The 115343-nt window shown below is 47.8% G+C and carries 107 protein-coding genes, 4 tRNA genes and 2 pseudogenes (1 of these 113 running past the window's edge); 49 read left to right on the top strand and 64 right to left on the bottom strand.

The features are described 5' to 3' along the window. Positions 1 to 1006 precede the first annotated feature (1006 nt). Together VJ249_05980 and VJ249_05985 are read right to left on the bottom strand one after the other, a co-directional pair. Positions 1007 to 1363: a hypothetical protein gene (locus tag VJ249_05980; GenBank protein HKZ94112.1), complete on the bottom strand. Its 357-nt coding sequence runs from the start codon at positions 1361 to 1363 to the stop codon at positions 1007 to 1009. A gap of 319 nt (positions 1364 to 1682) precedes the next feature. Beyond that, positions 1683 to 3254 (bottom strand): radical SAM protein, encoded by a 1572-nt coding sequence (locus VJ249_05985; protein HKZ94113.1) that lies wholly within the window; start codon positions 3252 to 3254, stop codon positions 1683 to 1685. A gap of 360 nt (positions 3255 to 3614) precedes the next feature. On the opposite strand from VJ249_05985, the gene VJ249_05990 reads away from it, so the two are divergent. From VJ249_05990 to VJ249_06000, 3 genes are all read left to right on the top strand, one after another. Next, positions 3615 to 3776 carry a 50S ribosomal protein L40e gene (locus VJ249_05990; GenBank protein ID HKZ94114.1) on the top strand — a complete coding sequence of 54 codons (162 nt, stop codon included), beginning with the start codon at positions 3615 to 3617 and terminating at the stop codon, positions 3774 to 3776. A gap of 229 nt (positions 3777 to 4005) precedes the next feature. After that, a tRNA-Val gene (locus tag VJ249_05995) sits at positions 4006 to 4080 on the top strand. A gap of 451 nt (positions 4081 to 4531) precedes the next feature. Continuing rightward, positions 4532 to 4608, top strand: a tRNA-Phe gene (locus VJ249_06000). A gap of 109 nt (positions 4609 to 4717) precedes the next feature. Here the strand turns inward: VJ249_06000 and VJ249_06005 are convergent. From VJ249_06005 to VJ249_06020, 4 genes are all read right to left on the bottom strand, one after another. Further along, positions 4718 to 9085, bottom strand: a complete 4368-nt coding sequence (locus tag VJ249_06005; GenBank protein HKZ94115.1) for a S8 family serine peptidase — start codon at positions 9083 to 9085, stop codon at positions 4718 to 4720. A gap of 237 nt (positions 9086 to 9322) precedes the next feature. After that, positions 9323 to 11113, bottom strand: coding sequence for a CARDB domain-containing protein (locus VJ249_06010; GenBank protein HKZ94116.1), 1791 nt, complete (start codon positions 11111 to 11113; stop codon positions 9323 to 9325). Between the two features lie 145 nt (positions 11114 to 11258). Continuing rightward, on the bottom strand, positions 11259 to 12509 hold the full coding sequence (locus tag VJ249_06015; protein ID HKZ94117.1) for a DUF401 family protein: 1251 nt from the start codon (positions 12507 to 12509) through the stop codon (positions 11259 to 11261). A 90-nt stretch (positions 12510 to 12599) separates the two neighbouring features. After that, entirely contained in the window at positions 12600 to 13133 is a 534-nt protein-coding gene (locus VJ249_06020) for a GNAT family N-acetyltransferase (GenBank protein ID HKZ94118.1), read from the bottom strand. Between the two features lie 95 nt (positions 13134 to 13228). On the opposite strand from VJ249_06020, the gene VJ249_06025 reads away from it, so the two are divergent. Further along, positions 13229 to 13306 (top strand) — tRNA-Gly (locus VJ249_06025). A gap of 131 nt (positions 13307 to 13437) precedes the next feature. Here the strand turns inward: VJ249_06025 and mtnA are convergent. The 8 genes and pseudogenes from mtnA to rqcH form a co-directional block, all read right to left on the bottom strand. Then, positions 13438 to 14460: pseudogene (mtnA, locus tag VJ249_06030) on the bottom strand (S-methyl-5-thioribose-1-phosphate isomerase). Between the two features lie 121 nt (positions 14461 to 14581). Beyond that, positions 14582 to 15310, bottom strand: a complete 729-nt coding sequence (locus VJ249_06035; GenBank protein ID HKZ94119.1) for a phosphoribosyltransferase family protein — start codon at positions 15308 to 15310, stop codon at positions 14582 to 14584. Positions 15311 to 15470: 160 nt separating this feature from the next. After that, positions 15471 to 15971, bottom strand: a complete 501-nt coding sequence (locus VJ249_06040) for a dual specificity protein phosphatase family protein (protein ID HKZ94120.1) — start codon at positions 15969 to 15971, stop codon at positions 15471 to 15473. Positions 15972 to 15989: 18 nt separating this feature from the next. After that, positions 15990 to 16766: an enoyl-CoA hydratase/isomerase family protein gene (locus VJ249_06045; GenBank protein HKZ94121.1), complete on the bottom strand. Its 777-nt coding sequence runs from the start codon at positions 16764 to 16766 to the stop codon at positions 15990 to 15992. A gap of 112 nt (positions 16767 to 16878) precedes the next feature. Beyond that, positions 16879 to 17802, bottom strand: a complete 924-nt coding sequence (locus VJ249_06050) for a CBS domain-containing protein (GenBank protein ID HKZ94122.1) — start codon at positions 17800 to 17802, stop codon at positions 16879 to 16881. A gap of 11 nt (positions 17803 to 17813) precedes the next feature. Further along, positions 17814 to 18608 carry a CBS domain-containing protein gene (locus VJ249_06055; GenBank protein HKZ94123.1) on the bottom strand — a complete coding sequence of 265 codons (795 nt, stop codon included), beginning with the start codon at positions 18606 to 18608 and terminating at the stop codon, positions 17814 to 17816. Positions 18609 to 18636: 28 nt separating this feature from the next. Next, complete coding sequence (locus tag VJ249_06060) at positions 18637 to 19221, bottom strand: CBS domain-containing protein (protein ID HKZ94124.1); 585 nt, start codon at positions 19219 to 19221, stop codon at positions 18637 to 18639. 119 nt (positions 19222 to 19340) lie between these two features. After that, positions 19341 to 21413 (bottom strand): ribosome rescue protein RqcH, encoded by a 2073-nt coding sequence (gene rqcH, locus VJ249_06065; protein ID HKZ94125.1) that lies wholly within the window; start codon positions 21411 to 21413, stop codon positions 19341 to 19343. 54 nt (positions 21414 to 21467) lie between these two features. Between rqcH and VJ249_06070 the strand changes: the two genes are divergently transcribed. Beyond that, the gene (locus VJ249_06070; GenBank protein ID HKZ94126.1) at positions 21468 to 21878 is read left to right on the top strand and encodes a hypothetical protein; all 411 of its coding nucleotides are present in this window, start codon (positions 21468 to 21470) and stop codon (positions 21876 to 21878) included. A 45-nt stretch (positions 21879 to 21923) separates the two neighbouring features. After that, entirely contained in the window at positions 21924 to 22322 is a 399-nt protein-coding gene (mce, locus tag VJ249_06075) for a methylmalonyl-CoA epimerase (protein HKZ94127.1), read from the top strand. Positions 22323 to 22341: 19 nt separating this feature from the next. Here the strand turns inward: mce and VJ249_06080 are convergent, their stop codons facing one another. Beyond that, the gene (locus VJ249_06080) at positions 22342 to 23022 is read right to left on the bottom strand and encodes a hypothetical protein (GenBank protein HKZ94128.1); all 681 of its coding nucleotides are present in this window, start codon (positions 23020 to 23022) and stop codon (positions 22342 to 22344) included. Between the two features lie 100 nt (positions 23023 to 23122). Here VJ249_06080 and VJ249_06085 point away from each other — a divergent pair, with 100 nt between their 5' ends. The 5 genes from VJ249_06085 (at position 23123) to tfrB (ending at position 28889) form a co-directional block, all read left to right on the top strand. After that, entirely contained in the window at positions 23123 to 23959 is an 837-nt protein-coding gene (locus tag VJ249_06085; protein ID HKZ94129.1) for a biotin--[acetyl-CoA-carboxylase] ligase, read from the top strand. A gap of 145 nt (positions 23960 to 24104) precedes the next feature. Continuing rightward, on the top strand, positions 24105 to 24989 hold the full coding sequence (locus tag VJ249_06090; protein ID HKZ94130.1) for a fumarate hydratase: 885 nt from the start codon (positions 24105 to 24107) through the stop codon (positions 24987 to 24989). Positions 24990 to 24998: 9 nt separating this feature from the next. After that, positions 24999 to 25601, top strand: a complete 603-nt coding sequence (locus VJ249_06095) for a FumA C-terminus/TtdB family hydratase beta subunit (protein HKZ94131.1) — start codon at positions 24999 to 25001, stop codon at positions 25599 to 25601. A gap of 41 nt (positions 25602 to 25642) precedes the next feature. After that, positions 25643 to 27340, top strand: coding sequence for a fumarate reductase (CoM/CoB) subunit TfrA (gene tfrA / locus VJ249_06100; GenBank protein HKZ94132.1), 1698 nt, complete (start codon positions 25643 to 25645; stop codon positions 27338 to 27340). A gap of 1 nt (position 27341) precedes the next feature. After that, positions 27342 to 28889 carry a fumarate reductase (CoM/CoB) subunit TfrB gene (tfrB, locus tag VJ249_06105; GenBank protein ID HKZ94133.1) on the top strand — a complete coding sequence of 516 codons (1548 nt, stop codon included), beginning with the start codon at positions 27342 to 27344 and terminating at the stop codon, positions 28887 to 28889. 12 nt (positions 28890 to 28901) lie between these two features. Here the strand turns inward: tfrB and VJ249_06110 are convergent, their stop codons facing one another. Continuing rightward, on the bottom strand, positions 28902 to 30620 hold the full coding sequence (locus VJ249_06110) for a hypothetical protein (GenBank protein HKZ94134.1): 1719 nt from the start codon (positions 30618 to 30620) through the stop codon (positions 28902 to 28904). A gap of 60 nt (positions 30621 to 30680) precedes the next feature. Further along, a complete protein-coding gene (locus tag VJ249_06115; protein ID HKZ94135.1) occupies positions 30681 to 31892 on the bottom strand; it encodes a tRNA (guanine(10)-N(2))-dimethyltransferase in 1212 nt (403 codons plus the stop codon). A 75-nt stretch (positions 31893 to 31967) separates the two neighbouring features. Here VJ249_06115 and VJ249_06120 point away from each other — a divergent pair, with 75 nt between their 5' ends. Both VJ249_06120 and rnhB read left to right on the top strand, forming a co-directional pair. Continuing rightward, on the top strand, positions 31968 to 32507 hold the full coding sequence (locus tag VJ249_06120; GenBank protein ID HKZ94136.1) for an NTPase: 540 nt from the start codon (positions 31968 to 31970) through the stop codon (positions 32505 to 32507). Between the two features lie 24 nt (positions 32508 to 32531). Further along, the gene (gene rnhB, locus VJ249_06125) at positions 32532 to 33194 is read left to right on the top strand and encodes a ribonuclease HII (GenBank protein ID HKZ94137.1); all 663 of its coding nucleotides are present in this window, start codon (positions 32532 to 32534) and stop codon (positions 33192 to 33194) included. 79 nt (positions 33195 to 33273) lie between these two features. Here the strand turns inward: rnhB and VJ249_06130 are convergent, their stop codons facing one another. From VJ249_06130 to cofE, 4 genes are all read right to left on the bottom strand, one after another. Then, positions 33274 to 34215 carry a helix-turn-helix domain-containing protein gene (locus VJ249_06130; protein ID HKZ94138.1) on the bottom strand — a complete coding sequence of 314 codons (942 nt, stop codon included), beginning with the start codon at positions 34213 to 34215 and terminating at the stop codon, positions 33274 to 33276. A 120-nt stretch (positions 34216 to 34335) separates the two neighbouring features. Next, a complete protein-coding gene (locus tag VJ249_06135) occupies positions 34336 to 34986 on the bottom strand; it encodes a fibrillarin-like rRNA/tRNA 2'-O-methyltransferase (GenBank protein HKZ94139.1) in 651 nt (216 codons plus the stop codon). Positions 34987 to 35017: 31 nt separating this feature from the next. Beyond that, on the bottom strand, positions 35018 to 36259 hold the full coding sequence (locus tag VJ249_06140) for a C/D box methylation guide ribonucleoprotein complex aNOP56 subunit (GenBank protein ID HKZ94140.1): 1242 nt from the start codon (positions 36257 to 36259) through the stop codon (positions 35018 to 35020). A 131-nt stretch (positions 36260 to 36390) separates the two neighbouring features. Then, positions 36391 to 37167: a coenzyme F420-0:L-glutamate ligase gene (gene cofE, locus VJ249_06145; GenBank protein ID HKZ94141.1), complete on the bottom strand. Its 777-nt coding sequence runs from the start codon at positions 37165 to 37167 to the stop codon at positions 36391 to 36393. A gap of 911 nt (positions 37168 to 38078) precedes the next feature. Here cofE and VJ249_06150 point away from each other — a divergent pair. From VJ249_06150 to VJ249_06165, 4 genes are all read left to right on the top strand, one after another. Continuing rightward, a complete protein-coding gene (locus VJ249_06150) occupies positions 38079 to 39002 on the top strand; it encodes a dihydroorotate dehydrogenase (protein HKZ94142.1) in 924 nt (307 codons plus the stop codon). Further along, positions 38977 to 39813 (top strand): dihydroorotate dehydrogenase electron transfer subunit, encoded by an 837-nt coding sequence (locus tag VJ249_06155; protein ID HKZ94143.1) that lies wholly within the window; start codon positions 38977 to 38979, stop codon positions 39811 to 39813. Before VJ249_06150 ends, VJ249_06155 begins: the two co-directional genes overlap by 26 nt. 139 nt (positions 39814 to 39952) lie before the next feature. Beyond that, positions 39953 to 40030: transfer RNA gene (locus tag VJ249_06160), tRNA-Gly, on the top strand. 29 nt (positions 40031 to 40059) lie between these two features. Next, positions 40060 to 40764, top strand: a complete 705-nt coding sequence (locus tag VJ249_06165; GenBank protein ID HKZ94144.1) for a DNA alkylation repair protein — start codon at positions 40060 to 40062, stop codon at positions 40762 to 40764. 51 nt (positions 40765 to 40815) lie between these two features. Here the strand turns inward: VJ249_06165 and VJ249_06170 are convergent, their stop codons facing one another. Both VJ249_06170 and VJ249_06175 read right to left on the bottom strand, forming a co-directional pair. Next, a complete protein-coding gene (locus VJ249_06170) occupies positions 40816 to 42213 on the bottom strand; it encodes an aspartate ammonia-lyase (protein ID HKZ94145.1) in 1398 nt (465 codons plus the stop codon). Positions 42214 to 42265: 52 nt separating this feature from the next. Continuing rightward, on the bottom strand, positions 42266 to 43348 hold the full coding sequence (locus VJ249_06175; GenBank protein ID HKZ94146.1) for a HesA/MoeB/ThiF family protein: 1083 nt from the start codon (positions 43346 to 43348) through the stop codon (positions 42266 to 42268). Positions 43349 to 43481: 133 nt separating this feature from the next. Between VJ249_06175 and VJ249_06180 the strand changes: the two genes are divergently transcribed. Further along, positions 43482 to 44243 (top strand): hypothetical protein, encoded by a 762-nt coding sequence (locus VJ249_06180; GenBank protein HKZ94147.1) that lies wholly within the window; start codon positions 43482 to 43484, stop codon positions 44241 to 44243. A 14-nt stretch (positions 44244 to 44257) separates the two neighbouring features. Here the strand turns inward: VJ249_06180 and VJ249_06185 are convergent, their stop codons facing one another. After that, complete coding sequence (locus VJ249_06185; GenBank protein HKZ94148.1) at positions 44258 to 45448, bottom strand: MFS transporter; 1191 nt, start codon at positions 45446 to 45448, stop codon at positions 44258 to 44260. Between the two features lie 231 nt (positions 45449 to 45679). On the opposite strand from VJ249_06185, the gene VJ249_06190 reads away from it, so the two are divergent. The 3 genes from VJ249_06190 (at position 45680) to VJ249_06200 (ending at position 48006) form a co-directional block, all read left to right on the top strand. Then, positions 45680 to 46183 (top strand): hypothetical protein, encoded by a 504-nt coding sequence (locus tag VJ249_06190; GenBank protein ID HKZ94149.1) that lies wholly within the window; start codon positions 45680 to 45682, stop codon positions 46181 to 46183. Between the two features lie 84 nt (positions 46184 to 46267). After that, positions 46268 to 47266, top strand: coding sequence for a polyprenyl synthetase family protein (locus tag VJ249_06195; protein HKZ94150.1), 999 nt, complete (start codon positions 46268 to 46270; stop codon positions 47264 to 47266). 71 nt (positions 47267 to 47337) lie between these two features. Beyond that, the gene (locus tag VJ249_06200; GenBank protein HKZ94151.1) at positions 47338 to 48006 is read left to right on the top strand and encodes a hypothetical protein; all 669 of its coding nucleotides are present in this window, start codon (positions 47338 to 47340) and stop codon (positions 48004 to 48006) included. Positions 48007 to 48032: 26 nt separating this feature from the next. Here VJ249_06200 and VJ249_06205 read toward each other — a convergent pair whose 3' ends face one another. Next, on the bottom strand, positions 48033 to 48341 hold the full coding sequence (locus VJ249_06205) for a hypothetical protein (protein ID HKZ94152.1): 309 nt from the start codon (positions 48339 to 48341) through the stop codon (positions 48033 to 48035). A gap of 150 nt (positions 48342 to 48491) precedes the next feature. On the opposite strand from VJ249_06205, the gene VJ249_06210 reads away from it, so the two are divergent. The 3 genes from VJ249_06210 to VJ249_06220 are packed head-to-tail and all read left to right on the top strand — an operon-like array spanning position 48492 to position 52399. Next, entirely contained in the window at positions 48492 to 50918 is a 2427-nt protein-coding gene (locus tag VJ249_06210) for an FAD-dependent oxidoreductase (GenBank protein ID HKZ94153.1), read from the top strand. Continuing rightward, positions 50919 to 51506: a 4Fe-4S dicluster domain-containing protein gene (locus tag VJ249_06215; protein HKZ94154.1), complete on the top strand. Its 588-nt coding sequence runs from the start codon at positions 50919 to 50921 to the stop codon at positions 51504 to 51506. After that, complete coding sequence (locus VJ249_06220; GenBank protein ID HKZ94155.1) at positions 51503 to 52399, top strand: CoB--CoM heterodisulfide reductase iron-sulfur subunit B family protein; 897 nt, start codon at positions 51503 to 51505, stop codon at positions 52397 to 52399. The genes VJ249_06215 and VJ249_06220 overlap by 4 nt, the downstream gene beginning before the upstream one ends. A gap of 61 nt (positions 52400 to 52460) precedes the next feature. Here VJ249_06220 and nirK read toward each other — a convergent pair whose 3' ends face one another. The 4 genes from nirK to VJ249_06240 all read right to left on the bottom strand — a co-directional run bounded on the left by nirK (position 52461) and on the right by VJ249_06240 (position 56684). Further along, the gene (gene nirK / locus VJ249_06225; protein ID HKZ94156.1) at positions 52461 to 53906 is read right to left on the bottom strand and encodes a copper-containing nitrite reductase; all 1446 of its coding nucleotides are present in this window, start codon (positions 53904 to 53906) and stop codon (positions 52461 to 52463) included. A 13-nt stretch (positions 53907 to 53919) separates the two neighbouring features. Then, positions 53920 to 54189 carry a cupredoxin domain-containing protein gene (locus VJ249_06230; protein ID HKZ94157.1) on the bottom strand — a complete coding sequence of 90 codons (270 nt, stop codon included), beginning with the start codon at positions 54187 to 54189 and terminating at the stop codon, positions 53920 to 53922. 171 nt (positions 54190 to 54360) lie between these two features. After that, the gene (locus VJ249_06235) at positions 54361 to 56292 is read right to left on the bottom strand and encodes a 4Fe-4S binding protein (GenBank protein HKZ94158.1); all 1932 of its coding nucleotides are present in this window, start codon (positions 56290 to 56292) and stop codon (positions 54361 to 54363) included. Continuing rightward, on the bottom strand, positions 56289 to 56684 hold the full coding sequence (locus VJ249_06240) for a hypothetical protein (protein ID HKZ94159.1): 396 nt from the start codon (positions 56682 to 56684) through the stop codon (positions 56289 to 56291). The genes VJ249_06235 and VJ249_06240 overlap by 4 nt, the downstream gene beginning before the upstream one ends. Positions 56685 to 56881: 197 nt before the next feature. Between VJ249_06240 and VJ249_06245 the strand changes: the two genes are divergently transcribed. Then, positions 56882 to 58054 carry a geranylgeranyl reductase family protein gene (locus tag VJ249_06245; GenBank protein ID HKZ94160.1) on the top strand — a complete coding sequence of 391 codons (1173 nt, stop codon included), beginning with the start codon at positions 56882 to 56884 and terminating at the stop codon, positions 58052 to 58054. Between the two features lie 158 nt (positions 58055 to 58212). Here VJ249_06245 and VJ249_06250 read toward each other — a convergent pair whose 3' ends face one another. Together VJ249_06250 and VJ249_06255 are read right to left on the bottom strand one after the other, a co-directional pair. Then, entirely contained in the window at positions 58213 to 58503 is a 291-nt protein-coding gene (locus VJ249_06250) for a hypothetical protein (GenBank protein ID HKZ94161.1), read from the bottom strand. A gap of 98 nt (positions 58504 to 58601) precedes the next feature. Beyond that, positions 58602 to 58817 (bottom strand): annotated as a pseudogene (locus VJ249_06255) (proton-conducting transporter membrane subunit). On the opposite strand from VJ249_06255, the gene VJ249_06260 reads away from it, so the two are divergent. Continuing rightward, positions 58773 to 59006: a hypothetical protein gene (locus VJ249_06260; GenBank protein HKZ94162.1), complete on the top strand. Its 234-nt coding sequence runs from the start codon at positions 58773 to 58775 to the stop codon at positions 59004 to 59006. The pseudogene VJ249_06255 and the gene VJ249_06260 overlap by 45 nt on opposite strands. A 168-nt stretch (positions 59007 to 59174) precedes the next feature. On the opposite strand, the gene VJ249_06265 is transcribed toward VJ249_06260, so the two are convergent. The 3 genes from VJ249_06265 to VJ249_06275 form a co-directional block, all read right to left on the bottom strand. Further along, positions 59175 to 60026 (bottom strand): CoB--CoM heterodisulfide reductase iron-sulfur subunit B family protein, encoded by an 852-nt coding sequence (locus VJ249_06265; protein HKZ94163.1) that lies wholly within the window; start codon positions 60024 to 60026, stop codon positions 59175 to 59177. Between the two features lie 34 nt (positions 60027 to 60060). After that, entirely contained in the window at positions 60061 to 60591 is a 531-nt protein-coding gene (locus VJ249_06270; protein HKZ94164.1) for a 4Fe-4S dicluster domain-containing protein, read from the bottom strand. 138 nt (positions 60592 to 60729) lie between these two features. Beyond that, the gene (locus VJ249_06275) at positions 60730 to 60864 is read right to left on the bottom strand and encodes a V-type ATP synthase subunit F (GenBank protein ID HKZ94165.1); all 135 of its coding nucleotides are present in this window, start codon (positions 60862 to 60864) and stop codon (positions 60730 to 60732) included. Positions 60865 to 61037: 173 nt separating this feature from the next. On the opposite strand from VJ249_06275, the gene VJ249_06280 reads away from it, so the two are divergent. Next, entirely contained in the window at positions 61038 to 61913 is an 876-nt protein-coding gene (locus VJ249_06280; protein ID HKZ94166.1) for a heme o synthase, read from the top strand. A 12-nt stretch (positions 61914 to 61925) separates the two neighbouring features. Here VJ249_06280 and menA read toward each other — a convergent pair whose 3' ends face one another. The 4 genes from menA to VJ249_06300 all read right to left on the bottom strand — a co-directional run bounded on the left by menA (position 61926) and on the right by VJ249_06300 (position 66123). Continuing rightward, positions 61926 to 63458, bottom strand: coding sequence for a 1,4-dihydroxy-2-naphthoate octaprenyltransferase (gene menA / locus VJ249_06285; GenBank protein HKZ94167.1), 1533 nt, complete (start codon positions 63456 to 63458; stop codon positions 61926 to 61928). Between the two features lie 95 nt (positions 63459 to 63553). Next, entirely contained in the window at positions 63554 to 64045 is a 492-nt protein-coding gene (locus tag VJ249_06290) for a pyridoxamine 5'-phosphate oxidase family protein (GenBank protein HKZ94168.1), read from the bottom strand. A gap of 7 nt (positions 64046 to 64052) precedes the next feature. Beyond that, complete coding sequence (locus VJ249_06295) at positions 64053 to 65288, bottom strand: pyridoxamine 5'-phosphate oxidase family protein (protein HKZ94169.1); 1236 nt, start codon at positions 65286 to 65288, stop codon at positions 64053 to 64055. Positions 65289 to 65427: 139 nt separating this feature from the next. Beyond that, positions 65428 to 66123 carry a helix-turn-helix domain-containing protein gene (locus tag VJ249_06300; GenBank protein ID HKZ94170.1) on the bottom strand — a complete coding sequence of 232 codons (696 nt, stop codon included), beginning with the start codon at positions 66121 to 66123 and terminating at the stop codon, positions 65428 to 65430. A 268-nt stretch (positions 66124 to 66391) separates the two neighbouring features. Between VJ249_06300 and VJ249_06305 the strand changes: the two genes are divergently transcribed. Then, positions 66392 to 66838, top strand: coding sequence for an Lrp/AsnC family transcriptional regulator (locus VJ249_06305; protein ID HKZ94171.1), 447 nt, complete (start codon positions 66392 to 66394; stop codon positions 66836 to 66838). A gap of 33 nt (positions 66839 to 66871) precedes the next feature. Here VJ249_06305 and VJ249_06310 read toward each other — a convergent pair whose 3' ends face one another. Continuing rightward, positions 66872 to 68149: a glycosyltransferase family 4 protein gene (locus VJ249_06310; protein HKZ94172.1), complete on the bottom strand. Its 1278-nt coding sequence runs from the start codon at positions 68147 to 68149 to the stop codon at positions 66872 to 66874. 223 nt (positions 68150 to 68372) lie between these two features. Here VJ249_06310 and VJ249_06315 point away from each other — a divergent pair, with 223 nt between their 5' ends. From VJ249_06315 to VJ249_06330, 4 genes are all read left to right on the top strand, one after another. Next, positions 68373 to 69653, top strand: coding sequence for an alkaline phosphatase family protein (locus tag VJ249_06315; GenBank protein HKZ94173.1), 1281 nt, complete (start codon positions 68373 to 68375; stop codon positions 69651 to 69653). Between the two features lie 74 nt (positions 69654 to 69727). After that, positions 69728 to 70144: a CBS domain-containing protein gene (locus VJ249_06320; protein HKZ94174.1), complete on the top strand. Its 417-nt coding sequence runs from the start codon at positions 69728 to 69730 to the stop codon at positions 70142 to 70144. 53 nt (positions 70145 to 70197) lie between these two features. Further along, positions 70198 to 70773, top strand: coding sequence for a YdeI/OmpD-associated family protein (locus VJ249_06325; GenBank protein ID HKZ94175.1), 576 nt, complete (start codon positions 70198 to 70200; stop codon positions 70771 to 70773). Positions 70774 to 70902: 129 nt separating this feature from the next. Further along, the gene (locus tag VJ249_06330; protein ID HKZ94176.1) at positions 70903 to 71667 is read left to right on the top strand and encodes a nucleoside phosphorylase; all 765 of its coding nucleotides are present in this window, start codon (positions 70903 to 70905) and stop codon (positions 71665 to 71667) included. Here the strand turns inward: VJ249_06330 and VJ249_06335 are convergent. From VJ249_06335 to VJ249_06350, 4 genes are read right to left on the bottom strand one after another with little or no spacing between them, the layout of a single operon-like run. Beyond that, the gene (locus tag VJ249_06335) at positions 71652 to 72578 is read right to left on the bottom strand and encodes an ABC transporter permease (protein ID HKZ94177.1); all 927 of its coding nucleotides are present in this window, start codon (positions 72576 to 72578) and stop codon (positions 71652 to 71654) included. The two genes, VJ249_06330 and VJ249_06335, sit on opposite strands and share 16 nt — an antisense overlap. Beyond that, positions 72563 to 73678 (bottom strand): ABC transporter permease, encoded by a 1116-nt coding sequence (locus VJ249_06340; GenBank protein ID HKZ94178.1) that lies wholly within the window; start codon positions 73676 to 73678, stop codon positions 72563 to 72565. Before VJ249_06340 ends, VJ249_06335 begins: the two co-directional genes overlap by 16 nt. Then, positions 73662 to 75176, bottom strand: a complete 1515-nt coding sequence (locus VJ249_06345) for an ABC transporter ATP-binding protein (GenBank protein HKZ94179.1) — start codon at positions 75174 to 75176, stop codon at positions 73662 to 73664. Before VJ249_06345 ends, VJ249_06340 begins: the two co-directional genes overlap by 17 nt. A 38-nt stretch (positions 75177 to 75214) precedes the next feature. Beyond that, positions 75215 to 76258 (bottom strand): BMP family ABC transporter substrate-binding protein, encoded by a 1044-nt coding sequence (locus VJ249_06350; GenBank protein HKZ94180.1) that lies wholly within the window; start codon positions 76256 to 76258, stop codon positions 75215 to 75217. 514 nt (positions 76259 to 76772) lie between these two features. Between VJ249_06350 and VJ249_06355 the strand changes: the two genes are divergently transcribed. From VJ249_06355 to ftsY, 8 genes are all read left to right on the top strand, one after another. Continuing rightward, a complete protein-coding gene (locus tag VJ249_06355) occupies positions 76773 to 77231 on the top strand; it encodes a 30S ribosomal protein S19e (protein HKZ94181.1) in 459 nt (152 codons plus the stop codon). A gap of 20 nt (positions 77232 to 77251) precedes the next feature. Then, positions 77252 to 77596 carry a DNA-binding protein gene (locus VJ249_06360; GenBank protein ID HKZ94182.1) on the top strand — a complete coding sequence of 115 codons (345 nt, stop codon included), beginning with the start codon at positions 77252 to 77254 and terminating at the stop codon, positions 77594 to 77596. 7 nt (positions 77597 to 77603) lie between these two features. Beyond that, positions 77604 to 77759: a 50S ribosomal protein L39e gene (locus tag VJ249_06365; GenBank protein HKZ94183.1), complete on the top strand. Its 156-nt coding sequence runs from the start codon at positions 77604 to 77606 to the stop codon at positions 77757 to 77759. 215 nt (positions 77760 to 77974) lie between these two features. Further along, positions 77975 to 78268 (top strand): 50S ribosomal protein L31e, encoded by a 294-nt coding sequence (locus VJ249_06370; protein ID HKZ94184.1) that lies wholly within the window; start codon positions 77975 to 77977, stop codon positions 78266 to 78268. A gap of 2 nt (positions 78269 to 78270) precedes the next feature. Next, entirely contained in the window at positions 78271 to 78951 is a 681-nt protein-coding gene (locus tag VJ249_06375) for a translation initiation factor IF-6 (protein ID HKZ94185.1), read from the top strand. Further along, the gene (gene rpl18a, locus VJ249_06380) at positions 78948 to 79199 is read left to right on the top strand and encodes a 50S ribosomal protein L18Ae (GenBank protein ID HKZ94186.1); all 252 of its coding nucleotides are present in this window, start codon (positions 78948 to 78950) and stop codon (positions 79197 to 79199) included. Before VJ249_06375 ends, rpl18a begins: the two co-directional genes overlap by 4 nt. After that, positions 79189 to 79656 (top strand): prefoldin subunit alpha, encoded by a 468-nt coding sequence (pfdA, locus tag VJ249_06385; protein HKZ94187.1) that lies wholly within the window; start codon positions 79189 to 79191, stop codon positions 79654 to 79656. Before rpl18a ends, pfdA begins: the two co-directional genes overlap by 11 nt. Next, entirely contained in the window at positions 79628 to 80533 is a 906-nt protein-coding gene (gene ftsY / locus VJ249_06390; GenBank protein ID HKZ94188.1) for a signal recognition particle-docking protein FtsY, read from the top strand. Before pfdA ends, ftsY begins: the two co-directional genes overlap by 29 nt. 307 nt (positions 80534 to 80840) lie before the next feature. Here the strand turns inward: ftsY and VJ249_06395 are convergent, their stop codons facing one another. After that, a complete protein-coding gene (locus tag VJ249_06395) occupies positions 80841 to 81098 on the bottom strand; it encodes a hypothetical protein (protein ID HKZ94189.1) in 258 nt (85 codons plus the stop codon). A 164-nt stretch (positions 81099 to 81262) separates the two neighbouring features. On the opposite strand from VJ249_06395, the gene VJ249_06400 reads away from it, so the two are divergent. After that, positions 81263 to 82804, top strand: a complete 1542-nt coding sequence (locus tag VJ249_06400) for a carboxypeptidase M32 (protein HKZ94190.1) — start codon at positions 81263 to 81265, stop codon at positions 82802 to 82804. Between the two features lie 82 nt (positions 82805 to 82886). Here the strand turns inward: VJ249_06400 and VJ249_06405 are convergent, their stop codons facing one another. The 10 genes from VJ249_06405 to VJ249_06450 form a co-directional block, all read right to left on the bottom strand. Further along, a complete protein-coding gene (locus tag VJ249_06405; GenBank protein ID HKZ94191.1) occupies positions 82887 to 83990 on the bottom strand; it encodes an aminopeptidase in 1104 nt (367 codons plus the stop codon). A gap of 155 nt (positions 83991 to 84145) precedes the next feature. Beyond that, positions 84146 to 84622, bottom strand: coding sequence for a hypothetical protein (locus tag VJ249_06410; protein ID HKZ94192.1), 477 nt, complete (start codon positions 84620 to 84622; stop codon positions 84146 to 84148). 40 nt (positions 84623 to 84662) lie between these two features. Beyond that, positions 84663 to 85421, bottom strand: a complete 759-nt coding sequence (locus VJ249_06415) for a class I SAM-dependent methyltransferase (protein HKZ94193.1) — start codon at positions 85419 to 85421, stop codon at positions 84663 to 84665. A gap of 123 nt (positions 85422 to 85544) precedes the next feature. Next, positions 85545 to 86069, bottom strand: a complete 525-nt coding sequence (locus VJ249_06420) for a GNAT family N-acetyltransferase (protein HKZ94194.1) — start codon at positions 86067 to 86069, stop codon at positions 85545 to 85547. A 30-nt stretch (positions 86070 to 86099) separates the two neighbouring features. Beyond that, positions 86100 to 86570 carry a hypothetical protein gene (locus VJ249_06425; GenBank protein HKZ94195.1) on the bottom strand — a complete coding sequence of 157 codons (471 nt, stop codon included), beginning with the start codon at positions 86568 to 86570 and terminating at the stop codon, positions 86100 to 86102. Positions 86571 to 86771: 201 nt separating this feature from the next. After that, the gene (locus VJ249_06430; GenBank protein ID HKZ94196.1) at positions 86772 to 87725 is read right to left on the bottom strand and encodes a M55 family metallopeptidase; all 954 of its coding nucleotides are present in this window, start codon (positions 87723 to 87725) and stop codon (positions 86772 to 86774) included. Positions 87726 to 87795: 70 nt separating this feature from the next. Next, positions 87796 to 88215, bottom strand: coding sequence for a DMT family transporter (locus VJ249_06435; GenBank protein ID HKZ94197.1), 420 nt, complete (start codon positions 88213 to 88215; stop codon positions 87796 to 87798). A gap of 150 nt (positions 88216 to 88365) precedes the next feature. Then, positions 88366 to 89148, bottom strand: a complete 783-nt coding sequence (locus tag VJ249_06440) for a class I SAM-dependent methyltransferase (protein HKZ94198.1) — start codon at positions 89146 to 89148, stop codon at positions 88366 to 88368. A 77-nt stretch (positions 89149 to 89225) separates the two neighbouring features. Then, a complete protein-coding gene (locus VJ249_06445) occupies positions 89226 to 89765 on the bottom strand; it encodes a GNAT family protein (protein HKZ94199.1) in 540 nt (179 codons plus the stop codon). Between the two features lie 61 nt (positions 89766 to 89826). Further along, positions 89827 to 93483, bottom strand: a complete 3657-nt coding sequence (locus tag VJ249_06450) for a protein kinase (protein ID HKZ94200.1) — start codon at positions 93481 to 93483, stop codon at positions 89827 to 89829. Positions 93484 to 93695: 212 nt separating this feature from the next. Here VJ249_06450 and VJ249_06455 point away from each other — a divergent pair, with 212 nt between their 5' ends. After that, positions 93696 to 95360 carry a serine hydrolase domain-containing protein gene (locus VJ249_06455; GenBank protein HKZ94201.1) on the top strand — a complete coding sequence of 555 codons (1665 nt, stop codon included), beginning with the start codon at positions 93696 to 93698 and terminating at the stop codon, positions 95358 to 95360. Between the two features lie 5 nt (positions 95361 to 95365). Here VJ249_06455 and VJ249_06460 read toward each other — a convergent pair whose 3' ends face one another. Beyond that, complete coding sequence (locus VJ249_06460) at positions 95366 to 96289, bottom strand: ornithine carbamoyltransferase (protein HKZ94202.1); 924 nt, start codon at positions 96287 to 96289, stop codon at positions 95366 to 95368. Between the two features lie 95 nt (positions 96290 to 96384). Between VJ249_06460 and VJ249_06465 the strand changes: the two genes are divergently transcribed. Next, positions 96385 to 97200, top strand: a complete 816-nt coding sequence (locus VJ249_06465; GenBank protein HKZ94203.1) for a D-aminoacyl-tRNA deacylase — start codon at positions 96385 to 96387, stop codon at positions 97198 to 97200. Here the strand turns inward: VJ249_06465 and VJ249_06470 are convergent. The 4 genes from VJ249_06470 to VJ249_06485 form a co-directional block, all read right to left on the bottom strand. After that, positions 97175 to 97495 carry a YhbY family RNA-binding protein gene (locus VJ249_06470; GenBank protein HKZ94204.1) on the bottom strand — a complete coding sequence of 107 codons (321 nt, stop codon included), beginning with the start codon at positions 97493 to 97495 and terminating at the stop codon, positions 97175 to 97177. The two genes, VJ249_06465 and VJ249_06470, sit on opposite strands and share 26 nt — an antisense overlap. Continuing rightward, a complete protein-coding gene (locus VJ249_06475) occupies positions 97492 to 97806 on the bottom strand; it encodes a ribonuclease P (GenBank protein ID HKZ94205.1) in 315 nt (104 codons plus the stop codon). The genes VJ249_06470 and VJ249_06475 overlap by 4 nt, the downstream gene beginning before the upstream one ends. An 84-nt stretch (positions 97807 to 97890) precedes the next feature. Beyond that, a complete protein-coding gene (locus VJ249_06480) occupies positions 97891 to 98223 on the bottom strand; it encodes a hypothetical protein (GenBank protein HKZ94206.1) in 333 nt (110 codons plus the stop codon). Between the two features lie 325 nt (positions 98224 to 98548). Then, positions 98549 to 99463 carry a protease complex subunit PrcB family protein gene (locus VJ249_06485; GenBank protein ID HKZ94207.1) on the bottom strand — a complete coding sequence of 305 codons (915 nt, stop codon included), beginning with the start codon at positions 99461 to 99463 and terminating at the stop codon, positions 98549 to 98551. A gap of 157 nt (positions 99464 to 99620) precedes the next feature. Between VJ249_06485 and VJ249_06490 the strand changes: the two genes are divergently transcribed. Together VJ249_06490 and VJ249_06495 are read left to right on the top strand one after the other, a co-directional pair. Continuing rightward, positions 99621 to 101438 carry a glycoside hydrolase family 13 protein gene (locus VJ249_06490; GenBank protein ID HKZ94208.1) on the top strand — a complete coding sequence of 606 codons (1818 nt, stop codon included), beginning with the start codon at positions 99621 to 99623 and terminating at the stop codon, positions 101436 to 101438. A 43-nt stretch (positions 101439 to 101481) separates the two neighbouring features. Then, positions 101482 to 102198: a 16S rRNA methyltransferase gene (locus VJ249_06495; GenBank protein HKZ94209.1), complete on the top strand. Its 717-nt coding sequence runs from the start codon at positions 101482 to 101484 to the stop codon at positions 102196 to 102198. Between the two features lie 135 nt (positions 102199 to 102333). Here VJ249_06495 and VJ249_06500 read toward each other — a convergent pair whose 3' ends face one another. The 3 genes from VJ249_06500 to VJ249_06510 form a co-directional block, all read right to left on the bottom strand. Further along, on the bottom strand, positions 102334 to 102636 hold the full coding sequence (locus VJ249_06500; GenBank protein HKZ94210.1) for a C-GCAxxG-C-C family protein: 303 nt from the start codon (positions 102634 to 102636) through the stop codon (positions 102334 to 102336). A 1117-nt stretch (positions 102637 to 103753) separates the two neighbouring features. After that, positions 103754 to 106798, bottom strand: a complete 3045-nt coding sequence (gene ileS, locus VJ249_06505) for an isoleucine--tRNA ligase (GenBank protein ID HKZ94211.1) — start codon at positions 106796 to 106798, stop codon at positions 103754 to 103756. A 100-nt stretch (positions 106799 to 106898) separates the two neighbouring features. Further along, positions 106899 to 107246 carry a PadR family transcriptional regulator gene (locus tag VJ249_06510; GenBank protein HKZ94212.1) on the bottom strand — a complete coding sequence of 116 codons (348 nt, stop codon included), beginning with the start codon at positions 107244 to 107246 and terminating at the stop codon, positions 106899 to 106901. A gap of 306 nt (positions 107247 to 107552) precedes the next feature. Between VJ249_06510 and VJ249_06515 the strand changes: the two genes are divergently transcribed. Together VJ249_06515 and VJ249_06520 are read left to right on the top strand one after the other, a co-directional pair. Then, complete coding sequence (locus tag VJ249_06515) at positions 107553 to 108212, top strand: CdvA-like protein (GenBank protein HKZ94213.1); 660 nt, start codon at positions 107553 to 107555, stop codon at positions 108210 to 108212. 152 nt (positions 108213 to 108364) lie between these two features. Next, positions 108365 to 109432: a histone deacetylase gene (locus VJ249_06520; protein ID HKZ94214.1), complete on the top strand. Its 1068-nt coding sequence runs from the start codon at positions 108365 to 108367 to the stop codon at positions 109430 to 109432. Positions 109433 to 109445: 13 nt separating this feature from the next. On the opposite strand, the gene VJ249_06525 is transcribed toward VJ249_06520, so the two are convergent. Next, entirely contained in the window at positions 109446 to 109796 is a 351-nt protein-coding gene (locus VJ249_06525; GenBank protein HKZ94215.1) for a YbjQ family protein, read from the bottom strand. Between the two features lie 162 nt (positions 109797 to 109958). Here VJ249_06525 and VJ249_06530 point away from each other — a divergent pair, with 162 nt between their 5' ends. Together VJ249_06530 and VJ249_06535 are read left to right on the top strand one after the other, a co-directional pair. Continuing rightward, positions 109959 to 111032, top strand: coding sequence for a site-2 protease family protein (locus VJ249_06530; GenBank protein ID HKZ94216.1), 1074 nt, complete (start codon positions 109959 to 109961; stop codon positions 111030 to 111032). Between the two features lie 93 nt (positions 111033 to 111125). Next, positions 111126 to 111632 (top strand): hypothetical protein, encoded by a 507-nt coding sequence (locus tag VJ249_06535; protein ID HKZ94217.1) that lies wholly within the window; start codon positions 111126 to 111128, stop codon positions 111630 to 111632. A gap of 189 nt (positions 111633 to 111821) precedes the next feature. Here the strand turns inward: VJ249_06535 and VJ249_06540 are convergent, their stop codons facing one another. Then, positions 111822 to 115343: the 3' portion of a hypothetical protein gene (locus VJ249_06540; protein HKZ94218.1), read on the bottom strand. It continues 3426 nt past the right edge of the window; only the last 3522 of its 6948 coding nucleotides appear in the window; its start codon lies beyond the right edge, outside the window; the stop codon is at positions 111822 to 111824.

Consider the following 115343-nt stretch of genomic DNA (forward strand, 5'->3'; position numbering starts at 1 on the left):
GGTTATCCATTTGCTGTTGGAGAGCACGTATTCCCAGTGAGCGCAAAGACAGGAGAAGGACTGGGCGCTTTGAAGAACTCCATCCACAAAAGGTTGGTGGCGAAAGGATATAGAACGCCACTTAAAGTAGGCTTATAGTTCGTCCAGAGGTGTTTAAGCCAAACCGCGCGCGAGAGGGATTCGAACTTTCGCCGTGCATAGTACAACATGCTTTTACCGGTAAAGTTGGGTGGGGGTCCCACCCCCCGCACTCTTGTCAGGTAGAGTGTATTAGTGTGTGGAAAAATTTTCAAGAGGCTGAGCTGAGCTTGTTCTGTTTGTGTTTTGTGGTTTGTTTTTGTTTGTGGTTGTGTTTTGGGTTTGTTTGGCGTGGGTTTAGCGCACGTTCTATGTTGTCAAGAGTGACGCTCAATGTTGCTAAAAGTGGCGTTTACCATAAATGCTGTTGCTTTTGGGGCTGCGGGAAGAGAAATTTCAAAAGAAGAAGGTGGCTTTTCCCTTTAGCCTTCTTCTACCAGAATGTTCCGTCAAGACAAAGGGTTGCGTTTGTTCTATTTGCATTTTGACCGTGTGTCTTTGGTTTGGTTGGATGTTTCTTCAGTAGTAGATTTCTTTGTGGCATTCCTCACAGTAATATTGCCTTTTTGTGTGATAAGCTGTTTGCTTGTAGAGAGGTGCGTCGCATTTGTGGCATGCGACATATTTGAATCTGTTGTCTCTGCACTTAATTTTCCTCACAGAAACTTGCCCTATGACCCTTTTTGGTCCCATTTCTTGGGTATGGTTATGATGAATTTTGTTCTTTTGCTAAGGGTTTCTTCACCATGCGTCTGAGTCCTTGTACTGCAATCCTCAGAACAGTGAACACGTGAGACCATTTCAAGCGCCTGCTCCGCCAGATACTTGTGCTCTTGTCCGATGATTTAACGTGTATGAAAATGGAGTCTGAATATAAGTAGTCATACATATTCAGAGTCCGACTCAAACACTGCGTATCCTTCAAGTATCAATTGCACACAGATTTCTTCTCACTATCAGCCGCGACTAGAAGCTTGAATTTAGCCTCATACAGCTGGTCTAGCAACGAAAGGTGCTTCTTTATCTCCTCATACTCCTGTTTCAGGTTGATGACCAAGCACTTAAGGCTAGCGGCCCACACAACCTGCGTTCGCTCGGAACCGAGCAATTTCTCTAGATAATCATGGAAAACCTCAATTTTAACTCCATTCTCCTCGCGCTTCAGAGAAGCCTGTCTTTCCGCAAGTCCACACATCAACTCAGAGGGAGCTTCCCCAAAGATCCATGCGATTGTCGAATGCACTGACTCCCAAAATAACTCGTCAAAATCCTTCAACCTAAGCATGGCTCCTTCAGCATATGTTGTAGCTCTTTGTTTGACTTGACTCGGAAGTTGAAAAGCCTTACGCCGCGGTCGGATTCTGACGCAGAACAGTAGCGAAAAATCTTATAAAAGAATGTATCAGACAAGTGGAGTATGACTCGGAGACTGATTCAATGACAGCTTCTACGTTCGTAGATGAAATGCGGAAGCGGGTTATACAAAACTTCATGGACAAATGCCTAGCTTTTCGTAGAAACCCCCGCTTCAAATAGATGCCAACAAGATTCGAAAAATGATAATCTGACTGCGTGTTTTAGTTACAGGAAGATTCTCTTTTGCTCTACATTGCTTGGTTTATTGCGTCAAGAGTTCTTCGGGCTATTGTCTTTCTCCCTGTGTCGCCTCGGCGATATTTCAAGTTGTATAGAAGATCGCAGAGAAATTTGAAACCTAGTTTAGCCCATTTTGATGTGTATGGCGGATGGTTGAAAAAGCTGGGTCCCCAGAGTCTAATGTTGTGTTCCCAAGCTGAGGCAAAGACTTCGACTTGCGTTTCCGAAAGGTCGTTGAAGAACTTCAGCGCTGAGTCTCTGAGACTGCACGTTCCCAGAGGGACGAATATTAATGGAACGAGAAATGTGTTCAAGCCCAAGTTGTCAATGTTCTGAATGAGCTTAATCGTGTGCTGTGTATCCTCAGGGGTTTCCCCTGGTAAGCCCATCAGGATTGTGGCAAGCGCTACCCAGCCATGGTCCTCCATGAAAGAAAGCGAAGACAGAACAGTCTCGGGCCATTCATCAGGTTTGAAGGGTCTACATTTTCCAGCCATATATTTCTCAATCAGCCTGGGGCTGCCGCTTTCAATGCCTACTTCAACAGCTGCGACCTGTTTGTTCCTGAATGCCCATTTCGACTTCTCCCTTAGAGTTTCAGCTACTTGTCCAGCTAATGCCTTGTCAGCGTGAACGGTGGCTAGGTTTGCATGCGTCACTTGAATTGATTCAACTTCATTGATGTTGCTGACAGCGTTTAGGAGACCGTTGACAGCCTCTCTGTTGGGAACGAAGTTTGCCCCCTTCGCCCCATACATGAAAATATCCTCAGTCACCAGGAGAACATCGCGCACGCCACAGCTGACGTTCAACTTGACTTCATGAACGACTCTTTCTACAGGGATGACCTTCCTGCGTACCATGGTTGGTGAGCAGAAGCCGCAGCCTCTTCCGCATCCTCTTGATATTTCAACTGCGCCGTAGATGGTAGGTTTGATTATTGGGGAAATATCGTCGATGTCAACTTGCTTTCCTTCGATCACTTTGGGCAAATTTCGACCTTTGACGAGTTTCCAGAAGACTTCGGGCGCCGTTACGTCTCCTTCGCCCGTGAACACAACGTCCACTTGGAACGTGTTGTTGACTTCGGGGCGCAGAAACTGCCATGACCCAGGGCCTCCAACGATTATTTTTGCTCCGCTTTTCTGTTGAGCCCTTTTGACGTTTTTGATGAGTCGCTTGTATTCGGTTTTGTTTATGGGTTCGCCTAGGTCGAAGACTGAGGAGTATGTTAATGATACGTATGCGAAGCCAAATGGGTCTTTTGCTGAGATTCCTATGACTTTTGTATCAGGTCCCACAGTTTTTTCTAGATCATCAGGGTGCACCACAGCTATGTCTTGAGGTTTGAATCCCGACTTAACTAGGCTGGCTTCGAGTCTTCGTAGGCTGAGGGGGGCTTTTGTTACCTCTAGGCTGTTTGACGGTACGGGTTTGAAGAACGTTTTTTTCAGAAAGAATCTGGGTATGAACCATGGTTTGGAAAAGCCGGCTGCGAAGGGTATGATTAAGTTGCCTTCGTAGTCGCTCATCTCTGTAGATGGGCCTGTTAGTACTATGAGCGGTGAGGATTTCTGCATTTTGTGGTTCTCTGAAAGTGAAATCACATCATATTAGGATGGAAATACTTAAAGTTTAAGAACCAAGCTAAGTTAGCTCGGCGGAAGACCTTGTGGGAGTTTCCGCGTGCTTTTTACGCAAAACTGCAGATACCATGCTGCTTGAGGCAAGATTGCGGGGGAACGCCGAGCTGTGAGTAGACCCAGAGTAGTTGTTTACGGGTGCGTTTCTGTTGATGGCAGACTCACTATTGCTCCTGGCGTGCTTCTCATGTTTGGGGGCAAGCGATGGGAGGCGATACGTCATTTTCATTCGGCATGGAAAAGGTTATTTGCATGTGTGGCATGTGGAACCTAGCCAGCTTATGAGTTGACGACCCAATGCCGATTACTGATCCTTTTAAGAAAGCTATTGCGCAGCAGCATAGGTTGTACATGAAAATTTGTCGTGACTGTGGCGTTCGAAATGCTGGATCAGCCGTGAAATGTCGCAAGTGCCATGGTAAGAACCTGCGCTGGAAGAAACGCGAAATAGTCAAGTAACATACTTCACATTGTGCGATCTATTGCCTCTTTCGTCAGTTTCTCTGTGTGGGTGTCGTCGTCAGTCTGTTCCTAGTGACATCATCACCCAGCATGTTGAATGCGCTGGGGGAAAACAAATTTCAAAAGAAGAAGGCGCCCTTTCCCTTTAGCCTTCTTCTACCATGGCTGAGGCATGATAACCTTTATTTTGTGACTTTGGATATGGAGTGTTTGACTCTTCGTTTCAGGGCCGGTAGTCTAGTCTGGTTAGGACGTCGCCCTCACACGGCGGAGGTCGCAGGTCCGAATCCTGCCCGGCCCACTTGAAAGATTGCGCTTTGTCTTCTAGAAGTATCTTCCACAAAGGAGATAAGGAGTCATGCGATTATGATTGGATGTTAGAGAGAGGAAGGAGTAAAATCACACAAAGACCCTTTTAAAAGAAAAAGGGTTCGTTTGCCTTGTGACTGTTTCCGCAAGGCCGCGTCGAAGGCGGAGATGAACCTCCGAGCAAGAGGCCCCTCGGGCTCGTAGGGGGAGATGAGGGCGAGTGGCCCGCTCTACGGAAGATTTTACCTATTGCTGAGCCCTACATCCAGTTGACGCTCTTAAGCCTCTTACGGCAGCACTAAAGGCTGGTGTATCACCCTTTTCTCACTTATTTGCAGTTGACATAGGTAGAAAAACTTATCGACACACGTACACAAACTGCAAGTGCAATTAAGAAAACTTAAAAACAGCCATGCATTGAAGTTGATAGCACGTTGCGCTGGGCCGAGGTAGCTCAGCTTGGGAGAGCACCCGGCTGAAGACCGGGTTGTCGCCGGTTCAAATCTGGCCCTCGGCACCACTAATGAATTGTCATCAACCGACTAAATGAAGCCTAGCTTGTGCTTGTTCTTCTTTCCTGAAACCTCAACAAAAAAAAAGGGAAGATGGGATTCTGTTAGTTTTGTTGTCTAGTGGTTTGCTTCTGCGTTGTCGTAGAGGAAGCGTCCGAAGATCCATGCGTAGACTCCGCCGTCTCTGAAGAATTTCTCTACCCAGTAGTGTTTCGCCACGAAGATGTAGTTTCCTGGAACATGAGCTGTGTAGTAGATTTCCACTGTTGCGCCTGCGGGAAGCCATGGGTTCTGGTTAGCGAATTCAACAGCTGCCGGAATGATTGCAGAGACTGTTATCCTGAACGTTGTCAAGTCGTCTGGACTAATAGTGACGTAGTTGACGCCATCACCGTCGCTGACTCCTGCAACTTCCGCATCAGTGAGCCAATCAGCGTAGGACAGAACTACAGCGCCGTCGGAGTGTAGCTTGGCTTGCACCAAGGGGCGTACGTTCGACGTGGGTTCGCCGAATGCTCTGCCAATCCATAGGAAGGTAACGTAGGTTCCGTGGTTGATAGCGTAGACCGATGTCACCAAGTCTCTAGCCATAGCGGAGACCATTGGTGTGCTCATGAACAGACCTAGAAGCCCAGAGTAGCTGGTGTAGCCTTGGAGGAACGTGATGTAACCGTTGGTGCCCACATAGACGGTGGAATAGCTGCTTCCACAGAACGGGAAGCTGAACGGCACAACATATGTTGCGTATGCGTCGTCGCCTGAAACCAAAGGCATGACAATGTCTTCCCAGAAGAATTGTTCGCTTGTGACAGTGTAACTGACCAGTCGGTATTCCATGGTGGTGTGCTCGTAAGTGTACTGATATGCCGTGCTGTCTGCTGGTGAAATCGTGATGTATGTGGCGCCGTCGCCTTTGCTCACTCCGGCTCGTCCGCTTATCCAGTCAGTGTAGGACACTAGTATGTTGCCGTTATCGTAGAGTTGAACGAGCATGAGTTCATGGTCTGGCGGGACTCCGTAAGCGCGTCCGTACCAGCGTATTGTAACGTAGTTGCCATGATCTGTCACGTAGCCAGTTGTGACCAAGTCGCTTCCCATAACCGCTATGGTTCGTGTGGTCAAGAACATGTTCCAAATGCTGCTGTCAGTGTAATACGTGTAACCTTGGTTGAAGGTGATGTAGCCGTTTGAGCCAACGTATATGGTGTTGTAGTTTGTGCCATAGAATGGGAAGCTAAAGGGCAACGCGTACGTGCCATAGGTGTCGTCGCCGCTGAATATTGGTGTGCCGCCTGTTTCCCAGAAGTAAGATATGCTGCTGACGGAGTAGGTGTAGGCATCGATTATAATTGGCGTGTACGAATACGCGAACTTGAACGCAGTCAAATCCGCTGGCGATATCGTCATGTACGCTGCGCCGTCGCCCTTGCTCAATCCACCATATCCGCTTATCCAGTCGCTGTAGGACATCACTATGTCGCCGTTGTCATACAGTTGTACAAGCATCAGGTTGCGGTCTGGCGGCACTCCGAAAGCGCGTCCGTGCCATAATATCGTGACGTAGTTGCCATGGGGTATTGCGTAGGCTGATGTTACCAAGTCCATGGACATCGCTGCAATCATAGGATGCTGTAAGAACAAATTCCAAAGGTCATAGTACTGTGAGAAGCCCGCGTCGAAAGTTATGTAACCGTTTGAGCCAACGTAGATTGTGGTGTAGTCTCTGCCGTCGTAGAATGGGAAGCTGAATGGCAACGTGTAAGCCGCATATGTGTCGTCGCCTGAAAACAGTTGATTCGCCACACCTGGCATTTCAAAGTCATAGTCAAGACTCTCGACGCTGTAAACCTTTGTAGGTCTTGTAGCATCTCTAATCCTGCCCTCAATCGAGATTAGGAAGTTCTCTTGGGCTGTAACTGGCGTGATCTTGTAGCCAGCGACAAGAATCGTCCATGTTCCTGCTCTGATGTTGGCGGCGGTGTAATCTCCGAAGTAATCTGTTTCTGGAATGTTCACCGTGGCGCCGAATATGCCCATCGGGCTGTTCGGTGGATCGTAAGCAACCCACATAGTTCCAAACGGGTCGATCAGGTAGAGGTCTAGGTCAGCTGGATATTTGTCTGTGTAATCGTCGTCCCAGTCTAGAGTCACAAGCAGTTCCTTAGTGTCCGGAAGGACGTTGAAAGCTGTGCCATAGACTTGACCTTGCTTAACCGAGCCAGAGAATGAGGCTGTGTTGCCTTCGTAGGCTTTCAGACCTCCTGGCGCGCTCAAACCCAAGTCTACTCCGTCGTTTCTAAGTGTGACTTTGGAAGCCGAAGCGCTCATTGATACTTCGCTTTTCTCCACTCGAATGGTATAGCCCACTGGTTCCCAGCTGTAGTAGTCGTTTTCAACGACTACTTCCCATATGCCCGGATCCATCGGTGTCCAGTGCTGGTTCCACTTGTAAACGCCGCTGTACTGTGTTTCGCCGACAAGGTAGTAGTAGTATCCTGTCTGCCCGTAATTCAGGACAGTGCCGCCGCTTGTCCACGCCATGCCTATGTTGGCCAAGTCGCCCTTCGGGTCAAACACCCACATGTAGAGAGTGTTGCCGCCCGGGAGGGTTTCAGCAATGTTGGTTATCGAAATCCTGTACATGTCTGGGTCGGACAAGCTGAAGTAGAACCGGGAATAGTGTTCGATGCCTAATGATTGAATTGTCTGTTCGGCTACGCCGTTTGTGAAGGACAGTGCGCCGGTGACACGCAAGTCGTGGAAGTTGTTGACGTCCAGAATGTTGTTTGCTTGCCCAACGACGTTTTTCTTTAGGATTTCACCTGCTGCTTTGTAGGGGTTCCATCGTCCGCCACCTTCTTCGATTTTGTGGTAGCCTGGAATGTAGTCCGCGCCCACCACGATGGCGGCTCTAACGGTCTCTGGAGTTGGATACATGCCCTTGTACGCTTTGTAATACTGAATCAAGAGCAAGGCTTCGCCTGCAACTCTTGGTGCGGAGAAGCTGGTTCCAGCGCCCCAGTACATGCTACTTGTATCGCCAGCGCCTATTGTGAAAGCGCATGGAGCCACAACTGCAACTCCTGTTCGGTAGTCGCGGGTTGGGCCTCTGCTTGCAAAGTAGAACACCATTTCTTCATCGTCGCCCATGTGAGCGTAGAGATCTGAGTATCCGTAGCCGTAGTATGCGTCCAGGTATGTTTTCAACATGCGAGCGTAGACGTATCCTCCGACACCGACGTTTTTGTCAGCCACCGCAGACTGAGTTATCGTGAACGCGCCTGGACCTGCATTTCCAGATGATTGAACCACGGTTATTCCATAGTAGGCTAGCACGTTCACCATTAGTGACCATGGGTCTGTGCCGTCGTTTATGGCGCTCCATGGCATTGGCAATCCTAGGCTCATGCTTACAACGTCGATGTGGTAGGGCGTAGTTCTGCGCAAGTTGAGCACGTACTGCATGCCTGCCAAGATCCAAGAGATGGCGCCGCTTCCACCGAAAGTCAAAACCTTCTCTACCCACAGCCCAGCGCTTGGTGCTTCGCCGATGAAGGCAATGCCGACATATCCCGCTGGGATAGTGCCCCACGGGTATGTTCTTGGCGGTATGATTTTGCTTGGGAACCACCTTGCTACGGCTCTAGCGAGGCTGTAAGTGTCGGGCATTACTGCAATAACGGGTCTGCCTACTGCCATGCTTGAAGTCATAGTGCCGTGCGTTGCCGAGACTGAGTCCCAGTTGGGTTCTGATGGAACTGTGGAGTGACCGCCCACGATAGCGCTACTTATCATTGGATGCGCTGCTGTGGCGCCAACATCCAAGACGGCTATGTAAGTTCCTGCTCCAGTATATCCCATGGCCCACAGGTTTTCAGCTCCAACCTGATATGTGAAGTAAGTTTGTGGCGTAACGTCAGCTAAGCCGATTTCGAACAAACTAATGTCGGTCTCTTTCTCTTTCGCGGCGCTCACAATTCCCTCTTCAGGGATTGTGTAGAGTTCAGGATTCAAGCCTTCATGGAATGCCTTGTCTCCGCCGGTTGTCTCAGCACTCGCTTTCTTGTCTGCAACCTTGTTGATGATGCTCTGTATTAGGTCTGCCTTGATGTTTGAGACATCAGCCTGCGCTTTAAGGCTCACTTGCTGGTCTAACCAAATCTTTTTAACGCTACTGCTCTTGGCAACGCTTTCCACACTGGTCGACGGAACAGTGACCGCGAGCGCATTAATGGACTCCAACGAAAATCTGACAGTGCCTCCGTACGACAGAACCAATTGGCGCACAGAGTCTAAGCCTCGCGAAGCAACGACAATCGTGTCTACGGATTGGCTTTCGCTGTTGCTGATTAGCTTCATCAAGTCTCGGTCTATCTTTGAGAGGTAATTGTATTCTGTGCTAGCTGCTTCTGCTCTTGGTGCAATGAACACTGAAGGAGCCAATAGTAGTAGTGCAAACGTTAAGGATATTGCTAAGCGTTTCAATTTCTGTCTCTCCCTTTCTCTCTTTCTCCTCTTTTTAGTGGAAACTTTTTTCATTGCGCCTCCTTGGGGCGCTCAAGGGGCATGAAACATGAGACATTCGCGGTTTGGAAATTCTAGTAAGTCAGCCCCCATACTTGGTACACTCGTTTAGTTTAAAAGATTTTCCAACTTCTTTCTTGCAAGAAAACAAAAACCTTCTTCGCGATTTAGGACAATGAATCATGACGGTTTTCCGCATCAGCGACTGGCTTTTCCGTAGTTTTCGTTTGTTATGGACAAATCTGCACTATCGACAGTGCCGTTGCTATCTATGTCGCAATCTGCATTCCAGTTGGAGCTAGCATACGTCGAAGCAAATGCCCTTCCAAGCCGATATAGGTCGAAAACATCAACCCTGCCGTTACTGCTCAAGTCTCCCGGTAATGAAACAGTTATCAAACCGTTGGCGAGCAAGTTGTCCGTTGGATCTGCATCAACCGTTGGCGGAGGAATCACTGTCTCAGCGCTTAAGGCGTAGTTGCCCTTCGGAAACTCTCCTTCAATTGCGGTCCAAGTGAATGAAAGGACCTGGATACCACCAGGTGTTATTATCTGAAGGCTTGAAAGAGCATCAACGACAGTTGTATTAGCGTATACGGTTACGTTCACCATTTCCAAGCGGTTGCCTTGATTTTCAACAGTCACGTTGATAAGTGCTGAGTAGCCTTGACCCACCACCGTCTTAGTGGACGCACAATTAATGACAGCTACGTCATGTCGTGGAATGCTGCCTTCAACCTTAACAAGCCACATGTCACCGCTTCCCCCACCATAGGAGAATGTGTCGCCAGCTAATGCAAAGCCTCTATCGCTAGTCTCAATCATCGAATAGGCAAAATCGTAGCCTACACCGCCATACGTTTGACTCCAGTTCAGGTTCCCAGCAGAATTGACCGTGATCAGCCAGGAATCCCAGTAGCCAGCGCCATAAGACAGCGTTGCGCCTGCAATTGCGTAACCACCACTTGCAAGGATAATCAAGGACTCAGCAGAGTCGCCATCTAAACCTCCATAAGCCTGAGTCCAAAGCTCTCTTCCCATCGAGTCTATCCTGACCAGCCAGAAATCCGGATAGCCAAGTATTCCATTTCCCCATGATTCGGTGTAGCCAGCTAGCGCATAGTCTCCATCAGACGTTTGGACTAGTGAGTAGGCGCCCTCAGGATTCACTCCTCCATATGATTGATCTCTTTGCTTTCTTCCATCTGCTGCTGTTTTGACCCACCAGAAGTCTGGTTCAATCGCTCCAGCAGGATCGGTTTCGCCTGCAAGCGCATATCCGCCGTCGCTGGTTTGAATCACTGAGCGAGCTTCCTCCGAGCCTCTTCCTCCATACGCTTCGCTCCATTGCATGATTCCATTGACATCCGTCTTGACTAGCCAGAAGTCTCCGCCTTGACCGTACGATTCTGTGTAGCCAGCCAATGCGTAGCCGTCGTCGCTCGTTCTAATTGCAGAAAAAAGGTAGTCGTAGCCTGCTCCACCGTAAGTTTGATTCCACTGATGATTACCGTTCGAGTCGGTTTTGACCAGCCAGAAATCTGTAACTCCAGCGCCATAAGACCGTGTGACTCCAGCGAGCGCGTATCCTCCATCACTGGACAAAATCACAGAATGAGCCTCATCATAATCTGCTCCACCATAAGTTCGATTCCAAAGCGCTCGCCCGGCAGAATTGGTTTTTACCAACCAGAAGTCGCCGCCTCCGGCTCCGTGAGACTGAGTCCAGCCTGCTAGCATGAAGCCTCCATCATTTGTCTCAATTACCGAGTTTGCCACATCCCAAGCAGCGCCTCCAAAAGTTTTGTTCCACTCGGTTGGAGGAGGTAGAGTATCAGGAAAGTAATCGTCTGCAATTGAGAACGTTCCCGTTGCTGCCCTAGCTTTTCTGTTAAACATGAAATCTGAAGAACCTAGGGCTACTGCCACCAAGCCTACGATAAGCAATAAGAACATTGCCATGGAGACTGCCGGCTTTTCCCTATCCATTAGGTGCCCTCTCTCACTCTATCGTGTCTCATTGTCAACGAGAAAGTAGACTCAACACGCTAAACATAAGTCGCTATCATCATTTATGCCTTGTGAAACAATCTTCGACACGGTTCACCTTTGTTTTCTCTAGGCTCCAGTCATGTCAGGCTAGAAAGTAAACCAGCAGAGCAGCTATGAATGACACCAAAAACGAAGGAATTATGTACTTGTACACTTTACCCATCGAGCATTTGAAATAATCCACAGTGAACGCCAGACACAAATGTGAAGGCACAATCAAATAGCCCAAATACGCGCTCATGAAAAGCAAAGCAGCTGTTTTTGGCGAAAAAGCCAGCAAGCCAGCCAGAATTGAGACGCTTATGGCCACCCCGCCCGAAGGAGAGCCAGTGACGAAACCCAGAACAGCTGGAACAAGGGTCAGCAATATAATGACGTCAACACCGCCGTTAACGACAAACGCTTTAAGGATCTCAGAGATGCCCGTGGCAACAGTTACGTTTCTCAACAGGAACGCACCATAAGCCGCCAACGTGATGCCATAGATCTCCCAGCTCCTCAGGGGCTTCACCAAAACTTGTCGACTCGGCTTAGCTATCAACACTAACACTATTATGCCTACAAACGTAGCTACACAAACATCCAAGCCTATGCCGGCAAGACCCAGACCTGCAGCATCCAAGGCAACAACTGCGATTATCGTTGCCATGATCGGTGCAAACGCGATCAGGAATCGTTTGAGGTTTGAGTTCACGTTCTGCGTTTCGACGGGGTTCAACCGCGCTTCTTTTTCTGTTTTTGAAAGTTTCCAGAAGCTGATGAGATACCCTATGATGATCATGACAGCAATTACGGGAATTTGGCGCAGGATTATTAACGGTACTGCTACTCCAGTGAGCGCTGCGGTTATCACCAGAACTTGACTCAGAGGATAAACTGGGAAAATCGTGTGCCTGAACCATATGTTAACATAAGCCTTCTTTTCAGGCTTCAACCCCAGCTTCTCTGTCTGAGAGTCCACAAGAGGTGCCGACATTAAGGCGCCGCCGGCAACTGGAAGAAACCCTATGATCGCTGGAAGAATGCTAGACACGATTTTTGGGTTGTTTATTATTTTGCCCACGCTTTCACTCAAAGCATCGATGACTCTAGTATGCTTATAGAGCTGGCTCAGCATCATTATTCCAAACGTTGCGAGCACGACCGCAATTGTGAGCGGCTCAAGCGTTGTTCTGTAGATTATCGCTGGAATGGTTGCGATGTCGACTGCCAACAATGCCAAAAGCAAAGCCGTAGCGTTCAACGTAATTCCGAGATTGACTCGCTTGAATAGCATAACGCCAAGAAAGCCAAAAGACACTAGAAGCGCCACGACTGGATTGACGAGTCCCAAACTATGCGCTTTCCTGTTAAGCCATGTTTTGAAGATGCAGAATGAGACACAGTGGTTCTTAAACTTTAAATCGAGTTGCCAAATGCGGTGTCAGAGTTCACGCGTCATGCGAATCAAATCGATGTATTCGCCTTTTTTGAAGATGCCTTTTGGTATTCTGCCGTTCTCTATGAACCCCATTTTCTCGTAGAGCTTCCTCGCGATCTTGTTTGTTTCGAAGACCTCGAGAACCAGCATTTTCATGTCCATTTTCTTTGCTTGGTCAATGAGCGACCTCATCAGTTCAGCGCCGATTCCTATGCTGGGGTAACCAGCGCGTATCCCAATGCCGAGGTCTCCAACATGATTCATATTGCCCTTTCTACGCCCAACCTCAGCGTTAGCAACCATTTTGCCGTCAACCTCGGCTACAACGTCAACTAACTCGCCTTTCTCAATGCTTGCGAGTCGTCTTCCAAGCCAGTCTGCTTCCTCATCTCGAGTGACTTTGGCTTCTCTTGCTATGTTAGAGCCTTCGTCAACTAGCGAGTTAATGAATTCGATGCAGTCGTCCAGATCTTCCCACCTGATTGATCGCAAGGTAACCTTTTGTCCATCCTTAGCCGTGAATGTTCTCAAGTCCATATGGTCTTCATCCAGCCCTCTCCGTCAATGTTGCTAGAAAGATTTTTAGACACCACATATTAAACCTTACAGACGCAGATGGCGTATCCATGCGAGCGGTCGTAGTCTAGCCTGGTCTAGGACGTTGCCCTGCCACGGCAAGAACCCGGGTCCAAATCCCGGCGACCGCACCACTAATTCTCTCAGATTGCACCGGCGTCAATCAAGTCTGTAGCCCCGACGATATACCATCATGTGACGAGCCGCCTAGGAACACAGTACACTAATAACCATTCTTTCAGCAGTTATGAACCACATGTAGCTCTTACCTCATGTTTGTGTGGAATGCCTTTCGGAGTTCCTCTGGGGAGAAGACTCCCTTCTCGCAGACAACTGCGGCAACATACTTCATGGGGGTGATGTCGAAAGCTGGGTTCAAAACCATTGTTCCATGTGGTGCAAACCTTTTAGAACCTATTTTTGTCACTTCCTCTGGGTTTCTTTCCTCAATGACCACGTCTTCGGCTGCATGGTTCAAGTCGAATGTGCTTAAAGGAGCTGCAACGTAAAATGGCACTTCATGCTCGTGGGCAAGCACAGCGATCGAGAACGTGCCTATCTTGTTGATTACAGCGTCCTTCACTATGCGGTCTGCACCAACAAAAACTGAGTTTACCATTCGCTTAGACATGACGTAGCCAACCATGTTATCTGTGATCAACTTGAACGGGATGCCCAATGTCTTGAGTTCGTAGGCTGTAAGCTTCGCGCCCTGAAGTTTCGGGCGAGTCTCAGTTGCTATCACACTGATCCTCTTACCCTGTTCCCAAGCCGCCCGTATAACCCCTAATGCTGTACCATAGTCGACAGTTGCCAGAGCTCCAGCGTTGCAATGCGTCAAAATTGTGTCGGCGTCATTGATCAGTTTTGAACCGTATTCGCCCATTTTTCGATTCGCTTCAGCGTCTTCATCTGCTATTCTCTGAGCTTCATTCAAAACTAGGTTTTTCAGCGCGCTAGTGGAGGCAGATGGAGTCTGAGCGATCTTTTCTAGTATTCGCTCGACTGCCCAGAATAAGTTGACGCCTGTTGGCCTAGTCGCTTTGAGAAATTGAGCTGACTCCTGCATCTGCTCAAGCAACTCGTTCTTGTCAGATGCTTTTGAATGAACTGCCGTAAGGGCTAGACCATAGGCAGCCGCGGCTCCTATGAGAGGAGCGCCTCGAATCTTCATTTTCTTGATGGCGAGAGCAACATCTCGACAATTCCTGAGCTTTATGTAGACAAGCCTATGAGGCAGCTTCGTCTGGTCAACTGTAACAACCGTGTCATTCTTCCACTGTATTGTTCTCGTTTGCGTTAGCCTCCATACGAGTGTCTCTCAAGTCCAGTCGCGAACCCTATCAATTGTGTCAGTTTAACAGGCTAAAAAAATGCTTGGCTACAATTATCCCGTCGTCTCAAGATGACTACGGTATATTTACCCTAGTAACAACTTCAACCGCTTCCTTTGGGAGGTTGATTCGTCTCTGCCATTCCTCGCCCACAGCAACTATGGAATAAATACCGGCGATGTCAGCTTTTGCCTTCTTTGCCAGAGTGACTAGAGCGGCCTGGGTTTCACCTGTTTTTATCATGTCGTCCACAATGAGCACGCTATCACGCTTCTTGAGTGCATCCTTGGGAATGTACAGTGTCATCGTGACTCCCGAGTCTCTCAGCGCGTAGGTCTCCTCAAGAAATGCTGGAACGCCCACCTCCTTGTTCCATTTTGCTATGACAAGGTTGACGCCCAACGAGTTGGCAACCATCGTGCCCAACGGTATGCCGTCAACTGCAGCAGTTAAGACTTTGGTCACCCTTTTACCAGCAAAAACAGCCAACGCATGATGAGCCGCTTGCCTCAAAATATTATAGTCTCCGATGATATCGGTATTGTTGAAGTATCCGTCGCTGTTGAAATGAATTCTTCGGCGCAACTCAGCCTGCAAACCCACCAGTTTGGTCAGGGTTCGCCAAAGCTGATGAGCTCTTTCAGCGTTGGGCAACACATGACCCTTCGCGTACCGACTCAACACAGTAACAGGCAAACCTGTCTTCGCAGACAGTTCTCGATAAGTGTAAGGCACCCTTTTCGCTATGCGCAGAAGCTCAATAGTCATTAACCTGAACTTCAAGTCTTCAGCATGTGTACTCATGGATTCCTGCATCTCTTTTTATACAATAACACGTCAATTACAAGACGCGCAGAATCCTTTTTTGTGTTGAGAGATTTAATGCTTTCCATTGCTTCCGCAGACTCTAAAGAATGCCCATAAAGAAAACGCATATGAGAGCGATTCTCTCAGCACTGCAGGGTCAGGACTCGTTATCACCTTTCCTGCATTTGCCGATCAGGCGGGCGTATTCGAAGACAACTTCTCTCTGCGCAAAGGATTCGACTCCAATGCCGCGTTGTTCCTCAATTCGCTTTAGGGCTTCTTCAGGAGACTTGCACTGACTGACCAAATACGCAGCCAGCATCGTGCCTGTCCTTCCAATCCCAGCTCCGCAGCACACCAACACAGGCATGCGTTGGTTAATCATGGTATTAACAAAATTCACAAATTCCATTATGTCCTCAGTTTTTGGCGCCGCGAAATCCTTCACAGGAATAAAACAGTATTCAAACCCCAGTCCTGTGACTTGCTTGTCTTCGAGTGGGCGCTCTTTGTTTAAGCAGACAATGGCCTTTATCCCTGCGTCTTTGAGCCATCTGAGTTGATCTTCATTTTCAGGTCTTGCGCTGCCAGCCAACTTGCCCTTAACGACCCATGAAAAATTCCCGGGCTTGTGAGACGACGTACGCCCAAGTGACAAAGCTGGCGGCACCAGCGTTTACTTGCCCTTCCATTGAGGCTTTCTCTTTTCCATAAAGGCTTTGAGACCCTCAACCGCATCTTCCGTGCGCATTAGCAGACTGAGGTAAATGCCAGTTACTTCTTCAAGTTCCTTCTTGAAATTGGCGTCGAGCATTTGATGCAGCGACATTCGTGCAAGCCTAAGCACAACCGGGCTTTTGTCCTTCAGCTTTGCCACCAACTCTCTTGCGGCTTCTTCAAGCTTCTCCTGTGGCACTACTTTGTTGACTAAACCTATTTGTTTGGCTTCAGCCGCCGATATCACATCGCCAGTCAGAATCAGCTCAAACGCTTTCGCCGGACCAACGAGTCTGGGCAAGAGAACAACTGCAACTGGAGGAATGGCGCCAACCGTTATCTCAGGCTGTCCAAACTGCGCTTTCTCAGACGCGATTATCAGGTCGCAGCCCATAGCCAGTTCGCAGCCACCACCTAAGGCGACGCCATTAACAACAGCAACAGAGGGCTTATCTAAACCTCGCAGCGCATAGAAAACCTTGTTGAAAACCGACAGCGTTGAACTAACTTTGTCTGGAAGATGATCTCTAATGTCGACACCAGCGCTGAATGCTCTGTCACCTACTCCAGTGATTACTACAATAGACACTGACGAGTCTGTTCGTGCTTTTTCCAACGCCATAGTTAACTCGAGCAGCGTTTCCGTGTTGAGTACATTGAGCGGCGGATGGTTGATGCTGATTTTTGCCACGCCAGCTGCGCTTTCATAGAGAATATTCCTGAAACCGAGGCTCATGCAGATTTCACCATTGCGGAGGCATCCTACTTTTTTTGTGTGGTTCTATAAGGCATTTACTACCGTATGTGGGATTGAGGCAAAACCGAGACTTGACGTAGGCTCTTTGATACTAGACTATTAGCTTGAAAAAGTCCCTCTCGGTAACGATTCCAACAAGTCTTTCATCTTTCGCCACAAGAACGGAGCCAACGTTCTTCTGTTGCATGATTTCTGCCGCTTCGCCCACATCAGCATCTGGGCTTACGAAATACACGTCTTTTGTAGCAGCTTCCAAAATAGATGTCTGCAACACCTGCGCCATGGTTCCAGATCGCAAATGCTTGAAGACTTCGCCTGAACCGAAGAAGCGCAGTATCGTCCGCGCGGTTGCCATGCCAACTACCTTGCCGTTAACCACCACTGGCAAACGCCTGAAACCCTTCTCAACCATGGTTTTTTCAGCTTCAAAAATGGACATGTTCGGCGTTGCGGTCACCAGCTTCAGACTCATCACGTTGACTACTTTTACTCCGCTTAACATTCCAGCAAAGAAAGTGAGTAGGTCACGTTCAGTGAGAATTGCCTGGACGCGCTTGTCTTCGTCAACTACAGGCAGCCCGCCGATCTTGTGATTTTTCATGATCTCCAATGCTTGGCTTATGGTCGAGGTGGTGTAGACATAAACGACGTCTTGAGTCATAATGGATTTTATCGGCTCATTGATTGCTTTGAAGAAGTTGCCGTCGTGTTTGCGCTGGACGAGCTGGAACTTATTTCCTCCGCCAAGGAAATCCACAACATCAGTAGCTGTAAAAATGCCCAAAAGCCTCTTGGTGGCGGGTTCAGCTACGGGCATGCGTCGAAAGCCTTCTTTCACCATGGTTTTGATGGCATCATAAACTGGGGTTGTAGGCGCCATCGTCACAACGGGACGCTTTGCTATGTTTAGTACATCTCCCTCGCGTTTCTTGGCTGGATGAGTTTTCAAGCCTAACGGACCATAGTCACGTAAACCACGCCTGAACGTCTCTCTCCTACCTGCTTCTCCAGACATCGTTCTCACCACTAATCCTGTTTCAAAAGTGCCTTCACAACGTCTTCCCGATCAACTATTCCGACAAGCTGACCCCTGTTGTCGACTATTGGCATGCGCCCAATATCCTTCTCCAACATGAGCTTGGCAGCGTCTCCCACCGTATTGTATGGCTTGAGCGACAAGGCAGGAGTCCTCATGATTGTGATAATTGTTGAAGGATTTTTGAATCGTCCCTTCTTAGCTTCAAAGGCTGGAAAAATTGCGCCACTTTCAATAAGATTCTGTTGAGTTACGATGCCGACTGGCTTACCCCTTGCCACAACAGGGCAAGCAGCAAACGAGCGTTCCTTCATTCTGTGCCAAATGTTATCAGCTTCATCGTCAGGTGAACAGATAAAAAGTTGCTCAGTCGACATCACATCGGATAGCGGCACTTTCAACCTGGCCACCTTTTTGTCATACAAAACTCTAATGATATGCTCTAAACCCAGCACGCCACAATAAGCGTCGTCATGCTGAGACTTGACCACTGGAACATACCACTCGTCCAAACGCACCATCTCTCGCGCAGCTTGAGCCGTATCCATATCCATCGTAGCTCTAAACCGAGCTACTGACATTATACCCTTGACGCGCATCACTGACACCGACGACGATATAGTCATTACATCGTTCCGTGAGACAACGCCCAGAAGCTGTTTGTTGTCGCCCACAACAGGCAAGATTCGTAACTTGAGGTCCCTTAGAAAAGCGCGAGCCTTGGTTGCAAGTTCATCAGGGTAGATTGTAGGATGATTTCGGTTCATTACGTCTTGAACACGCAAATCATCCTACCTCTAAGCATACTCGGGGCTAGTATTCGCCTTTGAGTTCGACTTGGCATTCCTCGCATAAAAGCTGACCATCGTTGTCTTTTAGGGCATCGGACCATCTTCCACAATGGTCACAGTAGCCAGCCAACGCGCGAGGCTCAGGTGCTTCCTCTTCAGGCGCAGGCTCTTTTTGGAGCTTAGCCTGTTCCTGAATGGTTTCCAGAAGCTCAGGCGTAACTGCCAAAATGTCTTTGCTCGAGACTAAGCCAACCAAGTTACCTTTGTAAATGACCCCGAGTCTTCTGACGTTGAGTCTGCTCATTTTTCTGGCTGCTTCAGCCAGCGGTTCATCTGGGTCTATGGTCAGAAGGGGAGACGTCATCACTTTCTTGGCTTTCACTTTGCTAGCCAAGAGGTTCTTTGACATGACACGTGTAATCAAATCGCGTTCAGTTATTATGCCCACTGGCTTTCCTTTCTTGTCGGTAACGATTATGCAACCCAAGTCGTTCTTGTCCATAAGTTTGGCTGTTTCATGCACTATACCTTCTTCACCGATAGTCACCACTGGGCTTGTCATGACATCTTTGACTAGCATGCGTGGTCTCAAGCCAAGCTCTGACACCGCTGGTTTCCCTCCAATACCGTGAATGCCGCAGACGTATTAAACGTTTGTTGAAAGGGCTGTGAAAGTTTCGCAGAAGCAGTTAAAAAGATTTGAGGGAAAAGAGGATCACATTGGTCCTACTTTTTGCCCGTGAAAACTGCCCCTTTTCCAAGAGGAATAAACTGCTGAATTTCCTCGATCGGAACCTTCAATACACTTTCTCGATCCTTCTTTTCTACTCTTTCCGAAAACAAGCGACGCAGTTGCTTCGCCAATTTTGCGCTAGGTTCATTGCCTGGAACGATTTCAACATAGATACCCGTGTGTTTACGAATAGCCTCAGTTGGACCTCCAATCACCCGTAATTGCTCGCCTATTCTCTGCAGGCCTATCGCAACTCGCAAAGGAACTTTTCTAACGTAGTTCTTTGCGCCTTGGATAATGAATGCCCCTTTCTCAACATACTGCCCTGTCGGTGCTCTCTTGCTGACTTGATTAGGGTGAACCCAAAAGACATCTACGGCGCCGAGCATTTCGCGCCACGCTCTTGAATAGGATGCAGCAAGCATAGCTGCCTCTTGGATGACTTCAGCTGTCGGAGGCTTACTTTCCGTCTTGATGATCACGAAGGGAGCACCAACGATATCTGCATGAAAAACTATGTCGTGTGGCTCAAGATGCTTCTTTATTAATATCTCGTTTGTGACTGCATCTCTACCGCCAATAACGAGGAAGCCATCTGTGGAAACAAACCACCTGAACTTTTCATACCAGTCTTTTTTCACTTGTCTCACTGGAGTTTCAACGCGGGTTTCCTCTGCCTTTATGATCCACTTTTTTTCTAGCTCCTCGATTCTGCTCTGTGTTTCCTGCGTAGCCTTCTCGGAGCCTTCGAGTTTTCTTTCAGCTTTCTTCATTTTTTCATAATGCTCTGCCGCGTTTGCTTGTACCGAACGCTTCATTTGCACAGGGAAAACTGTGTTATCAATGCAGATGTTTAGAATGAGGTTCTTAGGATTGAGCGAGTCAAAGTAGACCGCCGGACTGAGACCTGACTGCTTTTCTCTTTGAAGTCTGTTGATTATCTGTTCCCAGCTTTCGCCCATCTGTTTGGCGTCGGCAATCTGCTGCTGTAGCAGTTGAAGTTCACCCAAATGAGAGTAGATGATATCGCCCGCGCGTTTGTGCTGTTCAATTGCCCTCTGCGCATCTTCAAGCGTTCTTTGCTGTTCTTGCAGCATCCTCTGCTGTCTGGCTAACTCCTTCTGATACTCCTCTCGAGCTTCTGACAATCGCACGACATGGGTTGCTTTCGAAAAGTACTCGTCCAAGGCTTGGTTAAATGAGCTACAGGGCTTATTCTTCAGTTCTTCGTATCTTTTCAATCTGATCGGAGTTGCATCAACCCAGTCGCCCTCCTCATTAATGACAATCACCGGGTTGAATTCTCCTTCTCGAAGCACGGACAAGATCGTTTGGAGCTCGTTGAAAATCGCATCGATCTGTTTTGGTGACAACTGTTCGCAGGGAATATTCTTATCTAGATTCGCTCTTAGCAACACTTCTTCGGCGTATGTCCCGCCGATGCTAAGAAATCTGGCAAGTCCTCGCACAGTTTCCAGCGCACCGTGATTCTTTAGCTCGTCTAATTGAACGCGGGTTAATGCAAGTGGATTTCTGCCGCTTGGGGGCGCTTGTTGAAACTGCTCATTTCTATGTATGTTGCGGTCTCTCATTTTCTTGTACGTCATCGCGGCGACAATAGCGCCTTGGGGGCTTGTCAGGATTATGTTTCCGTCTCCAAATAACTCGACAAAGAGCTGCATCACACCCTGCCTTGAGTGTATCTTGAAAGTGATGCTTCGTTCAAATTCGTGTTGCTCAACGCCCACGATTGTGCTACCGTTCAAATACTTTCTTAGCGTCATACAGAAAACTGGCGGTTCAAGAGGCTTCTCTTGGACATAGACTGTTTGATGAACTCTTTTGCCCGCCTCGACCAAGAGCTGCATCGCAGGCTGATTAGGCATGTGCAGTCTGAGCAAGAGCACTTTGGAGCCAGTTTGGTAGATATTTTCTATTCGACCGTATTTGACGGTTTGATTAAGCTCACGAACTATAACTGCAACGTCAAAGCTGGTCATCTCACGCTTCAAACTCGGTCGGCTTCTCCTCGAAACATTCGACATTAATGCCTTTACTATAGGCAAGCATAAGGTTTAACTCTAAATCTCAAAATAAAGGTTGACAAAAGGTGAAGCATAATGCCAGAGAAACTAGTTATGAAAGTCGATAAACCACATTTTACCGTGAAGCTTCACGACGATCTGCTTGAAGTCGACCTGAAGAACGGCGCCAAGAAAGAACTTGAAGAAGCAGTTGAGGCCAGTCCTATTCTTAGAGAAAGCCTAGGCGTCCTATTCCAAACCATTGTGCCCTTAGACATACCTTTGAAAGATATAGACACGGTGAAAATTGACAAAAAAGGTCAGCTCAAAGTGCTCATTCCACTACGAAGAGACATTACCATTCCCTTAGACCCCAACGAATCCAAGAAACTTGCCGAGAAGCTAAACCAGCTAATACCTTCAGCCAAAGAGAGAGATGCAAAACGAAGAAAAGTAATCGAAGAAGCAGAAGACAGGCCGAAACGCAAAATGGAAGAGCCTGTTTGAAGTAACCCAGCCCTAGAGTTCTCACGTTTTCCGAGGAAAAATGGTTTGATCAAAGGTTTAGACCACATCGCCATAGCCGTAAACAAAATAGAGGACGCATTGCTGGTTTTCGAACGTACATTTGGCTTGAAGCTTGAAAAGACCAAAACCGTTGACCAGCAAAAAGTGAAAATCGCAATTCTCCGTGCTGGGCAGACCAAGATCGAGCTGCTGGAGCCAACGGACCCTGAAAGCACCGTTGCCAAATTCCTAGCTTCGCGAGGCGAAGGCATCCACCACATTGCCTTGGAAGTGTCTGACATGGAAAACCATCTAAAAGCACTAAAAGACAAAGGCATAGACCTCATCGACGACAAGCCTAGGCTAGGCGCTGAAGCACGAAAAATCGCTTTCATACATCCAAAAAGCACGAAAAACGTGTTAATAGAGCTAGTTGAACACTAGCTCTAAGATACTTCTGCAGCTACGGTGCCGCAATCTCCATTACCGTCAGCGTTCTGTCCAGTATCGCTGGGGAGCCGTTTTCCCTCAGAAACTGCACTTCAACGGTATGTTGCCCAGCACTTAGATTATCAGTTAGGAATTCAATGTGTCCCGGCATGTTGAAAATTCCACTTGCAGGCGCTAGCGACGAGCACTTGACTACACTGCTGTTACTGACATTGTCTACAACTAATCTCACCCAAATCGATCCAGGTGAAGTCAGATAGACCGTGCTTGAGAATTCCGCGAATATTCTTGAATTCGCTTGAACGTTGATCGTCAGCTTCATGGATGAATCAAACGTCGACATGTTGAACCACTGCATCAACGAAAAGCCACTCACGTCAGCCTGCGTAACATTTCTGACCCGAAGAATCTGTAGAACCGCATCCGTCCCATTTACACGTGGAACGCCTTGTGAACCAGTAGGTCCCTGTGAGCCTTGCACGCCCTGCGAACCTGTGTCACCTTGCGGACCTTGCGACCCTTCAGGTCCCTGAGGACCTTGCACTCCGTGCAGTCCTTGTTCTCCAATAGGACCTTGAGGACCTGTAATGTCTACTAGTGGTGCGATTAAAGCGGCGCCTAGGATACCGCCGAGAAGCCCGATTACCAATGCTAGGACAACCAATTTCCATGTTGTATTGCTTTCTAATGCCAATTTCAAAACCCTCCTGTTTCCTGAGATGGGAAATTGATAAAAGGATTATGAACCGCAAATCCGTATGGCCAGCCGACGCCAAAGTTGGGAGTCGCAGAGTATGACAAGAACTTTCCAGAGGACAGAAAGGATGAACCCGTCAAAAGTCAAGGAACACCTGCAAACCAAGACTTTGGGTCGACGCGGTCTGTATTTCCGGCAATTGACTTCCACCAATGAAATCGCCAAAGGATTGGCTCGCAGAGGCTTGAGAGAAGGCGCCATCATTGTGGCTGAAACTCAAACAAGTGGGAAAGGTAGACTTGGACGAGAATGGACATCTCCAGAAGGCGGACTTTGGCTTTCCGTAATGCTTCGACCAAATGTGCAGTCTAGACATGCAGCTAAATTGACTTTGCTGGCTTCTGTTGCAGTGGCAAAAACAATTAGCAAACTGTATGGGCTCAGGGCTGAGGTCAAATGGCCAAACGACGTTCTACTCGACCAAAAAAAAGTGTGCGGTATACTTACAGAAGGCGAGATTCAAGGCCATAATATTGACTTTGCCGTTTTGGGGGTTGGCATCAACGCAAACATTAGTCTTAAGGCTCTTCCGGAGCATCTCAGACATTCAGCGACAACACTAAAGTATCAGCTGAAAAAGGAAATATCGCGTGAGACTTTGTTGTGCGAACTGCTCAAGGAAACCGAGTTTTATTACGACTTGTTCGGGAAAGGAGAGTTTGAAGCCATACTGAGTGATTGGCGTCGTCTCGCCAGTTTCCTAGGCTCCATTGTGGAAATCACAGGAGGCGAAGAGACGGTTCGAGGCTTGGCAACAGACATAGACGAAAACGGAGCCTTGGTGATAAGACTTGAAGATCAAACCGTGCAGAGGGTGACATCAGGAGACATGAGGATTATCCGAAAGGAACACCCAGAATTCATTGATGAGTAACTAAGCTCTCTTCCTTTCCGCCTCGCGTTTGCTTTAGGCTTGTCTTTTGCTCTTTTTCTTAGCCAAACGGGTTCCACAGCGTTTCTACGTAACACATATGAGGCGGAGCGTTCAACACGTATGCTCTTTGCGAGGGCTAAATGGGATGCAGGCAATTGAGAAGGTTGTCGAGGACGCAGCTGTCGATCTTTTGAAGTTGGCTGTTGTGCAGTTACCAGACGATGTTAAAGAGGCCTTGAAACGGGCTTACAAAGAGGAGACCAGCGAGGCTGGGAAGGTTCAATTTGAAGCCATCCTGAAGGACATTGAACTTGCCGAGAAAGAAAACACTCCGTTATGTCAAGACACAGGAATAATCATATTCTACGTCAAAGCTGGAGCCAACGCGAATGGCTTGAATAAAATTGAAGCCGCTCTTCAAAACGCGACAAGGAGAGCCACGAAGGAGATACCGCTTCGACCTAACACGGTTGACCCGTTCACGCAGAAGAACACGGGCGACAACACAGGACGTTACATACCGTACATAAACTGGCAAGTCGTCGAAGGCGACAGCATCGAAATAACAGCGTTCCCAAAGGGCGGAGGCTCCGAAAACGTGTGCGCCATAGGCATGATAACCCCAGGCGAAGGCGTCAACGGTTTAAAGAAATTCGTCATCGACTCCATCATCAAAGCAGGCGCGATGCCCTGTCCACCAACAATTGTCGGCGTGGCAGCAGGAGGCGGAGCAGACATAGCCATGAAGCTAGCCAAAGCTTCCCTACTCAGACCTCTAAACGAGCCAAATTCCAATCCTGAACTGGCTAAGCTGGAAAATGAGCTTTACGAAGCCGCCAACTCAACTGGAATCGGACCTATGGGTTTAGGCGGTAAATTCACGGTTCTAGGCGTGAAAGTGGACTATGCCCATAGACACCCCGCTTCTTATCCTGTAGCAGTCGCTTTTCAATGCTGGGCGGCTCGGAGGGCAACAGCCCGAATCAAGCTTGATGGAAAAGTTGAGTATTTGACTCACAAAGTGAGGTGAAAAGGCAAAATGACCGTTTACAAATTCAAGACTCCGATATCTGAAGAAGATGCGCGCAAATTGAAGGTAAACGATGTTCTTTACGTCACGGGCACAATTGTAACCGCTCGGGATCAAGCTCACAAAAGAGCGCTTGAGTATAACAAACAAGGAAAGAAACTGCCCGTCAATCTTGAAGGATTAGCTGTGTTTCACTGCGGACCGATAGTGAAGAAGGAAGACGACAAATGGGTTGCTGTGGCTGCTGGCCCAACTACAAGCACGCGCATGGATCAGTTTGAAGACGAGTTTATCAAAGCCTTCAAAGTGCGTGTGGTCATTGGCAAAGGGGGCATGGGCAAGCGAACCACTGATGCTATGCAAAAGTATGGTGCAGTGTATGGGGCCTTCACAGGAGGCGCTGGAGTATTGGCCGCCAAGGCAATCAAAAGCGTCAAAACCGTAGAGTGGCTCCAAGACCTTGGCATGCCTGAAGCCTTCTGGGTGTTCGACGTCGAAGACTTTGGACCCCTATCCATAGCTATTGATTCGCATGGAAACAACCTGTTCGAAGATGTCAAGAAGAAGGCTGAAGAGCAGCGTATGAAGATTTATGAAAAACTCAGCGCATAAGTCAACATTCATCATAGGGTATGATGGAGAGGAAAGGTAATATGGGCTACGAGAAAATCATCACCGATGTGCTCGTTATAGGCGCAGGTGGCGCTGGAAGCAGAGCCGCCATAGAAGCCACAAACTACAACGTGAACGTAACGTTGCTAAGTAAGGAGCTCTTAGGCAAAGCGCACACTTGCATGGCTGAAGGGGGAGTCAACGCTCCATTGGCAAACGTTGATCCAGCTGACAACTGGCAAGTTCACTTCAAAGACACCATTGAGGGCGGCGCCTACATCAACAACCAGAAACTTGTGGAAACCCTCGTAAAAGAAGTCAGTGACAGCATATACGACTTGGAAGACTTCGGAGCGGTTTTCGACCGAACACCAGACGGCAAAATAATGCAGCGACCGTTCGGCAAACAAACATACAGGCGCACGTGTTACGCTGCAGATCGCACAGGCCATGAAATGATGCAGACACTTGTGGAAGAAGTCCGCCGCAGAGGCATCGATGTGCTCGATGAAGTTTTCGTCACCAACTTTCTGACAAGCGGCGGCAAGGTCGCAGGCACGTTTGCCATTGACTGCAAAAGTGGTGGCTTCATGGTTTTCAGGACTAAGTCGATTGTTCTCGCAAGTGGCGGCGCTGGTAGGTTATACAAGATTACCACAAACGCAGCTCAGGACACTGGTGACGGGATGGCCTCAGCATACGGTATAGGCTCCAAACTTGTCGACATGGAGATGGTTCAGTTTCATCCGACGGGTATGGTGTTTCCCGAGTCACATCAAGGCGTACTTGTAACCGAGGCTGTACGCGGCGAAGGGGGATTATTATTCAACATAAACAAGGAGCGCTTCATGCAGCGCTACGAACCTAAGAAAATGGAGTTAGCTGGAAGAGATGTCGTTGCAAGGTCAATTGCCACAGAGATTCTTGAGGGAAGAGGCACGCCGCGAGGCGGCGTCTACCTAGACGTGTCTCATCTTCCAGCAAACATCATCGAGGAACGCTTGCCGTCCATGCTCCGACAATTCATGGACATAGGAGTGGATATTCGCAAAGAGCCGATGCAGGTGGCGCCCACGGCTCATCATTTCATGGGCGGCGTGCAGATCGACGAGAATGCTGCGACCAACATCCCAGGACTGTACGCTGCTGGCGAGATAACTGGCGGAGTGCACGGAGGCAACCGACTGGGCGGCAACGCCTTAGCAGACACGCAGGTGTTTGGCAAGAGAGCTGGAGAGAACGCAGCCAAATTCGCTCAGAAAAATACTCTTCCCACTGTGGACACAAAGCAAGTTAACCGTGAAGTCAAGCATGCCAACGGATTTCTGAAAAGGAAAGAAGGCTTGCGACCCGTTGCGGTCAAGAACAAGTTGACCAGCATGATGTGGGACAAAGTGGGTATCTTCCGCACAGGTAAAGAGATCCAAGAAGCAATTGCTGAGGTTGAACGGATTAAGGCGAAGGATCTGCCCCAGCTCTATGCTATGGACGGCAACACACGCTACAACCGGGAATGGATCGAAGCCATGGAAATTGAAAACCTTGTCACCGTGGCTGAAATGGTGGCTAGAGCCGCACTTATGCGGGAAGAAAGCCGCGGAGCACACTATCGCCGAGACTTTCCAAAGACGGACAACCAAAACTGGTTTGGCAGCATTATGATTCAACAGAAAAACGGTGACATGCAGTTCCAAAAGACTCCTGTGGTTGTCACGACATTGAAGCCGGAGGGACTCTAAGATGACAACAGACGTGATTCGTGCAAAGGTGTTCAGGTACAATCCTGATGTTGACAAGGAACCACGTTATGAGACCTATGAAGTTCCCTATGTAGAAGGCATGGTCGTCTTAGACGTTCTGCGCACAGTCTATGAAAAGTATGATGGTTCATTTGCTTATAGATGGGCTTGCAGAGCTGGTCAATGCGGATCGTGCGCGGTTATCATTAACGGCAAGCCTAGAGTGGCATGTCGAGCAATTGTTGAGAAAGGCCAACCGTTGACTATTGCTCCTCTTCTGCAGTTTCCAGTAATAAAAGACTTGGTTGTTGACTTGGACAGAGGGCTACGCCGACTGATGCGAATGCGCCCCTACGTGGAACGAGTAAAGCCTTCAACTCGACCCGAAATTATGAAAAAGGAAGCCGTCGAGCCAATCAAAGAAGTGCGCGAGTGCATTGAGTGCTGGGCGTGTATATCTGCCTGTCCAGCAGTTGCTGAAGCATGGAAAGACTTTGCGGGTCCTATGTACGACGCCAAACTTGCGCGGCTAGAATTCGACGAGCGCGATGTTGAAGACCGTGTGAAGATTGCTTTTCTTGAGGGCCTCTACAAGTGCACCACGTGCAGAGCCTGTGTTGAAGTTTGCCCTAAGGAAATTGACATTCCTGGCAAAGCCATTGAGAAAATGCGTGCAGTCGCCGTTAAGACTGGAATTGGACCCTTGCCTGGACACAAAGAATACACCACCAGAGCGGTAAGCACGGGCAGATCCATTGACAAGTTAGGAACGTCATTACTTGAATTGATTAGAACAGGGCTAATCTCCAAAGTTAACAACCCGAAGGACAAGGTAGGTTACTTCCCCGGCTGCTTGACTGACTACAGACTGCAGGAAGTGGGCAAAGCCATCATACAGGTTCTAACTAGGAACAGTGTTGAGGTTGTGGTTCCGTCCGAGTTCACGTGCTGTGGTTCTCCGCTTCTCCGAGCTGGCATGGTTGACGAAGCCAGAGAGAATCTAGTGCCCAAAAATGTCAGCATACTCGAGGAACTTCGTGTTAAGACCATTGTGACTGGATGCCCAGGATGCGGCATGACAATAAAGCATAATTATCCGGAGCTGATTGGGCGAAAGCTAGGATTCGAGATCATGCATGTGTCAACGTACTTAACTGAACAAGTGAAACTCAATCCAAGCGACATGGCGCCCATCAACATGAAGACCACGTTGCACAATCCTTGTCACCTCAACCGCGGCCTTCATGCACCCAATTCGCTGGAAAAAGCGTTGACAAGCATTCCGGGCGTACGGTACATTGAGATGCAGGAGTCCGACCGATGCTGTGGAGCAGGTGGCGGTGTGCGTGCTAGCGATCGACCTTTGTCAATGATGATGGCACGTAGAAAAGCCGAATTCATCATCAACTCAGGCGCTGAAGCCTGCGTCACTCAGTGTCCTTTCTGCTACATCCAAATCCAAGACGCATTGAAGCAAGTGGGATACCAACAAATCAAAGTGTACGACCTCGCAGACTTGCTAGCTTTGGCATATAACGCCAAACACTAGAATAGACTGTCTTCAGGCTCTGGGCTGCATAATCTCTGGTGGCGGCGGCGGAACAACAGGTTGTGTTCTTCCGCTTTTTCTGGTGAGAATGAAGACCAGTAGCACAAGTATGCCTATTATCGTCAGGAAAGTGAGTAGAGGGGCAAGATTAGCCAGTGTTATGCTGAGGTTGAGCAGACTACTGGCTCTGTCCCAATCGCCTTGTTCGGCGCTTGATAGTGCTTGCTGGTAGAAGTAGTCGGCAAGGAATCTGTACGGTTGAAAAATTGGGTTCACTTCGCCAAGTGCCTTTCCTGCTTCTGCAATCAACTCTTGTATTGGTGATTCGTAAAGGTCGGTGAGTGAGAACCCCCAACGCTTTAGAGTTGACGCAACAGACGCATTTGCAGCTTGGCTCAAGTAGAGAGTCATTTCGCTTATGTTCTTGACTTTGACGCCACTGAAATTTGACGGCAACTGCCCAACTAGTTCAAAAAAGCGTTGGTAATACTCGAATCCATCCTGTTTAACTACTTGGGGCAATCGGCTAACCACGTAATATGATGCCACATACAACGAGCTCACATCTGTCGAAGGTTGAGAGCTTGGAGACCATCTCTGCAAACTTATCGAGTCGAAGTTCTCGCCTCCTAGAAGTTGAATGAGGCGCGAGACACCGTTTTCCAGATTCTCTTTCTCTGTTTCAGCGCCTTCGTAGCCCAGATTCGCGACAAGGTTGACGCTTATGTATTGAGCCATGCCTTCGTGGAACCACAGGAAGTCGCTGGGCGGTATTCCTGCCGTGCCTAAGAAGCGATGAACTAGCTCGTGTGTTGCTATAGCTTCGATCGTGCCATTGACTGTGCGGATGAAAACGATGTTCAGGTTAATCTCGCCTAATCCTCCAGTGAAAACTGGAACATAGCCTCCGACAGACAATAGGCTTTCGAAATCTGGGAGGAACCATTGGACTATAATGTCCTCTAATGTGACGTTGAACAGGCGAGCAGTTTGGTTGTAAATTCGGTCATAGAGTCTGAGAATGTTGCGCGCATAGGTTTCATATCGTGACACTGTTTTGAACGTGAAGGTTTTGTTATCACCGTTCCTAAGTGTGATTTCCTGGGGTGTGGCGTTCACGCTGAATTCTATCTGAATGCGAACGACGTTCTCTTGAAGTCTAAAAAGGGCTCGGTTTTGCACAACTTTTTGAACGGGATAACTAGTGCTTGAGCCAACAACGACGGCGAGTTTTTCGTTGATCTGGAAATTGTGGTCGAAGGTCACCTCTGCATTTCCGTTACTGCTGGCCTGGAACCCGATTTGAGGCGAGTAGAACATGCCGTCAGGCTCCATCACCAACGCGCCGTTGTTAAAATCGAATTTCAAGGTCATGTTAAAGACTCCTGTCGATTGGTAACGAAACCTGAATGCTTGGTAGAAATAGAGAGCTTGCCCAATCACTTGATCGGTCTCAACCAATTCAGACTGTGTAATTTGACCGCTTGTCTCTGTGTGATTCCAGCTGGAGTATTTTGGCACGAAAACCCAAGATTCACCAGATGTGTCAGTGCTGTTGAAGTTGATTTCAACATTTGTGAAACCATCTCGGTCAACCGTGAACATAAAGTAATAGTTCGAATCGGGCGAGGCATTCTCGCTAACAAAAAGTAAGTCAGATGCGATGGGAATAATGAGGACAAGAAGTAGCGAAAACGAGAAAAACCGAGAATCAGCAATCTTGAGTTTCAAGTTTTAGGTGCCTCGTTGGAAATAGTCGTCAGCAAGCCATCTTATATTGGTTTCTTGAATCTAAGAACGAGACGCTCCCGTCAACGATGTCAGAACTTCCCTCAGGACATTTGCAGACGCATCGGTTCGAACAGCTTTGCTGTTGAAATGCGTTGGCACAGCCTGAAAGCCTCCAGCAGTCAATCCATTGATGACTTTTGATAGCGAAGGCACGGGAAGGTTGAACTTGTCGCAAAGCTTGTCAATTGCGTAGTAGGTTATCGGTGCAGAGACTTCTCGGATCATCAAGGACAGCATGTTGAGAATCTTGGGCTCGTTGCGGAGATTTCTTCCCTTGACCTCGTCTCGTGTTCTGACGCAAAACTTTTCATCCCAAAGTGAACCAAGCCACAGGGGTCCTGCTGCGCGGAGTTTTGAACCACATTCGGAGCAGACTTGTTTTAGGAGCGGGATCAAACCTTCCTGACTTTCTCTGTGGAAACAGGAAAAACAGTGCAGAATGTAGCCCATACCCTGAATGCTCTTGTCAGCTTGCTTCGCGCCATAATCAATTGTTGCATAGGCTCTGACATAATTGTAATGACTGTAACTGAGTACAGGAGTAACTCCAATATCGTGCTTAGCCGCCGTGCTCGCAAAGCAACCAAGTAAGAGCCGAACAGCCACTTCATGGCAATACTCAGTTCTCAGAGGTCTTCCACCGTACTTTCTGACGCACGCTTTCGGGTGAACCCCACATAAAGGCGCCATGTCTGTTGCTGTGAGCGCAACCAAACCGCCATTACCCAACGCTCTGACAGCCGAATCAATGTAGGGAGCAGGCGTACCAAAGGGATCAACATCCACGTAATTGAACCGTTTGCGAGGCGCAGCGTAGCGGCTCAACATGAGGTTGGCATCCTCATTGGTGATAGACACCCGGTCGGCTAGATTGTTGAGTTTCACGTTGAACTGAGCGAGTTCAGCGGCTTCAGCACTAATGTCATTGATAACCACTTTGTCAACGCCATTGACTTCTCTTGCGAGTCGAATGCCTCTGACACCGCAACCTGTCAATGGCTCGCACGCTATGATTTCGTGTTTGACTGTTTTCTGATAGGCCTGAACTGCTAGAACGGCTATGTCTCGGTTCAATTCCATGGCAGGGTTATAGAAAACAGGCGCCTTTGATGGCGCGTATTCCCAAGCCTCTTTCACAAAAGCCCCGCGTTTGGGCGCGAGGAATTCGACATTACCTTCCTTTACGTTTTCGGTTGGAAAACCGGCACTCATGGCACGTTACCTTGCTTTCTTATGGACTAGGTCTATTAAAGCAGTTGTTGAAAGAATTAGTTAGGGGAAATTGACGTGAAGCGGCTTCTCTTAGTGACTGGACGACCGGGAATCGGAAAGACAACAGTCCTGTTGAACACAGCAGCCATGCTCAAGGAAAGAGGCTGCAGCGTGGGCGGCATGATAAGCAGAGAGGTTAGGCAGAAAGGGAATCGCGTCGGTTTCGAGATAATCGACTTTGAAACTGGTTGCAGAGGTTGGCTGGCGCATGTAAATCAACCGACGGGTCCGCAGGTAGGCAAGTATAGGGTCAACTTGCGCGACCTTGACTCCATCGGGGTCAAAGCCATTCAAACTGCCTTAAGAGGATCTTCGATCGTCATCGTGGATGAAATCGGACCTATGGAGTTGTTTTCTCAAGCCTTTATACAAGTCATCAAAGATACGGTTGATAGCAGCAAACTAGTATTGGGAGTAATACACAACAGCGCACGACACCCTCTGATCGAAACAATCAAACGAAGAGATGACACCCACATCGAAACAGTCACGGTTGAAAACAGGAGCAGTCTTCACAACATTCTTATCCAAAACGCACTCCAATACTTGCAGTGAAAAAGCCAATAGGCTGCGAGATTCATGCTTACAGCAGGAGTGGACGACGCGGGACGCGGCCCAATCATTGGACCACTTCTCATCGCCGGCGTCTTACTTGATGAGAAGGACCTACACCGCTTGAAATCCCTAGGCGTCAAAGACTCCAAGCTATTATCCCCTCGAAGACGCGAGCAACTGGCGCTGGAAATCAAGAAACTAGTCATCAAATACCATGTTGAGAGGCTGTCACCTGCAGAAATCGATAAAGTGGTCGAAACAGGCAGAAAACTCCACAGACTGAATCGGTTGGAGGCACACACCATGGCTAAGGTCATCGATGCCTTAAAGCCTGAAATCGTCTACGTTGACGCTTCAGACGTGTTAGCTGACAGGTTCAAAGCACACATACTAGAGAAGTTGTCTTTTCAAGTCAAGATAGTTTCAGAGCACAAAGCAGACGCCAAATACCCAGTGGTGTCCGCGGCTTCGATAATTGCAAAGGTTGAACGCGACGAGGAAATTCAGAAACTCGCAGAGAAATTCGGAGACATGGGCTCAGGCTACGTGACAGACCCCAAAACTATTGAGTTTCTGGAAAAATGGCTTCTCAAATATGACTCGTACCCAGAGTTTGTACGAAAGTCTTGGAAGCCAGCCAAGAAACTCCAAAGCAATCTTAGATCTAAGCAGATGAAGTTGAGGTAAGACTGCTTCGTGATCTCCTAGATGCGAGACTCTCATTGGAAATGAAAGAAGAACCTTTTTTGCTTGCTGACTTGGATTTTCAAAGTCTTGAGACCAAGTCTTCAGCCAAATGCATTCGTCCAAGCTCTTGGGAATCGATAAGTGGAATGTCAGTTTCGGGCACTAGCTTTCCGTCTGTTATGAAGAGTGGTTGAGCGTCTAGAACATCGCTTACACTGAGAATCTCCTCTGCCCTATCGTTGATCGTCCTCTCTCCCCTGCGAGTGACTCCGCCGATAATCGTGACTTCATCGTTTGGTGGTTGGGCAATAAAGTCAAAGGGTGCGCGTGTAGTTGCTGCCACTTTGAAATCCCAAAGGATTAGTCGTTTCAGGACGGTTTTGAGGAATCGGTTTCTAATTATCAGCCTTTTGGCTGTAGCAAAGAAACCAGCCTCAGGCGGCACTGGCTTAAAGATGTCGATGGGCTTCACCACGGGTATGCCAAGTAACCATTCCAGATTGTATGCGGCTGAAACAGAGGCTTTAACCATATCACGCTCATAACCGTACAACGTTCGCCTTGAGATCCGCAACTGTTCGGCGAGTTTGCCCACAGAAAGCCCAAGCTTCGTTCTTCGTTTCCTGATTGTTTCGCCATCCACTCTAACGTAATAGCCACCTGGCCCGGCTTCAACGAGTGGCATCATGCTACGCGTGACAACATCCTCCAAGGTCTTCAACGTCAAGGCGTAGATGTCATATCTAGTATAGACTGTGTCGTCTTCAAGCAATCGCTCTCGAGCCGCGTCGCCCACAAACAACGGTGTCGCTGAAAAAAGCGAAGATATCGCTTGCAGCTGCAGCGCGTCCTTCAACGAGATCTTACTCAGGTCGGTGGGCACTTTGACAAAGGCGAGGTTTTCGTCTTTCCTTGCAACCATGCAGAAGCAGCTCGGTCTGGAATCGCATCTTTTGGAGATCTTGAAGCCAGCGCTTGTCAACACCTGTTCTGTGGCGTTCAACATCTCCGCTCGGTTCATCGACTCTCCTCTCGACCACCAGACCATAATCCGGGGGGTCATATAAACGTTCAGCGAAACCCTTAAATTGACAATTTGACCAGCAAACGGCATCAATTTTGAAAAAAATAAAACGACATCTCAGCGCATTCTCTGAGCTACTATCATCGCGTGAGCCTTATCAAATGGCTCCAAATGGACAATTTGCGCAATTCTGAAACGGCGGGATCTCAAAGTGTTGATCTCTTGCTCATAGACTTCAGACGGCTCCTTTGTAACATCTATGCTTTGAGCCTTTATCGCCAGCATTATCCAGCCTTCGGGTTTCAGAAATTTATCCGCATTGTCTGCCAATATTCTGGCTTGCTCAGGTTGAGCGACGTCGCAGTAGATGTCTTCAACCTTCTCGACTAGCATGGCGTATTGTTCAGGTAATCGAGCATCAGCCAAGATCGGGGACATGTTCATGCGATAGGCGCAGACATTTTCAACAAGATCTCTGATGCTACGGGCAGCGAATTCCACGCAGTAGACATGACCTTTCTCGCCTACAATATCAGAAACATGGCTCGCGGTTGTTCCCGAAGCAGCGCCTAGGTACAAGACCTTATGGCCCATTTGGATTGGCAGTGTTTCCAAACCGTTCATGATAGCTGCGGCACATTTGCTCCGATATTGATCCCAGACTCTGTATTCGACATTTCTATGTTTGACCAAGCGCTCGCCATAGACGGCGCGTCCAAGCGCGAGATTCTGCGTGGCTAGCCTTCTGGACCTGTCTTCAAAGGTCATCCAATAAATGCGGCTGAAACATGGGTGCGGCTCAACGTCTACGACCACGCTTCATTCTCCTATATTGCTGCTCCCTGAACTGTTTCATCTTTGGGGGCGACTGTTGAGGCTTCTCTGGCGGCGGTTCTCCATATTTTTCCTGAATTTCCTTGATTCTCCTATCCAAGCCCGCCTTCAAGCCGTCTCCAAGGTATTTGTCGCTGTAGGCGTCTGTGCGAGCTGCTATGGCAAGCTTGCCCGCAATGGCTCTTGCTATCTTGCCTCTTTGCCAACGCTTTGCCTCATGAATCAATGTGTGTTGAAACAGTATTCCGTGCTTGGGTGGACGCGTGCCAGTTTTCAGGGAACGAAACAGAGCTTTCTCGGCGCCTAGAACCTGAATTGTGCTGGCAGGCATCTTTGCAAGGTTTCCAAGTCCACTTGTGAGAGCTATCAACCTTGCACCCAACAATGACCCCACTAAGGCTTTAACGTTCGGCGCCACCTCTTCCATCAAAGAGTCCATATAGCTTTCAAATGATTGCCTAACGTCATAAAGCTGCAACGTGTCTCGGCTCAGAGCCTGAATCTGAGTTAAATCTGAGTCTTCCAGTCCACCCCCCATGGATCTGGCGGCTACCTCAGCAATCTGGTCGGCTCTAGTTCGGGGCAAGCCTTCCTTTTCCAAGTGATCAGCGGTGAAGTTTTCTCTTCGCCCCAAGTTAACGATTAGACGCGCGTATGTTTCATGTTTTTCAACTATGCGGTCCAATTCAGGAAAGTGCAGACCATACCATTCTCTTATTCGCCCCATGAAAACATTGACCGCTTTGTCAAGATCATCTATCGCTTGAATTGCTTGCACAACCAGCATGTCACGTTTTTCAGCGGCTTTCCTAACCTTAAGCTTGGTCATCTCCATCGAGACACGATGCATCCAATCGCGTAGCTGATCAGATTCTTTGATAAAACCTGTTTGAACCGCAAACTGCTCGAGATTTGCGCGAAGTGTTTCGCCTGCCTGAGATGGTTGGGCAACCTCAACAGCGATCTTCAACCGTTCGTGAGCGTTGCGGGCTGTTTCAGCATTCTCGAATACAAAAAAGGTGTAACCTTTCGATCGGAGTTGTTCAATCAAGGTTGCTTGCTCGTCAACGATCCTACCTGTCGCTATTTTGAGCAGCGTTTCAGCGACTCTTTGGGGTTCTTTGGGAAACAAGACATAATCAATCAACATGTTGTTCTCGTCAAAGCCCAAGGCACCCATGACCGATTCAACGATTGTAATTTTCATGCTGACTCCTCGTATCTGCTAACCTTATTCAACCAAACAAAATAAATCTATTCTAAACCAGTTTCTCGCGCGGAAGACGTCAGGCCCCCTTGCACACAGAAAGATTGGCGTTAGCATGTATCAATAAAATCTTACGGAAGAGTTCCCTTGAACAGGTCCTCTTGCTCGGAAATGAACAACTCGCCAGCTGACACTTCTTCATTAAACTTGATATTGCCTAAGCCCTTGATCACAACCACTGGAGTGGCTTCTCCGCCCTGGCCCATAAGAAGCTCAGCCGCAGAAGCAATCTCATCTGCGATGGCTGAGAGTTTCACCTTCAGGACGTAGCCAAATAGATCCTTTTGCCCACGGTAGTCTCGAAACGGGCTGATGCCTGCTAAGCCTATGGCGAATTCAACTTGCCCACGTCTAAATGGTCTGCTGTAAGTGTCACATATTACTACTGCCACTTTTTTTCCAGTCAGTTTCTTGATCTGAGAGTGGATTTGCCTAGCTGATTCGTCGGGGTTGAGGGGTAGAAGAGTGTATCCGTCTGCTCCTTCAACATTCGATTTGTCGACGCCAGCGTTGATGCAGACGAAGCCTAGTCTGTTTTCCACGATGAGAATTTCTGAAGTTGCCTTAACTACGCGTTTAGCCTCTCTTAGGACAAGTTCAACTAATCTGGGGTCGCGTCTTGTGATCTTCGCTAGTTCATTGGCTCTCTTGGAAGGTTTGATGGCGCTCAGCTTGATTGTTCTGCCCTCTGCTTTGGATACGATTTTGTGAGCCACCACGACGACGTCGCCTTCGTCAAACGTTACATGCTCGTTTCTAGCGGTTGCAAGTATGAGCTCCGTTACGTTGTCGCCTGCTTTGACCATTGGAAAACCTTCAAGTCCAACAATGCTAACGGTCTTCGCCAAGGTGTTGTCCTCCTAGCCTGCACATCAAGCATCGTAACTGGCATTCCATCGTTATTAATTATGACGCCTCCACATCATCATTAAGACTAGTTGACTGTGGCATTGAGAGCAACGTTTGGAAAAGTGGTTTGGTTGCGCTAATAACGATGATAATAAGGCTTTACTGGTTAGTTGTTATGTCTGGGAGAGAAAAAATAGAGAAAATTCTTGGAAAGGCAAAGGAACGGGAGAAGGATTCGGTCCTTAATGAAAAGATCCCAAGTCTCTCCACACGATTCCCCCTTGTTTGAGCATAGGTCTGGCTCTACTTGACAACCAGCCTAAACCCCTCTTCTTCTCTCCATTTGTTCAGACTTCATGACACTATGGCGCAATTGGTCATCAACAAGCATACAGCACCCTTCCAACTCAGCGAAGAAACAGTAGTCAAGAACACGCGGAGCAGACTACCACTTCGAAGCAATCCAGCCAGCCAACAAACAACGGTATTATTACTGTTTCCAAGCGAAAGTTAATAACATCTGAAACAGAAACCCGCCACAAACAGTCTACGCTTCCGTATTCAACTACAACTGTCCAAGTAGAAGAAGGTATAAGGGGCTTAGCGCCTTCTTCTTTTGAAATTTGTTTTCCCGCAGAGCACTCATCATTCGCAAACGTCACGCCAACCAACATGAAAGCGCACCACAAACTATGTTGAAACGCACCACAAAACACGAGTGAACAGCGCCAGAAACAACATACAGAAACCAAAACAGAACCCAAACGGCAAACAGAAAAGCAGAACTTTCACCCCAAAAAAAATTCCCAGACTCATACTAACCCTCCACCCATCTGAGCCAACAGCCTAACTTAAATAACCAAAATATCAACCACAATAAGGCAACAATCAAGGAGCCAAAACACAAAACATGCCAAACCAATTGGCTATTGAAATCGCGGGTCTCAGGCTATCAAACCCCACAATGTTGGCAGCGGGCATACTTGGACTCTCAGCAGCAACGCTTAAAGAGGCAGTCGAACAAGGCGCAGGCGCAGTTGTCACCAAATCAGTGGGTTTAGAGCCACGCTCCGGGTACACCAACCCAACTGTCGTTCAAATCGATAATTGCGGCTTGCTCAACGCCATGGGTCTACCGAACCCGGGCGCCAAATCCTTTGCTCATGAAGTTAAAGAACTCAAGAAAAGCGGATTCAGTGCACCACTAATAACCAGTGTGTTCGGATTCACAGCAGAGGAATTCGCTGAGGCTGCCAATATTCTGGCGAAGGCTGGTGCTGATGCTGTTGAATTGAACGTGTCCTGTCCCCATGTAAGGAAGACCGGCTCAGAGATTGGACAGAGTGCAAATCTAGTTTCGCAGGTTGTGAAACAAGTCAAGAATGCCATTTCAGATCCGGTCATCGTTAAGCTGACTCCGAATGTAAGGGACATCGCTGAAATAGCTGTGGCAGCAGCCAAAGCTGGAGCTGACGCAGTTGCAGCTATAAACACTGTGCGTGCCATGGCGATAGATGTTGAAACAGCTCGCCCAATACTTGCCAACAAGATAGGCGGATTGTCTGGGCGGGCAGTGAAGCCGATTGCAGTGCGATGTGTTTATGAAATCTATGAAGCAGTCAATGTGCCCATCATTGGCTGTGGCGGCGTAGCCTCTTGGCAAGACGCTGTCGAATTCATGTTGGCAGGAGCTTCAGCCGTTCAAGTAGGCACTGCGATAGCGTCTGAGGGATTAGGCGTTTTCAAATCTGTATGTAAGGGCATCGATGCCTACCTGCACGACAATGGTTTAAAGAGCGTGAGGGAAATTGTCGGACTATCACACCGCCGTTAACAGGATGCGTACTGTCAAGATAACGAGCATCACCGTTGAGACGCCCACAGTCAAATCCTTCACGTTCAATGATGACCTGTGCTCTAGGGCTGAACCTGGCCAGTTTGTCATGGTCTGGATACCGGGCGTAGACGAAGTTCCCATGAGTCTATCATCGTTGAATCCAAGGAGAATCCAAGCCTCCATAACCGCTGAAAGAGTTGGGGAAGCAACAGATGCGTTGCACAACATGAAGACAGGGGACGCAATTGGAGTGCGTGGGCCTCTTGGAAACGGCTACACTATAACAAATGTCAAAAAAGCCTTAATCGTGGGCGGCGGCACAGGACTCGCGTCGCTAGCGCCCTTGACAGAGGAATTTGTCAAACAGAAAACCAAAATCACGCTGTTGATGGGAGCCAATATGAAAAGTAACTTGCTGTTTCATGTGCGCATGAGCAAAGTAATCTCAAGGATCAAAGGCCAACTGGTAGTTACAACTGAAGATGGCAGTTTCGGGCAAAAAGGCTTGGCGACCACGCCTGCAAGGGAGATGTTCGCACAAGGTGAAAAATTCAACATGGCGTATGCCTGCGGACCAGAGAAAATGCTACAGATAATGTTCGGCTTGGCTGAAGAGTTCCATGTGCCCTTCGAAGCCAGTTTGGAGCGTTTCATGCGCTGCGCCATAGGCATATGCGGAACATGTGTGATTGGGAAATACCGTGTTTGTCGAGATGGACCGGTTTTTTCTGGTCAGCAACTGCGTGGAGTCAAGGAGGAATTTGGACATTGGCGCAGAGGTTTTGATGGCAGAAAAACCGCGATCTGATTGTCCATAACTTATCGCTACTGAAGCGAAAAACTGCGTGAAAGAAGAAGGCGAATGACCCTTAAGGCCTTCTTCTTTCGGGCTTTCGAGATTTTAGTTTTAAATTCTAGGCTTCACATTATACATTGCTTCAAAAAGGGCGACCGTAGTCTAGCCTGGTTTAGGACGTCGGCCTTCCAAGCCGTTGACCCGGGTCCGAATCCCGGCGGTCGCACCACACATTCAACCGTGCTAGAGTGGATAGAAATGGAGTACCTCGAAATTCTTGAGAAGCTGAAATCCATGGCGGATCTGAGAGCAGTGGAAGGCATGGCAAGATTCGGAATCAACCCGAAGAACACGTATGGCGTGTCAATCCCAAACCTGAGAAAGATAGCCAAACAAGCAGGCACAGATCATGCTTTGGCGCAGCAACTGTGGAATTCCGGGGTTCACGAGGCTCGTATATTGGCGTGCATGATTGACGCACCCGAATTGATAACAGAAAAACAGATTGAGAAATGGGTCGGCGAGTTCGACTCTTGGGACATCTGCGACCAATGTTGCAGCAACCTTTTCGACAAAACCAGATTCGCGTATGAGAAAGCGGTTGAATGGAGCCAACGAAAACGAGAATTTGTCATGAGAGCAGGATTCGTCATGATGGCAGTGTTGGCAGTGCACGACAAGAGCACGGCTGATGGAAAATTCCTGAAGTTCCTGCCAATCATAAAACGAGAATCAACGGATAACAGAAACTTTGTCAAGAAAGCCGTCAACTGGTCCCTGCGCCAGATTGGAAAACGCAACATCAACTTAAACAGGGCGGCAATTGAAACCGCAAAAGAAATCCAGAGACTCGATAACAAAGCAGCCAAATGGATTGCAGCGGACGCGCTTCGAGAACTAGCCAGCAAAGCTGTTCAAGAAAAAATCCGCAGGTTCGAAAACTTGGGAACTCGAAAGGCTTAAGCTAGGCTGCACGGCTTCCAAGATGATAGCGATACAACGCAGCTTGGACTTTCATCTTCTGCCACGCTTTTCACCCAAGAGAAACTTCGGTCTAAATATCTGCTCAGCTTGTTTGGGTTTAAGCACGCCTCTTTCTGTGGCAATTTCCTTCACCGAGGCTCTTTCGTCCAAGGATTGCTTGGCGATTTTCGCGGCTTCCAAGTATCCGATATAAGGGGAAAGATAAACTGCCAGGGAAGGGTTCTTGTCAACATAGTCTTTGCACTTTTTCCTGTCAACTGTTATTGCTTCGACGCATCTACGCGTGAACACTGGAAGATAATTGGTCAAGATTTGAATAGACTGTAGAACGTTGTACATCATCACAGGAGTCATAACGTTCAAATCCAGTTGCCCAGCCTGAACCGCCAAGGACACAGCTAGGTCGTTTCCCACAACTTGGAACCCGATCATGTCTAGACATTCAGCCATCACCGGATTAACTTTCCCGGGCATTATTGATGATCCAGGTTGCACAGGCGGCAACTCAATCTCAGCCAACCCTGTGGTCGGACCGGAAGAAAGAAGCCTCAGATCGTTGGCGATTCGAATTAATTCGAGAGCTAATTCTTTAAGTCCGCTTGAGACAGCGGCGATAGCATTGCGGCTTTGAAGAGCCTCAAAAGAGTTCTTCGCTTGTTTCAGCTGGAGCCCAGTCATTCTGCTGAGTTCGGCGATGGCGATTCTCCTATATCGAGGATGAGCATTGACTCCCGTGCCCACCGCCGTGCCTCCAAGCGCCAACTCCTCTAATCTTCTGCTTCTCTCGGCAATCTGTACTCTGGCGTTACGTATTGCCTCTGCATATGCAGTGAATTCCTGTCCAAGCGTTACTGGCAAAGCGTCCTGAAGATGCGTTCGCCCGGATTTTATAACATCAGCGTTTTTTTTCCCCAATTTTTCAAAGGCGTCTGCAAGCCTTTCCAACTCTTCCATTAGAGGTTGCAGTGAAATAAGCGTGGCTAAGTGAAGTGCGGTGGGAAAAGTGTCGTTTGATGATTGCGCCATATTCACATGGTCGTTTGGACTTATGCTCTTGTAGTCGCCTTTCTCTCTGCCCAGAATCTCAAGCGCACGATTCGCCAACACTTCATTAACGTTCATGTTGAACGAAGTGCCTGCCCCAGCTTGAAAAACATCAACTACAAACTGATCTAGGAAAGCGCCTCTCAAAACTTCGTCGCACGCCTTAACTATGGCATCGCCTATTTTCTCGTCTAGCCAGCTGATTTGCATGTTAGCTATGGCTGCGGCTTTTTTGACCATGATGTAGGAGTAAATAAACACTTTGGGCACTTTGATGCCGCTCACAGGAAAGTTCTCAACAGCTCGTTGAGTCTGAATACCATAGTAGGCTTTTTCTGGTACGTTCTTGGTGCCCAGAGAATCAACTTCTACCCGCGTTTTCACTGAAACAACTCCTGGAAAACTTTGACAGCCAATATGCCTTATAAGCCGATCTCTAATCTGGCGTCTTCAAACCCAAGGTCATGTAAACAGCTTTGCGTACGGTAAGCGCTGATTTTTCATCTTTGACGTTCTTAATCAACATTCGTCCGCCGTTGAATAAGCTAACTTCAATGCCGCGTTCGTACCTAAATACTATTACCAGAGAAGACTTGAGCAGGATCTTGAACTGGCTCTTCAATTTTAGGTAGATTTGATTAAGGCTCAGCTTGATGGGCTGTTGGGGATTTACGTTGAAGGTGTTGCTTCCACAGAGCACCGCCAGCTGTTCTGCTTCTTTCGCAACTGCAGGTGCCGTCTTGGCACCACACACGGGGCAGTCTGGTCGCTTGAAAATTTCAATTGTGGTGAAGTACATGTCTCTGAAGTCGCACACCATAAGCTTCCCCTTCAGTGAGCCGCCCATGTCGGCGAGCAGTTTAACAGCTTCCATGGCTTGTAGCGAGCCGATGATGCCTGTGGTGGCGCCAAGCACTCCTCTTGTGTCGCATGTTGGCAACTGGCGGTCATCCAAACCGGGCAAGAAGCACTCTAAACAAGGGGTTTCAGGTGAGTGTAAAACGGATAGGTTGCCTTCAACGCCAATTGCGGCGCCAAAAACATAAGGAATCCGATTTCTTACACAGGCTCGATTCAACAGGTAGCGGGTTCGCATGTTGTCTAAACCGTCGACCACGCAGTTCACGTCACAAACAATATCGTCTATGTTGCTTTCATTCACGTTCTCTGGCACAGGTTCAATCGTTACATCAGGGTTCATGTGCTGAATTCTTTCTGCTGCCGCCTCGACCTTCGGATACCGCAAATTGTCCAAGCTGTACAAAATTTGCCTATGCAGATTTTTCAGTTCAACCGTGTCTTGGTCTATCAGGCGCAGGTGACCGACGCCTGCCAAGGCTAGATAAAGCGCCGACGCCGTGCCTAATCCGCCTAAGCCCACGACTGCCACCCTTGATCGCCTAAGCTTTTCCTGTCCCTGCCTTCCCAACTCAGCCAAGACAACTTGTCGGCTGTAGAACTCTTCAGGTTTGAACGCGGCTTTCCGACTCAACTGCTTCACCTTCCGTAACGTAATCATATTACCGTATCTTTGAATATTTATCTAGCTCGCAACTCAACATCTTCATTGAATGATAATATGCATTCGGAATCTGGATTATACTTTATCAATGCTTTTGTATAAGCTGCGAGCAAACTCCAAACGATTGCAAATGAAGACTCCGTATCTAGTGAGCATACTTCTAGCCGCAGCGCTAGCGATTATTTACCTTTTCCAAGACCAGTACGCTGACCAGATGTATTTGTTTTCAAACGCCTTCCCCCCTGTAATAGCTGCCGTAACGGTTGTCTCATCTATCTATGGGCTCATGAAATATTGGGGAAAGCTTGAAGACAAATTCTCCAAGATCTGGCTTGGCTTCACGCTAGGAATGATTTTCTGGTTTCTTGGGGAATTATTCTGGGCGATTTACACTCTCTTGTTGAATGTGGAAATACCGTTTCCATCAATTGCAGACGTGGCATGGTTGATCGGGTACGCACCCATGATGATCGCCTTTCACTGGTATGTAAGAACCTTTCAGTTCACAATTTCAAAGAAAGTGTATAGGGCAGGCGCCATAACAATCGGGCTGGTAAGCTTTGGACTCTTTGCGTATTTTCTAACTCCCGTTCTTGCAGAGATGGCTGGAAAGGAGGTTGTAGCCGTTGGCATTGACATCGCATATCCAGCTTTGGACCTTGCCCTGTTTGGCTATGCCCTTCTAGCTCTTCTCATTTTCACAGGAGGAAAGATTGCTGTGGCTTGGGCGTTGATCAGTATTGCAACTTTCATGGATGTCGTAGGAGACATGCTTTTTTCGCTCACTACTCTTCAAGGCACGTACTATAATGGACATCCGTTGGAACTGCTGTTTCATTTCAGTTACATCTTGTACGCATTGGCTTTCTACGCCCACAGAAAAGAATTCTAGATCGATATTTTCCATCACTTGGTTTTGAGAGTCAAAGCAGCGGCAGCCGCCACTAATGGAAACAAAGAGATTCCAAGAAAGATCGATGGAAGATGCTGAGTTGTCTGTATCAAGTATCCTGCGTATGGCGCAGAAAAAGCGATGCCAATGTTCTGGCAAAGAGTCACTATACTGAAAGCTGTCCCAGCCAAGTTAGGCGGCGAATTTTGAGGTGGGATCGTCATCACCACAGGCGGAACCGACGCAGCAGCTATGCCCAGCAGAATGACGGACACAACTAGCATGAGACCGGAAGAGAAGGATGTTACAATCAGTGCAAGAGCCATCGCAATTGATCCTACAACGAGGAATGGTTTTCGTCGCTCGGTCTTGTCAGAGGCCCAGCCAAAAAGGGGCACGAAAACAACAGCTGCATACATAAGAACACTTGCGAAAATGCTTGCTTCAATGGGCTGTAGTCCTTTGAAAGTCTCGAACAAGACTTTTGCCCACGACAAATACGCTATCGCCGCAGCATTGAAAAACATCCAGACAAGGCTTGCCTTCCAAATCTCTGAGTTCCTAACAGCCTTCTTGACCTCTGTTAAACCAATAGGAGTGCGCTCGCCCTTCATTGGACCCTCTCTGACTACCGCTACAAAAACAACTGCGACCAAAACGGCTAACACTGAGCCCACATAGAACGGATACCGCCAATCGTTGAAATTCTGCGCTAGAACCGTAGCCGTCGGAAAAGCAAGTATCGTGGCAACAGGCATATTCGTGCCGTACAAACCCATGGCTTTGCCCAACTCCTTGTGACCGAACCACTGTGGAATGATAGTAGGCACGCCAACGACGATGAAAGCCCCTCCGACACCCAATATGAACCTACCCAGCAACGTTAGAGCAAAGCTTTGAGCCAGTGCAGTCACTAGGCTGCCAGAGGCGACTAATAGTAGCGAGACAAATCCAAGCCAACGAAATCCATACTTATTCACGACTAGCCCAGTAGGCAGAGCCAGAATAATTCCAGGAATCACCGTTAAAGACATCAGCAAGCCGACCCGCACCTCGTCAACAGTGAACTCATCAGCTACTCTCGTTAGTAGCGGGGGCATCAACTGAAAAACAAAGGCAAAAGCCAAGAAAGTCAAGAAGGAAGCAAACAAAACAGCCCAGCGGCGATTAGACGACCGCAACTCCTGCAATTTCTTTCTCTCCAAGATCTCAAACACACCATCACCACTGCATCATATTTGATTTGCCCCCTCGCCAAACTCTGAACAAGAACCACACTATTCACCTGTTATTATCCCCTTTGCCGACATCTTTCCGAAAGTAATTTATCAGTTATAGGCAAATATCAGACTGTTTCCAGAAGACTTAAATAAGTAATATCCGTTTAGAGGAACCGTTAAAGAAGATAAATATGATATGGATGGTGAAAAAAGAAAATGTCTACACCTGAAACCTGGGCAAAGAGATTTGGAGCAATGGCTATCATCAACCTCTTGTTGACCATAGGGTGGGCGCTTCTCCCCCTCTTATACGACCCCAACATTTCACGCTACATCGCAGGCGGCTCAGCAGGCACATGGGGCTATCTCGGCTTCCTCGCCATGATCATTGGAGGTTTCACAGGATTCGCGGCATTGGCTTCACTCTACTACATAATTCCCAAAGCGACGGGCGGCAACGTCAATAACATCCTCGCATGGCTAAACCTGGTGTTGGGAGAAGTAGGGATCATAGGGCTTTCAACGCTTCTCGGTGTTGCTGGATATATTGGAGGACAACTCATACGCGCAGGACGCGCTGCTGAAGTACACGCCGCTATAGTGTGGTTTACAGTTGAGCCATTCCCTGGACCAGTCGCCATATTCTTAGGTTTGGCTGGACTCGGAGCTTTCCTTGGAATTGTCAACCTGCTCCTAGCCTTTAGAAGCAAGAAGGTCTAAACACAGATCTCTAGGGCGAACCTTCTAACATCACATTTTTTAACTTAAACATCTATTATCGGTTAAACTTCAGCGGCGTCACAGATGAAACAGGAATATACACTTGGAAACAATGCTGAGAAGTCTCTCAAGTTATACATCTCAGGAACTAAAAGTCAAATTGACACGGAACTGGCAAAGTTGGCTTCCGGACTCACACAGCTTAGTCTTCATCCACATGTCGATTATGCGCTTTTGTCAAACGGGAAGCGACTTCGACCCTTACTTGTCATATTGTCAGCTGAAAGTGTGGGCGGAAAACGAAATAACGTCATGCATCTAGCATCGGCCTTTGAGCTGATGCACACAGCCACATTAGTCCACGATGACATCATAGATGGAGATGAGTCTCGCCGAGGGATCCCAGCTGTTCACAAGAGATGGTCAGTTAATGAAGCCATCTTGGCTGGAGACGCGTTGATCGCACTCGCTGTAAGACTAGCAGCTGAATACGGCGAAACAATACTGAAGACTGTGGCACAAAGCGCGCTTGAACTCTGCGACGGCGAACACAGGGACATAACCTCGTCTCTAAAAGCAGCCACTAGACAGCAATATTACAAGAGAATCAAGGAAAAGTCAGCCTCTCTCTTCAGATCATCTACCTACTGCGGAGCACTGGCTGGAGGAGGCAACCCGACGGAGACAAAGGAATTATCAGCGTTTGGCGAAAACTTCGGAATAGCCTATCAACTGAAAGACGACTTGCTGGACTGGACTCGGAACGGCAACTTGTTTTTGAACGACTTGAGAAATGGAAGGACAAGCCTTCCGATAATTCACTACTACGTGACATGCAGTTCAAGCCAGAAAAAACACCTTGAGAACATGCTTGACCCTCTCATAGAGAAAAAGGAATCAACAGAAAAAGACGAAGCCGAAGAACTCAGACAAGTTCTCAAACAGGCAGGTTCCTTCAACTACTGCGAAAAGCAAATAGACGAATACTTGAGACAAGCAGTCGACAGCATCTCCGATCTCAGAAACACAGAGTACAAGCTCTATCTCAATGAAATGGCAGAAACCCTCAAAGCCATGACGTGAAGACCTTCAGACATCTAAGGGTTGGGTTTTTCAAAAGACTTAACGCGCAACTGGAATCTATTGTGGGAACCATGTCCAAGCCGATCAATGTTGCAGAATCTCACACTGGGAAGGTCGTCTGCCTCTTATCAGGTGGAATCGATTCGCCTGTTGCAGTTTGGCTTATGGCACAGAAGAACTTGGCGCCGATTTGCGTTTATTTCGACAACTCTCCGTTTGCTGATGAAACAACGCAACAGAGAGCAGTTGAAGCAGCCAAAAGAGTCAGAAGACACATCGCTCATTCAATTAAGATGTACACTGTTCCCCATGGGGCCGACCTAGCGGACATTTTGAGAAAGTGTCCGCGCAACTTGACCTGTGTACTCTGTAGAAGGATGATGTACCGAGTCGCCGAGAAAATCGCCTTGAAGGAACGAGCCGAAGCCATAGTTACGGGCGAAATAATTGGAGAACACGCCAGTCAGACTCTTCGTAACTTGCACGTCGAAACAGAAGCTTTATCATGTGTGACGGTTCTGCGACCGCTAGCTGGCATGAACAAAACCGAGGTCGAAAACCTAGCTAGAAAAATAGGAACTTTCGACGCTTCAACTAAACCTGCATCATGTTGCACTGGCCCACCGCCCCAACCACGAACCCGCGCTCGACTTGAAGAGGTTCTCAAAGCAGAGGGAAAGCTCGACATCAACAGCATGATTGAACGCGACTTGAAAGGCGCATTTGTTTCTTTCATCTAGAAGCTGCCACGTGTGATATGGCACAACTACTTCACTGTCTGTTTGAGTGTTGCGCTCAGTACTTCGTTGGCAACTTTCGTGGCTTCGGCTTCGTTGGAGACTCTTTTGATCAACATTCTGCCGTCTCGGCTTAGTGTGATTTCAGCCTTTCCACTTTTCATTATTATCATATGCGGCGTGTCCAAAACAATCTCATACTGTTTCGACCGCTCAAGTGTTCGCTTCACTTCGTTCATGTTTAGATTCAGCTTTTTCGAGGTTCGAGCTTCGAACGCAGCTTTGTCCGAGCAGAGCTTAACCATCAGTTGTAGAGACGAAGCGCTTGTATTGATCATACCTTGGCACACTTGCTTTTTGGTATTCAATATTGCCCGCGATACTTATGGATTCGCACAGGTTCTCATCATTAAATCTCATAATATTGATAGAAATGAAACATTTATTAGCCCGACTGACGATAGTCAAGAATTCAGGTGGCTTCCTAATTGCCTCACAAGAAAAGCGCAAATGCGGAAAATGCGGGAAAAAAGAAGCCGGAAACAGGCGTCTACATATGTCATTGTGGCGGAAACATAAGCGACAACGTAGACGTGGTTAGAGTTAAGGAAGCCCTGACAAAGTGTAAGGGCGTCAAAGTCTGCGAAACCTACGAGTACATGTGTAGCAAACCAGGTCAGGACATGATTGAAAGAGACATTAAAGAGCACAAGCTTAACCGAGTTGTTGTCGCATCCTGTTCCCCCCGCATGCATCTAGACACTTTTAGAGGCGCGGCAAAACGAGGCGGGCTAAATCCGTATCTCCTCGACATGGCTAACATACGTGAGCAATGCAGTTGGGTTCACGACAACAAGGAGCTAGCCACTCAAAAAGCCACAGCAATCGTGCACGGAGTAACTGAACGTGCACAGCATCTGGAACCCTTAGAAGCAAAAAACATGCCAGTAAATCGAGACGTAGCCGTGATCGGAGGCGGGATAGCCGGCATTCTGGGCGCGATTGAACTTGCAGACAAGGGTTACAAGGTTTATTTGGTCGAGCGCAATCCGAGCATAGGCGGACACATGGCTCAGCTAAGCAAGACTTTTCCCACGCTCGACTGTTCAGCCTGCATTCTGACACCCAAAATGGTCTACGTATCGCAACACCCAAACATAGAAATAATCACGCTGGCCGAACCGATCGCTGTGAACGGTTCACCGGGCAACTACGAAGTTACGGTTCGAATTCGACCACGTTATGTTGACGTTGACAAGTGCATCTCATGCGGCGAATGTTCAAGAGTTTGCCCTGTCAAGAAACCCAGCACGCATGAAGAAGGGCTGAAACTGGAAAAATGCATCGACCTATCTTTCAAGCAAGCTGTGCCAAACGCTTATGCTATCGACAAGTCTCTTTGCCTCTGGTTCAATAAAGGGGTCTGCCGCGTCTGCGAGAAATTCTGCAAAGGCAAAGCTATTGTTTTTGACCAAAAGGAAGAAACAAGAACTCTGAACGTGGGCGCCATAATCTCGTGTACAGGCTATCAGCAACTTACTCCAGAATCATCAAAAGAGGTCTTTAATGGTGTGAACCTGTTTGGCCAATATGCATGGGGACTTCACCCAGACGTCGTCACTAACCTTCAGTTTGAGAGACTGATGCTGCAGGGTCTTCATAGACCTTCGAACGGCAAGCCTCCCAAGAAAGTGGCATTTGTGCTCTGCGTCGGGAGCCGAATGGACACGGGCATCACCTATTGCTGCAAAATAGGCTGCATGAACGCAATCAAGCATACTTTATTGCTTCTCAAAGCCTTTCCAGAAGCCGAGCCATGGGTATTCTACACTGACATCCGAGCGCATGGGAAAGGCTACGAGGAATTCTACTCCAACGCTCGCGACCACGGCGTCAAATTCATACGAGGCAGAGTAGCAGAAGTTGTACCTAACGGCGACAGCCTGATCGTCAGGGCAGAAGACACGATACTAAGCAGGCGAATCGAAGAGACATTCGACATGGTTGTCCTCAGCCCAGCATTGCTTCCAAATGCTGGCACAGGCGAACTGTCCAAAATGATGGGCATTGATCTTGGACCAGACAGCTTCCTACTCGAACGACACCACAAACTGAGACCCGTCGACACCAAGATGGAAGGCATGTACATAGCCGGTTGCGCACTCGGACCAAAAGACATCAGAGAAACCACACTTGAGACCATGGCGACAGCCTCAAAAGTTGCAACTTTTCTCGGAAAAGGCGAAATTGCTGTCTCACCGGAAATCGCGTTCATCATCCCTGAAAAATGTAACTCATGCGGTGAGTGCATCAAACACTGTCCAACTAAAGCTATAGAGCCAACGCCAAAAGGCGTATTCATAAACTCAATCTCATGCACAGGATGCGGCATATGCGTGCCCAAATGCCCCACAGAAGCCATCGAACTCAAACATTCAACTGATTCGCAACTCACTGCGCAGATTCAAGCCACAAGCATTGAGGACGGCGACCGCCCGCGGATAATCGCCTTCTTGGAGAAGACCACAGCATATGGGTCAGCAGATCTCGCGGGACAAACCAGAGTATCATATACGCCTAACGTGAAAATCATCCCGGTGCCCAGCACAGGCAGAGTAAGCTTGAAGCACGTGTTACACGCATTCGCAAGCGGAGCCGACGGCATCATATTCATCGAAGGAGACGACAGCCCCTTCAGAGAAGACAACGTCAGAGACCACGTGAACAGCATAAAAAAAGAACTGGGCAAGTACGGCGTCGAATCACTAAGAGTCATTTCCACGACAACAACACTACCACAATACGACAAAGTAGTAAACTTGTTCCAAACCTTCGACGAAAGAATTTCGAAGATGGGACGGATATCGCCAGAGAAGCGTCAGAAGATCGCTCAAACGCTGGCAGGAGGCAAATAAATGAGTCACCGTTTTCCGCACACAATAACTGCCAAAGACGTCGACCCCACCTTCATCAAAGAGATCAAGGATTTGCCCGGCGGAAAGAATATTCTCGACTGCATTCAATGCGGCGTCTGCTCAGGCTCATGCCCCGCTCGATTCGCCATGGACTACAGTCCAATGCAAATCCTAAAAATGGCACATCTCGGACTTAAGCAAGAGGTTCTATCAAGCCACACAATCTGGATATGCGCCTCATGCTACACCTGCGCTTCACGGTGTCCCCGCGGCTTAAACATTCCAGCCATAATGTCAGGCTTCAAGAACATGGCTCTGAAAAGCAACATACAATCTCCCGTACCTGTCAAGCCCAAATTCCACAAAGCGTTTGCAGAAATCGTGGGCAAATATGGAAGAATGCACGAAGCAGAACTAAAAGTTAAACTTGCCAACAAGACCAGTTTTAACGAGTTACTCGGCAACGCCTCTCTAGGCTTCCGTATGCTTAGAAAAGGCAAACTGAAACTGCGTCCATCAAAGCTGGATTCTTCAACCCGTTTCGCCGAGATTTTCAAGAAAGCTCAAGGCAAGGAGACTCAGAAATGAAATACGCGTACTTTCCAGGCTGCTCCATCCACGGCTCATCCAAAGAATACGAGATGTCGGCGAACGCCATAAACAAACGCCTAGGCATTGAACTGGTTGAGATTCCTGACTGGAACTGCTGCGGCGCCATCGACGCTGTATACGCTTACAATCCTACTTTAGCGATTTCTTTGGCAACTCGAAATCTAGCCCTGGCCGAAAACATGAAAACAGATGTCGTAACGCTTTGCAGTGCCTGTTTTTTCACTCTCTCTCGAGCAAACATGATGCTCCGCCAATACACAGACATGAAGGACAGAGTTGACAAAGTCATCAATGATGCTGGACTCAAATACGCGGGAGATGTCAAAGTGAGGCATTACATGGACATACTGGCTAATGATGTGGGCTTTGACAGAATCCGCCAGAACGTCACTGTTCCATTGAAAGGCTTGAAGATTGCACCATACTACGGATGCCTCATCGTGAGACCAACAGGCATACACGCGTTCGACGATCCTGAGCATCCTGTTTCAATGGACAAGGTGGTTGAAGCCTTGGGGGCCGAGGTTGTTGATTACCCAGATAAGACTCGATGCTGCGGTGCATCATTAGCCATAACCGACGAGAAAGTTATGATGGAGATGACAAAAGCGCCGCTGCTCACGGCAAAAAACGCACAAGCCGACTGCATAGTCACCCCGTGTCCAATGTGCCACTTCAACCTTGACGCCAAGCAGAGAGACGTTGAAAAGCACTTCGATGTTGAAATAGAGCTTCCTGTGCTTTACATTACGCAACTGGTAGGCTTAGCATTCGGTTTGCCTCCCAAGGAACTCGGACTGAACCGGAATATTGTGTCGACAAACCGGGTTATCGAAAAAGTTCAAGCACTCAGTCATGCCACACATTAGACTCTTGTCCTCGAGACGAGCGTCTGATCGGAACGGAAAAGAAAAGAAAGCAGATTCGCTTCTAATGACCGCTTCCACTGCTAGATGATTCAGCGTTGTAGACGTCTGGATTCGGCTGCCCAGATACTGTGAGTATTGCCAGAGCGCCTTTGTCAATGGCTCTCGTCAACGAATGGTCCACTAGGATGTAGTCCGCTGGCACCTGTAGTTTAAATTCGACTACTGTCGCGCCTCCAGCTGGCACAAGGGTTGTTTGAACGCTCTGCAATGGCGCTGAAACTAAGTCTCCTTCAGGATATACTCGGTCAAAGATTCCGCCTATCACGTGGAATGATGAAATCATATTTGGTCCGCCAACGCCGAAGAAGATTCGTACGGAATCGCCTACGTTAGCTTTCAAAGTGTGGTTGCCCGTTAAGCCTCTCCAGCGTCCATTGAACACTACGTATGTGGGCTCTTCGTCGTTTAGTTTCTGCGAGTCGAATTCCTGATGCCCCTGAGTTCCAACGGGCCAAAGAGTGTAGAAGTCGCCTTGCATCACATAGAACTCCTTGTCCACAGGAGTCAGTCCGCTTTCAGGTTCCACTAGTATCAAACCGTACAAGCCGAAGGCTAGATGCGTTGGAATGTGAGGCGAAGCGCAGTGATACACGTACACGCCCGGGTTCAACGCTTTGAACGTAAACATCGTTTCTTGTCCCGGCGGCGTCTGAGTTGCTTTGGCTCCTCCTCCTGGGCCTGTTACTGCGTGAAAGTCTACTGAATGACTCATTGTGCTGTTCGCTGCGTTCCTAAAGTGCACAACCACTGTGTCATTTGCGCGGACTCTGATGAATGGGCCTGGCACTGTGCCGTTGAAAGTCCAGAAGTTGTACGTTGTTCCCGGCTCAATCTCTGCTATTACTTCGATGGCTTCAAGCGTTATGTGCAGCGTTGTCGAATAGTCTCGGCTCAATGGTGAAGGTAAGTCGCTTGCATTCCTTGAAATGTACGACACGCCGACAGGCTTTGCTGGTTCTGGTTGTCTGCCGCTTCCTCTGCCGACGACTAATTGTCCCTGCATTCCAGATGCTCGGTGTCCAGGCACTGTACAGTAGTAAGCGTAAGTCCCGTCAATAGTTGCTCTGAAGGTCACCGATGCAGTTTCATCTCTCCTCATTACATGGGAAGTCTTAACGTCAAGCTCTTCGACTGCAAAGTCGTGCATCAGATTCTCGCCATTAACTATGTTGACCTTGACTGTGTCTCCAACGTTGGCTTTCAAAGTTGGATTCGCTACTCCGTCGATGCCGCCGCCGACTCCCACGTAGCCGTTAAGATAAGTTCTCAGAGTGAATTCCTGTTGTCCTCCTCCAGATTGCGCAAACAGAAACGGGTTAGTGCTGAAATAGTCGTAGGCGTTGACAACTAAGAATGATAGTAGTATCGCCAATGTGAAAAGCACTGGTGGAAACTTCAACGCTTTCAATCTGCTTCTTCTTTCTTTTTTGTTTGTTTGGTTTGTCATGAGGTCATACCTCTTACTCTTGAGTTACTTCCAGCACTCCGTTCATGAACGGATGCATGGAACTGCAAATCGTGTTGCAGTAAAACACGAACTCGCCCGCCTCGTTGGGTGTGAACTCGAAGGCCTTTCTGTACCCCGCGTGCACTGGTCCGCTGTCAAAATCGAAATCAGGAATGACCAAGCTGTGGGTAACGTCCATGCTCATTAGCGCAAGTTTGACTGTGACGCCCTGTCTCAAGGTTATGGTGCGCGGTGTGAAGCCGCCAGCTTCTTCTGTATACATCCGTATTAACACTTCGTCGGGTTTTGTGCCCACAAAGAAGGAGTCCAAAAGTGGTGCCGAAGCCGCGGCTACAATTGATCCCTAGAGGATGACTAATGCTAAAGCTTCCCAGAGAACCCAGCGTTTTCTTCGTCCGTCAGTACCGTTTTTGGACATGCCTGGCACCTTATCTCACCCCATCAGTATCGAGATAAATATTGCAGCCATCAACGTGTGAAGCGCGCCCATCACCACGGTTCCTCTGAAGGCTTTCTTCTGATCTTTGAACAGATTCAAGCCAATGTGATGAGTAGAGATTATTGCGAGGGTAAGCCCCACAAACACGATTGGCGCTTGAATGAGCGGGATGTAGTTGGGAATGAATGGTTTCCATGCCACGCTGCCTGTTCCTAACAAGTTCCATCCCCAACCGAATGGATCAGAGAACGCACGCATCGGGTAGGCCCAGTTTACTGCAACAAGTGTGACGGCAAATGCCATCCAAAGCAGATGCCCATAAGACGAAAGCGAATAGCTGTAAGCCAAAAACACCTGCTTGCTAGACGTTTCTCCGTCTTTCACCACTTTCTTCGCCAGCCATGAAAAGGCAAAGAAAGCTGCCGGGAAAATGATGAGCGCAACGCTGCTCACGATGGCTGCCCATCCTAGCCAGTTTCTGAACCCACCAAGAGTCGGCATTAGCAGATGTATGGTCAATAGGTTGGCGCCCATGTTGACTCCCATGTTGCCCCAGTCCTTGATCCAGAAGTATGGACCGAAGAAGACCAGTTGATAGAAAACGACTAGGCTGAACCGGATGAACCCCATCCAAGCTTCGTCTGTTTTCGCATGTAATCGCGCATCAATATCCTTGTCAATTGGTCTGTACTTCAGAGTCATGTTGTCAAGAGGACAAGACTTGAGGCATTCAAAACACTGTCCGCAGTAGTTGTTCCAATCTAGGCCTCCCGGATAGCGTTTCCATGGACACCCGTAGCCTTTAGGGCCTCCTCTTATACACTCTTTCGCTACATGTTTGTCGCATATTGCCTTGTCTTTTGACCTGACAGCTAGTAGAGAACTCGATGCGTGGTAGCCGATGTATGCACTAGCAGGGCATACGTGCAAGCAGAAATGTCGCTCGGTGTAGACTAAATGCAAAGACAAGGCTGCCAGAATCAAAATGAGGAACAGAATGCCTGAGACAACGGGTCGCGTAACCAACCAAGGAATAATCAAGGAAATGCTCAAGAAAGCCAAGGAGGCAATCATAATGCTGTCTAGGCTTTTAGGCCACGCTTTTCTCAAAGAAAACCATTTCTTTGTCTGGTGAACGCTGTAGAGCCTGCGTCTAGCAAGCCATTCGCCGAAAGCTGGCAAAGGACAAACAGTACACCAGATTCTAGAGGCAAAGAGTATCATGAATTCAATTGCGGCGAACCAGAGTATCCAAACAACTGCTATGGAAAAATTCAGAGCGCCCATGGGGTTGCCGATGAACCCACTTGCCAAGACGATGATGAATATGAGAAGGTTGGGTAATATGAGCGCAAGATGTATGCCTCTCCACTGTAGCACGCGCTTCAACACTGGGCCAATCTTCTTGATTTTCAGCAGGTCGATCTCAAAGTCGAAAAGACGCTTCAATGGCGCGGGGCTTTGCCTAGGCTTGTTGAGATATACGATTGAGCCTACGCCGACAACTATGGTTGCGGCAAAGAACAGGTAATACGGCGTGTTTGGCTCCACAACTATGTCTGCAACCATGAATGGATGAAGCGGACCGCAAAGCGTGGCACAGCGAATCTTGATTTTTCCCGGCTCGTTAAACTTGACTGGACCAACTTCGATTGTTTCTCCCGGTGGCACATCCGCGAAGATGTTGAATCCGTCTATGTAGAACCCATGGGTGACATCGGCGGACGTGACTCTAAAGATTACTTCTTCACCGACCCTGATGTGAATTGTCTCAGGGGTGAAGGCGAACTGTTTTGCCTCCACGTCTATAATGCGGGGTTCGGCTTGCGCTGAAGTCGGAACGAACAAGTGAGTTGAAAAGTAGATTCCTACGAGGCTGACCGCGATAATCGTTACTACGAGGATGTGCCACTTCAGATTTCTCAATTTCCTTTCCCCGCGGCGGATTCTTCTTGAAGAGCTGTGATAATCTCGTTCACTTTGATTTGGTAGGAACTCTGGTTGCCTTTGTTGCTATCCAGCTCATCCCACAGAAAACCAGCTGCATCCATACCAGCTAAATAGAGGTCGTTCGCCTCTTCAACGTTGGATGCAAATCTTCTCCCAGTATTCTCTAGGACAGAATCCAAGAGTTTGGAGCCTGCCAAGGCGCATTCTGTTTTTCTGTCGAGCTTTGCGTTCCAAGCCCTGAGAATGTAGTCGGACACGTCTTGGATTGGTCTAGTCTTCCTAATTGACGAAGGATTTTCCTGATTCGGGAATCTGTCCCAATAATACTTGCGCAACGCTGCTTGGAGTTTTGGGATGAAGGGTTCCATGCCGTCTTTCCAGCGGAATTAATATCATTTTTCTAACAATTATAAAAACATTGTGCAAACTTTCCCAAGACAAGACACAAAAATCATTGTTTCGGAAATTTCTCCAAAAAAGAGCATCACGATGAGGACGATTTCAACTGAAAAACCTTAAAGCATTCAAGGGCTTCATGTAAGGGAAGTTTGAAAAGGAATGGCGATTGAACGAGGATTTTGACGTTGTTGTTGTGGGTGGAGGTCCGGCTGGTCTAAGCTCAGCTAGATCTGCTGCTCTCGGAGGCGTCTCAGTCCTACTGGTTGAAAGAAAGAAGGAGATTGGAGCACAGATTCGATGCGGTGAATTCATCCCTTCCGCTGAGCAGATGAAGCCGCTTATGCCTGAGGCGAAGTCAATCTGGGACTTCTACGAGAGTAGGTTCCTGAAAGATGCTGTGAGCAATATGATCAAGAGGATACGGTTGCGCTCGCCAAAAAACAGGCCTTACGAGTTCTCTTTTGACGGTCTGGTGCTTCATCGAGACGTATTCGAAAGGAATATTGCAGTTGAGGCTGAAGAGAGAGGCACAGTCATCCGAACAGCAACAACGGTTGAAGGCATCAAGAAAGATGTCCAAGCAGTCAAGATTGCGTTACGAGGCAGAGATTCCTCAGACTTCGTGAAAGCTAGACTTGTTGTCTGCGCTGACGGTTTCCCGTCTAAGACAGCTGAGCAGGCAGGCCTTTCAGTTAAGCCTGAGGCAGAAGACGTAGCCTTGTGTGTTGAACACCGAGTCTCAAACGCCGAGGTTGAAGAGGACCTTGTAGAGCTGTTTTTCGGTAGGAAAGTGGCGCCAGGCGGCTATGCATGGATTATACCGAAAGGTGATGGAGCTGCAAATGTGGGCCTAGGCGTGAGAACGCCATTCGTGGAACAGGGTCGTACTGCCGTGGACTACTTGGACGATTTTCTGCATACGCATCCTGTCTCATCGCCTCATTTTGTCAACGCACTGCTTGGGCCTTTGATTGGCAAGATTCTTTGTGTGAGCGGGTTAGCATCGACAGTTGTAGGTGATAGAGTTTTGTTGGCGGGTGATGCTGCTGGAACATTGATTCCTGTCAATGGCAGTGGCATTCCCACCGCGCTGGTTTCGGGACATCTAGCTGGCGAAGTAGCGTCCAAGTTCTTGAAGGGAGATTGCGAACTTGCGGTTTACGCTGCGGCTCTGAAAAGAGAAGTTGGCAGAATCGTTGGTCGAGGTCGAACCTATTTGACTGTGGGTGATTTTTTTGCGCGTTGGGATGGCTTGTTCGAGAGGCTGTTGTGGATTATTGGGTCAAAGAATGTTGGCGTCGTCGTTAAATGTGAACCGATGCTGCCCTTGTTCAGATAGGGTGTTGGTTTGAGGCAGCGTCGGCGGGCTTGTGTGTTCAGATGTTATTAACTTCTGCTTAGAAACAGTAATAATACCGAGCTGGTTTCTGTTCAGAAGTGGCAGTCAACTGGTGGTGCTTTGCGCCAGACTTCCTCTTTGTAGGGCATCAGTGCTTGTTAGAGTTGTAAGAGTGATGCCATGATTGGAGCGATGCCTAGTCCAAGGACTATTGTTAAGACCGTGGCTTTGAGTACAGCGATCATGCTTGGGTTGCTGAGTTTTTCAGCTGTTGTTTCAGTTGTTTGATCGGGGGTCTTGGTTGAGAGGATGTACCGTATTACTTGTCCATAGTAGCCGATTGACAGGCCTGTGTTGGCGATGGCGATGAGTGTAAGCCATGGTGCGATTTCGATGGTTGAGATGAAAAGGTAAAGGAACTTGCTCCAGAAGCCCAGCAGCGGGGGCAATGAACATGCCGGTGGTGGCAAGAACGTATGTTGCCAAGTGCAGAGCGATGCCTGGAATTCGGTAGAGTGCGCCTGTTCCGGAGGGGTGTGGCAGCCGCGAAGCCGACAAGAATGTAGCCTACATGGGCGATGCTGCTGTAACCCATCATACGTTGGACGTTTTTCTGAATTAATGCGGCTACGTTTCCAAACGTCATGGTAACAATTGAAAGGGCGACGAAGAGCACTAGCCACTGAGCTTGCTCCTCTAACCCAGCGTAAGCGACGTCGTGGACGACTATGATGTTGCTGGGTATGTGCAGAACAAGTTTCATGTGACAGTCGAGCCAGAAAGCATGCACTCTATCTTGGATGTTTTGGAGAAAAATGAACTAATAGAGAGTGAGGAAATCCACAAGAAAAAGGTCTATGCGCTAACTGAAAAGAGTAAAGAAACTGTCAAAACCGTTCCAAACTCGAGAGACAAGATCTTGGGTTTAGTGTTAAACATTTTAGCAGGATGAGTTCTTCAAATCCCTTCCTTAGCCTTCCACTGTCCTCAGCAACAAGGTTGAACCAAAATTATCCACTTCCAACACGAGCTTTGTCCGCTAGAGTTTAATGATTGTTATAATAAGCACAGTAGAGGGCAAAGACGCTTCTGATCATGGAAGTCTTGAACGAGGAAGGGTTTACTGAGCTGCTTGCAGAATTTTGGATGGGTCGACTCTGAGTTCTTTTATGGCTAGTTCGTCTGGGCTCATGCCCATAGCCAAGCCTAGCAACTGCGTGTAGTGCAGCACTGGAAGGTTGTAGGTTTCATTAAAGGCTCGCTCAATCCGCGACTGATTGACATCGAACATAAGGTGGCATGATGGGCAAACTGTTATCAAAGCCTCTGCGCCTACTGCCTTCACGTGGCTTAGCTTTTCTCGTGTGAGTTGAAGGGAAACTTTGTCGTCTACGGCTATAACGGTGTAGCCGCAGCACTCGGCTTCGTCCATGTAGTCTAAGCATTTGGCACCGGTTAATTTTATCAAATCCTTCAATGTCTGCGGGTCTTCTGGGTTGTCCCAGCCCATATATTTGACTGGTCGGAGAAGGTGGCATCCCGCGTGTTCGGCAACCTTCATCCAGGTGAGCGGTTTTTGAACCGTGTTTTTTATTCTTTCGTATCCGATGTCTTCTTTTAAGGCTTGAACCATGTGTTTTACTTCAATGGTGCCCTTGAACTCCATGCCAATCTGCTTCAGGATTCCGTTGATTTCGTCCCTCATTTTCTTGTCTGTTTTCAACAGTTTGTTTGTTTTTCGCAGGGTTGTGGCGCATCCAGTGCACAGCGTGATTACGTTTAGGTTTTGTTGTTCGGCTAGGCACAGGTTTCGTGCTGACAGCGCAAGCGTCATTTCGTGGTTTGCTGGGTCAACTGGGAGACCGCAGCAGTTTGCGTCAGGCATTTCGACCAGTTCTACCTCTAGTTTGTCAAAGACCTTACGGGCAGAAATCTCGTAGCTTGCTTCTCGGTAGGGGATGGTGCAGCCCAAGAAGAAAGCATATTTTAACTGTGCCAGCTGAGCCCTACCTCTTTAAGAGTTTTGAACCGTGCGTGAGTTCAATCAGTTTGGCAACATCAGCCTTTTTTGGTTTGGGCAAGGGCGGCAAACCCGTCTCTTCGCGTTTCTTGTGTTTGATTTCAGGAATCTTGTAGGCGTAGCCTGTCTCATTGATGTTGTTGGCGAGTTCTCTGTAAATCACTGGAACCTCTCCGCTCTTAACCGCCAGATTTCTGAGAACACGCAAAACGTTTGCAACTTCGACGCCTTGAGGGCATCGGTCGGTGCACGCGAAGCAGGCGGTGCAGAGCCACAGCGTGGGACTTGACAAAACTCTCTGCCTCAGACCCAACTGTGTCATGCGCAGCACTGTTCTTGGTCGATATGTGCTACTGAAGCGTGCGGTTGGGCAGCTTGATGTGCAGGTTCCGCACTGAAAACATGTCTTTAATGTTTCGGCGTCGTGTTCCCTCAAGACTTCATTCTTGAATGATGGGTCCAGCCTTGATGGTTGAGCATTCTTCCTCGTTTCCGTTGTTGCTGTTGTTTGTGCCATGGTTGCTCGCCTTGATAGAGGATATGAATGAGGTGAAGTGAATAATAAATCTTATTTTTCTAATAATTTTCAAGCCGTGGTGCACTGCGATTCTTTTGTGTCCTTCTGTTGTCAAGAATTCAAGCGGTTTTTGTCGCTTCAGTCGTTTGTTCCTTCGTAAACTAATTCTTCCACTTTCTTTGCTGCTGCCTCGTCGTCTGCCTCAATAGTTTCGACTCCGATAAGACGAAAGCCACTCAGAAGGTACTTGTCCCCAACCATTACCATGTCCAAGGTAGCTGCCCTCTTTGAAATCATGGAGCTGTAATTTGGCGTGAAGTAATATAAAAACGAGGGATATTTAAAGATGATAGGATTCAAAAAAATTGGAAATATTGCATGATTTTCAGTCAACCGCTCATTTTTTATGTTGCCCAGAGGTTGTCTTCTTTTGAGCCGGTTCCAAGTTGCTTAGCTCACTGCGAAGCTACGTTGAAGTGGCAAAACCTAGAATTGTCCTCCTGCTCGTGTTCACCTCTGCAGTTGCGATGGCTGTGGCTGCGGCTTCAAGTTCTACTGCATTGCCGTACGAAGCGTGGGCTCTTGCGCTAATCGGTATAGCCGCAGGGTGCGCCGGCTGCAACGCTGTCACCTCTTACATCGACAGAGACATAGACTCAATCATGGTCAGAACAAAAAAGAGACCTTTGCCTTCTCGAAAGATCGATCCGCCTAAGAAAGCCCTCTATCTTGGCATATTTCTCATTATGGTGTCTCTTCTTGTGGCTGGTCTACGGAACTATCTGTCTTTCATCGCCGTTGCGTTAGGGGTTCTTGACAATGTTGTGGTCTACAGCCTTCTGCTCAAGAGGAGAGACCCGTTGAACATAATTCTGGGCGGAATTAGCGGAGGCTTGCCCGTCATATACGGCTGGGCCTACACAACCAATAGCATCAACCTTATGGCAGTTTTGATGGCTGCTATCGTGATTGTTTGGACGCCAAATCACATTTGGAGCCTAGCCTTAAGGTTCAAAGAAGACTACCAAAAAGTCAACGTGCCAATGCTGCCCGCGATTGTTGAGGAAAAAGTGGCTATCAGATTTATTGTGGCAACATCTATGCTCTTGGTGATTCTTTCGCTGGCACTTTTCTTTATGGGGGTTTTCCAATCGTTCTACTTGCTGGTCGCACTTTCTCTGGGAACGGTAACAACTGCAATCAACCTTTGGCTATTCTTCAAACCTACACGAAGAGCGGCATGGTTTGTATTCAAATTCTCCAGTCCATACTTAGCCGTTATTTTTCTCGCAATGATGATAGACGTTGTCTTGCGGTACTGAGCGAACCGCGCTTTAGGTTTGCATTGTCTTTTTTAGTCCTAGGAAAATGTTCTTTTGTCGTTCCATGCCCTTGTACGCGTTTACTGTAAAGAGCGCATAAACAGCGCCTATAAGAATAGCATATGCAAGGTTCTCGGTTCCAAACCCTTCAACCAAGTACCCTAGAGACAGAAGCAAACCTGTAGAAAGATGACAGATTATGGTTGAAACATTAGCAGGAATCAATTCAAAGGAACTTGAATGATGTTTGAGCGCATATCTAATTGCCTTCAACGCCAGAGGTAGTGTGGCAAGCCCAAGCAAGGTGTAAACTGGCAGTATTCTGATAAGAACCCCTATGGCTACGACCACATAAGTTCCTAGCATTATAGCCGCGTATCCGTAAGCCGCTTTGCCTCTACCTAGCCGAACCACCAGTGTGTTCTTGCCAACAGCTTTGTCAGCTGCGTAGTCGGGAAACTCGTTAATGTACACAACGGCAGCGATGAGCAGCGAGACAGGAATTGAAGCAATCAAAGGTTCAGTTGCCAATATTCGAGTCTGGACATAAAAAGACCCCGCAGTCAGCAACATTCCAAAGTTCAGTCCGATCAGGAGCTCTCCAACTCCTCTGCCAGCCCAGTTGACATGAGGAGCCACGTAGAAAAACCCTGAAATCAAACCTATCAGTCCTAAGAGCAACACGACAGGTCCAACTGTCCACGTCAAGTAGAGACCGATTGAAATGCCAAGAGCATACAAAAGCAAAGCTTCAGACAACACTTCAAGCGGCGTCATGAGTCCCAACTGAATCATCCTGCTGCCTCCGCTGAACGGTCTCACAAACTCTCGGTTTACTTCGTCGTTGCCGCTCGTGTAGTCAAAATAATCGTTTATGACATTGGTGCCGGCGTGAAGACAAAGTCCTCCCAAAAGTGTCAACAGGAAAAAGGTAAAGTCAAACGCGCCGTTCCTTACCCATGCAATTGATGTCCCTAAGAGAATCGAAACAATTGTTGCAGTGAAAAAAGCCCCTCTGAGCTCAAGTCCCCAAAGCTTTAGCTTATGTCCAAGCTTGGGAAACTCGCTTTCCGCAACTCTATTTTGCGCAAACTCTAACACCGTAGGGGGAAGCCCCTGCACAATCTCATTGAAAACACGATACTTCACAACGGTGGGAACAACTTTTACACAGTCCAGCACACCCAAATTCCCGGTGTCGTTTAAGTACTTGACAACTGGCGATTTTTCAGCCAAAGACTTGAAAGCCCGATTCTTCTCATCACCCTCCTTGACAAGGAATGCGCGTCCTGTGACTTCAACTTCGCTCGAGTCGTTAACGCCGCCGGTACGCTTCGAGATCAATAAGGAAATCGAGGGATTATGAGTTATCTGCAGAGTCTTTGGGTCACCCTTCATTGTGGCTAAATAGACGTTCAAGTTTTCATCGCTCCAGTAATGCATCATCCTAGAGCGTATATCAACGCCAGAAGCTGTGGCTACAACGGCGCAGTCAATGTTGTTCAATACAGATAGGATTTCTTCTTTGGTGTGAGATTGCTGCAACTCGGAGGTCACCTACGAGGCATTCTCATACTTGAAAATATAGTATAGGCTAAATAGGTTTTCGATTAACCACGAAACAACAAGACCAGCCACATTCAGTGGTTAACGTTGACAGTGATGAAGTGTGGCCCTTTCCAATAAACCATCTTGCGCGCTTTCACCTTGATCAAAACCTCGGTTGATTCCTTCTGTGCATATTGAGCTGAAAACTGCATCTCGCGAATTACAGGATACTTTTGGTAAAAACTTCTGAAGATCCTAGCCAATCTTTCATCTTGGCTGATCCCAAAGGGGTGAAACGCCGCCTCAACTACAGCTTCGCCTTGCACCATGACGCCGCGATTTTCAAACGGGTTGTCAGGGTCTCTTACATCAACTGTCAGACACACCTTTGGATTAAACTTGATGTTCTCTATCTTCTTGGATCCTGAATGGGTGAAGACAAAGGCTTCCCTGCTTTCTTCATCAAATACGAAAAACATTGGCGTTATATGCGGTTGATTGTTCCTGTCCGTAGTGCAGAAATAGGCGAAATGTGTATCCCTCAAGATCTGAGTTATTTCCACGGGCAACTCTTGAGTTGTCAATTGCTTTTCACCTCAACGGCAACCCGATGGGCTGGGCTTCTCTCCAGTACAACATTCTTTCGACTTGGATTTCAACCAACATTCGGCTGACGAAAACTGTGGTTCTCCAAGCCAGAGGCAGATGCTCCTGCTCCGCCTCGTATTTTCCCACGTACTCAGGGTACTTCAGACGAAACAGCCTTCTAATTCTAAGGAGACTTGAAAACCGTAGAATCGCGTCTGAGACTTTGTAGACTTTAGCTCTGCCCATCAGTAAAACGGCGCGATTATTGTACAAGTTGTTTGGGTCACGCATGTCTACAAGGAAAGCAATCTTCGCGTTCTCTTTCATGTTACGAAGCTTCTTAGAGATTTTTGAAACTACGAAAAAGGCCCTACGACCATCAAAAACAAAAATGACAGGAGTCAAGTGCGGAGTCATCTGTTGGTCAGATGTGCCCACGTAACCGAATTTGCCTTCGTTTAGAAGCCAGATTATTTCTTGAGGATACCCTGGGATGCGGTCGATAGTGAAGTATGATATGGCTGAGAAGAAGGAAATGCTTGCAGAATACATCAGCAAAGCAACGAAAAACACAGGGTTGGTGCTTGTAAGAGGATAGAACAGCAGGGTAACCGCGCCAAAAGACAGATTGATAAGGTCGAGTCGTTTCAGAGTTTTCAGTTCCTTATAGGCAGTGTACCGCATTTTGGTTCTCATGCGCGAAACCTGCGTGAGGCTGACTGAACGTCTGAAAGCGAGAACGGCAGACCACAAGCCTAAGCCGAGGCGGTAAGATATGTCCCAGAGCAAGATGGCTGTCAGGGCAACTAGGATTGGGGAGAGGTTGCCGTCAAACCAGTAGACCATCAGTCTGCGTTCCAGAAAGAGGTACAGAGCGAGACTTAGCAGGATGACAAGGCCTAAGCTAAGTTCTCGGCGTGAGTCGAACAACGATCGTCTGTAGTTGTCGATTACGTCTCTTTCCAACTGTGCCGAAGGCGCTTCCAATTTTCTAACGGTTGGACCCATGCGGATGGCTAATAGGCTCCAGATCCATACTGCCAGTATTGCCGAAGTGCCGAAAACCATTGACCTTAAAGGAAGGGCGAAGAATGTGGCTACTGATATGCCAATTATTTCCATAAGCAGCAGTTGTATAGCGACGTTGTATCCTCGTGGAAACCATTTGAATGGAGGCAGTCTCTCCAAGATTATTTCGAAAACCCATTTTTTTGGCTGCGTTGTACTGATGAGCTGCATTGATTTTATTCTATATTTAGGACATCAAATATACTTTATCTTCGTGCATGGAACTCAGGGTTTAGAAATTAATCTAACTATCGAAATAGATGGGATGCAGAGTCCCAGTCTAGCTGGACAACGGTCTGCGCATTTTTTCCTACTTTTGCCATTCAACCAAGAGTTCGCAGTAGGGCTTGCCTCTTGCCATGCATGTCTGATGAGTTATCTTGAGGTCTTTGCTCAAGGTTTTGGTTAATCCTTCATGGAAACTTTCGTGAAGAACGTCGCACATGATCTCGGGCGTTTTAACAGCCATTTCAAAGAATAGACAATTGTGCATCCGGTAGATGATTTTTTTGTCAGTTACTTCGACGATTTCTGGTTCTGCGCCCATTTTTTCAAGATAATCTTTGACGAAGAAATTTTCGAATATTTTAGGCGTCCAGTCTTTTACTTCGTATTCCATTTCCAATCGTTTTGCCGTGTTTTCTCCCATGTCAAGGCCGGCTTTTCTAAGGATTTTCTTGACCTGGTTTTCTCCAAGCGTGGATCGTAAAGTGCTTACCAGAAAGCTGTTAAGCATCATATAGCCTCGTCTTGGATAACTGACAAGCGGTGGTTCCTTTACTAGCTTGTAGTAGATTTTGGGTCTGCCAACGGTTCCCGCTCTTTCCTCAATGGCTTCTACGAAGTCTGATTCCACTAGAGACTGTAGGTGATGTCTTACGGTGATTGGTTGGAGGCCGAGTTTTTCTGCTATCTGATCCACGCTCAACGAGTCTCTATAGAGCAGTCGGAGTATGTCTAGGCGTGACCTGCTCGATAAGGCGCGGTAGGCTTCGGCTTCAATCAATTCCTGTTCGTTCCTCTTATTTTTCACGCAGTCAATATTTATTATTTTTATAGCGTTTCTAATAATATTTTGGTAATTATAGTATATACTTCAGCTTTTTTGCCGTGTGCCAGCTGGCGGATTCAGCTAGGAAAATCGATGAGCAGATTTGTTTGAATTATGGTTAAATGGGAAATTGGTTTCCCGAAAAAGGAAAAATTTATAAGATAATTTTAAGAAGTTTCACCTTAAATGATGAACTGGAAGAGTCGGGAGGTGTCTGATTCAAATGCTGAAAATCGACGAAATAGATCAGCGAATTCTCAAGATACTTGAGGAAGACAGCAGAATTTCGTATAGGCAACTTGGGCAGAAACTGGGCATCGAAGAGTCAACCGCTCGCAAACGTGTGGTTAGGCTCAAGGAAAAAGAGGTCATTGAGCGCTTCACAATAGACGTCAACGAATCAACCTTGGGACGAACAATCACGGCTTTCATAACTGTTTACCCGAGTCTCAAACATGCCGATGAAATAATCACCAAGGTAGTTGATTTCGACGAAGTCATCGAATCCTACAATTTGAGTGGAAGATGCGGCGTGTTCTTGAAAGCCACTTTTGGAGATATGAAAGGACTCAACGCTTTCATTGCAAAAATCCGGGGAATACCGGGAATTGTCGGCATACACACTTGCATTTCACTCGAGACGATAAAAAGACCGAGAGTAATTCCCTAGCAGAGTTCAGTGGTTCTTCGTTACGAAATTCCTTCAGCTCACTGTATTCTTGATTCTCTGGATATCATGCTTTGGTTGAAGCGACTCGTAAATACGCAGTGTCTGTTCAGCCGCTTTTCTCCACGTGAAATACTGCAGCACTCTTTTGCGGCCGTTTTCGCCCCACTGCTTGGCGCGGGCGGGATCCTTCAACACTTCCTTGAGCCCCCATGCAATGTCTGCGGGGTCATTTCCGTTTACATGCAAGCCATTTTGGTCAGGTCCGCCTGACACAACTTGCTCTTTGAAGCCTACGACACCGTTGGCGCCGACTACGACTGGTTTAGCTAGGGACATGGCTTCAAGGCTGACTATGCCGAAGGGTTCGTATGTTGAAGGAAAAATGCATGCGTCAGCAGCTGCGTAACACGTTATTCTTTCTGGTTCAGGGACGAACTCAAAGCGGCAGACTACGTTTTTTTCCACGCCGAGTCGCTGCGAAAGCTCAATAACGTCTTTCTGCTCTTCACCCTTGCCTAGAATAACCAACTTCGTTTTTGGGTTATCCTTCACGACTGAGGGCAGGGCCTGCACCAAGTTTCTGACGCCTTTAACCCATGTTAACCTGCCTATGAAGAGTATCATGTTGTCATCTTTAGCCACGCCGAGGCGCTGTCTCACTTTCTCGATCTCTTCAGGCTCCACGGTGGACGGGTCGTATTTGTCTGGGTCAACGCCGTTCCAGACGGCGCTGATTTTTGATGCTTGCCAGCCGTGGCGCACGAGGTCTTCTCGCATGACTTCGCTTACGGTGATGATGTGGTCGGCTCTTTCAGCCATCTGGTTTTCTAGGTGTGTGACTACTTCTGATCCTACGTCGCCGCTTCTTCCCCGTTCAGTGCTGTGAACGTGAAAGACCACTGGAAGCTTGGTTTCGTTTTTGATGATGTTGCCTGCAATGCTGCTCAACCAGTCGTGCACGCAGACCACATCGAATTTGTACTCTTCTTTTCCAATAAGCCCGTTGATGAATTTGGTTGAGCTGAGAATGTTGTACAGGAAAATATCGTTGAAGAACTTGATGTTTGTGCCCCATCTGCGCAGGTCTTCGGTGACAAAAACTGGAAACACGTTGCTAGCATCAGCGGTTAATGGGCGATGCACTTCGACACCTTTGTATACTTCTCGCGTGGTGAGGTTGCCCGGATTAAGTGTGAAAACCGTGACGTCGTGTCCAAGCTCAATGTATTCTCTCGTGATATATTCGGCGTACGTGCCCAACCCGCCTACTATGATAGGCGGAAACTCCCATACGAAGAATCCGATGCGCAAGCAGACACCAATTTGTCATTGAACTCCAATGCAATTTAACTATTGTGAATCTTGACTCTTGGGGGATGGACGACGTATGGAAGTATTTGCCTTGCGAGAGTAGATAATGAAGTCTAGATGCGCAGGGTATCCATTCGACAACATCATGCCCAGCGGTTGCTCTTTTTGTTCAGCAATTCTTATTTCAATTCGGCTTTGATATAATCGTCGGAGCGCCAGCAGCTTGAAGTTGATCTACGTGGTTATTGACGGTTTAGGTGACTTGCCAATTCCCGAATTGAGAAACGAAACACCCCTTGGTGTTGCTGACACGCCGAATTTGGACCGCCTTGCTTGGAATGGAAAAACAGGGTTGATGTATACGGTTGGCAGGGGCGTAGCTCCCGAGAGTGACGTCGGCGTGATCTCAATTTTGGGCTACGACCCGTTCAAGTTTTCAACTGGCAGAGGCGTTCTGGAGGCGATAGGCGCAGGTTTATCCATGAAGGATGGCGACTTGGCTTTGCGCTGCAACTTCGCCACGCTTGGACGCAATAAGAGGATAGTTGACCGTCGGGCTGGCAGAAACTTGACGTCGAAAGAGGCGCTTGCGCTAAGCGAAGCAGTCAACAGCAAGGTGAAATTGAAGTCTTACCCAGCCGCTTTTGAGTTCAAGAGCACAGTTGGGCATCGAGCGGTGTTGGTGATGAAACGAAGGGGAAGACCGCTTTCGAGCAAGATTGCGAACACCGACCCTGCTTACGTTCGAGTTGAAGGACTGGGTGTCGCTGCACCAGACGCTGAGATGATTCTGAAGAAATGTAAACCCACAGATAAAGACGAGGAAGCCAATGCCGCGGCAACGTTAATCAACGAATTCACGGAAAAATCTCATAGAGTCTTGGAAAGTCATCGAATCAATAAAAGGCGTGCTGCAGAAGGCAAATTGAAGGCGAATCTGATATTGACCCGTGACGCAGGACACATCTTGCCAAATTTTTTCAACATTAACCAGCGCTTCCGGGTGCGCTTCGCCTGTTTGGCAGATATGCCAGTGGAAAGAGGCATCGCTGAGCTCGCGGGCATGCGTATGGTTGATTTGCCACCGCCCTCGAAAGACCTTAAGGAGGACAGCCTCATCCGAGTCAAAACGCTGCTTGAGATTCTACCTCGATACGACTGTTTCTACATTCACATCAAGGGACCGGACGAGCCGGGGCACGATGGCAACTTCAAACTTAAGATTCGACTCATAGAAACGATTGACAAGTATTTCTTTGGGAGACTTCTGCCTAGAATTGACTTGGGAAAACATGTCGTGTGCGTAACATCTGACCATGCTACACCCTGCAGGTTGAAGAATCACAGTGATGATCCGGTTCCAGTGTTGATTGCAGGAGACAGAGTCAAAGGTGACGAAGCAACAAAGTTCTCAGAAAAAGAGTGCAAGAAGGGAAGTCTAGGGTTGATTAAACATGGAACCCAACTTATGCCAATGCTAATGCATTTGCTGAAATCACGTTAATCGTTTTCTGAAAAGACTTAAAGCTGTGCTGATCTTTTATGTGTTCAGTTTGTTTGAAGGAGACTTGATTTGTTTTGGCTGGATTGATTATGGTTCGAGATGTAATGACTAAAGAGCCGCGGGTCGTCAGACGAGACACAAGCGTTCAAGAAGTAGTCGCAACGATGAACAAGTTTGACATCAGCAGCATCATTGTGGTCGAAGAAAAACGTCCGATCGGCATTGTCACACATAAAGACATAATCTCGAAGCTGGTTCAAGCTCGAATTCCACCTGACGCTGTCACCGCTAGAGAGGTGATGACAACACCTGTTGTGGCGATTAATGAGGACATCAGCATAGATGAAGCCGCCCGTTTAATGGCTAAGAAGCGCATTAAGAAGCTAATTGTGACCCGAAACAACGAACTCGTAGGCATCATAACCAGTAGCGATCTGATGCGTGAAGCGCCGAAACTCACTAAGCTATTGGACGAACTGCTGAAAAAATGAGTCTAGCGTGACCGAGTGCAAGCACGATGGCATACGCCTGAGTTGCGTAATCTGTGAAAAAGACCCAAGAATTGCAGATAACTAATAGAAACGATTGGCGCAGAGGGCTTAAGACCAATCACCGCATCTATAAAGAGGTTTGGCTAGTTTTCTACAAGAGACACACTGGCAAGCCCAGCATGTCTTATGATGATGCGGTTGAAGAAGCCTTATGTTTCGGCTGGATTGACAGCATCGTCAAAAAGATAAACGACGAGAAATTTGCTCGAAAATTCACGCCTCGTAAGCCTAGCAGCAAATGGTCAGAGCTGAACAAGAGAAGAGCTGAGAAAATGATAGCTGAAGGAAGGATGGCAGAGGCTGGGCTAGCGCTGGTCAATCAAGCAAAGGATAGTGGGGAATGGCTCAAAAAGCAGCAAATCGAGAACAATCTTGTGCTTCCCGAATACATTAAGAATGCATTGAAATCAAATGGGAAAGCGCGGAGCAACTTCAATACGCTGGCACCGTCGTACAAGAAACAGTATGTTAGATGGGTTGACAGCGCTAAGAAGGAGGAGACACGCAAGCGACGCCTTGCAGAGCTTGTCGAAGTTCTTGAGAAAAATGAGAAGCTCGGGTTGAAGTAGAAGCTGCGGTTCACGCAGGTTCATGAGCCGAGGCAAAAAGAGGAAACAGAAGCCTACAGCTGTTGAAGAAATAAGTATATAGCAAGTGCCCTCAATTTATGACCCAAGGCACAGAAGCCCAGAGGAATCATGATGAAGAAGAGGATACAGCCTCACATAATGTGCGGAGTTGGAGACGTTGAGAAGTATGTTTTGCTTCCGGGAGATCCTAAGAGAGTGGAGAAAATCGCCACGTTTTTCGATGAGGCACACAAAGTTGCAGATTACCGAGGTTTTGTGACGTACTCAGGGAAAGTGGATGGAATAGGAATCTCGGCTTGTTCAACTGGAATCGGATGTCCGTCTGCAGCCATCGTGGTTGAGGAACTAACCAAAATAGGCGCCGAGACTTTGATTAGAGTTGGCACCACAGGCTCTCTTCAGCAAAACATAAACATGGGAGACATTGTCATCGCAACCGCGGCTGTACGCGCTGATGGTGCCAGCAAAGCGTTTATGCCGGTTGAGTACCCGGCGGTGGCGAGTTTTGATGTAACTTCAGCTTTGATTCAGGCAGCTGGGAAATTCAGGAGAAAGGTTCATGCGGGCATTGTCTTGAGTTCAGATGCTTTCTACTGTGACGACTCGGAAGCTACAAAGCAGTTTGTTGTTGGAAACGTGTTGTCGGTTGAGATGGAGTCCTCAGTTATTTTCACACTGACAGGGATGAAGCGACTGAAGTCTGGGTCCATTCTGGCAGTGGACTGCAACATCTCAAAAGGGATTAAGAAAGGCGAGTTTGAGCCCGGGCAAAAGTGCGGAGAACATGATGATCGGGTTCAGAAAGCCATTGAAGACGAAATCAAAATCACCATTGAAGCTGTAAAACTGCTTGACCGTCATCCTTTAACGTAAGGTTTGTAGTTGCTCGGTGGAACTGCTTTCCCAACTATGCCAGCTAGGACAGCTACGGTAAGTATGTATGGTATGGTCAGGATGATTTGTGGTGGAAGCAAGCCCAGAGCCTGAAGCCTCATCTGTAACGCGTCTGCAAAACCGAACATGACACTGGCTCCAAAAGCGCCGAAAGGCATCCACTTTCCGAAGATCATGGCTGCCAACGCTATGAAGCCTCGTCCGCCAGTCATTCCCCACGCAAAAAGACTCAGGTGACCTAATGACAGAAATGCTCCGCCTAGTCCAGCCAACATTCCGCTTATTATGAGGCAAAGGTATTTTGTTTTGTAGACGTTTATTCCAGCTGTGTCTGCGGCGTCAGGGCGCTCTCCAACCGCTCTTATCCTCAACCCTAATGGAGTTTTGAACAAGACAATGTAGGAGACAACGGTTATGATGAGCAATAAGTAGACTAGGGGCGTGTGGACTCCGAGTATGGCTCCGATGACAGGCACGTCTTTCAAAAGCGGAATAGATATCACTGGTAGCCCTTGCACGCTATCTGATGCGCCTCTTGAGCCCCATATGATCTGACTCATGTAAGCGGTGAATCCCAACGCAAAGATGTTTATTCCCGTGCCACTCACGATCTGGTCGCCTGCGAATTTCACGGTTATAACTCCATGAAGAAGCCCTAGTAGGCCGCCGGCTAGTATGGCTGCGAGGACTCCGAGCCAAGGGCTACCTAAGAAGTGGCTTACGGCGACGCCTGTGAAGGCTCCTGTTAGCATCATGCCTTCTAATCCTATGTTGACGACGCCTGCTCTTTCGGAGAATATGCCGCCGAGTGCTCCGTAGGCTATGGGAGTTGCCATTCTGAGTGTTGCGGCAAACAATCCCACGTTGATTAGGTCTATGAGCTCAACCATTTTACTCCGCCTCTTTTCAGAAGGTATTTTATCAGCATTGGCGCGGCTACGAATAGGATGACTAACGCTTGAAGAATGGATACAATGTCAAGAGGAACATGCATTGTTCGGGTCATTGTCATGCCGCCGCTTCTTAATGCTCCAAACAGCACTGATGCGAGTACGATGCCAGCTGGGTTAAGGCCGCCGACTAGAGCCACAGCTAACCCGTCCCAGCCGTAGCCGGGAGAGAAGCCTTCTATGAATCGTTTGTGAACGCCCAGCACTTCGCCTGCCCCGCCAAGTCCAGCCATTGCCCCGCTTACGATCAATGCCAGAATGATGCCTTTCTTTATCCGAATGCCGCCGCTTTCGGCGGCGCTCGGGTTTAGCCCTATTGCCCTCACTTCATAGCCAATTGTGGTCCGGCAAAGCGTGTAATGTGTTGCCCCAGCCAACAGCACAGCTAAGACAATTGAGAGAGAAAGCTGAGTTGGCGGAAGAATTCGCGGGAGCTCAGCAGATGGTGAAATTAGTATGGTTTGAGCCACCCACCCGGGCGCTTTGAACGGGTAGTTAACCATGTAACCAGTTATGTACAAGGCCACGTAGCTTAGCATCATTGTTGTGATAACCTCGTGTGCTCCAAGCCTTGCTTTCAGGACGGCTGGGACGAAGCCCCACATTGCACCGCCTAGTGCTCCTGCAATCAATGCTAAGGGTATGTGAATGAAGAAAGGCAGTCCGTTGAAGGATATACCGATTAGTGCTGCGAAAAAGGCTCCAACTAGAAATTGGCCTTCAGCTCCTATGTTAAAGAGGCCGCATTTATACGCAAAGAGGAATGCCAGCGCAGTGAAGATAATTGGCGTCGCCTGTGTGAACGTTTGTCCGATTCCGAAGGTGTCGCCGAATGCGCCTACTAACATTGCTGCATATGCTTCGAGAGGATTGTACCCTGTCAACAGCAGAGTGATCGCCCCAACCACAAACGCCAATAGGATAGCAATCATCTGGGGCAGTAGCTTGGGCACATTCGCCCTCAACTCAGTCAGTAGTCTCTGAAATAGTCTTCTCGCCTGCAGATTCAGCTTGTTCTTCCGATCAGTCAGGCTTGCCACCGGCCATTAGGAGTCCTAGTTCGGATTCGCTTGCTTTTTCAGGGTCTTTAAAAGCTACTATTCGACCTTCGTATATCACTGCGATTCTATCGCTCAAAGCCCATATTTCGTCTAGGTCAGCCGAAATCAGTAAAACCGCGCACCCTTTATTGCGCATGTCTACAAGTTTGCCGCGGACGTATTCGGTTGCGCCAATGTCCAAGCCGCGAGTTGGCTGAGAAGCAATAATCAGTTTCGGGTTCCTACTGAACTCTCTTGCCAAGACTACTCTCTGTTGGGTTCCGCCTGACAAATGCTGAGCCAGAGTGTCCTTATCGGGCGTTTTTATGGAGAATTCCTCGATCAGTCTTTTTGCGTAAGTTGAGGCTTCTTCAATGTTGATTACGAAGCTGGTTGCAAAAGGCGGTTTGTCGTGGCTTCCTAGCATCAGGTTCTCCATCACTGAGAAGCCCATGATCAAGCCTCTCTTCTGTCGATCTTCGGGCACGTAGGAAGTTCCCAGCTCTATCCTTTTGCCCGGAGATGCCTCGGTGATGTCGATTTCGTCCATTAGTATTTTCCCTGCTATGGCTTTTCTGAGCCCAGCCAGTGTCTCAACCAGTTCGGTTTGTCCGTTGCCTTCGACTCCCGCGATTCCCAGGATTTCACATGCGTAAACATCGAAGTCTATGCCCCTCAACGCGGGGAGACCTCGGTCATCAACAGCTTGAAGGTTTTCAACTTTGAGTACAGCTTTTCTGGTCGGAGGCTGTTCCTTGTCAAACTTGAAAACAACTTCTCGTCCTACCATCATTCTGGCCAGTTCGCCCAGATTGGTGGCATCCGCCCTAACGGTTCCTACGACTCTGCCTCTTCTCAGAACTGTAACCCGGTCGCAAATCGCCAGAACCTCTTGAAGTTTATGCGAGATAAAAATGACTGTCTTGCCTTGGTTTTTCAACGCCGAGATTGCTTTGAAAAGTTCCTGCACTTCCTGAGGTATCAGCACCGAAGTCGGCTCATCCAGAACAAGCACATCGGCGCCTCTGTACAAAGCTTTGAGTATCTCAACTCTTTGTTGCACGCCTACAGGTAACGCGTGTGTTGGCGCCTTCAAGTCAACCTCTAGCTTATAGCGGTCGCAGAATTCCTTGACATCGTCGAGTGCTTTCTTCGTGTCCAGTAATATTCTGTTCTTTGTTGGCTCTCTTCCCAAGATGATGTTCTCTGTTACTGTGAGGCTGGGCACAACCATGAAATGTTGATGGACCATGCCTATGCCCAGTTTTAGCGCTGTGCGCGGGCTGTCGATATCGACGTCTTTTCCGTCGACGAGGATTTTTCCTTCATCTGGTTTGTATAGTCCGTATAGAATGTTCATCAGAACCGTTTTGCCCGCTCCGTTTTCTCCGAGTAATCCGTGGATTTCGCCTTTTTCCACAGTGAAGTCTATCTTGTCGTTCGCTAATACGCCTGGGAAAGACTTGGTTATGCCGTGCATTTCAATGGCTGGTGGCACACGTATCAAAAAAAGGAAGCGGGGATTTAACCTTTCTATCAGAAGGCGCTCGGCACCGTGATCTCGCCAGCGATGATTTTGTCTCTGGCCTCGTCCATCTTGTTTATCACTGTTGCTTCAAGAGTTGGGTGTGTGAACCCGAATTTTGCTTCCCAGAAGCTTTGTTCTTCAGGTAGTCTGCAGGCTCCGACCCATTGTTCCTTTAGTCCTCCGCTTTTGACGCCGCCTTGGAATTTCTTTTCGACAGCTGCCTTGATCATCTCAAACACTGCAACATCGACTCTCTTGGTCATACTAGCTTTTATTTCTGGATAAAGATAGCACTGATCGGCATCGACTCCAATCCCCAGAATATTTCTTTCATGTATTGCTTCCAAGGCGCCTAAGCCGCTTTTGCCTGCTGCAACGAAGATTGCGTCAACTCCTAGGTCAATCAGTCCGATGGCTAGTTCCTTTCCTTTGGTTGGGTTAGCCCATTCACCGACGAATACAGGCGCTACTACTTCAACGCTGGAGTTTGCCCACTTCGCCCCGGCTTCATATCCCTTGAAGAAGTCTCTGATGAGAGGTATGTCCATGCCTCCGACAAAACCAACTTTTCCGGTCCTAGTCTTCATTCCAGCAGTTACCCCGACCAAGTAGGAACCCTCGTTTGCTTTGAACAAGAGCGAAGCTACATTTGACTTGTCTACAACCATGTCTACGATGGTGAAGTTTTGACTTGGGTACTCACCTGCAACTTTGGTCAAAGCATCAGCCTGATCAAAGCCTATGCTAACGATGATCACATATTGGCCAGTCTTGGCAAAATCTCTCAGAAAGCCCTCATACTGAGCAATTGCCGTTGGTTCCACGTAGTCAAACTCTATTCCCAACTCATCTTTTGCCTTTTGCACGCCTGCATAGGAAATGTCGTTGAACGACTGGTCGCCCAATCCGCCTGTAGCCAAAACCAAACCCACTTTTGGCGCAGGTGTAACTGGTGGTCTAGTGACGACGTAGACTGCTACCGCCGCCACTACCAGCACGATTACGATTATCCCCGCGGCCATTGCGGTTGATATACCCTTCTTGTTCATCATTTTGTCCTCCACACTCGCGTACGAGAGTATGGTTGTATGCTGCGTTTCCCGTTTTAAGCCTTTCACAAACCACGTCGAAGCATCAGATCATGGGTTTCCAGCGATCTGGATGATGATGTCACTAGGAACAGTCTGACGACGACGCCCACACAACCTTCAGCCGCAAAGCACGCTTCACATTGTAGAAGAAGGCTAAAGGGAATTGCCCCCTTCTTCTTTTGAAATTTCTCTTTCCGCAGAGCTCGTCAACATGCGCAAACGTCACGCTTGGCAACATGAAACGTCACGCATGCCAACATTGAACGTCACGCTAAAACACGAGTAAACAGCGCCAGAAACACCATACAAAACCAGCAACAGAACCCGAAACGCAAACAGAAAACTGGAACTTTCACCGCAAAATTTTTTTCTGCACTCATACTAGCCCTCTCTCAGCCTAGCCCAAATAACTTTTATAAGACGCCCATTGCAATAACACAGCGAAACATACCCAAAACCGGAGCCAAAAAACAATTTGCCCACACCCTACGACATACCAGCGCCACTCTACATACAACACCTAGCCAAATACATAAAAGACAACATAGACCAAGTCACCCCCCAACCATGGACAACCACAGCCAAAACCAGCAGCCACACAAGCCGACAACCAGAAGACCCAGACTGGTGGTTCACCCGAGCCGCATCCATCCTACGCAAAACATACATACACGGACCAGTAGGCATTGAACAACTACGCGCCGACTACGGCGGACGCCACAGAAAAGGCTCCATCAGAGAACACGTCAGAAAAGGCAGCGGAGCCAACATCAGAAAAATCCTACAACAACTCGAAACAGCAGGCCTAATCGAAACCACAAAAAACAAAGGAAGAACCATAACCAGCCAAGGCAGACGAACACTAGACAAACTCGCAGCCGACATAAAAGAGCAACTGGAAAAAACCCAACCAGAACTCAAGAAATACCCCTAACAAACGGATGAAAAAAGTCATTGAGCGAAGACGAAATCGAGGAGCCAGAGCTCGAAGACATACGCCGACGCCGAATGCAAGAGCTACAGCAAAGACTAGGCCAAGAACAACAGCAAACACGAGCCCAACAACAGCTGGAAATGCAAAAGCAAGCCATAATCCGACGCATATTAACGCCCGAAGCTCGACAACGCCTAACCAACCTCAAAATGGTGAAGCCCGAATTCGCCAACGCGTTGGAACTACAACTCATTCAGCTAGCACAAGGCGGAAGAGTGAAAACACCAATCACAGATGAACAGCTAAAAGAGATACTCGTACGATTGCAAGGGCAACGACGAGAAATCAAAATAACAAGGCGATAAAGAAACCATGGCACGAAACAAGCCAACAGCCAAAAAACGTCGATTAGCTAAAGTTGGGAAGCAGAGAAAAGCGGTTCCAACATGGGTCATGGCTAAGACTCGAGGTAGAGTGCGAACCAACCCGAAAAGGGGGCATTGGACACGGTCGAAGATAAAGCCGTAGATGAACAGCCAACAGAAGAAGCTGAAAAGCCTGAAGAAGGCGTTGAAGAAGAATTAGTCGAAGAAGCACAGCCCACGGAAGAAACTGAAGCAGAAGAAAAGAAAGAGGAACCCAAAGCTGAAGAAGCCGAGGAAGAAGAGCCTGAAGCTCTAGCTCCCGAAGAAGAGGAAAAAGAAAAGAAAGAAAAACGCGAAAAGACGCCCGAGGAAGAGGAAATCGTTGAAGAAAGAATCTACACGATCCCTCTGCGCCGAGCTTGGATTTCTCCAAGAAAAAAACGGGCGCCAAGAGCCATACGCATAGTCAGAAGTTTTATCCAACGTCACATGAAAGTTGAAACTGGAGTTAAGGCTGAAGAAGAGGAAGAAGAAGGGCGGTTAGTCATCAGCAACGAAGTGAACGAGAAACTGTGGAGCCGCGGCATTGAGAAACCGCCTAGAAACATCCGAGTGCGAGCTGTCAAAGACAAAGAAGGCGTGGTTACGCTTTATTTGGCTGAAGGAGATTAACTGTGGCCATTGACCTGATAGGTTTGTTTGGCAGCGCAAGCATAGGAGTATACTCGCTCACAACCGAGAAAATGACCATCGTGCCACCTCTCGTTTCTAAAACTAAAGCCAGTCGACTCGAGGAATGCCTCAAGACCAAGGTTATCAGGACTACGATCGGCAAGTCTGCTTTGATAGGTGCTTTGGCAAGTGCCAATTCAAACGGCGTAGTGCTTCCGCATTATGTTGACGACAAGGAGGTAGACGCCATAAGGTCGACGGTGCCCGAGGTTAATGTTACAGTAATGGAGACTAAGCGAACTGCTTACGGTAACATGGTGCTGGCAAACGATAAAGGCGCCATAGCTGACCCTAGGTTGAAGGAAGTGGATTTGGCGAACATTTCTGATGCATTTGGCGTCGAAGTTGTTTCCGGTGAGATTGCAGGTCTGCCCTACGTTGGCTCGTTGGCAACCGTAACAAATAAGGGCGTGCTCGCGCATCCGTTGCTGAAAGAAGAAGAACAAAGGCGACTAAAGGAAGTGTTGAAGGTGCCGATCGATTTGGGCACGATCAATTGTGGAATCCCGTATGTGGGCACTGGACTAATAGCGAACAGTCATGGCGCAGTTGCGGGATTTGGGACAACTGGCCCAGAGCTCTTTATTATTGGTCAAGCGTTGGACGTGGTGAAAGTGGAATGAGTGAAGTTAAAGTGTTCCGGGTTGTGGGCAAGATCACGAAGCCAAATTACAAGACGGATTTTCGAAAAGAGATTCGTGCCTTGAAGCCTGAAGAAGCGGTTGAAAGAGTTTACATGGAAATTGGTAGCAAACACAGAGCTAAACGAGTTCATATCAAAGTGTTGAAGGTTGAAGAGATCAGTGCTGAGGAAGTTACGGACGCAAGTGTTAGAAAGTTGATTTTGGGAGAAAATGAAAGTGTCCAGTAGTGATAGGGAAGCTTTCAGGTCGCTGTCGGTTGAGCTTCAGATTTTGGAGGGGACTGCTGAGACGTTGCAGGCGAGGCTTAACTTGGTTAATGCTGCTTTGACCGAGTTGAATATTGCGAGAATGACGTTGGAAGGCGTTGAGAACGAATCATCCGAAGCGCCTCTGTTTGTCCCCATCGGTGGAGGTTCTTTCATCAAGGCGAAGTTGGAGAGCAATGACAAGGTTGTTGTGGGCACGGGTGCTGGAGTGTCTATTGAGCGTACGGTTGCTGAGGCTAAGCAGACGCTTCAGAGTCGGATAGCTGAGTTGGAGAAGAGCCGGACTGCTATTCAGCAGCAGTTCATGCAGGTTGTGGGCAGGATTCAAGAGAATAGGGAGAAGCTTCAGGATTTGTCTGTCAGACTGAGTCAGGCTGGGAGAAGGGCAAGTGTTCCAGAAACTGAGAGCCGGCCTTAAAGGGTTAGTTGAGAAGGTTGCTACAACCCAGCTGAAGGCTGAGCAGATTCGTCCTGTTTTGCAGGATTTCAAGTTAGAGCTTATCGAGAATGATGTGGCTTTTTCGGTTGCGGATCATTTAGGGGCTGAAATGGAGAAGCGGTTGGATGGTGTGCAGGTTAAGAGGCTTGAGGACAGGAAACAGGTGGTTAGGGATAACCTGCGGTCTGTGTTGCTTGGGATTTTGACTCCGAGCGAGAAGATCGACTTTCTGGAGTTGGCTGAGAGGAAGCGTGGGTTGAAGGAGCCTTTTGTTGTTGTTTTTGTCGGTATTAATGGCACGGGTAAGACTACGAGTATTGCGAAAGTGGCTAAGCTTTTGATGAGGCGTGGGTTTAGTGTGGTTTTGGCTTGTGCGGATACTTATCGGGCTGGTTCGATTGAGCAGTTGGAGGAGCATGCTCGCCGGTTGGGTGTGCGTATGATTAAGCATGGGTATGGCAGTGATCCGGCTGCGGTGGCTTTTGATGCGATTAGTCATGCTCGGGCTCATGGGATTAATGTGGTTTTGATTGATACGGCGGGGCGGATTCAGACTGATCGGAATTTGATGGCGGAGTTGGGTAAGGTTAAGCGTGTGGTTAAGCCTGATTTGACTGTGCTTACGGTTGATTCGTTGACGGGTAATGACGCTGTTATGCAGGCTGAGGAGTTTCATAAGAGTGTGGGTATTGATGCTACTATTTTGACTAAGACGGATGCGGATGTTAAGGGTGGGTCAGCGCTTAGTGTAACCTATGTGACTAAGAAGCCTGTTTTGTTCATTGGTACGGGTCAACGGTATGATGATTTGGAGGAGTTTAAGCCTGAACGCTTCACGGATATGATACTCAAGTAAACTGATAGATGTACGTTGAGTGCAGAAAAAAATTTTTAGGAGTGAAGTTTTGAGTTTCTGTTTGCGTTCTGAGCTCTGTTTCCGTTTCTATATGGTGTTTCGGGGTCTGTTTTTGCGGTTTTTGGGTGCGCTTCTATGTTGGTTAGCGTGACGTTCTATGTTGGCATGCGTGACGATTGAACATGTTGACTGTGCTCTGAGGGAAAAGAGATTTCAGAAGAAGAAGACAACTGACCCCTTACGCCTTCTTCTGCTGATGTGATGTCGAGTTTGCTTCCCTGTTCTTAGGAGGCTTCTCCGAGTATTGTCAGATTTTTGCATGTGTTCTTTCGCGTGAGTATGAGATTAGTTGGTTTTGTTTGTCTAGTTCCATGGTGAAGACTGTGGAGCGTGTGCGTCCCAGTCGGGAGCGTGTTTGGAAAATGCCGTGGAGGAGTACGCGGTCTTGTTCTTTCTTCATTTCGTCAAAATCAACTGTGCAGACACTGTCGCCGTGGACGGCGCAGAGGATTTTCAAGACAACGTCTTTGATTTTTCCTGCTTCTTCGTATGGTTCCGCTGTCAAGACTTTTTAGCCTCTGTTGTTCTAGCATGCAATTCTCTGCAAGTCCACATAAGAGTTGTTGCTGTGAAGCTGGATTAAGCATAAATGTGCAGTTGAAGAAACAGAAGCATGAAGACCCTTAAGGTTGGGCTTGCAGCAAGTAAGGATAGGAAAGGTGAGTGAGGGTGGGAACGGAAGAGACGTTAAACTCAGACTACGAGAAGCTGTTGGCGAGAGCCAAGGACATCGTAATCCTGCGGTCTGTAAATGAGGTCATCGGGTGGGATATGCAGACCAAGATGCCGCCTAAAGGCATCGGGCTTCGTGGTGAACAAAGCGCACTGCTTAGTCGATTTTTCCATAAGATGAACACTGACCCGGAAGTCAGCACGCTTTTGGAGAAAATTGAGAGGCATCCTGACTATCCAAGTCTCAGTGAGCTCCAGCGACGAAATGTCTACCTAGTCAGAAAGAACTATGACGAACAGACGAAACTGCCGGAAAAGCTCGTTGCCGAGACAGCCAGACAAACGGCCATCGCGTTCGGCATTTGGAAGAAAGCCAAAGCCGCCAAGGATTATTCTCTGTTCAAACCTGAACTCGCCAAGGTCATTGACCTCATAAAGCAAACAGCCGCCATCCTGATGGAGGTGAAGAAAACCGCGACGCCGTACGATGCCTTAATCGATATCTTCGAACCAAAGATGACGGCTAGCCAGATTACCCCAATTTTCAATGAACTCAAGACACACCTCATCAAAATCATAGACAAATGCACGAATTCGTCGAAGCAACCCGATCCTTCCATCCTCAGACGAAAAGTTCCTATAAGTGCGCAAGAGGAAATCTCCAAATCGCTGGCCAAATTCATCGAATACGACGCTGAATCCAAGAACGCAGGCGGTCGAATCGACGAGGCTGAGCATCCTTTTACAGCAGGGTACTTTGATGACGTAAGAATCACAACGCACTACTACGAAGACGATGTAACATCGTCCCTGTTTTCGGTGCTTCACGAAGGGGGTCACGCACTCTACGAACAGGGCTTTAGCCCAGAATGGATGTACCTACCCGTGGGATCAAGTGCCTCCGCAGGCTTCCATGAGTCTCAATCACGCTTAGTGGAGAACATGATAGGCCGCTCAAGCGAGTTCTGGACCAGCTACTATTCACAGTTCAAGGCATTGACAGGCAGCACCTTCTCAGATATTCCATTGGACGCTTTTGTCCACGCAATCAACAGGGTTCAACCTTCCAAAATCCGCGTCGAAGCGGACGAAGTCACCTACAGCTTGCATGTTATAATCCGGTTTGAAATCGAACAGGCTCTATTCCAAGACAAAGTAACAGTGGATGAGCTACCAAGCGTTTGGAACCAAAAGTACATGGATTACCTTGGCCAGAAGATCGAGAATGATTCAGAGGGAGTTATGCAGGACATACACTGGGCTGGAGGAGGCTTCGGATACTTCCCATCGTACGCTCTAGGAAACATGTATGGGGGACAGATATTCGCAGCATTTGCGAAGGACGTGCCAAACTGGGCTAGTCAACTGGAGAAAGGCGACTTCCACAACATCAGACAATGGTTGACCACTAACGTGTTCAGCCACGGAAACCTGTACGATCCGATTCCACTTCTGAAGAAAATCACGGGTCAGGAAATCAACGTTAAACCTTTCATCGACTACCTGAACACAAAATTCTCAAAAATCTACGAATACTGACAGTGAGCACTCGAACCAGCACGCGCTTATTCAATTCCCTATTGGTGATACTGACGCTGCTGCAGTTGCGGATTGGCTGATGCTATATTAGGAATTTTCCTTTCTTGTAGATTAGCTTGCCGTCTGCGCGTATTTCTCCGTCTTTCTTCATGTCTTTCAACAGGTCCCAATGAACAGCTGACTTGTTGAGTCCCCCAGTCTCAGGGTAGGAAGCACCAAGAGCCATGTGAATTGTCCCGCCCATCTTTTCATCAAAGAGAATTCTCTTTGTGAATCTTGTTATGCCATAATTGGTTCCGACGGCGACTTCGCCGATCCGGTCTGCACCCTCGATTCTCAGAATCTCCTGCAGCAACTCATTGCCCTTAGCTGCCTTTGCCTTTGTCACCTTTCCGCCTTTGAATGTAAGAGTTATGTCCTCGATTTCTTTGCCCGAATATATTCCCGGGTAACTGAATCTTATGGTGCCATTGACTGAGTCTTCAACTGGTGCTGTAAAGACCTCACCGTCGGGCATGTTGAATTTTCCGTCGCAGTTTTCCCATTTTCTTCCCTTCACGCTGAAGACGAGTTCAGAGTCCTTACATGTAATTTCGATTTTGTCAGCGTTATTTAGATACTTGCAGATCCTTTCCTGACTTGAGCGAATCTTCTTCCATTCTTTAACTGGGTCCTCTTTGTCGATCAAGCAGCTTTTGTACACAAAGTCTTCATATTCCTGTAGTGCCATGGAAGCTTCTTGGGCGTCGGCACTGATCGGGTAAGGTAAGAGTACCCAACGAAGATCACCAGCACCGGAACGTTTCATGTATTCATCCATGAAATCTTTCCATGAAGCTTGCCTCGTCGCGATTTTTGCTGGGTCTACGCCAGTTAGGCGTTTTGGGTTGGGATTGCAGCCCACAGTTATGTAGACATCGACTTTCTTGATAATGAAATTCCAGATGGACCGGGTGAAGTTTTGGTGCAACTGGTGTTTCTTTGCGTATTTGTAGAATATGTAGTCGGTGTCAAGCTCCGGAAGAATCGACGGGTCTGCATCGCTCAGAATGCACTCTTTGTATATCTCGTTTATCAATGGGTGGGCGATATCTCTTCCTTCGATGAGAACTTTGTCCTTCGGCTTCACAGCAACACAGTATTGAACGCAAAGCTTCGCAAGTTTCTCGATTCTCGGATCCACCATTCAAACCACATTCCTGAAATAAAGGCAACTCTTGAGTGTTAGGAAAAGTTTCGTTCTTATGGTTTGTGGAAACGTGACAATGTACGTCTTCTATCTGAAACTCGGGAAGAAATGACAAGAATCCGAGCCCTTTCAACAGCGCGCTTTTAGTATTCCTAGTCCTCAATTCCGTGTAGGTTGATTCTTTGATACGGTTTCCTAGTACGGTTGAGAATTCTACTCATTCGGTAAGCCATGATAACGAACAATGTAAACATGATTCCTGTCGCCAAAGCAAGGTACAATAGATTACAGAGTAGGAACAACAACCACAGTGACGAACCGAGCATAAGCCAACTAAATATATAGACTGGCCCAGTCCCGCCCTTCGAGTAGCGCTGTGGCAGTTTTGGGGCGAATACTACGCAGTAGCTCAGCAATGCCTCGTTATCATATAGTCCGTAAAGTAGAGTGTAGAATAAGGCGGCTAGAAAGAAAAGCATGGTTTGCGACTGCCAAGTGCTAGGGTCTGGAAACCGAGTAATGAGTATGGTTATTGCTGTGAATGTAAAACCTGCAAACAGAGAGAGATTTCTCGAAATGACCGAGTGAAAAGCCACATATGCTGAGAGTTTCGTTTCTTCAGCCGACATTTCACAATCCTCAGAAGAGCTAGTTATCTGACTTGGATTCTTATTGCTTGTGCGCACACGTGTAAGTTTTTTGAAAAGCTGCTATGTATGCTGAGTTGTCTGAGTCTATGGTTTCCTTGATTTTCCATCCTGTTCCTTTGAGTATCTCTTCCATTTCTTTCTTGGACACTATCAGGTAGTCGAACCATCTGCCAACGCATTTCCTGAACCTTATTCTTAGTCTCAGTTGCCCCGGCATTCTACCTCTCTGCCTATTGAGCTTGTGATACTCCAAGTGCTCAGGGATGCTAGTCTTGAACGTGTCACGAGTGCTGGCAATAATCAATCCGCTCTCAGAAGTGATCTTATGCAGTTTCTTCAGTATTCTCTTAGCCGTTTTTAAGCCGCCGAATAAGCCGAAGTTGCTGCCCATCATGATGACTGTGTCGAACGAGTTGGGCTTGAAGTCCAGTTCTTCAATTGCCGTGACTCTTGCTTTCTTCAGTCCTCTGAGCTTGCTGACTTTGATCGCTAGGGGTGAGCTGTCGATTCCTAGTACGTCGAATCCTTTGTTTTGCAGGTACAAGGAGTGTCTGCCGGCTCCGCAGCCGATGTCTAGGACTCTTCCTTTCACGAGTTCCATGGCTTTTCTTTCAATCGGCGCCCAGTCTTCGTATTCTGAGAAGTAGTTTTTAGGATTTCCCGGGGTTGCATTGAAGTAGCCGTCATCTCTTTCCACTACTTCTGAAGCTTCTTCGCCCTTGTAGCAAGCCCAAATCTCCTGACCAAACGTATCTTCCTCAGGCTTAAGTTTCTTCATACCAAGTCATTGACCACATCTTCCCATGTGTCGGTTCTTATGGCTTGTGGAGAACATTGGAGTGATTCACAACGCCATGTGAGCGCATGGAATTTCTATCCCCACCCAACCCGCCCGCCCATTCTAATGGTTTTCCTTAAGTGAATGATGGAAGACACATTCCTTTGAGCCTGCCAAGTATCCTCCTTCTTTGTAACCATGCTTTCGAAATGCAGCCAGCGCCGCCGGATGATCAGCATAAAACACTAAATCAAAGTAACCCTCACTCTTCATGTAAACCTCAAAGAAGTCTAAGAACTCATTTCCGTAGCCTTTTCCTCTATGTGTCTCAATCAACCACCATTCATGAAGCTCAACAAAGTCTTTCTTCCCATCCAATAGCTTTTCCAATGCCTCTGTGTCTTCTTTGTTTCTGGGGGAACCTTTCCTATGTTCTTCAGTGTTGCTTTCATGCCAGACTGCATGACCCACAATCTTGCCGTTTTCTCTCCAAACAATGAGCTGAACAAAATTGCTCTTGATAGAACCTACAAGCATTTCAAACAGTCTATCATGATTGAATCCTTTAGACTCTTGACGGTACCCATTTCTACTCCAATATTCCTTGAACTCCTCAGACTGGGGGTCACAACCAACCTCAAACCTCAAGAACCAACCATCTGCCTAAACCTTTGACTGCTAAAGCTTCTGTTCTCTTTTCCTTCCTTCATTGTAGAGATATTCAAAATGGTCCCACAGTGTTGGAAAGTTGTATTGCTTTCTAGCTCCCTCAACGATAGGTTTCATTTTCTTCCAAATCATGTTGGTAGGCATTTCTGAAAGAGCCTCATAGTCTACAAGACCGCTGTGAAGAAGCTCTCCAGCTCCTTCATACAAGTTGGCAACCACTGACATTGCCACGGCAACTGGTGTTTCAGCAAATGGTGCACCGTATTTCTTCAAGAAATCATCGTAGTCCTCAAACTCCAGGTTCCACACTTTAAAAGTAGCTTCAAGGAACTCTTTGCTATTGAAACTCTGATAAACTCTCCAGAATGCATCTGTCTTTCTCATCTTGGTTTGATGCCTAAGCTGAAGAGCATAATAGATGATTCCTGCAACAACACTTGCGGAAGCAACAGCAATAGAAACTGTCTGAATATCAACCACTTTTGATACCCAGAAGACAAGATTAGCTGGATTAGTATTAAAGACTAGACCATGAAGAGAACATCAGACAAAAAAGCCTTTAATCAAAGCCCTATATGCTGGTGACGGACAAAGCCGCTCTACTTCTCAGTTTTTGTCAGTATTCTTGGTTCTTCCCATTCCTCTCTGAAAATGCTAAGAGGCACGTCTTGAGTAATGCGTTCATTGGAAAAGCCAATCTGCCCTAGTTTTCTCCCAGAATTTCTCTTCGATTCGGGAAAAACTCTCAAGTTTTGCGAGTTCACGAATGAATTTTCTTAGTAATATGCTTGTTGTTAGGGCAATCTCTGTGTTGATGAATGCCTCGGCTTCGTCGACGTTTCTGCCAATGTACGAAACAGCCGTTTCTCCGCTTCTTCTTGCCTCAGGGATAATCGCAGCTATTTCTGCGTGTTCTTTTGTAGGAAAAGAAATCCTGACCTTGTACGGCGGCTGAATTCCTAGAGGCTTCAGCTGGTCTATCTTGGAAACTGCTCGCTTTGCCGCTTCCTCTATCCGCTTTCTGGCTTCAGCGGAGTCCAGACACTTGGTAGTCCTTCTGTTCAGCGAAGTCTTCACCTGCACCGTTTCAATTCCAGGCAGAAGCTCCGAGGCTTCTCTAATGAGCGCTTGATCGCCAGTCACCATTATCACAGGAATTCCGTGCTCAGCGAGTTTGAGCGCCGCTAACGCCGTTTCGCCCACTACTTTTCCATTTATCTCTATTCGGGCAATATTGAAAGGATGAATTGTGTGGGTTAGGAAGCCCTCCTTGTCATCTGCCATCGCGTGATAACCAAGAAGAACCGCAGCCGCCAATGATCCATCTAGAGCTTCGTTCAGTCTTCCCCAAAAATCTGGTCCCTGATACAGCTTAGCGCTCTTCTCCAGCTTTTCAGGAATTATGTTCAAGGGGCTTGGACCACCAGACATATGGTCGTCGACAACTCTGACTTCTGTTGCACCTCCAGCCTTTAGACCCCGAACTACTGCGTTAACCTCCTTAGTCATCAGGCTTCGAGACTTCTCGAATCCCTTCTGGTCACCCCAAATTTGACTGGGGTCGTCGATTCCAGAGATTCCTTCCATATCAACGTCTACGATGATTTTGAGGTTTTTCACAGGCTTCTTGCTCAAATGGCGATTCTCCTTTCGTCTGAATGAAGGAAAACGATATTTAAGAGTTACATCGCGCGTGCTAGAATGCTCAGGAAGAAAGTAAGTAAATAGCGACTATTGCTAAAAGAATTCCTACTACTATCTTTGGCGCTATAGTTTCTTTGAACAGAACGATTCCACCTACAGCAGTAATTGCAGCAACGCCTGCTGCTATCATAGGACTTAAGGTAGAAAGACTACCTATCTGATAGGCAGTTACTTCTGCCAAAACTGCGAGAACAGCAATCATGCCCGCTATCAACGAAATGAAAACACCTTCCCGTGTTAACTGAATTGTAGATCTGGAGAACCAGAAATACGCAAATACCACAGCTATCACTATCACAGAGGAAAGTGCATTGAAAAAGGAAAAGGAAACAGTATCAAGCTTTCCAGCAGCGTATTTTACCAAAATTCCCCAAGAACCAAACAACACCATCGCTAGTATGGTTGGAATTATCCAGTTCATATGTCTACATTTGTAGTTTCTGTTCTTTTAAATTCGATTCTTCAGAGAGAGAAGATAGAATTTCTATGCCCACACACAAATCAACGTGGTTTAGGAATGTCGCCCAGTGGCGTGGGCAATATGCATAGAAAAAAGGCAGTTGTTGTGTGTTCAAGCGGCTTTTGTCATTATTTTTTCGAGTATTTTTGTATATAAGACATCTTCACTTGTGTACAAGACATCTTTACTTAGAAATTTCTGTATAAGCTTGTCAAGTTCTTCGTTCCGATTGAAATGCATCGGATTCAAGCTCGTCTTTTCAAAGGGTGCAGTCAGAAGCACCTTTGCTCTTGGAGCTTTTAATGAGCCCAATAATTCAACTGTTTTCTTTGCCTCTTCCAAAGGTATATGTTCAAGAACGTCAAAACATAGTATCATATCAAACTTCTCATTCGGTGCTGGTTCTTTGTCCACTCTCCAGAACGTTGCTGGTACGTGATGTTTCTTGAATCTCCATTCTGCAAAATCCAGCGTGTAAGAATCCACATCTGCAACAACTACTTCAATCCCTTCCCTTGCCAACATATACGCATTCTGACCTATTCCTGCTCCGAAATCGAGAACTTTCTTTGATCTTGATTCTAAACAATATGCTAAAAGCTTAACATCAAACCGTCTATGGCTTCCAAAGTGCCAATTTCCCAAGTCAAAGAGATAGTTCTTTGTCTCCTTGTAAAACTTGTGTATTTCCTCTGGAGTCTGTGGATTCTTTTCATTCCATTCATCCCTCATTAATATTTCTCCTCTGTACACATCTCTGTACACATCATCAAAACTTTTCTGGGTATATTCTAACACGTCGATTATGTACTCCTCTCTGTCTTTCTTCAAATCTTGCTCGAAAGTCTTTACACTCTGAATTTCCTCATGAAACTTGTGAGAGGATTTGCTCACATTCTCACTTCAACAACGTATTCTGTCTTGGATAAAAGCGGCTATAACTCCTCTGCAAAACAAAAAACTCGCTTGCTTCATCTTGTTTTTGTTAGTATTCTCGGCTCTTTCCATTCTTCTCTGAGAATGCTGAAGATGAACAGATCAGTCCACTCTCCCCTGATAAGATGAGGTTTTCTCAAGATGCCTTCTCTTCTGAACCCAACTTTTTCTAGAACCCTCTGAGAAACCACATTCTTTGGGTGAGTTGTTGCCTGTATTCGAGCAACGTTCTTCGTGAGAAAAAGATAGTCCACTATAAGCTGTGCAGCTTCAGTGCCATAGCCTTTTCTTCTCTCACTGGCGACGAGACCATAGCCTATTTCTAGCATCTGCATATAGGGCGCAACCACGTTAAAATGCCAGACGTAGCCAACTCTGCTTCCGTCTTTCTTCTCGATGACAAAGACCCTCGTTTCGAAAAAGGCGCTATTGAGCCACTCCTCCAATCCAGCCAGAGAATGCTGCGACGGACTCCCGTATTCACCAAACCATTCAGCGCTGTTGAACCATTGTGCAAACAGTGGCAGGTCCTCTTTCTCCATCAATCGCAGATTCACATTCTTGCCTTCAAGCAATTCTTATTCACCAACCGAGTGCGTGTACATGTCTAGAAGGTTCATGCATACTATTCGGCTCTTAGGATGTGAGCAGCTTCTTCTTGACCAGTATTTTTTCTATGTCTTTCTTGGCGCCCATCTTCTGGAACATCTCCAACGCTTGGTTGAGAAGATTGTGAGCCTTTTCCTTGTCGCCCTCCTGGTTTCTCTCCAAATACACACGAGCATACTCGCAGAGAATCCATCTGGCAAAACCGTAGGCATCCCACATTCTTGCATCCATAGATTCAAGCTCTTGAACGGATTTCTCGAAGAGTCCAATGGATTCTGCGTATTTCTTCTGGGCGCGAAGCAGCATAGCCTTCAGTGCCTTCGAGAAGGCAACCAGGTATTTTTCCTCTGTCCCGACAGCGAACTTCTGCACGCCATCGATTAGGTCTTGAGCTTCTTCAAACTCGCTAAGCTCAACAAGCGCTGGAACTAGAAGCAGAGAGATATATACTTCATAGGTCTTTGCTTCAGCCTCTTTGCATATCTTCATCGCTTCTTCAAGTGATTCCTTTGCCTTCGCGTATTCCCCTCGGTCAAAATGCAAGCGCCCAAAACCCAAGTGACCCTCAGCTACAGGTTGGAATTCCTTCAACTCCCGAGCTTGTTCCAAACCTTTGGCACAATATTGTTCGCCTTTGTCCCATTCTCCTTTCTTTAGGAAAGCTTCTCCAAGAATGAAAAAGCAGGATGGCAAATAGGTCCTATCGTTGATTCTGTTGCCTAGCTCAAGTGCGTCCTCTCCGAAAGTCACCGCCTTGTCCAGCTCTCCTCTATCCCGATATTCTATTGACAACCAACTCAAAAAGAGCACTTGCCTACTCAGGCTTCCTAGCTTCTTCGCGAGCGCAAGTCCTTTCTCAAGATATTCTAGGCGTTCTTGGTACTCTTCAAAGTGAAAAAAACCGGCTACTCTGCAGTATGAGAGCACGGCTATTTCCAAATAATTGTTTTCCAAGGCTATGTTCAAAGCTCTATTCGCATACTCACGCCCTTTCTTGATGCCTCCGAGAAAACCCAAACATTGCGACATTACATCGTATGAATAGGCAACTGCGTCAAGAGCGTTGAGCTTTTCAGCTATTACGAGTGCTTTTTCCGCCAAAGAAAGAGCTTTCGACGTCTGTCCGTTGCGCCAATACATGTGAGCCATATCATTATAGAGGCGAGCCAATTCAATGCATTCAGGCTCAGCCTCCAAGATCTTCAAGCTGGTTTCATGATGTTCTCTGGCTCTTTCCACCTCACCAAGCGTGTCCCAAAGTACAAAAGCCATTTTCTTGTGCAACGCCGAAATCCGTTGCTTTTCATTCAACTTAGCCAGTAACAGCAACGCTTCGTCCCAATACTTCAAGCATGCATCAAACTCTCCAGAAAGTTTCTTAATGTCTCCCAATCGCTCCAACACCAACGCCTTTCGTTGAAGCTCACCATCCCTTTCCTCAAGAAGCCTGAGAGCAGATTCGAAGTAAGAAGCAGCCTCACTGTTGGCATAAATCTTTGCAGCTCTTTCTCCAGCCTTCAGGAAGTAGTCAAGAGCCTTTTCTTTGTCGCCGCTCTCGAGAAAGTGTAAGGCTAACTCGCCAAAGTGCTCATCAATCCTCTTAGCATAAACCTGCTCTAGAGCGCATCCTACAGTGTTGTGGAGTTTCTTGCGCCTGAAGGGACTGACCTCTTCGTAAACAACGTCTCTGATGATGATGTCGGCAAAGGAGCACACATCTTCTCCTCGAATCACCTTGTGCTTAACCAATCCTGTTTTCAGAAGCTTCTCAATCACTTCAAGCAATTTGTTTTCTTCAATGCCGGTAACAGCAGCCAAAGCTTCACAAGTGAAATCATTACCAATAAACGAAGCAAAAGTCAAAGCACTCTGGCACTCTTCATCCAGCCGCTCTATTCTAGCCTTCACAACACTCTTGACAGTCTCAGGAAACTCAATCCTTGAAACCTCCCCAATGCTCCATCCGTCTTTCTCTCGATGAATTACCTCTTCTTCCTTCAGCGACTTGATTACTTCCTCAGCGAAAAACGGATTGCCCCTAGTTTTCTCGAAGACCAGTCTACAGAATTCTGCTGAAACGTCATCTTGCTCCAATGTCTGCTTGATCATTTCGGAGATTTCGTTCAGAGACATGCGCTTCAAAGAAACAGATTGCAGCAGGCGCTCCCTGTTCAACTCGGTCAAAACCGCAGTCAACGGATGCTTAGAGTCAATGTCAGTGCTCCGGTAAGCGCCCAAAAGAAGCAAAGAACTCCGATGCGCACCCCGAGCCAAATAATGAAGAAGCAGAAGCGAAGTCGAATCAGTCCACTGCAAATCATCAAGAACCACAAGCAACGGAGCCTCCTTAGAAATGTTGCCGATAAACTGAGAAAACGCTTCAAACAGCCGATTCTGCTCCATCTCAGGACTTATAGGAAAAGACTGAGGAATGGCACCAAGCTTCTGCCTAAGCTCAGGAACAATTTTCGCAATCTCAGCTGGATAAAAGCCCACAACATGGTACAACTGCTCCGGACTGCAATTTTCCAAATAGTCTCTAACAACTTCGCTCCATAAGACGTAGGGAGGAACACCATCCATCCTAAACAACGCAGGGCATCTTCCATAAAGAACCCGCATGCCCCGCAAATGCGCATAAGCTCTAAGCTCCCTAGCCAACCTTGTCTTGCCAATACCCGCTTCGCCGTAGAGAAAAACAAGACCACCTTCGCCCCGGACAGCTCTGTCAACTGCTTCTCGGAGAAGATTCATCTCATCAGCCCTATCGACAAGCTGAATCTCCTTTGCAGCAACAGGACGAGAACCGGGAACAACAACCGCAGGCTTTCCCGAAGGAGCATAAACATCTCTCAAAAAGCCTTCAGCGATGTCCCTCAACACCTTAAGCAGATCGGACGCACTCGGATACCTCTTCTCCGGCTCTTTCTCCAAAAGCCTCATAATACAGTCAGACAAAGCATGCGGAACCTTCACGTTCAACTTAGTCGGCGACACGGGAACATCATGAATATGACTAAAAATGACCTTCACCGCGTCCTCGCCAACAAACGGAGGCTTGCCTGTAACAGCCTCGTAAAGAACCGCACCAAACGAATACAAATCAGACCTTGCATCTGCACCACGACCCAAGGCAATCTCAGGAGCCACATAGGCAACTGTGCCAACAATAATGCCTTCTTGAGTGAGGCTCGGCTGCCCAAGCATCTTAGCTAAGCCAAAGTCCATCAACTTCGCAGTATCTTCACGATTAAGCATCACGTTCTCAGGCTTAATGTCCCGATGCAGAACACCCTGAGAATGCGCATACTGCAACGCACCACAAACATCAATGCCGATTCTCAAAATCGTCTGAATGTCACACTTGCCCTCAGGATACGTACCCATAAGCTCGCGAAGACTCATCCCGTCTACAAACTCAAGCACAAAAAACTGCTTATCGTCCTCCTTCCCAATGTCATGAATGGAAACAACGTTCGGATGATTAAGCGTGCCAACCATCTGAGCCTCACGTAAGAACCGTGAATGCGCGTCCTCTCCCGCCACTGTGGTCTTGAGCATCTTTATGGCTACAACACGGTTCAGAACAGTGTCTCTAGCCTTGTACACGATGCCTTTTCCACCCTCGCCCAACTTCTTCAGAACAACGTACCTGCCATTCTGCAAACTCGATAGAGACGACAAGGAAAACGCTCCATAATCTCCTCTGTGGCTTGCATATTCATCGACGAACGCACTTAAAAGAATAATCAATCCAAGGAGCTCAGCCGAAACTGCATCAAAGTTACGCCAAGCCCCAAGATGAGCGTCCACAATGGTTCAGCGGAAAAGCTAATGGGTAGGCTGATGTCTGGTTAGACACTTCAGATAGTGCCACTGATTGCTGGGTGTTTGAGTTGAGCGAGAAGATCATTGTTGAGCGCGGGTTAGCTGCCAAGTTTGACAAGTATCTCAGTAGAATTACGCCTTTTGGTTTTTCAGGCGCATTCTTGGCTGCTAGGGACAAGAAGATCTTTTTCAACAAAGGATACGGCTTGGCTATCCGAGAAAAAAGCATCCCTAACACTGCTGACACGGTTTTCTGTGTTGGCTCGATTACGAAGCAGTTCACTGCGGCTGCGATCATGACACTAGAGATGAAGGGCAAGCTCAAGACAGAACACAGCATTACTGAGTACTTCTCCAACGTGCCTAAGGATAAGCAGCAGGTCACGCTTCACAATCTGTTAACGCACACAGCTGGAGTCATCAACTTCACAGGCGAAGACTACGTAGTTGCTTATCGCGATGAGACTGTTAAGAAAGCTTTGGACGCGCCTCTGCTTTTTCTCCCAGAAACTCGCTATGAGTATTCAAATGCTGGTTACTCGCTTCTGGGCGCTATCGTTGAGATTGTTTCCGGACAGCCTTACGAGGAGTATCTGCATGAGCACTTGTTCAAGCCTTCTAGGATGTTCTTCACAGGCTATCGCATCCCAAACTGGCATAAGAGAACAGTTGCTACATGGTATTTGGGAGAAAAAAGCTTCAGACTAAACCTAAGCGAACATGACCAACCTCACTGGAACGTTATCGGCAACGGCGAAATACTGTCCACAACAAACGACATGCACAAATGGTACCTTGCGCTCAAAGGCGACAAAATCCTCTCAGCCGAAGCAAAAAAGAAGCTGTTCACGCCCTTCATGAACAACTATGCTTATGGCTGGAGCATTCTAGCCACTGAACGTGGAAAGGTTATCCAACACGACGGCGGCAGCGACTTGGGCAGCAGTGCTCTCTTCACATGGTTCGTAGACCACGACACGTTGACTGTCCTGTTCTGTAACCAGTCCTACGGTAAGAACCCTCTCATCTCTCCGTTAAGAGACAAAATAGAGAGACTGCTTTTCGGCAAAGAAGTAGGATTTCCCCCAATTACCCGCAAGTCACGCCTATCAGATATGAAGAGCTTTAAAGGAACATACAGACTGCCCACGGGAGGTCAACTCATCCTCCAAATTGATGCAGGCTACCTAACGCTCACAGCAGTTGGACAAGACGCTGTCAACTCCGTTTTCTCGCTTAGCAACGAAAACACAGCTGAACTCAACGACCTGACGAATCGAACGGTAAGAATGGTCAACGCTGTGCTGAAAGGAGATTACGAGTACGGCAAGAAGGAGTTGAACGACGAAGAAAGAATGAAGGGTTGGCGAAGACTGCTTCTCGACCGACTCAGTATCAGTGAGAACAAGGTAAACCAGATCGAGACCATTATCTTAGGCGGCTTGACTTGGCCACGCAGCGAGGACACCATGGAAATAGTCGTGAAGGTGACACGTGACAAATACGAGGTGAGATTCGGTTTGCTCTGGCGAAACGGAAAACTCTGGGGCTTAACTACAGGACCTGACACTTTCACAATGCGGGTTCTCCCGATTTCCACACGCATATACGCAGGCTACGATCTGGGCACAGCCAAGAACGCAAAGCTTAGTTTCCACATCAACAAGCAAGGTCACGTCACAGAACTGACCATTCATCGCAAAATGGGCAATCTGAAAGCCTCGAAAGTCTAGGGATGTTATTTCCCAGTCAATAGCTTCAGCAAAACCGCCTTCGCCGTGTGCAGTCGGTTTTCGCTTTGCTGGTAGATTATTGATTTTGGGTTTTCTATGATGTCAGCGTTGATTTCGTAGCCTCGGTGTATGGGCATGTCGTGCATGATGTAGGCTTTGCTGCCTTTCATCAAGTCTTTGTTGATTTGATATGGCATCATAAGCTTGATTCGCTTTTCCTTCTCATCCTTGAATTTCGGGTCGGTGAAAAACTCCATGTCTACCCATGTGTCAGTGTAAACGAAATCAGCGTCTTTAACGGCTTTCTTGACATCTAATGTTGAGTGGAATAGCCCTGTTTTTTCCCCAGCCTTTAGAAGCCCCGTGTCGATTGAAGGCTCATTTCTCAAAGGCGTGACCGCTGTGATTTCGACGCCTGTTTTTGTGCAGCCTACTATAAGCGAGTTGCACACGTTGTTGTGCACGCCGATATAGACGAGTTTGACGCCTTTCAACTTGCCCTTTTTTTCTTTGATGGTCATGAGGTCAGCTAAGGCTTGGCAAGGGTGATATTTCTCATCGCAACCGTTTATAACTGGCACTCGTGAGGCTTCAGCCATAGCCTGCAAGTCGGAGTGCTTCATTAATCGAGCCATTATGCAGTCAACGTTTCGAGACAGGTATTGGGTTTCATCTCGAATGTCAGCTAGAACGAGGTTGGTAGTTCTCCAGTCCAAGTACAGGGCGTGACCGCCCAGCTGAGTCATAGCCACTTCGAAAGAAACGCGTGTCCGAGTCGAGGTTTTCTGGAAAATCATTGCCAGCGACTTGTCGCTCAAGGTATTGCGGTGTCTTGCCGGGTTCTTCTTGATCTCTATTGACTTGTCTATTACTTCTACTATCCGCTTGGGTGTCCAATCTTTAAGGGCGAGTAGGTGCATGGGCGTCATTTCATCTCCTTGCAGTCTTGCGATTTGAGGTTAGAAGACAGTTCAAAGCACATATAAGTTTACTGACCGTTCATTACTGCGACAGGTAGCAATCCATGATTCTGATTGTAGCCTCAACCAAAGATGTCGCAAGCATGAACATTGCGCAACAGATCATAGAGCAGCATGGATTCGAAAAGCTTCCAGAGAACTTCCAAGGCAACAACGTGTACTTCAAGCAGGTCGCCAACGGCGACGTAAAACTGGTTTTCATAAACGAGGAACTCATTCACAGCCAGTACATTACAGAGCACCTTGTCCCTGAACTGGTCGTGTTTGTTTCCCGTCATGCCAGTGTAAGCGGCTTTCCAACTCTATCAGTGCATGTACCCGGGAATCTAAGTGAAGCAGAGCTAGGTGGGCTCAACAAACGGGTTTCAATTTGCCCCGCCAGCGCAATGAAAGACGCGATCCTAGAGCTGGCGAGAAAGAAGGATGAAAGCAACTTGCCTTACGAGGTCTCGTATGAATGTACGCATCACGGTCCATCGTTAGACGTGCCTGCAATGTTCGTGGAGTTAGGCAGCTCGCTGGAGCAGTGGAAAGACGTGAAGGCGGCTGAAGCTGTTGCTCAAGCAGCGATGGCAGCAATCACGAGGAACTCAAGATATGCTGCAGTTCTAGGCGTGGGCGGACCTCACTACAATGAAAGATTCACTCGAATCGCGCTAACCACACCATGGGCGTTTGGTCACATAATTTCGAAGTATGCGGCGCCCAGTGTAGAAGCGGATGTGGTTAAGCAGTGTGTTCAACGAACGGTGGAGAAAGTGGAAGCCGCATTCTTCGATTGGAAAAGCCTGAAAGCAATGGACAGAAACAGAATCATAACCGCATTGAAAGAACTCAACGTTTCGGTTCAGAGGGCTTAACGGTTTTCTCTGCGGTTTTCGGCTTTCTTTTGCGTCGGTACAATATGAATGTGTGTCCACGAACTTCAACGAGGGTTGACTCTGTCTCTTTGGCTACTCTGGTTGCTACTTCCTTAGCATCTTCATCCTTGAGCGCAGCTTGCAGAATTCTTCCTTTCACAACTTCATGTTGATCCAGTTGCCTACTGATTTCATTCACAATCTGCGCAGTCGACCCTTCCTTGCCCACCCAAACTGTGGGTCTCTCGCTGCTGAACTTCTGTTTGAACCGACGTTTCATCTTGGATGTAATCATTTCTTTTTCTCACGGCTTCTCGATGGTACGCGCGTGGTTTTGCCACAAACTAGGCATGTTACTGCCACGTGAGGTTCACGTCTAGGGTGAACGCGGACACGACTGTTGACTCCTGGATAAATAAAGCTTTTACAATGCCTGCAAACAAGCCGCCTGTACTCAACTGGCAATCTCACTCGTGTTCGCATGGCTATTCTTCTTGCGATTTGGGCGTAGCGTTGCGCCAGCTCTGGCTCCTTGCGAATGTTCTCTTTGGCAAGCTCAAACAAAGTGCGGATGCGCTGCAACGCTATATGCCTAGTTTCATTCATACTGGGTTCCTATGCAAACCTGCGCACCAGATATGAAGGAACTATAGGCAATATTTTCTTTTGCTTTATTCAGAAAAGACTGGTTTATTGCTGTTCAACGGGCTCAGTGACTTCGGCCACTGCTGCTTGTGTTTTTTGATTCACGCATTGTATGGCGCTTAGGCATCCGAAGCATTCTTCAGGGATCGGTTGATTTCGCGGGTAATCGCTCAGGTATCCGAAACCGTGTGGACACTCTGCCTCAGGCGCCTTTTCCTCAGCAGCGGGTTCTCCTTCAGCCTTCACCTTTTTCTCCCTTTCTCCAATAATCATGATGTAGACTATGAAAATCATGCCCACTACCACAAATGTGAGGGCTACGAGGATCAATGTGAACAGAGTGCCATAATCTGCCATATGCTGTAAATTAAAAGTCAACAGTCCAAAAGCGTTATGAATTCAGAATTGTAGGTGACGATATAGATTACAGTTCAAGGCGTTTGGCCAAGATTGTCATAGGTGAGAGAGTCATCGAAAGTTACCCTCTTCATCTTTCTCCCACCTCAAGCCCCTTGGAGAGAGGAAGCGTTTGGCAGGTAACCAACACGCCTTGAAAGCTCTTTTCCCTTTTAAGAGTAGTCAAGCAAAACACTTAGGGTTACGCAGAGAGCCTAACGAAAGTAAGAATCCCTACATTCCATGATAACAACTGGAAAACCTGCTAAGAAATCGCCTTTCCAGAGCCTAATTTAATCCGAGTTCCTCAAGGACATTCTATAGTTTTCGTGACGACATCAAAGAAGATTGGCTTGTCAGTCTTAGCTATTTGAACGATGTGATACGGTTGAGTAAGCGCTTGCGTCACGATACAGGTGGGACCAGGCCGTGTTTTCTCTATCTTGGCAACTATTGATGAGCCCGTATCGATCAGGTCATAAACATTGACTGCATACCCACCTGTGTTGACTTCTCCCATGAATGCTGCGATAACCGTGTGCTTTGAAAAGTCTATTGAAGGCGGAGGCGGTGGATCCAGCATAAACTGCGCATGTTGGTTCCAGACTTCGATCCAAGTTTCAGTGTCTTGAATAACAAAGTAGGCAGGGTTGATTTGCCCAGAATGCGAGCCTCGGTCAATAGTTGCGAACTCCAATTTTTCTTGCACAACTGTCTCAAAGCGGCTTACGGTCCAGTCGATGCTGAAACCGGTATATCCTAACGGTGCTTCGCTGCTCAAAACATATCGTATCTCCCAGTTGTTCAGGCTGTCAGCTTGAAGCTCCTGCTCCCAATTTATAGCACCCCAACTGAAGCCCACGCCAGTGACGTTGAAACCAATGAAGTTCGTTGTTCCTTCCGTGGCGATGTCGACGGCCTTGATCTCGACTTTGACTCCTGCCGATCTTAGGCTGGTGTTGTTAACTAGTACTTCTACGTCGAAGACTCCTTTAGTCAAATCTACAGCTGGACGCGATGTCGTCTGGTTCACTCCGATTCTCAGCCATGCACCGTTCAGCGTTTCATCTGAATACCAGAACTCTAGCGACTCGCCGTAAACAACCGGTGTCCTGATGCGGAAAAACCACACGTATGCTGTTGCGCCAACAAGCGAAACCAAGGCGGCGCCCGCTAAGAGCCCAACCACTACTTTCCTTGAGAACCTCATCTCACTTTTCATGCTCTTTCCAATATTATGAATCACAAATGTCCAGATAGGCTTTTCCCTACACTGTACAACAATAGTAGGCGTGTATCCGACTGAAAAAGTCGTTGAGCAACCGTTATGTTTCCGTCAAGCTAAAAAACGAATTCGTACAAAGAGCTGATGAACAAAAATGATGAATAGGATTCTCATTCTAACCATGACTGTATCATTAATGTTCAGCTCCTTTTCCACGATTACCCAACAACGATCAACGGCTGACCCCTCACAGCTAAGGGCTCTTAGCAGCCAACACGCACGTTCATCTGATCCCTTCTCAGCCCAATCGAGCGACAGCGTCTTTAAATCCCCTATCTGGGTCAAGGACGCGGTATTCTACCAGATCTTTCCAGACAGATTCCGCGATGGCGACCCATCAAACAACCCCGTGGACGGTGATCTCCTTTGGAGAGCTTGGAGTCGAGAGGAATCTATCAGCGCTCTGAAGATGCCTTGGAATGAGATTCCTGAAGAACCTGCAAGAGGCAGAGACTGGTTTGGAGGCGACCTCAAAGGCGTCCAAGACAAGGCTCAATACCTAGCCGATCTGGGAGTAACAGCCATCTATTTGAATCCGACCATGGATTCCACAGATAACCATGGGTACACAATCATCGACTATAAATCTGTGAACCGTTATTTCGGCACCCACTCGCGCCTACAAGACGGAACACTTGTTGTGGACCCAGAGAAAAGTCTGGAAGTGTTCAGAAACATGACAAACGAACTGAACAAACATGAGATAAAAGTGATTCTAGATGGAGTTTTCAACCATGTCAGCGCAAAACACCAATGGTTCGACAGAGACAACGACTTTCAAAGCCAAGGCGCATACGAAAATCAAAGCTCACAGTGGTACACATGGTTCAACTTTTACAATTGGCCAAACAGCTACCAAGCATGGCACGGGTTTCTGAACCTACCCGAAGTAACCGAGGTCGCCGACTTCAAAACCTATGTTTACGGTGACCCGAATGACTCTGTTATCAAGTTTTGGCACGCATTGGGCGTTGACGGCTGGCGCCTCGACACGGGCCAAGACATTAACCACTCGTTTTGGAAAGGATTTAGAACGGCTTACAAGCAGCTCAATCATGACGGCTACATCGTTGGGGAATTCTTTGGAGACGCCACACCTTGGCTACAAGGCGATGAATGGGATTCTGTAATGAACTACAGGTTTAGAGACGCAGTCTTAGAGTGGGCTTTAGGCGGAAATGTCAACGGCTTTGACTTCAAGCTAACATCGATTATAGATGATTATCCATCTGAGGCATTTTACGCAGCGTTCAACCTTCTGGATTCACACGACACCGAACGAGCCCTTACACGTTTAGGCGGAGAAAAGAACCGAATGAAGCTGGCAGTGATCTTTCAAATGACTTATCCAGGCGCACCAGTCGTCTATTACGGTGATGAGGTGGGCATGCAGGGGCTAACCGATCCAGACTGCAGACGCCCTTACCTGTGGCAAGACCTAGGACTAGAGCCTGACCTCAACATGCTGGAGCACTACAAGAGACTCATATCGATAAGGAAAGGCTACTCTGTCCTGCGAACAGGCACACTGCATACCTTGTTGACCGACAACGCAAACCACATCTACACGCTCGTAAGAGAGGATAACTCCACAAACCCCATCGCAGTGCTAATCTACAACAACGGCGTCACCCCACAGACAGTCACCGTGGACCTTTCGAGCTTCTTATCGGACGGCGCCAACCTAACAGATGTGCTCAACTCTCAAAAATACAAGGTTCAAGACGGAAAAATCACGGTGCAACTCAGCAGTTTGTGGGCAAGCATCTTAGTGGGAGGAGCTGTCGCGCTACCTGAAATGCCCGCCATGGCGTTTCCATACTTCTTCCTGGTGGTCATTGTTGCAGTTGCGGTACTCGTTGCAGCAACAACATACATAGTCTTGCGTCCAAGAAAAAGCCAAGTGACATAATCTCCCAACAAAATCATCTGTGTCGAAGAGAGGGGATCAAGAGTTGCTGACGCTGATCATAGCCGAGTCGGCGCTGGAAACTATACCGGAGAGTCTCTGGAATCATCCATCTGTTAGGAAGCATTCAAGACTGCATCGAAAGCATCCGAAACTTATGCTTCTAGATCGCTCATATCATCACGCAGCAATGAAGAGATTGGAACTGAGCGAGAGGAGTGGACGACCTGACATTGTGCACTTCTCTCTGCTCGAGGGTCTGGGTTCTCCGCTCAACAAGGAAAAACTGCTGTCTATCTACGTGCACACGCTCAACGATTATGTGATATGGGTCAACCCGCAAGCCAGATTGCCGCGAAACTACAGTCGATTCGTCAGTCTAATAGAGCAGTTGTTCGAGTTTGGGCAAGTTCCGCCAGAAACTCAAGAGCCTTTACTCGCCATAAGACAACAAACTTTGACACACCTTTTAGGACAGATCAGACCATCCTTCGTTCTGGCTCTAAGCAGAATCGGCAAGCCTCAAACTCTCGAGACAGCCGTTTCAAACTTGGCTGGGCTAGGCAAGCCAACTGTGTTGGTGGGAGGGTTTCCGAAAGGGCACTTCTCTAAGGCGAGTCTGAAGCTAGCAGACGAAATGATATGCATTGACCCTGAAATGCTGGAAACATGGACCGTGGTGTCCAGAATCGTCTACGAATTTGAACGTGCCATGTCGCTTCCTGTCAAACGGCTTAACAAAGCTGGAGCACCTACCGTTTGAGTTGACGCTTCTCGATTTCAAGCATGATTTCTATGGCGCCTTGAACGAAATTCGCGCATCTACTCTCCTTCAGCTCTTCAAAACGCTTGTGTCCTTCAGGTGTCCGAAAATCGCAGCCAATGAGGTCGTAACAGACTAGACTTCCGAATTTTTTTCAAACTCGGTCATGAAACTCGTGGCAATAGCATATGCTTCAAGTCTGTCTTCTGAGGCTTGTATGCGTCCATGTTTCATGCCTATAGCCATAAGCGATCCCGTGACACATCCACAGATTGAGGCGCTTCTGGCAATGCCTCCGCCGAAGGGTGTGGCAATCTTGGGAATAAGTGAACTGTTTACGCTTTCATGTTCAGCCATTGCTAGTAGAACGCTCTCAGCACAGTTGTAGCCGCCTCGAAACTTGGACGCCGCATTTGCAGCAATCTGCTTCATGCTCATTCGCAAGTCCCCTTTTTTCCTGTCAGCAATCATAAACCTGCTTTACCATATAAACCAAATCTGAAGTGTTGCGGAATCATGACTAGCCAAACATCATCTCGCCATCAACAAACGCGTTTCGAGTAATAGCTTCCAGAACACACACAGCTTCTAATTAAAGCAAGATTGGGGGTTTCGATCGGCATGAGAGAGAAAGGAGGAAACATCCAGACAACTAGTTTGCCTCATCAACCCCCAACACTGCGTATGATGACAGAGGCATTTAGAGCTACACTTTAGAGCAAACGAAACGAGTAAGGCGTCGAACTGAATGATGGGCGCCGAGGAGAGTCAACGATAGCAGACATGCAGCATAATGGAAAAGAGTCTATGGGCAAGCTCAGCCTCTTCAAAGAGCGAAAAGCCTTCAAAAATTGCTCTAAACAAAACACTAAGCATAAAGCGCGCGCGGTCTGGAGCGAACCCAAAACTCAGAGGAGTTCTGGAGTGGGAAGGAGGAGAAGATCCTAACGCTCCAGACATTGGAGAGAATGACTCGGGCACGCGCGCAGATTAAATCTTATTAATATCATAATATTAAAGCATTCCCCTTTCCTTCATTCGCGTTCGCACCGGCTTTTCATAAGGAAAAAGCATCTACCTAAAGTCGGCGGCGTGCGCTGATGACGCGACTATCTCCAGCCCAAGCCGCCATCAATCCCTCCCGCCTTGTTTAGGCAACGATACGCACCCACAGTCACAACTTGTGATGGCTAGATGTAACCACCAGAAATGCTCTCGGCACGTGCGTCGCCTTTTATACCCTCAAAAGCGTAAGCTCGCTCGGTGGTGAAAATAACATGGCAAGCTTGGAAAAAGCAGAACTTAAGGCCACGGCAGTTGCAGACCTGGAAAGAGAAGAAATGATGGCGAAAGCAACAGCACAGTGGACACGGTCCAAAATCCACATCATATAAAAGGTCAATCGCAGGTACAGAACGCGCGGAGGGCGCAACTGCTTCCTTCTCTCTCCCAACAGCAGACCGGCCTTCTCCGCCGTTCTCACTACACCAAAAAAAGTGGGCTAGGTAGCCCTCAGGCACAGTAGGTTGCCAATCAGCAAAACAGCCTTACTGCCCTACTGCGCCACAGCCACATACACTCTTCTATCATCAAATGAAAACTCGCGCCACTCAACCTTCACTTCGCTTCTATCCCTAACAAGACGCACCTGCCCAGCCCGAACCAAACCTGCCATCTCACCCAAAAACGGCTCCAACAACCCCGAAGTTTCCTCATCCAATTCAGCCAGAAAAACAGCTCCAAGAACATCTGTAGGCGCAAAACCCAACTCCTTGCGCAGCGCCTGCACCCGCCGAGCCAAATCACGCATCACCCCTTCACCCAAAAGCCTACTATCACGCACAGTGTCCAACAAAACGTGAACATCGCCCTCCGAAGCAACCTTCCAACGCTTCTCCTCAGCCTCAGTGTGCGGAGGATTCAACTCGTCAAGGTAACCTACACTCTTCACGTTAGCAAGCTCAACAAACAAATCCTCAAGACCACGAAACACTCTCTGCCCATCTTTCGGCACAACAACCACAACCTTCTGCAACGGCCACCTACGCTTCAACTGAGCTGCCTGCCGAGCCGAATAACTCAACGCCACAACTCGCTGCAACATGGCAAAATCCTGCTCAAGCTCAACATTCCGAAGCACCTCATCAGGAACTGGCCAACTCTCCAAGTTCACAGACTCGGGCAAAGTGTTATCCAAAGTACGGCAAACATTCTGATACAGAAACTCACATACAAACGGCGTGAACGGATTGAAAAGCAGCACCAGAGTCCTAAGCGTCTGCCACAACGTCGCATAAACAGTCAAGCGCCTGTTCAGCGTCTCGGGGTCATCACTCCACAAATCGCGGCGCACCATAGGTACATACTCACGACTGACAGTGTCAACAACAAGCGTTTCTAACGCTTCTGCAGCAAAGTTGAACTCACAGGTCTCCAGCTTAACGGTGCATTCGCTCACAGCCTGCTGAAGTTTGGACAGGAGCCAGCGGTCCACCGGTCTAAGAACACCGTTCTCCTCAGCCCACTTCAACGTGTGCAGCCTAGGATCAAAATGATCGTACTCGGCGTTTTGCATAAAGAAACGATGCAAATGATATAGCGTGCCCAACACTTGGAAGGGGCGTTTAGTTAGTTCTTTCACGTCGAAGTTCATGGAGTCAACTGGCGAACACTTCCAGAGCGTGTAAAATCGGCAAAGGTCGGAGGAATAATGTTGGAGCAGCGTGTTTACATCTAAGACGTTGCCTAGGCTTTTACTCATTTTTCTGCCCTTTGCATCTAACACGAACCCGTAGAAAAGGTAATTTCTGTAAGGCGCTTCAGACTTTTCAGTCAGCAAGACATGTTCAAGCAGTAGGGTGTTTGCCCAACCGCGTGTTTGGTCAACAGCCTCCACTAGGAAATCTGTGGGCACGTACTTTTCGAATTCTTTGTCTGAAAAGCGTGCATAAGGACAGGCGCCGCTGTTGTGCCACGTGTCCAGCACAAAAGGCTCACGCTTCATCAAGCCCCCACATTTGCCACACTTCAAAACCAAACGGTCTACCCATGGCTTGTGCAACTCGAAATCAGCAGGAGGCTCAGAATCCGCCCTATCCATCAGCTCCTTCTTACTGGCAACCAACTCCTTATTTCCACAGTTTTGGCAGACCCAAACGGGCAGAGGAGCACCCCACACGCGTTCACGCGAAACACACCACGGCTTACCCTCCCTCAGAAACGAGAGAAAACGATTCTTAGGACTTTCAAAAAAGTAACGCACCTTCTCCGCCGCTTCCACAACGCGACTGTTCATCTTATCAGTCCAAAGGAAGTACTCCCTACGCGCCAACCACACAAGTTTATGATGGGAACGCCAGCAAAGCGGATACTCATGCGAAACCGTCTTCACCGAGACCAACAGGCCTTTCTTACGAAGCAAATCCACAACAACAGAGTCAGAGTCACGAGCAAACAAACCCGCAAACTCACCAGCATCTGCCGTAAACTTAGCTTCATCATCAAAAGGCGCGTAAACAGGCACATTACGCCTCTTCGCAACCCAGAAGTCGTCCTCTCCATTTCCCGGAGCCAGATGAACAACGCCCGTAGCCGCGGTTACATCAACAAAATCCTCAGTCACCACTGTATGAACTAAACGATGCTGATCGAGCTCTCGTTGCTTAAGGACCGCCTCAAGAAACGGATACTCGTACTTGACGCCCTCAAGAGCCTTGCCAGAAACTACCTCGGCGACCTTCCAACCAGTTACCTTGAGCTCTTCCATCAACAGTTCGACTCGCTGCTTCACCATTATCCATGTTTCTTCGCCCACTTTGACCTTGGCGTATTCGGCTTCTGGATGAACAGCCAACATGAGGTCGGTTACAAGAGTGAAAGGCATAGTTGTCCAAACGAGGAAGTACTCGTTCTGGGCGTTTTTCACCTTCAATTTGAAATAGAGCGAGGGATCCTCTACTTCTTCATAGCCTAGGCCCACTTCAGCGTTGCTTAACGAAGTCTGGCAATGTGGACAATAAGCCACTATGTAGTAGCCTTCGCCAAGCAAGCCCTGCTCCCAAGCACGCTTAAGATACTGCCACTCCCGCTCTATATACTCGTCCCGGTAGGTCCAGTAAGCCTTGTCATGGTTCATAAAAACGCCGAGCTTTGCGTCGGCTTCAAACCACTCCTTGTGATACTTCATAACGGTTTTCTTGCACTCAGCCACGAAGCGCTCTTCGCCCACTTTTTCAACCAAGTCCTTCTTGTTCTTGACGCCAAGTTCACGCTCAACTTCCAATTCGACTGGTAAGCCTTGGCAGTCCCAGCCTGCCCAAAATGGAACATAAAAGCCCTGCATGCTCTTCCAACGATAGCGCAGGTCTTTCATCACGCGACCGCGAGCGTGTCCAACATGAGGTAGACCGTTAAGCGTGGGTGGACCTTCGACATAACCTAGGACGCCATTGTTGCGTGTCGACCTAAGCTGTTCAAGCTTCTCGCGTACCTTATGTGTCTGCCAGAATTCACGAACTTGCTGTTCCACGTCGAGCGGGCGATAGTCCAGGGTGAGCCAACGCTTAGAAGTATCAGCCTTGAATTTGGCGGCCACCTTCATTCATCATCAAACACCCGCCACCAACCAGACATAACGCAGCCCAAATATAACTCTTTTGAACCCTAGCTCCGCAATCGTCTCATTGTCTCTGTGAATGCTGCTACTGACTTCGCAGTTGCTTTTCCACCTTTAGTAGGCTTAATATAAGATACCATATTTTGTCGTTGGTATTCGTGATTGCCCGGATGGCTTCTTCGCCTTTTTCAGTCAGCTTGTATACTCTCTTACGCTCAATCGAAATGCCTGAGATCAGACCGTTCCGTTCCAAAGAAAAAAGTATGGAGTAGATTGTGCCTGAGCTAACCAGAAAACGATATTTGTTGAGAATAAAGGCCATAACGTCGTAGCCGCTCATTGCGCTCTTGCGCAACTCAGCTAAGACTAGAACATCTAGAAAATTTCTGATTACTCGTTTACGCATTTTCTTAAGGAATTCTGAAGTTTCCAAGAAACATCGTGTATAGTTACGTCTAATCACATATAAACTTTTCATGAAATAAATATATCTTTGGCGCAGGGTATGTATTTTTCCCTATAAACAGAATAGAGATCTATTAGGAATAGACGGAATCGTCAACGAGGTTTGTGGAAAGATACACGTTTAAGGCGATATTTTGTTTATGTTTACCTTAGATTTAAACGTATTTTTTGAAGAAAACTCAGAAATGGGCTTGTTTTTCGCTGCCAGCGATATATCTGCATGTTAATAAAGATTAATTGTTGTTTCCATGTTTTTCGACTTAGGTGTAGTAGTTTGTTAACGTGGAAAGACTCTTTCGAGAAGATCAACACAGAACTCGAAGTGAACACGCGGAAAAAGCAGGCTTTGGAGAACTTGCACAGCTCTGGGCGAATCTCTCAGTTTGCTTATGAATGCCTTAACAAAGAGTTGACCGATGACATCGAGCAAATCGAAGTTCAGAGGAAGGCATTGTCCGAGAAGATGACTGGCAAGCTCAATGAGTTGGAGGAGCAGCGAATGGCGCTTGAGATGTTTTTGGCAAGCACTGAGATGGCTCATGCGGCTGGCGAAATCGATGACGAGATTCACGCAAAAGAGGGCACCGCTCTTGATCTGGGGCTCGAGGCGACCAAACAGGAGCTGAACTGGATAAAGGAAGTGATAATTCAACTCGTTCCAAAAGACACTGAGATGCCACCATTGCCAGCAACCCCGCCAGCGGAAGCAGCTGAGGCGACAACTGCCGAGGTTCCAGTTGAGAAGACAAGTGAAACAGCGCAGGCCCTACAGGTCGAAGTTCCTGTTGAGGTAACTGCAAAACTAAGCGAAGCCCAAGTTGAGCAGATGCAGACGACCGCGGAGACTCCTGCAGACACTCAAGCCACAACCAATGAACCGACCACTTCGAGCGAAGAACCCTTTCGTCCTCAAAGCGAAGAAACGCCCAAGTAGAAAAGAAAGAAGGAAGGACAGAATCAACCGTCCTTCACCCTAGTTTTTCTTTCATCTCTGCGGAAAGCGAGATTTCCTCTTGCTGCAAATCGCAATGCTGAAATAGTGAATACTCTGTGAGACGTTTCTGTCTGACCGGAGAATGGACGCGTGTGAAGGTCGGTATTGTCTACGACGAGAAATACGCTGAATACGACTTGGGTGAGGGGCATCCGTTCAGAGGCGACCGATTTGTCAACGCCATGAAGTTTTTCGAATCACAAAGCTTGTTCAAGTTTTCCAATGTATTTATGCTGCGTCCACTGCCGGCGACAAAGGAAGATATCTTGAGAGTTCACGACCCAGACTATGTTGACTTGATCTTTCGGCTGGGTGCTGCAAGTCGCCCCTACGATATGGAGACGCCTGTTTCTCCTCAGATTCTTGAGGCTGTTATGTTGATAGTGGGCGGCGCCATTGAGGCTGGAAGATCCATATTCGAAGGCAAAGCTGAACGTGCGGTTGCAATCGGCTGTGGCTATCATCATGCAGGTCGCAACTATGGAGGTGGCTTCTGCCTCTTCAACGATATAGCAGCCATGGTTGAGTACTTGCGACAGAAACATGGGTTGAAACGAACAATGATCATCGACCACGATGTGCACGCTGGCAACGGAACAAGCGACATTTACTACGAGGATCCCAATGTGCTGTTTGTCTCGTTGCATCAGGATCCGAGGACGATTTATCCGGGCACGGGTTTCATTCAGCAGCTTGGGCGTGGAGCCGGAACAGGTTACAATGTCAATGTGCCGTTGCCACCTGGGACAAGTGATGAGACTTATTTGTATGCTTTAAGAGAGATTGTGCCACCGTTGGCTGAGGAGTTCAAGCCTGAGCTGATTGTGGGCAACGGCGGAAGTGACCCGCATTTTGCAGACATGCTTGGCAGTCTTGCTTTAACAGTGCAGGGCTTTCTGGGCATTTCACAAACGCTTGTCAAGACCGCGGAAAAAGTGTGTAAAGGCAGAATCGTGCTCATGCCCGGTAGTGGATATAATCCGGAAGTGCTGCCTTATTGTTGGTATGCACTTGTAGCCGGGGTTGCGGGGTTAGAGAAAATCGATGTGAAAGATCCGTATGCATTACCTGTTGAGCCAAGCTTTGTGCGCCCGAAGGTTGAGGAAACTGTCGGTACGCTGAAGAAGCTGCTCAAGGATTATTGGAAGTGCTTTCGCTGAAGAAAGGCGATTGCTACTCTGTTTTCTCTACGGGCTTGATGACCACGGCTGTGCCATATGCTGAGAAGGTTGTTGCTGTGCCTTGTAGTATGTCGCTTGTTTCGAAGTCGGCTCCAACAATGGCGTTTGCGCCCATTTTCTGAGCGTTTTCGAGGAGTCTTTGCAGCGATTCTTTCCTTGCTTTTTCACATTCATACGTGTATGTTGTGACTTCGCCGCCGAAGATGCCTTCAATTCCTGCGACTATTTTGCCCCCTACGCCTCTAGTTCGAACCGTTATGCCGCTCACTACGCCTAGCACTTTCACAATCTCGTAGCCTGAAACAGTTGGGGTGGTGACGACAAGAATCGATGATTGAGTCAACCAGAATACCTCCAGTTACTAGCCTTTTGGATGGTTGGGTTTAAGCTTTCTTATGAATATGTACAAAAACCACTATGAACGCTTCATAGTAACTATTCAGCCAAAACAAAATGTTCTAATACTCCGAGTTTCAGTTTTTCTCCAAAAAGGGTTCAAATCGACATGAAACCGGAAGCAGTGTCGCCTCCGCCACCAGAGCTGAGTTTGCCATACGAGCAAATTCACCAAATGGTGGCTGCCGAATTTACGGTTGAAGAGGGCTTTATTGAATATAATACGCCGACCTTTTATGTGACCCAGAAGCCTGATGTCAAGCAAGCGTTCGCTCGCCTGTTCAAGAAAATGAACTCTAAACAGCTCTTACCGGTCTTAAGGAAGAGAGAAAGCCGGATTGTTCTGCAGGTGGTTTCGAAGCCGCCGGTTAAGACGAGTAACCCATTGATTAACATTGTCTTGCTCTTGGCCACTATTGGAACGACCATGTTTACTGGTTACCTTTTGTCTGGAGAGGCAACCGACCCGTTGGTGGGCGCTGTATTATTCTCGACAGCCTTGATGTCTATACTTGGGGCGCATGAAATGGGTCACAAACTTACAGCCAATAAACATGGAGTGGAGGCGACTTACCCATATTTCATTCCGGGTTTTCCGCCGTTTGGCACGTTCGGCGCTGTTATCCAGCAGAAATCGTTAGCACCTAATCGTGATGCGTTATTTGATTTGGGGTTCAGCGGTCCGATGATCGGATTTCTGTTGGCGGTTGCAGTTTCGATCATAGGGATACCAATGTCAAATATCAGAGTGGTTCAAGAGCTACCGGTTGGGATAATTCAACCGCCGATTCTGCTCGATTTTCTCGCCAATTACTTGCTGAAGTTTGAGCCGGTTTCAACAGGTTATGTTTTGATTGAGCTTCATCCTGTGGCTTTTGCCGGATACATAGGCATGATTGTGACGATGCTGAACCTCATGCCTATTGGGCAGTTAGACGGTGGTCATGTTGCGCAGGTTCTGTTGGGGGATACCGCTCGCGCTGCAGTGTCAGTTATCGCGATTGTCTCCTTGCTGTTCATCGCATGGCCAATGGCGTTGATTGCTTATTTGTTGTCGCGTGTAAGGCACCCCGATGCTTTAGATGCGGTTTCAACGGTTTCAAGAACAAGAAAATTTGCTTCGATCGCGTTGATAGTTGTGTTTGTGTTGAGCGTTGCGCCTGTAGCTCCATTGTTTTTCTGAAATGGAGCGTATATACCAGACTGTTAGCAATGTTTAAGACATAGTCTATGCTTTGTTACTGTTTCTCAAGTTTAAAGGGAGAGCGAGTTTTTCTTGGACATTTTCAGTGCTGAACTGGATGCTTGCGAAAACTTAGCGGACATTTTTGAGTTGGTCAAGCAGTCGGTTAAGAGGTTTCTTGGGCAGCACAGAGCAGGGCTTATGCTCGGGATGGCGAACTTGGGGATGAGACGCGGCGCTTTCGTCGGGGCTTTTCACCCAATCGGTTCGAATATCATAGTTATGAATAAAGCGCCTTTTGAGGTTGCTCTGAGAACAACAGACAAGAAGATACTGAACGCTTACTGCTTCCACCTTTTGCTGCATGAATACTTGCACGCACTTGGCTATGTGAGTGAAGAAGAGGTTCGCGATTTGGTTCACAGAGTGTGCAGCCTTGCCTTGGGAAAGGACAATCCTGCCACCGTCATGGCGGAGAGAGGACTAGCATTCTACTTCCCAAAAGTCACCTACTTCTCACAGAACGTCCCAATTCCAAGGGACCTACAGATTGAGCTAGTCAAGGATTTTGACAAATCAAGCGCTGGCTACATTAACTAATAGCTGAAAGCGTAGTCTCAGCTTGAAGCCTGTGTTCTAGGTTGCGCTTGCCCTAGTTTAGTGGACTCATAATGTGAATAAAACCGACATTCAATATTGTCAGGCGTGACCTTTGATTCTTGGGGCTTTTTGACTTTCTCAAGTCTAAAAACATAATAAGGTTCAGAAAAAGGAAAAAAGAAAAGGAATTCAGCTGGCTATCAGAGGTTCCTCAAATGGATTCAGAGACGGTTGTTCAGGTCGATTGGATTTTGCCTGTTTCCTTTGCTTAGCTGATTTCATCTTTGTCCAAAGCTGCGATAGTTTGCTCTTGACTCTTTTTCTAAAGACAACCAGCACTGTTGCAGTTGCAATCAACGAGCCAACTACAAACAGGAGTATTAGTCCGCCTTCGCTAAGCAAGATAAATGGTTCGGTCTGTGGCGTAACCCCTTTGCTCAGTAGGAAGAGTACTTCCGGGTCATTGTAAACTGCGTATCCGTCCCATTTGTCAAAGCCCACGGTTAGAAAGTACATTGAAGCTGAGATGTCGAAGCCCGTAGATGATTTGCCCGACTCAGACTGGAAACTGGCTTTGAAAGAGCCTATAGGAGAGGTTTTGCTGGTCACGTTGAAGGTTCGTATCATGTCGGCGTCGGTGATTGGTTTCTCCCAATCGTAAGTGCTGCCCAACTTTACTGTTGCGAACTGCACATTAGCTAAGCGTGATGCGATGCTGAATCTTGAAGACTCGGTGCTGTTGTTATTGTCTATGGCTGTGCCTTTGTCGTCCATGACGTTCCAAGCAATGCCGCTGAACGCTGTTACATAATAGTTGGTTGCTAAGCTGCGGTTGAGGAAGATGTCCTTGCCCACTAATGGAACAAGCACGCCACTTACGTTTTGTTGGCGTCCGTCAATCACGCCTGGGTCAACAGCCCAATTGCCTATGTGCTGGTCTATTTTTATCGAGGCTTCGTTGTTGGCTTCTGCAGTCGGCGTGGCAGTTCCGTTGAAGTGAATTGCAAATGAAACTTGGTCTATCAATGACGGAGTCGGCTTGTTCATGAAGTTGGGCACGTTGAAGTCTGCCCCAAACACTGGGCGGTCCCACCAGCCCCACATTGACCTCTGCTCGCTATACGGGAACAAAGTGCCGTTGACACCGTTGTAGGTCACGCCGAAGGCTATTTTGGCGTTCAAGGGCACAACCATGTCGCCTGTGGCGTTGGTGTTCCCAAACATTTCGCCAGGCGTTACGAAAGTGATGTTTCCGATGTTGCGTGGCATGAAGAAATGTGTTTTTTCAGTGCCATTGTAAAGCGACAGGCCCGCAAATTCGTAACGCAGTCCTATGCCTGCGTGTTCCGTGCCGTTGCTTGTAGCCCAGCTTGTCGTATAGTCCTGCTGGGTTCCGAACCACATCCATTCCCATTCGTTGGTTTTGTCGGTAATCCAGTTCCATCCTTCTCGTTTAGCTCGCTCTAGCATGTCTGCCCATGTAGCGTTCTTAACCATGTGGGCAATATCCCAGTAGCCCGGTTTGGGCAACTTCGATGCGCCGTCAACTATTACCGACCGTATGTTTTGCATTGCGGCTTCGCTGATGGTTGTCATGTTTGAGGCGTAGTGCCAAATGTATGTTTCATTCCATTCCGAGGTCCAAGCCACGTACATCTTGCCCATCCAAGCGCCGATGTGAATCTCGTCTTCAACAAGTGACGAATTCGGGTCCCAGATAATTTCAACCCACATGCGGTTGATAGTTACGTTTCTCAGGTCAGAGCCACCGTGAATCCTCCTCACAAAGTATTGATCGCCCGTTGTGGTCAAGTCGCCGTCCAAGTCTAATGCACCTGTCTCAGGAACCACATCGAAGGCGCGGACACCCCACATTCCCCAGTTCGGCACGCCGACTACGATGTCATTAATTTGGCGCTGCGTGACTATGTTTAGATCGGTGAGCATCCACCCGTAAACATCACCCCACATCTTATGCGTCTTGAAGATGTTCATTCTGGCTTGCTGAACGTCCATTAACTGGCTGTCAATTATGACGTTGTACGATGGTTTCCACTGTTCCGACCGCTCCAGCTCGTAGGCGTTGCCGTCGATAGTAACCGTTTCGACGCGTTTCCACCGAATGTCTTGTCTCCACCATCCCGCATTGTCAAACAAGACAACAGTGTAGTCTGTTCCTTCGAGGTTGACCGTGACGCTGCTTGGATATCGGTACAAGCTGTTTTCGATTTGCCCTTCGCCTTCAAATCGACTGATAACTGGACTTGGGTCGATTACAAAGAATTCTCTTCCATTGATCGTGACATTGAATCGCGGATAACAATCGCTCAGTTCGCCAGTGAACACCTTCCCTCGAACCGCGTCAGACAGATTCCACCACCCATCCACTAAACTCAAATCCGTTCGGCTAAAGTCAGACGCGTTTAAGAGATACCATCCTAAACCGTCACGCATTATGCGGTCCGTTGTGGAGTTCATCCAAAGCCATGCCTGACGGTCAAGTGTGGCTACAGGCGCGTTGACAACGCTTGGAGTGACAATGTGAAATATGTCAAAGTCCTTATCGTCATATACATCATAGCTCTCGCCCAAGTCGTTGATCGTGTAATACATTACTACATTCCTGAAGTAGTAGTCTTGGTCTCCGATCCGTGTGAAGTACATGCTTAGTTCATTTCGCCAGTGAACATTGAATATGGTGCCGTTTTTCATGACCAAATGCTGGCCAGGCATGCCGCCCATCGGATTCTGCGTTGTAACATCCAACGGCAAGGTGTCGTTCAAATAGACGCGGTAACCCTCAACTCCCTGAGCAGTTCTATTTCCAGCGACAGGATCGTCGTTTATGAAAGTCCATTGCCTAGCCACACCCCAATGGTCGCCTACCCAGCCAAAGCCCCACGTACTGTAAACCTGCGTGCCGTTCAGCATAGTCATGTAATTGACCCACGTGCCGTTGTTCCAAGGAGCATTAGTGCCAGGAACAAACCAGCTGTTAGGCGTCCACGAGTCGTTTTCCCAGAAGTAACCGTGGTAAACGCCTGGTCCGCCGCTTGTTCCCCAAACTTTCAAAGTCGCGTTAACCGAGACTTCGGTTCCGTCCTCGTAAAAGACATCGGTGTGAGCTGGATCCCATGCTAATCCAGGGATTGTCAGATTATAAACGTATATTGTGTCAAACACTTGTTTCGCTTGCCAACTGAACGGGATCAGCCTAGTGAAGTTTGTGCCAGGCACTTGTATGTGGATTTCTTCAAGCCAATTGGCTGGCTTGTCGTTCCAGTTGAAGTAGATTTTTTGGCCGTCGAGCGACGTGATGTAGTTCAGGTTAATTGTTTGGGCTGTTTGATTATCGACCATGCTTTCAAAACGGTCGTTAGCATCTGTGGTGTAAAAGATCTGGTCACCAACTTGTACTTTCCAAACCGCTACGTAGACGCTTGAGTGAAGGTCAAACCTAGAGCCGTTTGACATCTGAATGTACAGAGTGGAGTTCTCCCGGTCGTAGCCGTAACGGTTCCAGTCAGTCCAGCGGTTTGCCACAGGGTCACGGCCTGTCGTGGTAATTATCGCACCTGAGGCGGTGATTTGTCCTGATCTCTCGTTATGTTTGCCATATTGCAGTATCCAACCCTTTTGGATAACATCCCAGTATTCTTGTCCGTTTATTGATGAGTAATAGTATCCATAGTCTATCTCTGGGGGCGTCAC

It is taken from the genome of Candidatus Bathyarchaeia archaeon, assembly GCA_035283685.1.
In the GTDB taxonomy this organism is placed as follows: Archaea; Thermoproteota; Bathyarchaeia; order Bathyarchaeales; family Bathyarchaeaceae; genus DATETJ01.

Coding starts and splice junctions, on each gene's coding strand:
- VJ249_05980 (HKZ94112.1), bottom strand. CDS start 1,363: ATGCTTAGGTTGAAGGATTTTGACGAGTTATTTTGGGAGTCAGTGCAT.
- VJ249_05985 (HKZ94113.1), bottom strand. CDS start 3,254: ATGCAGAAATCCTCACCGCTCATAGTACTAACAGGCCCATCTACAGAG.
- VJ249_05990 (HKZ94114.1), top strand. CDS start 3,615: ATGCCGATTACTGATCCTTTTAAGAAAGCTATTGCGCAGCAGCATAGG.
- VJ249_06010 (HKZ94116.1), bottom strand. CDS start 11,113: ATGGATAGGGAAAAGCCGGCAGTCTCCATGGCAATGTTCTTATTGCTT.
- VJ249_06020 (HKZ94118.1), bottom strand. CDS start 13,133: ATGGACTTGAGAACATTCACGGCTAAGGATGGACAAAAGGTTACCTTG.
- VJ249_06035 (HKZ94119.1), bottom strand. CDS start 15,310: ATGAGTACACATGCTGAAGACTTGAAGTTCAGGTTAATGACTATTGAG.
- VJ249_06045 (HKZ94121.1), bottom strand. CDS start 16,766: ATGAGCCTCGGTTTCAGGAATATTCTCTATGAAAGCGCAGCTGGCGTG.
- VJ249_06050 (HKZ94122.1), bottom strand. CDS start 17,802: ATGTCTGGAGAAGCAGGTAGGAGAGAGACGTTCAGGCGTGGTTTACGT.
- VJ249_06070 (HKZ94126.1), top strand. CDS start 21,468: ATGCCAGAGAAACTAGTTATGAAAGTCGATAAACCACATTTTACCGTG.
- VJ249_06085 (HKZ94129.1), top strand. CDS start 23,123: ATGACAAGAACTTTCCAGAGGACAGAAAGGATGAACCCGTCAAAAGTC.
- VJ249_06090 (HKZ94130.1), top strand. CDS start 24,105: ATGCAGGCAATTGAGAAGGTTGTCGAGGACGCAGCTGTCGATCTTTTG.
- VJ249_06095 (HKZ94131.1), top strand. CDS start 24,999: ATGACCGTTTACAAATTCAAGACTCCGATATCTGAAGAAGATGCGCGC.
- tfrA (HKZ94132.1), top strand. CDS start 25,643: ATGGGCTACGAGAAAATCATCACCGATGTGCTCGTTATAGGCGCAGGT.
- tfrB (HKZ94133.1), top strand. CDS start 27,342: ATGACAACAGACGTGATTCGTGCAAAGGTGTTCAGGTACAATCCTGAT.
- VJ249_06115 (HKZ94135.1), bottom strand. CDS start 31,892: ATGAGTGCCGGTTTTCCAACCGAAAACGTAAAGGAAGGTAATGTCGAA.
- rnhB (HKZ94137.1), top strand. CDS start 32,532: ATGCTTACAGCAGGAGTGGACGACGCGGGACGCGGCCCAATCATTGGA.
- VJ249_06130 (HKZ94138.1), bottom strand. CDS start 34,215: ATGAACCGAGCGGAGATGTTGAACGCCACAGAACAGGTGTTGACAAGC.
- VJ249_06135 (HKZ94139.1), bottom strand. CDS start 34,986: ATGACCTTTGAAGACAGGTCCAGAAGGCTAGCCACGCAGAATCTCGCG.
- VJ249_06140 (HKZ94140.1), bottom strand. CDS start 36,259: ATGAAAATTACAATCGTTGAATCGGTCATGGGTGCCTTGGGCTTTGAC.
- VJ249_06150 (HKZ94142.1), top strand. CDS start 38,079: ATGCCAAACCAATTGGCTATTGAAATCGCGGGTCTCAGGCTATCAAAC.
- VJ249_06165 (HKZ94144.1), top strand. CDS start 40,060: ATGGAGTACCTCGAAATTCTTGAGAAGCTGAAATCCATGGCGGATCTG.
- VJ249_06175 (HKZ94146.1), bottom strand. CDS start 43,348: ATGATTACGTTACGGAAGGTGAAGCAGTTGAGTCGGAAAGCCGCGTTC.
- VJ249_06180 (HKZ94147.1), top strand. CDS start 43,482: ATGAAGACTCCGTATCTAGTGAGCATACTTCTAGCCGCAGCGCTAGCG.
- VJ249_06190 (HKZ94149.1), top strand. CDS start 45,680: ATGTCTACACCTGAAACCTGGGCAAAGAGATTTGGAGCAATGGCTATC.
- VJ249_06195 (HKZ94150.1), top strand. CDS start 46,268: ATGAAACAGGAATATACACTTGGAAACAATGCTGAGAAGTCTCTCAAG.
- VJ249_06200 (HKZ94151.1), top strand. CDS start 47,338: ATGTCCAAGCCGATCAATGTTGCAGAATCTCACACTGGGAAGGTCGTC.
- VJ249_06205 (HKZ94152.1), bottom strand. CDS start 48,341: ATGATCAATACAAGCGCTTCGTCTCTACAACTGATGGTTAAGCTCTGC.
- VJ249_06215 (HKZ94154.1), top strand. CDS start 50,919: ATGAGTCACCGTTTTCCGCACACAATAACTGCCAAAGACGTCGACCCC.
- VJ249_06220 (HKZ94155.1), top strand. CDS start 51,503: ATGAAATACGCGTACTTTCCAGGCTGCTCCATCCACGGCTCATCCAAA.
- nirK (HKZ94156.1), bottom strand. CDS start 53,906: ATGACAAACCAAACAAACAAAAAAGAAAGAAGAAGCAGATTGAAAGCG.
- VJ249_06230 (HKZ94157.1), bottom strand. CDS start 54,189: ATGTATACAGAAGAAGCTGGCGGCTTCACACCGCGCACCATAACCTTG.
- VJ249_06240 (HKZ94159.1), bottom strand. CDS start 56,684: ATGGAACCCTTCATCCCAAAACTCCAAGCAGCGTTGCGCAAGTATTAT.
- VJ249_06270 (HKZ94164.1), bottom strand. CDS start 60,591: ATGGCACAAACAACAGCAACAACGGAAACGAGGAAGAATGCTCAACCA.
- VJ249_06295 (HKZ94169.1), bottom strand. CDS start 65,288: ATGCAGCTCATCAGTACAACGCAGCCAAAAAAATGGGTTTTCGAAATA.
- VJ249_06305 (HKZ94171.1), top strand. CDS start 66,392: ATGCTGAAAATCGACGAAATAGATCAGCGAATTCTCAAGATACTTGAG.
- VJ249_06330 (HKZ94176.1), top strand. CDS start 70,903: ATGATGAAGAAGAGGATACAGCCTCACATAATGTGCGGAGTTGGAGAC.
- VJ249_06335 (HKZ94177.1), bottom strand. CDS start 72,578: ATGGTTGAGCTCATAGACCTAATCAACGTGGGATTGTTTGCCGCAACA.
- VJ249_06350 (HKZ94180.1), bottom strand. CDS start 76,258: ATGATGAACAAGAAGGGTATATCAACCGCAATGGCCGCGGGGATAATC.
- VJ249_06365 (HKZ94183.1), top strand. CDS start 77,604: ATGGCACGAAACAAGCCAACAGCCAAAAAACGTCGATTAGCTAAAGTT.
- rpl18a (HKZ94186.1), top strand. CDS start 78,948: ATGAGTGAAGTTAAAGTGTTCCGGGTTGTGGGCAAGATCACGAAGCCA.
- VJ249_06405 (HKZ94191.1), bottom strand. CDS start 83,990: ATGGTGGATCCGAGAATCGAGAAACTTGCGAAGCTTTGCGTTCAATAC.
- VJ249_06410 (HKZ94192.1), bottom strand. CDS start 84,622: ATGTCGGCTGAAGAAACGAAACTCTCAGCATATGTGGCTTTTCACTCG.
- VJ249_06415 (HKZ94193.1), bottom strand. CDS start 85,421: ATGAAGAAACTTAAGCCTGAGGAAGATACGTTTGGTCAGGAGATTTGG.
- VJ249_06435 (HKZ94197.1), bottom strand. CDS start 88,215: ATGAACTGGATAATTCCAACCATACTAGCGATGGTGTTGTTTGGTTCT.
- VJ249_06460 (HKZ94202.1), bottom strand. CDS start 96,289: ATGACGCCCATGCACCTACTCGCCCTTAAAGATTGGACACCCAAGCGG.
- VJ249_06465 (HKZ94203.1), top strand. CDS start 96,385: ATGATTCTGATTGTAGCCTCAACCAAAGATGTCGCAAGCATGAACATT.
- VJ249_06470 (HKZ94204.1), bottom strand. CDS start 97,495: ATGATTACATCCAAGATGAAACGTCGGTTCAAACAGAAGTTCAGCAGC.
- VJ249_06475 (HKZ94205.1), bottom strand. CDS start 97,806: ATGAATGAAACTAGGCATATAGCGTTGCAGCGCATCCGCACTTTGTTT.
- VJ249_06485 (HKZ94207.1), bottom strand. CDS start 99,463: ATGAAAAGTGAGATGAGGTTCTCAAGGAAAGTAGTGGTTGGGCTCTTA.
- VJ249_06490 (HKZ94208.1), top strand. CDS start 99,621: ATGATGAATAGGATTCTCATTCTAACCATGACTGTATCATTAATGTTC.
- VJ249_06500 (HKZ94210.1), bottom strand. CDS start 102,636: ATGAGCATGAAGCAGATTGCTGCAAATGCGGCGTCCAAGTTTCGAGGC.
- ileS (HKZ94211.1), bottom strand. CDS start 106,798: ATGAAGGTGGCCGCCAAATTCAAGGCTGATACTTCTAAGCGTTGGCTC.
- VJ249_06530 (HKZ94216.1), top strand. CDS start 109,959: ATGAAACCGGAAGCAGTGTCGCCTCCGCCACCAGAGCTGAGTTTGCCA.